Raw genomic sequence first — 114,611 nt, 5'->3', positions numbered from 1 at the left:
ATCAGCGCTCCCGGGTCGGGCGCTCCGCACGGCGTGCAGCTCTGGTACGCGCTGCCGGAGGCGACACGGTTCGGCGAGAACGCGTTCGTCCATTACGCCCCGGAGCCGGTGACGCTTCCCGGCGGCACGGCGCGCGTGTTCATCGGTGAACTCCTCGGCTCGGTCTCCCCGGTGGACACGCGGACACCTGACCTGCTCGGCGCCGAACTCGTGCTCGAACCCGGCGCCTCGGCCCGGCTCTCCGTGCGCGCCGACTTCGAGCACGCCGTCCTCGCCGAGAAGGGCGCCGTCACGGTGAACTCGACCGCGCTCGACCACCGTTCGCTCGCCTACGTCCCTCCCGGATCCGAGACGCTGGTCATCACCGCGGGCGATACGGAAGCACGCGTCATCCTGCTGGGCGGCGTCCCGCTGGGGGAGCGGATCGTGATGTGGTGGAACTTCGTCGGACGGAGTCACGACGAGATGGTCGAGTACCGGCGCCGCTATCAGGCCGAGCTCGGTTTCGAGCCCGCCGATCCGGCCGACGCCGGCAAGCCCGCTCTGTTCGGCGCGTTCCCGCCGGGTCAGCTTCCGCCGCTGCCCGCACCGCAGTTGCCGAACGCGAGGATGAGTCCGCGCACGTAGCGGTCCGGCCGCCGCGTCCGGTAGTGGAGGGACGCGGCGGCCGGAGCCCCCTGCGGAGGGGGTGTCACTTGACGACGCGCAGGAGCTTGTTCGGCGTGCCCGCGCTCGGGTTCTTGATGGCGCCCTTGGTCGCGCCCTTGGTCAGGGCCGAGGCGACCTGCGCCGGGGTGGCCGACTTGTGCGCGGCGGTGTAGAGCGCGGCGGCGCCCGCGACGTGCGGCGAGGCCATCGAGGTACCGGACATGGTGGCGGTGCCGGTGTTGTTCTTGTGGCTCAGCGAGACGACGTCCACGCCGGGCCCGTAGAGGTCGACGATCTTGCCGAAGCTGGAGAAGTCGGCCTGCTTGTCGGCCTTGTCGCTGGCGGCGACGGTGATCGCCTCCTTGACGCGGGCCGGGCTCAGCTTCGAGGCGTCCTGGTACTCGTTGCCCGCCGCGACGGCGTAGGTCACGCCGGAGGCGATGGACTTCCTCAGGGCCGCGTCCATGACCGGGTCCTTCGAGGCGACGATGCTCATGTTGGCGACCGAGGGGCCCTTGTGGTTCTTGGTGACCCAGTCGATGCCCGCGACGATGGACTCGGTGGTGCCGGTGCCGCCGTCGTTGAGGACCTTGACCGCGACGACCTTGGCCTTCTTCGCGACGCCGTACTTGGCGCCCGCGACGGTGCCCGCGACGTGCGTGCCGTGGCCCATCTTGTCGTCGGCCTTCTTGCTGCCGTCGAGGGAGTTGAAGCCGTAGGAGGCCCGGCCGCCGAAGTCCTTGTGGCTGATGTGGACGCCGGTGTCCAGAACGTAGACGGTGGAACCCGCGCCCGCGCCGTCCGGGTACGTGTACTTCTTGTCGCCCGCCGTCTTGGCCTGGTCGATGCGGTCCAGGCCCCACGTCGGGTCGGCCTGGGTGCCCGCGATGGTGACGCGCTGGTTCTGGACGACCTTGTCGACCTTGTCGTCGGCGGCGAGACGACGGGCCTCCTCGCCGCTGAGCCCGTTCACGGAGAAGCCGTTGACGGCGGACCTGTAGGCCCGCCTGAGCTTGCCGCCGTACTCCTCGGCGAGGCCCTCGCCGTTCGCCTCGGCCTTGATGCCGGTGCCGTCCTTGAGCGTCACGACGTAGCTGCCCTTGACCGCGTCCTTCGCGTCGGCGCCGTAGACGGTGCCCTCGGCCGGAGCGGCGCTCGCGGGGAGCGTCAGCAAGGTCGCGCCGCCAGTGAGGGCGACGGCGGCGCCGACGGCCAGGGTTATTCGGCGCTTCTTGTTGCGGGACACGTGATTCGCCATGCTGCGGGAGCCTCCGAAGTGGTGGGTGAGGAGCGTGCGTGAAGGGTCCCGGCAGGGGTGGCGCGCGTGTACTTCTTCATGACGGTGTTCCCCCCCGGAACAGGTGGTGCGGGCGGTGCGCGTGGTCAGCACGCTCGCCTCTGTGTTCGGAACCATTCCTATCCCGGGGGTGGTTACGACCGGTTACGCGCGAGGTCCAGGTTCTGTCACGAGCCACCCGCTTCGGGGGACGCGTGCCGCGCTCCGACCGACCGCCCCGTATCGATCAGCAGTTGTGATCGATACGGGACGCACTCCTATCGGCTGTTCCTTGTCCGGGCCGGAGACGGCACCGAAGAATGGTGATCACGGCGGCGCGTCGATCGCGCCTGATCGTGCACGGGGGATGTGCCGTTTATCCGGGTGGACATTCGCGCGCCCAGAAGACGGCGCATGTGCCCCTGCGACCTTCTGAAGAGAAGAAAGGGGAACGAATCGTGCGAGCCGGAATGCGCATGACCGCGTCCGCAGTGGCCCTCTTGGCCGCCGGAACACTCGGTATGGCGAACGCTTCCACCGCCCAAGCCGACACGCGGGAGGCCCGAGTCACCTGGGTTTCCACCTTCCACCCCTCGGCATACGTGCATTACCAGCCGAACCAGGGGTCCGGGAGCCCGGGATTCCTGGCCGGTGAATCACCCGACATCCCGGCTAAGCAGTATCCGGCCTTGTGCTGGACAGAGGGGCAGTACGTCGAGGACGGGAATTTCGCGCACAACAAGTGGGTGCTGGTGGACACCTACGAGAACGACGACGGCAACAACGCGTGGGTATGGGGCGGGCTCCTCAAGGGCACGGAGACAGGAAACGTCACCAACCACTGCTGAGGGCGGCGGCCCTCAGCGGTACGCGCAAGTGCTCCGAAGCCCGGCAGGTGCGCATGCCTGCCGGGCTTCGGCCTGCAGCTCCGGCCCGACGGTCTGCGCCGATTCCGTGCTGCCGGAGCTCATCGAGTTCCTCTGTTCCTCACGAGCCGCCAGATTCCGACGGCCGGATAGGAGACCCCGGCACAGGCCGCACCCCACGCGACGTACCACAGGACTTCCAGCGAGCTCTGCTCGATCCTGTCGTGCAGCGCGGGCAGACTGGCGATCAGGAGTACGAGTGAGATCCCCAGCCGGATGTAGCTGTCACGATGAACCATCGTTCGCCTCTCCTCGCGGACCCGTAGGGTACTGGCGTGCGTGTGGGGAGTGAAGCGAGCCGGCTGGTGGTGATCCGGGGGAACTCCGCCTCGGGGAAGTCCGCGGTGGCGGCCGGGATCCGCGAGCGGTTCGGCCGGGGCGTGGCGCTGGTCGGCCAGGACAATCTGCGCCGGATCGTGCTGCGGGAGCACGACCGGCCCGGGGCTTCCACCATCGGGCTGATCTCCACGGTGGCGCGGTACGCCCTCGACGCCGGGTACCACGTGATCGTCGAGGGCATGCTCTACGCCGACCGCTACGGCGAGATGCTGGCGTGGCTGGTGGAGGAGCATCGCGGCCTCTCGCGCTGCTACTACCTCGACATCCCGCTCGCCGAGACCCTGGTGCGCCACGGGACGAAGCCGGATCCGGAGTACCTGGCACGGGTCACCGAGACGGAGCTGCGCGAGTGGTACCGCCCGCGCGATGTGCTTCCCGGAGAGCTGGAGACGGTCGTCGGCCCCGACAGCTCGCTCGGCGAGACCGTCGACCTCGTCATGCGTGAGACCGGACTTGCCGGACTCGCCGAACTGCCCGAGCCGGGCCTGTAGAAGGCTGGCGGACCGGCCGCCTCCGGCCGGGCGCGGGGTCAGGCGGCCCGTGCGACGAAGGCCGTGGCGAGGGCGCGGGCGTGGTCGTGAGCGGCCGTCATGGACGCCTCGTGCAGGGGGAGGAGCGAGGCGAGGGCCGGGGCGTGGGGGGCCATGGTCAGCTCGGGCGTCACGGTGGTGACGTCCAGGCCGAGGAGGTCCTCGTGGCCCAGAACGGTTTCCAGCGTGGGCACCAGGTAGTCCAGGCCCTCCCTGGGAGCGCCGGGGGCGTAGCTGCCGCCGCGGGCGGACACCAGCAGGGCGGGGCGGCCCGCGGCCGGGGAGGCGCCGTGGTGGGTGAACGTACGCTCCGTGACGAGGACTTGGTCCAGCCACGCCTTGAACGCCGAGGGCATGGACAGGTTGTACATCGGCACCGTGAACAGGTAAGCGCCGGCGCCGAGGAACTCCCCGATCAGCTCGTCCTGCAGCGCCTGGGCCTTGGCCTGCTCGGGGGAGTGCTGGGCCGGGTCGGTGTCGCGGGCGGTGATGCCCGCCGCCGTCAGGTGCGGCACCGGTGAGGCGGCGAGGTCGCGGTGGACGACCGGGCCCTGCCACTGGCCGCGGAAGGACCGGGCGACCTGACGGGAGACGGAGGCCTCGCCAAGGGAGGAGGAGTCGATGTGCAGCAGGTACGACATGGTGGTTGTTCCTTCCTGACCTCTAATTCCTACGAATTGTTCGTAGCGCCATGATGCGCCAGTATGGAAGCCGCTACAAAAGGCACATGGATGTGCGCGACGGAGGGGAATGGGCGCGATGCAGGACAGCACCGGTACGGAGATGGCCGCCGCGAGCGGGCCGTGCGCGAGCATCCCCGCCGAGGACATGGCCTTCGTCCGGCAGGTGCTGGACCGGGTCGGCGACAAGTGGAGCATGCTGATCATCGCCGTCCTGGAGAACGGCCCGCTGCGCTACACCGACCTGCAGCGCCGGATCCCCGGCATCTCGCAGCGCATGCTCACTCACACGCTGCGCCAGCTCGTCGAGGACGGCTTGATCACGCGTACCGCCTACGCCGAGGTTCCGCCGCGTGTGGAGTACGCGCTCGCCCCGCTCGGCCGCGGCCTGTACGAGATCGCCGTGCAGCTGATCGGCTGGGCCGCGGACCACCACGCGGAGATCCGCGCCCACCGCTCCGGGACCGGCGACGCCACCGGCTCACCCCGATCCTGAGCGGCATAGCGTTCTGCCATGACAGCTGACGACTCGTACACCGTGCACGTTGCCGCCTGCCCCGTCACTCCTTCATTGGCGGAGCAGCTCATCGGTCTGGCGGAACTTCCGTGGGACGACTGGGAGATCCCTGAGGCGGCGATGCGACGCCTGGGCTGGCGCGAGAACGAGGACCTGCCCCTGGAAGAGACTCTGGTCACGCCCGAAGGTCATCTGGCCGACATCGGGGACCATTTCGCCCTGTCGTTCGCGTACTTCTACCAGGTCGGCGGTGTGGACTGGGGCGAGGACTTCTGGGGCACGCTGCCCGGCTGGTCAAGCCGTGAGAATGCCGGACGGGACGTGTTCGATACGCAGGTCGACCAAGCCGTCGCTGTCTTCACCGAGCGCCTCGGCGCACCGGAGCGTGACATCAGCAGCGAAGGCGGCACCCCGGCGATGGGGCCCGGCAACTGGCGGCATGCCGCGTGGCGTTGTGGGAGCAACCTGCTGGTTGTCGGTCCGCGCCGCGAGGGGTTGTCGTACTCCCGTTTCGAGGAGGCCGTGGTGTGTGTCGGGGCCGTCGATCCGACGGCTGGGCTGCCTGCCCTTCATGAGTTCGTCGGCTGAGAGCGTTTCCTGGACGGCGACGGCGACGGCGACGGCGACGGGGACGGCGACGGCGACGGCGTGTTCGCGTGGCGGCCGATGAACTCGCGGATCTCCCGGGCGACGAGCTCGGGGGACTCGTACGGCGCGAGATGCCCCGCGTCCGAGAGGAAGACCAGGCGGCCCCCGGGCATCGCGCGGATGTCGGCGATCAACTTGTCCCGCGGGGCGATGGTGTCTCTGCCGCCGATGACGTAGCACGCCGGTACGGCGATCCCGGGCAGTTCCTCGAACATGCTCGTGCGGGCACCGCCACCGGGCCCGAGCCAGCCGCGCCAGAACCGCTCTGTGACAGCACCCGTCATCGTGCGTACGACATCGGTCGTCCTGCTCGGGTCCAGCGACATGGCCTCGACGGCCTCCGTAATGGCCTCGACGTCACGGAAGGACTCGTGGAACCCCTCGATGACGGGATCGCCCGCCTCGGTGCCGCCCGCGTTCCACGGCATGAGCGCCATGACCGCGAACACCTGGCCGGGCCGGTCGAGGGCGATCCGTACGCCGAGCGCGCCGCCGAAGGAGAGGCCGACGAGGGCGAAGCGTTCGAGGCCGAGCTCATCACAGGCGTCGAGGACCGTTCCGGCGATCCGGGCGAGGCTCGATCCGTCGGCGGGTGCGTCGAGGGAGCCCGCGTGGCCCGGCAGGTCCATGAGGACGAGGCGATGGCCGTCGAGCAGGGGTGCCACCTCGGACCAGCACGCGATCGAGCACCCGAGTCCGGGCAGCAGGACGATCGAGTGCGGCCCGCTTCCCCACTCCTCGTAGTGGATGCCGTTGTTCGTCTTCGGCATGAGACAGATCCCTCCGTGCGTCAGGCCGCTACACCAGCGACAGGGCCGGGCGAAGCGAGGCGAGCAGGCCCGCCACCTCCGAGGGCTCGGCAGCGGTGCCGAAGACGTAGAAGTCCGGGCGGACCAGCACGGCCACGACACCGGACTCCCTGAGCCAGCCGCTCAGCGCCTCGCCCTCTTCCCGGACCCCGCCAGGGATCCCCTCGGCGCCGACCACCACGGACCGCAGCCCGATCGCGCGCTCGAACTCGGAGACGGCCGCGGTCGTCTCCGCATCCGGTGCGACCAGGCTGAACAGGGTGAACCCGCGGCCGAGCACGTCGTCGGACCGCTCGCTCTTCCCGCCGCTCGCCGTCGTGCTCGTACGCAGAAACGGCTGCACGGCCAAGTGACCGGCCAGCGGCTGTCCGTCCTGGAAGCCCGCGCCGACTGGCGGCTCGAACGGCGGCGGCAGTTCGGTCGCCGACCGCATCTCCGCACGGCGTCGCGCCGCGCGGACGGGGTCGGTCTCGCAGACGACGGTCCCCACCCGCACCGACTCCTCGATGTAGTCGACGACCTGCGGCCTTCGCGAGCGCGTGTACAGGTCCAGCAGCTCCGGGTCCGCGGCGCCGGTCAGCACGAGGTCGAGCATCCAGGAGAGCGTCGCGGCGTCCCGGATGCCGGAGCTCATGCCCTGGCCGAGGAAGGGCGGCATGACGTGCGCGGCGTCACCGGCGAGCAGAACGGACCGGTCGCGGAACGTGTCGGCCACGAGGGACCGGAACTCGTAGACGGTCTGCCGGATCACCTCCCCGTCCCGCGGCCCGATCCACGGCCCGAGCAGCTCCCGGACGCGTTCCGGCTTCACCATCTCGGTGGGATCGTCGCCCTCGACGAGCATGAACTCCCAGCGGAAGTACCGCTGAGCCACCCGGCCCATGTGGTTCGGCCTCGCCGGGTCGAGCACCTGGCCGGTGTCCGGGATGTCCAGGGCCGGGGCGCCGGGCCGCGGGCGGACGTCGACGACCAGCCAGTCGCCCCGGAAACCGAGATCTTCCGTCGGAATGCCGCAGAGTGCGCGCACCGCGCTGTTGGCGCCGTCCGCCCCCACCACATGGCGCGCCGTGACGACGTCGCCGTCCGCCAACGTCGCCGCCACGTGGCCGGCCTCCTGGCGCAGGCCGACCAGCTCCGCGCCGAAACGCACGTCCACGGTCGGGGCTCCGCGGACTGCCGCGTCCAGGACGTCTTCGAGTTCCGGCTGAGAGAAGTGGTACGACGCGTCCCAGCCGGAGGGGGCGGCCCATTCTCTCGGCAGACGGGAAATCACGCCTCCGTCGGGATCGAGGAATTCATACACGCGGGCCGGTTCGGCAATGCGCCTCACCTCGTCGGCAATTCCCAAAGACTGGAAGACGCGCATGATTTCGTGATCGAAGTGCCCGGCTCGTGGCGTCTCGTAGCGCCCGACCCGCCGTTCGCACACCAACACGCGGTGCCCCGACGTACCCAGGAGAGCCGCCAGGGTCTGACCGACCGGGCCGTACCCGATGATGAGGACATCCGCATCCACTGTGTCTCAATCCTTCGCTTGCGCCGGAGTGTGTACGTGCCGGAAGGCCACTTCAGGTGGCGTCGATGTCCAGTACGACCCGGCCCCGGCCCCGGGCGCTGCCGTCCGCGTGGAGCATCCGCCAGGCGTCGGCGGCCTGTTCCAGGGGGAAGGAGCGGTTCACGGGGACGGACAGCTTCCCGGAGTCGGCGAGCGCGGCCACCTCCGTCAGCTCGTCGGCGTTCGCGCGTGCCCACACCAGGTGGCCGCCCTGTTCGGGCGCGGTGATGTCGGCCACGGAGGCGATCCGCGCGGGATCCTTCACGACCTTCCGCGAGGTGGCCACCGCATCCCCGCCGTAGAAGTCGAGCGCCGCGTCGACGCCCTCCGGGGCGAGCTCGCGCACCCGATCGGCGAGCCCGTCCCCGTAGGTGACCGGTGTGGCACCGAGTTCGCGCAGGTAGGCGTGGTTGCGCGCGCTGGCGGTGCCGATGACGCGCGCGCCCCGGAGGGCGGCGAGCTGCACGGCGAGAGAGCCGACGCCACCCGCGGCCCCGTGGATCAGCACGGTGTCGCCCGCGCCGATGCCGACGCGCTCGACGGCCTGGTGAGCCGTCAGCCCGTTCAGCGGCAGACAGGCCGAGCGCAGCCAGTCCCAGGACTCCGGCTTGCGTGCCAGCGTGCGGACCGGGGCTGAGACCAGTTCGGCGTAAGTGCCGTTCTGCGCCCAGTCCTTGAGGACGAAGCCGATCACCTCGTCGCCGATCTCGAACTCGGTGGCGCCGAAACCGCGGGCCTCGACGACGCCGGACATCTCGAAGCCGGGGATGAGGGGAAAGTGGGTCACCATGATGCCGTCGAGATTGCCGATGGCGATCTTCTCGTCGGCCGGGTTCACTCCGGCTGCCTTGACCCGGACCAGGAATTCCCCGGGCGCGACCTCCGGCGTCGGCTGTTCCGTGAGCTCCAGGGCGTCCGCGCCGCCGTAATTCCGGACTGCGATGGCTTTCATGGTCTCCTCGATTGCTCTCTGGCGGTTCGTGGGCGGTTCGTGGGCGGTTCGTGGGCTGTTCGGAATTCGGGGTGGGACTGGCCGGGTCACGCGCGGCCGAGCTGGGCACGGAACCAGTCGCAGACGAATTCCGTGCGCTCGGCCGAGTGGTTGTACAGGGTGTGGTCGCCGTCGTCCCAGACCCGCAGCGTGGGATGCGCCGACAGGTCGAGGAACGCCTTCTGCCGGTCGAGGCCGACCAGCGGGTCGTTGCCGCCGTGCAGCACGAGCAGCGCGGCGCTCGTACGATCGGCCGCCGGGTCGAGCCACAGGGTGCGGAGGACCGCCGCGGCCTCGTCGTCGGTGTCGACGCCCAGGAGCGCCCGCGATTGTTCGCGCGCGGTCCGGAACGGCAGCGGCTCCGGCCTCGCGTCGGCCCCGTTGACGCAGCACGCGCCGAAGCGGCTGTCGTGCACGGCGGCACGGGCGGCGAGCAGCCCGCCGAAGCTGTTCCCCCACACCCCGTACCGGCGGCCGTCGTAGGCCGTGCCCGTACCGGTACCGGTACGGGCACGCACGGCGTCGAGGACGGCGCTGAAGGCCCGGTCGACGTTCCCGTCGAGGTGGAGCCCGCCGGTCATGCGCGTATCGCCCTGGCCCGGTGCCTCGAACAGGACAGCGGACAGCCCCCGCCGGGCCAGGGCTTCGGCCTGCTGATGAAAGGCCGGGCCCCAGCCGCTCTGCCCGCCGACGACGACCACCGTCGGGCCGGGGCGAGCGCCGGAACGGCTCACGAACCAAGCGGTGCAGTGGCTCTGCCGGAACGGGACCGACAGCCGTTCCACGCGCAGTTCGGTGTCGAGCTCGGCCGCTGCCTGGTAGGCCCGGGTGAGCCGGACGTAGAGCGCGCGCTTGGCCGGATAGTCGGTGTTGAAGGCCATCTGGGCGAAGATCAGGGAGGCCGTCGCCCGGCGGTAGCAGGCGACCGCGGTCTCGGCGTCACCGCGGTCGGCGGCCGCCTCCGCGCGGGTCAACTGCGCCTCGGCCAGCCGGGTCGCGACTTCGTGCCACGGTTCCGGGACGGCGGCGTCGGCCAGGTGGACGGCGTCCCCGTGGTCCATGCCGTAATCGAGCATCCGGGACAGCGGCATGGCGCGCAGCAGCGCGGCCCGGAGCTTGGCCGGGTCGTCGGCCGGTGCATCCGCCAGGTCCTCGGCCGGTGTCTCCGTCGGTACGGGAGCGTCCATCAGCGCGCGGCCCCGTCGGCGGAGCGCGCGCGCAACGGAACGACCGGCGTCGCCTCGGTGACGGTGTTGCGCAGTTCGCCGAGACCTTCGACCGCCGCGACGACCTCGTCGCCCGGCCGCAACCAGGGGTAGGCCGCCGAGCCGTGCGTGCGGGAGAGCTCCAGGACGCAGCCGGTGCCGCAGGTGCCGGAGCCGATCACGTCGCCGGGGCGTACCTCGGCGCCGCGGGAGGCGTAGGCGATCATCTCGCCGAACGACCAGTGGATGTCTGACCACAGGGCGCGGGAGTAGGGGGTGCCGTTCACGGTGCAGGTCATGTCGAGCCGGTATCCGTTGCCCTCGCGGAAGTCGGCGATCTCGTCCGGGGTCACGAAGTACGGGCCGAGGCTCGTCGCGGTGTCCTTGCCCTTCACCGGCCCCAACGACAGCTTCATCTCGCGCTGCTGAACGTCCCGGCCGCTCCAGTCGTTGAGCACGCAGTAACCGGCGATGGCGCGTTCGGCGTCCCGGGGAGTCAGGTCGCGGCCGCCGCGCCCCACCACCGCGGCGACCTCCAGTTCGAAGTCGAAACGCTCCGCACCCGGCGTCATCGGCACAGGGCCGCAGCCCGTCACGGCGTAGGGGCTGGAGAAGTAGAAGATCGGCAGCTCGTACCAGTCGGGCTCCATGTCGAGACCCCGCCAGGCGCGCCCTGCCCGGACGTGCTGTTCGAAGGCGTAGAAGTCACGCACGGTCGGAGGCGTCGCGATCGGCGACAGGGGGACGATGTCCCGCAGCGGCACGGTCGCACCGCGCCGCAGCGCGGTCCGGCCGACAGCGAGCAGCTCGGCCTCGCCTACCTCGATGAGAGGCAGCAGGTCCGCCAGACCGTCGACGACCCGGACCAGGTCACCGTCCACCACGCCGACGCGCGAGGACGTGCCGTCCGCGTAGCGAACGAACTTCACCGCCCCACCTCCCCGGTCGCGGCGGCATCGGCCGCCACCGCCTGTTCGCGCGTCCAGGCGCGGTAGCTCTCCTCGGTGAAGCCCGTCGCGCCGTGCCGCCCGACCGAAGCCCGGACGGCGTCCAGCAGCTCCTCGGGATCGGTCTCGATGTCGATGTGCTCGACGAAGGGCTGTCGCGCCACGAGGCCGGTCCGCCAGTAGACCTCGCACCGGTTGCCCTCCGGGTCGTAGAAGTAGACGCCGACGGCGTTGCCGTGCGAGACGATCATGTCGAGCCGGACGTCGTGCTCCCGGAAGCGCCGGTGGAAGCCGAGGACGTCCTCGAAGCGCGCGCACCGGAACGACACCTGCTGGATGAGCCTGACTCCGGGTGGCGCGTCCCGGCCCTCGGCCAGGAGCAGTTCGTGATGCTCGGTGTCCGGCCGGGCGGACAGGAACCAGATGCCGAGCCGTTCGTCGTGGTCGGTGACCGTCAGTCCGAGTACGTCGCGGTAGAACGCCAGCTGTCGGCTCACGTCGTGACAGCGCAGGCCCACATGGCCGAGTTCCGCGACGGACGGCGTCGAAGTCGTCACGCCGGTCCTCCTAGACAGTGTTCTGCAGTGTTCTGCAGGGCAGATCGTGTTCTGCAAGGTAACTCGGCTGCAGTAGTGCGTCAACGGGAGTACATTCTGCTGGACGGCGCATGCTCCGCTGGGCGGAACAGGTGACCGGCCGTGACGCGGAGGAGGAGGGCGACTAATCTGGCGGGCGAAACGCAGTTCAAGCACCAGAACAGCCGCGGTGACGACGGCGAGATGGAGGGGTCGTGGCAGTGTCGGCCGCCTACCCGGTGGAATCGATCGACAACGCGGCGCGGATCCTGCTGATGCTGGTGGACAGGCCGTCGTTGCGGGTCGCCGACGTGTCCGCCGAGCTGGGGGTGGCCAGGTCGACCGCTCATCGGATGCTGACCACCCTGCAGGCCCGCGACCTGCTCCGCCAGGACGCCCGGACCAAGGGCTACGGACCTGGGCCCGCCCTGGCCAGGCTCGGCATCGCCGTGATGGGGGCGGTCTCCCTCCGCGACGAAGCGCGTCTGCTGCTGGAGAAGCTCGTCGAAGACACCTCCGAGACCGCGCATCTGCTCGTCTTGGAAGGCACGGAGACCGTCTTCATCGAGGGTGTGGAGAGCCAGCAGGTGATCCGCGCCGGGGTGCGTACGGGGCAGCGGGGCCCGGCGCACGCGTCGGCCGCGGGAAAGGTGCTGCTCGCCGAGCTCTCCCGCGAGGAACTGCGGCGCCGCTATCCGGGCGCGCGGCTGCGCGGCGGAACCGAGCGCGCGGTGAGCACGCGCCGGGCCCTGGAGGCCGAGCTCGAAAAGGTGAGGGAGACGGGCTACGCCGTCAACATGGAGGAGAGCGAACGGGACCTCTGCGCGGTGGCCGCCACGGTGCGGAACCGGCAGGGCGTGGCCTGCGGCGCGCTGTCCGTGTCAGGCCCGGCGAGGCGGGCCGACGCGAAACTCGCCCTCCTCGGCGATGCCGTCCTCGCCGCCGCCGCCGAACTCGGCACGCGGCTCAGTTAGGGCGCGGCTCTGGTCCGGGCTGGCGGAGCGCACGTAAGATACCGGGGTGCCGGTTTCTATTGCTGTATTTCCCTGATTCCCTGTTTCCCTGATCCCGCCGGCGCTGGACCGGTAGGAGGATGTTGTGGCACAGCAGGAGCGGGCCATCAGGACGCGGCAGACGATCCTCGTGGCGGCATCCGCCGTGTTCGACGAGGTCGGGTACGAGGCCGCGACCATCTCCGAGATCCTGAAGCGGTCCGGCGTGACCAAGGGCGCGCTCTACTTTCACTTCGCGTCCAAGGAGGAGCTCGCACAGGCGGTCCTGACCGCCCAGGTCGGTTCGGTGCCTCCGATCCCTCCCCGGGAGCTGACCCTGCAGCAAGGGCTGGACTCGGCCCTGGTGATGGCCTACCTGCTCGGTCGCGGGGAGTCCTTGGTGCGGGGCAGTGTCCGGCTCACGGTCGAGCAGGGCGTGCGGGACGGCCTGAACCGGCAGGCGCCGATCCAGGCGTGGCTCGACGTCAACGAAGCCGTGCTGAGGAAGGCGAAGGCGGACGGGGAGTTGCTTCCGCACGTTGATGTGGCCGCCGCCGCGCGGCTGTTCGCCAGCTGTTTCACCGGGGTCCAGATCATGTCGAAGATCATGACCGGGCACGCGGACATGACGGAGCGGGTGTCCGAACTCCAGCGGTATCTGATGACGTCCGTTGCCGTGCCGGGGGTGCTCGTGCAGCTGGACTTCAGGCCTGAGCGTGGCCGTGAGGTGTACGAAGAGGCGATGGACGCCCAGGTCCAGGAAGCGGCGACGGATTGACAAACCGTCCGCGCTGTTTTGTACTCAGGGAGCGCTGAGGGCTGCACGAGGGGCCCTCGGCTCTCCTGCTGACCCGTCCTGTCGACCCGCCCGGATCCGCATGCTCGCTTTGCGGCGGCGCGGTCGCCATTCCCTCATGTCTGCTCGCATGAAGAGACTGCGCTAATGCAGTAGCATCTCCCGTGCAGTCACTCTGCTCCCCTTCCCTACGCCCGGCTGTACAAGGAGAGACCCTCGTGGACGACGTGCTCGCCCTCGCACGGCTCCAATTCGCCCTCACCGCCATCGCGCACTATCTGTTCGTCTCGCTCACGCTCGGCCTGGTCACCTTCCTCGTCGTCATGCAGACACGCTGGGCGATCACCGGCAAGGAGAAGCACCGCGCGCAGACCAGGTTCTGGGGGCAGCTCTACCTGATCAACTACGCCCTGGGAATCGGCACCGGCATCGTGATGGAGTTCCAGTTCGGGCTGAACTGGAGCGGCCTCACGCATGTCGCGGGCAACGTCTTCGGCGCGCCCCTCGTGGTGGAGACCCTGGTGGCGTTCTTCGCCGAGTCCACTCTGCTCGGCCTGTGGGTCTTCGGCTGGGACCGGTTGCGCCGCACCACGCACACCGTACTGATATGGCTGGTGGCCCTCACCGCGTACGCCTCGGTCTTCTTCGTCATGGCCGCCAACGGGTTCCTCCAGAACCCGGTGGGCACCCGCGTCAAGGACGGCGAGATGGTCCCCGTCGACGCCGCCGCCCTCTTCCAGAACTCCAACGCCAGCAGCGCGATGACGCACATCCTGACCGGCGCGCTGACCACCGGCGCCTTCTTCGTCGTCGCGGTCAGCGCCTGGCACCTGCGCAAGCGCACCGCGCACACGGAGTTCTTCTGGTCGTCGATGAAGCTGGCCCTGCCCGTCGCCGTGGTCATGGCCATGGTCACGGGAGTCATGGGCGCCGGCCTGTTCCAGTCCGTGGCCGAGAACACTCCGACCAAGCTCGGTCCGGGAGACAAGAACGCGGTGGCCCAGGCCGAGGAGTTCACCGAGAAGTTCGGCCCCGACAACTACTTCGCGCCCGACTACGTCAACACCGCCGAGAGCTTCATGGTCTCCCTCTGGGGCGTGATGATGGTCGTCACGATCATCTCCGCGCTGTTCCTGATCAAACGGAACCTGATCCGCCGCCGCATCCTGCTGTGGCTGCTCAGCGCCGCCGTGGTCCTGCCGTACCTCGCGAGCATCGCCGGATGGATTCTCCGTGAGGCCGGGCGCCAGCCCTGGGCCATCTACGGAGTGCTCAAGACCGAGGACGCGATCACCCCCGGAACGACCTTTGGCGGCGCGCTCGCCTCGCTCCTCGTCTTCGGCGTACTCGTCGCGGCGCTCACTCTCGTCGACTGGGCCCTGCTGCTCCGTTTCGCCCGGCGGGGACCGGACGCGGCGCACCTCGGAAGGGCTCAAGGCCCGGACGAAAAGCCCGCAGACGTCGCCGCGTTGACCTACTGACGCGTTGAGCAACTGACGCGTTGACCTGCTGACGCGTTGACCAACTGACGCGTTGACCAACTGAAAGGCGCTCAGCATGTGGGACAACATCTGGTACGCCCTGCTGGCACTGCTGCTGACGGGCTATCTCGTTCTCGACGGCATCACCATAGGCAGCGGGATCGTGAGCCGCCTCCTCGCCCGTACCGACGAGGACCGCCGCACCATCGACGCGGCCACCGGGCCGTTCTTCCTCGGCAACGAGGTCTGGCTGGTCGCCGCTGCGGGCGTCACACTCGGCGGATTCCCCGGCCTGGAGTCCACCGTCGTGAGCGGCATGGCCCCGCTGATCGTCGTCGCTGTCGCCGCGCTGCTGCTGCGGCACGCCGCGATCCAGTTCCGCCGCCGCGTACCGTCCCACGGCTGGCGGCGGCGCTGGGACGCGGTGGTCCAGGCCGCCTGCGTGGCGCTGGCCCTCATGTGGGGCGCGCTGGGCGGCGCGGTGCTCGGCGCGCTCCCCGTCAAGGACGGCCACCTGACCCCTTCCCTCGACCTCTTGCTGCGCCCCGTACCGGTGGCGTCCGCGCTGACCGCCCTCGCCGTCCTGGCGCTGCACGGCGCCGTGTTCCTGGCCCGCAGGACGACGGGCCCGGTCGCCGAACGGGCCGCGGCACTGACCTCGCGACTGGGCATCGCGGCGGCGGGGTTCGGGCTGCTCACGCTCTTCGCCGCCGCCTTCGACGCCAGGACCCGGGACGGAGCGCCCAACGCGCTCCCCGCCGTGCTGATCGCCGTGGCCGCGATGGTCGCCGCGCTGCTGGCAGCACGGCTCGTGGCCTCCGACAAGGCGGGCGCCCCGCTGTTCAGCGGAATCGCCGCCTGCCTTCCGGTCCTGGCGATCGGCGCCGCCCGCTTTCCGCAGACGGTCGTGAGCACGTACGGGGGAGAGGACCTCTCGCTCGCCGAAGCCGCCGCCCACCCCGACACCCTCAGCCTGGTCGGCCCCGTGGTGCTGCTGGTGCTGCCGGTGCTGCTCGCCTTCCAGGCCATGCAGTGGTGGGCGTTCCGCAGCCGGGCGGACGACCGGTCCCCGGTCTACTTCTGAGCCCGGGACGGTGCCAGGCTTCTCCCCGGGCTCCCCGGGCCTCGGACAGGCGCCGCGAGCCGAGGATTCGGCCCAAGCGAGCGCGGGGCAGCTCCTTGACGCGCGTGTCGACCGTACGACCAAGCTTCCGGCCAGGCTGGAGGGCGATCCACGTCTCCGGCAACGACTCGGGCGCCCGTACAAGGACTGAACCGCAGGGCCGAGTGCCCGGGAAGGGCCGACCGACGCCGGAAGGCGGCTCGGGGGACGAGCGCACGCGAAACGGCTGATATTACTGGGGTATGCAGGAAGAGACCGCACGCTCCGCGATCGACATGTTCATCTCCGCGTTCAACGCCCTGGACGACAGCTATGTGACCGCGCTGCTCTCCCAGGCCCTGACCTCAGACGTGGTCTTCTGGGGACCGTTGGGACGCAGCGAAGGAATCGCGGAGGTCGAGCAGTTCGTGCTGGACATCCGGCGCCACCCGGCGGGGACCGGCACGATGGTGCGCTGCTCAGCGGTCGACATGCCCGGCGAATGGGCCCGATACCAGTGGGTCTTCACCACGCCTGATGGAGGCCCCCGCCTGGCGGGAACGGACGTCGTCCATCTGCGACGGAACCTCATCGACCAGGTCATCGTCTTCGCGGGCGAGATCGAGCCGTCCGCCTCCTGAGGGTCCAGTCAGGTCAGGCCGATCTCGTTGAAGGGGTGGCGGGCTCCAGGGCCACCACGGGGATCTCCCGGTCGGTCTTCCTCTGGTAGCTCTCGTACTGCGGGAACAGCCCTGTCATCAGCGCCCAGAGAGCTGGCTTCTCCTCCACACTCGCGCTGCGGGCCAGCACGTTCAGGTGCTCTGCACCGATCTGGACCCGAGCTTCTGGACAGGCCGCCAGGTTGAGATACCAGAGCGGGTGCTCGGGCTTCCCGCTGTTCGAGCCGACCACGATGACGCTGTCGCCTTCCCTGCCGTAGATGACCGCGGCGCGGCGCAACTGCCCGGCAGGGCGTCCAGCCCGTACCACTTGTGACCCTCTTCGCCGCCGCTCCGGTCATAGCGCTTGATGTGGGCCGCGGCCCAATCCGTCGGGCTGTCCGTGGGCATCTCGGCACGAACGGCGGGAGGCCGTACGCGACGTCGACGTCAGCGCGCCGTCGCCGAGGGCGTACTACCGCTGCTGGTTCCCCAGGGATACGCATTGGCTAACCGGATCGCGGATCGACCAGGCCTTGAATGTCTACTTGCGTGAAGCCGATCTCGTGGAGCCGCTAGATGCCTGGCTTGCTCGTGCCTTCGCGCCGACGGAGATCGAACGTTCGCTCGTTGCGCTGCAGGAGTGCCAGCCGGATACGGCGTCGCTGGAAGAAGCGGCCCGTCGGGTGATTGCGGAGTGTGATCGGAAGCGGGCGCAGCACAGGGCGGCGCTCGAAGCCGGTGCCGATCCTCAGTTCGTCGCTCAGTGGAGTCGCGCGGTACAGGCCGAACGCACGGCTGCACATGCCCAGCTCCGAGGGCCTGTGGGAGGGGGCGCCCCGCGAAAGATCACCGTTGAGGAGGTCCAAGAGCTGATCAAGGGGCTCGGCGGCATGCTGACCGTCCGGCGCTTGGCTGAAGCTCAGTCAAGATCATCCGTGGGCACAGTGTTTGTGTCGGGAGGCGGACTCGACCACTATGCCCACGCCCTGTCGCGTTCGACGCGGCTGGAGGTGGGGTGATGGGGCGCTTGGTGCGTTTGCCGTCCCCGGGTTCCGGTGCGAGGAGGGGCGGCGTTCCGTCGGTTGCTGCGGAGGGGTTGCCGTTGCGGCGGCGCTGTCGGCCGGGGGAGTGGGTCGAGGTGTGGGCGGGCCGTGTGGGCGCGTTGCTGGTGGCGGGGGTGGGTGCGTATGCCTCGTATGTGCATCAGCGGGAGTTCGCGTTGCGGGGTGGTGCGGAGTCGGTGAGTGCGTCGTTGTGGCCGTTGTCGGTGGATGGGCTGCTCTTGTTGGCCACGGTCGGGTTGTTGAGGCCGTCGGAGGGGCGTCGACGGTTCGGGCGGTGTGTGGTGTGGGCGGCTTTCCTGTTGGGGGTGGGGGTTCCGCTGGCGGCCAACATCGCGGCGGCGCCTTCGTTGGAGTGGGGCCCGGTGTTGGTGGCGGGCTGGCTTCCGGTGGCGTTGCTGCTGGCGGTTGAGCTGCTCGCCCATCGCACTCGGGCCCCGTGCGAGGGGGCTGTGGCTCCGGGTGGTGTGGGTGGCGGGGATGGGTTGTCCGGTGGGGGTGATCCCCTGCTGGGGGAGGCGCTGGCGAGGGATGCGCGGCACCGTGAGGTGCATCAACGCTCCATCTCGGCGGAGACTCTGCGGCGGGACCTGCATATCGGTGCCCGCCGCGCCCGTGAACTCGTGGCCGCTGTGCGAGCCAACGATTCGCGGTTGTCGTGAGGGCATGGAGGCGCTGGGGTGCGTGCCAAGCGCCAGCAGGTCTGGACGGGTTGCTCGCCTGGCGCTGTGTTGTGGGTGCGGCTGAGCCGGGAGGATTTATGGTTCGGGGCGTCTTGGTGCTTTTTGGCGGCCGTAGGCTGCAAGCAGCGAGGGTGCATGCTGGCTGGCGTCTTGCTCGACCACGAGGTGGAAATGTCCGAATCTCCATTAGTTGCTCAGAACGGCTTCTCTGCTCGGTAAAGGGCCAGGTCAGCGACTGCTCCCCGCGCACGCGGGGATGGACCCGAGGACGGCACGCTGCCCGGGTACGACGAGCGCTGCTCCCCGCGCACGCGGGGATGGACCCAAGGGGCAGAAGTTCGCCCAGGTCGGCAACGCCTGCTCCCCGCGCACGCGGGGATGGACCTCCGGTCGCGGGCGCTGATGGGGCGTCCCATGGCTGCTTCCCGTCGGCACCAGAGTCGTCCGGTGTGGAGTTCAGGGTCAGGGGAGGGAGGGGCGGCCGACGCCCATGTAGCGCAGACCGGCTGCCGCCACCTCGTGCGGGTCGAGCACGTTGCGGCCGTCGAAGACCAGGTCGCCGCGCATACGCTCGCGGGCCTCGGCCCAGCGCACGCCCTTCACCTGGGGCCACTCGGTGACCACCATGACCGCGTCGGCGCCCAGTGCCGCATCCAGCGGGGTGTCCGCGCGGCGTGCCGAGTCCCAGGGCTCGCCTGCGGTCTGGGCCATCGGATCCCAGCAGGAGACCGTGGCGCCTTCGGCCAGCAGTCGGGAGGCCAGGATGGTGCTGGGTGCCTCCCGCATGTCGTCGGTGTTCGCCTTGAACGTCATCCCCAGCAGGGCGACGCGCCGCCCGGCCAGGCCGCCCAGCGCCGTCTTGAGCCGCTGGAGCGCGCGCCGGGGTTGGAGTTCGTTGACCTCGATCACGCTCGTCAAAAGCTGGAAGGCGTAGCCGGAGTTGGAAGCCATCGCGCGCAGTGCCCGGGAGTCCTTGGGGAAGCAGCTTCCGCCCCACCCCAGACCGGCCTGCATGAAGTCCGGGCCGAGCCGAGGGTCCATCCCGACCGCGCGGGTCACCTCCGTGACGTCCGCGCCGGTCGTCTCGCACAGCGTGGCGACCTCGTTGGTGAAGGAGATCTTCGTGGCCAGCAGGGCGTTGGCCGAGAGCTTGACCATCTCGGCCGACGGGACGTCCATGGTGATCACCGGCCCGTCCACCCCCTCGTGCAGGGCGGCGATCAGGCCTGCGGTCTTCTCGTCGCCCGCGCCGACGACGATCCGGGCCGGGGACATGAAGTCGCCGACCGCGCGTCCTTCCGCGGTGAACTCGGGGTTCGAGGCGTAGCCGACGTGACCGAGTCCGCCCTCGTCCAGGACGGCGCGTACGCGTTCGCCGGTGCCCACCGGCACGGTGCTCTTGACCACGACCGCGAGCAGCTGCTCGCCGCCGTCGGCCTTGAGCGAGTCGATCACCGCCCAGATGCGGGAGAGGTCGGCGTCCCCGGAGGGGGTGGGTGGTGTGTCCACGCAGATGTAGGCGATCTCCGCCTCGCGTACGGCCACAGCCGCGTCCAGGGTGAAGGAGAGCCGCTGCCGGTTGCGGGCGATCATCTCGCCCAGCCCGGGCTCGAAGAACGGGACCTCGCCCTGCTCCAGGCGGTCGACCCGCTCGGGCACGATGTCCCGCACCACCACCCGGTGCCCCAGCTCGGCCAGGCATGCGGCCGTCACCAGCCCGATGTACCCGGCTCCGAAAATCGCAACATTCCGCTTCGGCATACGACCCATCCACGATCCAAACCGCTGCCCGAGCAGGGCAGTTCGGCGCGACCGGCGTCACGATAGCGCCTCCGGAAGCACCGACCGGGCACCCCGCGACCGGCACCGCGTGCTGGTGGCGTGGCCGAGGCCCCGCCCTTGCGTATCGCGTCAGGCGCACCACCCACCGACAATCGTGTTCTCGGCATCATCGCCGATGAGATCGGCGCCCTCGGTGCGTTGGCCTCGCGGCGCGGCGGAGTGTTCGACGTCGGCATGGCGCCGCTCGCCATCGCCCCACACGCGACACCTCGGAGGGCGGCCACGACGGCCCCGTCATCGTCCAGCCTGCTGGTGGCAGGAGCTCCGGTGCAGGGGGACGACGCCCATGTGGCGCGCGAGGTGAAGGCGGGCCGGCACGGAGGGACCGGCGGGGCCGACGGGAGTGACCCGCGTGTGATGGGATGCAGCCTTCAATTCGGCAGGAGCACGGGTAGCCTTACGTTTTCACCTGGAATACTTGACAATCTGCAGGGTCAGCGCAGACTTTCCGGTCTGGCCCACCTCGGCCAGGGGAGACAGACCGGAATCCGCTGCAACGACAGGGCCTCCTGGGGAAGCTCGGGTGATCTCGCAAGCCGAGCTGCCAGGAGGTCCTGTCTTCACCTGTCACTCGATGGTGGAGCAGTCCCTGGAGTTCTCGACCAGTACTTTCGCGTCAGCTTTCATTTCCCCGAAAATGTACGCGAACTGCTCGTACACTTCATCGTTGTTTAGGATCCTCATGATGTTCTCATCACCCCCGTTGAGGGATGGGTAGTCGAGATTGGCGCTGCCCGTGAAGATGGCTTTGGTGCCCGGTCGCAGGTAGTTCCCACTGATCAGAATGTTCTTCTGATGAGTTCCCTTCCCTTCGCGGAAGGTGCGTATTTCGGGGATTTCGACCCCTACCTCCGCCCCGCCAGTGAGAATCTCGCAGGCCGCGGGGGTTATATGGTTCGCGACGATTGAAACATTGCAGCCGAGGATGGCCAGCTCTTTCAGTTTGGCTGCTACCTCCAGGCGGCTGAGCTTCCACACTCCAACGCGTACCAAAGTGTCCGGACACCGCACCTTCTTGAGGTTGTCCTCCACGGGGTCAGGCCCATCGGGGTCACGAGGGAAGTGGTAGCTCGTAGTCTTCGCCGAGGGCTCCGGCGGCTGTTCATCGTAGTAGTTGGGGTTCTTCTTCTGCGCGGTGAGGGCGTTGAAGTACGTGAGGTACCGGTCGTAGAGATGATGGTTGCCCACCTCGGTGTACTGGCTGTTCCACATCTCCTGCATGGTGGGCCTCATGTTGCTGGTGCCGTTGGAGACCACCCACGACTTGTGCTGCGTCCGGGTGAAGAGGAAGAACTTGTTGTGCATCGAGCTTTCCTCGCCACTGAGCGAGGACCCGATGCACGCATGCCTGTAAGTTGTGGGCTTGTCTTCCTCGTCTCCGCAGTAGCGAGCCCAGGAGCCGGAGCCACCCTTGCCCAGGGCGTCGCGTAGCTTCGTGAATCCCGTTCTCGGGGTCTCCTGGTCATCGAGGTTCACTCTGTCCGAGAGGACCTGGACGGTGACGTCTCTCTCTTCATGGGCCTTGACGAGCGCATTGACGACGCTGTCGGCCCCCTCCCACTCGTACATGGCGACGCGGATCTTGGAATTCTTTGCCGCTCCGTCGATCAGTTCTACCAGGTGCTCGACAATGTCGTCCTTGCCGTCCGCGGAGTGCGGGTGGTTGAGAACCGCCTGAGTCCGCAGTTCATCGCGGGGCGCCTTGGGCGCCGGAGCAGCGCCAGCGAGACCGATGACCACCGCAGCCGCACATAGCATGACGAGTAACCTTTTGATCAAGGGTGTGACTCCTCTGGTCCATTTCTTGCCTGGCTAAGGCCGCAACTGACGCACAGGACCGAGCGGTCCCGCTTTTGACCGTAGAGCCCGGCACGATGATTGCGAGCCTCTAAAGTATGAGGTTGACGCCCAGTGCCGTCTCCAGGGCGATCCTCCGGGCAGTCAGGAGGATGCCTGGTAAATGGGATGTCTTCCCAGGGAGACGGGTCATCCGTCGAATACGGACGCCGTCAGGAAGTCTGTTCAGGCAGCTGGACGGGTGTGAGGCGGATCCCGCGAGAGCGGGGACAGATCCCGCGAAGCAGCTCGATCTCCAGCGCCGTATCGCCCACCGCCAGGGCCACTCGGCGATACGTCTTTCGCGTAAGGCACGGCACTACGGCGAAGGGGCGGGTCCTGGGCCTGCCCGGGTCGGTGCGGTGCACATGGATGCGGGACATCGCCGTCTCGAAGACGGGAGCGCAACCCTCTGAAATCAGAGGATCAGTTCAAGTACGCGTTGGCCTAGCATCCCGATTGACCACCAACGATTGGGGGACATCGTGAGGAACAAAATCCGTGCAACGCTCACCGCTGTGAGCCTGTGCGTGGCGGGAGTAGTCGTACCGGTGGCGGCTGCGGCGCCGGCCGCAGCCACGCCTCAGCAGTGCAGGGAGCTTCTGGCCAGCGCTGGTTACACCGTCGGCCCGAAGGTGATGAGGGCCTGCAAAGCCGGCGAGAGCGGCACAGACAGGGCCTTCCAGAACTGCTGGCATTCACTTGAGCTTCTGGACGTAGCGACAACGCACGCGAAGAAGGCGTGCAGGTACGCCGCGAACTAGAGCGTGTCTCTTTGGCCGGCAGGACTCGGAGGGGGAGTCCTGCCGCCGTACGCGGGAGCAGTTCTAGGAGGCGGCCGAGAACCGCTGTCCCAGCATGGAGATGTTGCGCGAGGCCGAGGAGGGTTTCGCTGCCCCTTGCCGGGCGATAGTCCGACCGGGGGCGGCGAAGCGGCGGGCGTTCAGTGGACGCGGCCGATGCCGCCGTACTCGATCCACTCCTGGGTCTGCCGGCGTGGGGTGAATGCGGTGTCGGGGGCCACAGGAAGCCTCCACCATGTCTGTGCCATACCGTTCGTCCGGCCTGAGTGGTACAGCCTGTGCCGCCCGGATCAGCAGTGCCTGATCCACCGGTGGGAACGCGGCGCGTAGGTGCCCGCGAGGTTCCCCTGGGTGTTGACGGCGGTGCAGCCGATGCGGGAGCTGCCGTCCTTGCGGGGCTCGTAGTCGGCTCGCCAGTGGTATTCGACGTCGTGGCGCCGCTTGGACTCGCCGTCGTTGTTGAAAATCGACCTGACGGGTCGGGTGCGGGCCCAGCGACAGGTGTCGCGGCCCGACTGCCAGTTGGTGTCGTCGCTCGCCCAAGAGCACATGCGGCCGTTGCCGTCCTGCTCACTGAAGAAGCAGACGGAGCCCGCCGGGCAGCGCTTGTAGCCGTACGGAGTGGAGCTCGGGGCAGAGGTGGCGGACAGGGGAGCGAGGAGGAAGCCGGCGATCAGGGCCGAGACGGTGGCCGCGCCCGTGGCCGCGAGGGTGACCGGGTGGCGGGCCCAGAGGCGGCGGGCTCGTACTCGTAGCCGAGGGAAGGGGAGCAGCCGACGTCGGCTCGGGGGAGGGGCGGGCACGGTGTCCAGGGCTGCGTCGATGCGGTGGAGCAGGCTCGCGGCAGTGTGCTCCGCCCGTTCCTCGTGGTTCCGGGCAAGGCACGCGGTCACGATCGGATGCCAGGCGGCTGGCAGTTCGGGGGCGAGGCGTAGTTCGTCCAAGCCGCGGGCGTAGCGCACGGCGGCGTCGCGGCGGGCGGCGACGGTGCCGCCCGGCAGGGGGAAGGCGCCGGTCAGTACGACGTGGGCGAGGACGCCGAAGGCCCAGATGTCGGCAGTGGGGCGCAGGACCTGGCCGCGTTCGCTGATGGGGGACCACAGCACCTCGGGAGGCGTGTAGTCGGGGGTGGAGAACGCCGGAGTGTAGGCGTGGGTGCCCTCCACCTCCGCCGCGAGGTTGAAGTCGCCGAGCTGAGCCGAACCGTCGCTCATCAGCAGGACATTGCCCGGCTTCAGGTCGCCGTGCACCCAGCCCGCCTCGTGCAGCTGGACCAGGCCCTCGCAGACCTGTGCGAGCAGTTCCGGGCCGCCGGGTGGGCCGGAGGGAAGGCGTGGGCCGGCGCTGTCGAGCCAGCCGCGCAGGCTGCCCTCGGCGCGCTCCAGGACGAGCACGGTCGCGCCGTCGAGCGCGGGATGCTGTGGATCGTCCACGGTCAGTGCCTCGTACATGGTGTTGAGCCGGGAGGCGTGCAGCTTGCGGTGCAGCTCCAGCTCCCGTTCGGCCAGCTCCTGGAGATGGCGGAGGCGACGGGGAGTGAGCGTGCCGGTCGGGAGGAACTTCAGGGCCGCCTCGCGAGGCAGGCCCCGTGCGTCCCCGGTGCCGGGGTCCGTGCGTCGTGCCGCGTACACGCCCGCGAAGGCGCCGGAGGCCAGCAGGCTCTGTACCTCCCAGCGGCCTACGCGATAGCCGCTCGGGACGTCGAGTGGAGACGAATCCTCCTCGGGAACGGGGGTCATCGAGCGGATTCCCTCCCGACCGTCCCGGCCCTCCCGTTCCCCTTATGTCCGCCGGCGGCCCCATCCGGTCCTAGCGCCCGCAGTCCCTCCTCGCGGACGAGGTCGAACCGCAGGGCGAGGGAGACCAGTGCCTCTTTCTTTCCGTTGAGGCGCGGGGTGGAACCGGATCCGGCGGCGTCGGGACCCGGCTTGAGGCGCAACTTCACCGCGAGATAGTCGATGTTCCAGTGCACGGACGCGGTGGTCACCGTCGGCCACACGGGGCGCAGCCGCTCGACGATCCGGGTGACGGTCGGCAGCGGGGCGTGCGGTTCGCCGCGCAGGCGCGGCTCGCAGAGCGCGGTCAGGACCTGGAAGTAGCGCTTGCTGTGATCGAGGGGGAAGGCCAGCGTGGTCTGCTCGCCGTCGACGCATCGCGCTGCGGGGTCGAGGAAGTCGTGCCGGGGCGCCCATACGTCCAAGGTCAGAAGGCGGTCGGCGGTGGGGAGGACGACCCGCGCGAACTCGAACGGCACCGGCGCGTTGAGCCGCCCCGGTACGACCTTGAGGTACTCGCCCGCGCCCTCCGGGTTCTCCACGACGTACGTGTGGCTGGCGCTGAAGTTGCTGAGCGTCCAGAACGTCTCCGTGGCCGAGATCCGACCCGCACTGCGGGAAATCCCCGGGTCGTCGAAGGTGAGGTAGCGCTCCTGCCCGTCCGCCCCGCAGCCCCGCGGGTCCCGGCCGAACGTCAGCGGCTCGCCCGCCCCCAGGCGGATCTGGGCGCCGGGATCCTCCGACCCCGTTGGCACGACGATGATGCTGAACACCGCTGCTCCCTCCCCGGCACCGCGTTCTTCGCGTACGACGCACCCCGTCCGGCACGTCATACGGCCCGTACGTCACCTGCCGTATCTGTACCCGCACAAAGCACGCCCCGCAGCCCCTGGAAACGGCGGGTCTGCCGGGCGTGCCCTCTGTCTGGCACTCGAAGATAGTGCGGATCCGGGCCCGAAGCTGCTTCTGCCGGGGATGCCGCTGTTGATCAGCACTGGCGGCCGTCAGGGAAGACCGGGGGCTGAGACAGGTCCTTGCTGCCGTCGGCGTGCAGGCCGCAGGTCACGCGGGAGAGCCCGGTGCGGGCCTCGCGGATCGTCATGATCTCGCTCCGCGTGCTGTATGCCAGGGTGCCATCGAAGACGACTTAGACGAGGCATTCGCCGAGGCGGGCGGCCGGGTCCTGAAGCTCGGCGGTGAGGCGGTGAAGAGATTCGTCGAGGTCGCCAACAGGTCAGGCATCGACGCGGTGTCGTAGCGTGCCACGTGAGGCTATTCTCCGCGCGGTTCGACTTGGTTGGCGCCATCGACCGTACGGAGGAGAATCCCTTGGTCACCTCCCTTCACGACCGTCCCTGGAGGCCAGGAGCGTAATCACGCCCGGGGCGTCCTCGACCGGCCCCCCTCACCAGCCGCTTCAGCTTCGACCGCACCCTCGCGATCTTCGACAACTGGTCACTGCCCAGTTCGCCCCCACCGCGAACCCCTTCGCCCGCAATCCGGTGCCCGCATCGGCCAGCACCTTCAGCAGATCCGGACACGCCGTCGCCAACACCGACCGGCTTCACTCTGATCCGGAAGGTCCTCGCAAGAGAGCTACACCCCAACGCGATCCTTCTCGCATTCTCACGGGCATTAAAGCCTTAGCCCGGGAAAGCTGGCCGCTTGAGCTGCGGTGAGATGTTCACCGTCTGGTGCCATAGCCGGGCATCGGCTGCGCTTTGCGGCTGGTGGTGAGTTCCTGCCGTGTGTCCGTTGGGAGTCCATCCAGGCGGCGGAGTCTGCTTCGTATCTCGTGGGCATCTCGGTGGCCGACCGTTTCGAGGATCGCCAGTGCCTGCTGCCAGCTCGTTCGGGCCGCGTATGGATTGTCAGCGGCCAGGTGGACGTCGCCGAGGTTGGCGAGGGTATGGGCCTGTCCCCACTGGTTGCCGATGTCGGCCTGGTGTCGAGCGCCTGGTTGTAGTACTCGACTGCGTCGTCGTAGCGCTGGAGCCGGTGGTGGGCGGTGCCGAGGAGGTCGAGCGTGATGCCTTCGACCCAGCGGTCGTCGACGGTGCGCAGGACGGTCAGTGCCTGCTCCAGACAGCGGATGGCTTCATCGCAGTTCCCGAGTTGCTCGTAGGCGTCGCCGAGATTGACCAGGATGGTCACTTCACGGAAGGCGTGGTTGAGACTCCGGTTGACGGCGAGCGCTTGGCGGCCGAACTCGACGGCCTTGTCCGGGGGATGGACCCATGTCGAGCTCGCTCGAGTTGTTCGTCCGCAGCTGCTCCCCGCGCACGCGTGGATGGACCCCTCAGATACAGGCCGAGAACGATCTCCCCCGGCTGCTCCCCGCGCACGCGGGGATGGACCCTGCTCAAGAGCCCGCAGATCGAGGCGGAGATGCTGCTCCCCGCGCGCGGGGATCGACACCCGCCCTGCTTCTTGGGCGACGGCAAGAATCAGTCCCGCTCCCCGCGATCTGACTACCGCACCTGCCGTGGCGGTCACGTCGTCTTCTTCTCGCGCGCTGAGAGCGCGGTTGGCACGTTGCTGTTGCTGTGCCGGGCCCGTTCGGTGATGCCCCTCTCCTCGTTCGGAGACCAGCCTCCGTGAGTCGGGTTGTCCTGGTCGATGCTGAGGACGAACCGTGAGGAGTCCGCATTCGGTGCCACTCGTACGAGGCGTGGCGGGGAGCGAGAGCGGGATGGCTGATCTGCGAGTATCGGATGGCGGGCAGAGAGCAGGGGGGAAGTCAGCGGTTGATGGACTGGACTTCCTGGACGGTGACGGGCTGTTCGTTGCCGAAGGTGCCGTCCGGGAGGGTGTCGCTGGTTCCGTCGGATCCCTTCCAGGCCGCCTCCCAGACGACGGAGGCCTGAAGGGTGTAGGTCTCGCCCTTGGGGGTGGAGCGCAGGTAGGTCAGGCCGCAGGGCGGGGTCTTCTTGGCGTTTCCCTTGGTGTAGGGGGTGCCGATGGTGCCGTTCTTGTCTGCTGGGCACTTACCGGAGGCGGGGTGGAGGTTCGCGTCATCGGTGCCGGGGTCGAGGTTGAGGGCGCCGGGTTTGACGGTGGTGGTGGCGGAGAGCTCCTTGCCGCCGCCGAGGTCGACGGAGGCGGTCACCGAGACGGGCTTGAAGGTGGCTTTGTCGAGCCAGGTCCAGGTGGGCAGGCGGACGGTCTGCTTGTTCTTGGGGTTGAGCTCGACTTTGGTGTCGGGGACGTTGATGGCCTGGTAGGCCAGTGCGGCGAGGATCTTGGTGTTGATGGCGCCGGGGACGTCGGGCTGTTCGCCGTTCTTCACCCAGAAGGGCAGTTCGGTGCAGGACTGGGCCTGGGCCTTGTCGGGCTCGTTGGGGTTGGGGACGGCGGCCCAGAACATGCCGTCGCCCTGCTTTTTGAGGTTGAAGTTCTTGTAGTCGCCCTTCGTGTACTTGTCGCGGATGGAGCCGTCGACGTCTTCCTTCTTCCGTCCGTTGTCGGGCCGCCGTCCGGTCAGTTCGTAGGGGGAGGCGTCGACTTCCTTCTTGAGCTGCTTGGGGGAGTATTTGGGGGCGTACCAGCAAGGCGGGGGCTCCCAGTTCGCGGCGGGGACGGAGAGGTTGCCACCGCCGCTCGCCGAGCCTCCTTGGCCTTGGGCGTCGCCCTTGAGGGAGACCTGGCCGGCGGAGGCGGAATACCGCTTGCCGTTCTTTTGGCCTGAAGCTTGGCCTGAAGCCTCTTGGGCCGCGCCCCAGCCCGATGGATCCTCGTCCGCCAGAGCGGGCGCACCAAGAGCGACCAAGGCCAGGAACGGGGCGGTGGAGACAATCGTGCACCGTGCGGCTACTTTGCGCATTCCTTCACAGCCTTCGTCGTCAACTCGATGGTCTTCGCACGCCAGATGCTCTTCTCGCCCGTTCCCTTCTGCATGACCAGCGAGAAGTGAAGGTATCGGCCGGGTCCGGGCTTGGTGCGGAAGATCTTTCCGCTCTTGACGTCCTTGCTGAAGTACCTGGACTGGTCGGCGCAGAAGGAGACTTCGGCCAGATTGCCCTTCACCACGTCACCCACGCTGTCGCGGTAGTGGTGGAAGGTTCCCGTCACCGTCTTCTTGGACTTCTTCCCTGCTCGGGCCTTGGCGGATGCCGCCGCCTGAGCGCTCTGCAGAGGAACGGAGTGCTGGGCGATCAACGGGTCCTTGGGGTCCAGCGTGACGCTGCTGTGCATCATGGCTCGCATGTAGTCAGCAGCTCCATCAAGCGCCGCGGCCTTGGCCGGGTCCGATGGCTTGTCCCAGTCGTAAGTGAGCTTGAGGTCCTTCGGCAGCTTGATGTCGGCGGTGCCGAAGTTGTCTGCTGCGCTCGCCTGTTCACCCGTTGAGGACGACGGGGAAGCCTTCTTCTCGTTCCCGGCTCCCTCGATCTTGTCGCTCTTACCGTCGCCTCCACCCCCGCCACCCCCGCCGCCGCACCCGGCGAGTACGAGCGCCGATGCAGTGGTGAGTGCGGCGAACGAGACAGCGATATGGCGGCGTTGCATGGTGGGTGCTCCCTGTGGGGCGGGGGTGACGGGCGTGGAACTTGACGCGTACCCGACCGTAGCAACGGTAGTGAAGGGATCACAGCCAGTTCCGACAAGGGGCGTGGGAGCGGTTCTCGCTACCACTTGCGATCTGACGGTCGCGTAGAGATACGGTATTCGCTCACTGAGACAAGGGAGGGAGCGGCGGACTCGTGGGTGACGCGGGCGACTTGCAGGTGGGCGAGTCCACGGTCAGGACGCTCACCAAGGGCATCACCTCCGCACTGGACGAGCTGCGTGAGGTCGGCACGGCCACGGACGCCGCGCAGGGCAGCGGGTTCGAGGAGATGAAGCTGACGAAGAAGCAGGCGGGGGACAAGGCGCTGTCCGATGCCTTCGAGGGCTTCTGCGAGGAGTGGGAGTGGGGCGTGCGCGGCCTGATGGCGGACGCGGACGAGATCGCGCAGGCCCTCGGGCTGGGCGCGGGGATGACGTGGGAAGAGGACCGCTACCGCTCGACGACGATCAAGCAGGCCACACAGGCACTCTCTCCCACGGCCAACCCGCACACCACCGAAGAAGAGCTGGCCAAGCAGGGTTACGGGGACGCGGCGTTCGGCCTCTTCAACTGAGACGGCTGAGACGGCCGAGGCGACTGAGACGGCTGACGGGACTACGGCCGCGGGCGCGGCCGGGGGGTTGACGGGTGGGCTGGAAGGACAAGCTCGGCGACGGCCTGGGCAAGCTGGGCGACGGCGCGAAGGACCTGTACAACGACACCGCGCCCGACTGGGTCAAGGACCCGGTCGAGGGAGCCGTCGAGGCCGGTGGGGAGCAGCTGCGCAAGGGCACGGACGCGGCAGCTGGCCAGATGGACGAGTGGGGCTGGCACAAGGCCGCGGACGTCACGCGGGGGTTCGGCGAGGGAGTCAGCAACCGCACCGGCGGCGATGTGCCGGAGCGGGAGCTGGGCGAGTCGGAGTCGGCGAAGGACCTCATCCACGGCAGCCCGTCCAAGCTGCGCTCAACCGCCCGTCACTTGAAGGATTTCGAGAAGGCGTTCAACGCGGTCGGGCGCGGGATGCGCGGCCTGGACTCGCGCCATTTGAAGGGGGAGGCGGCCAACGCGTTCCGGGAGAAGGCGGATGTCCAGCCCCGGCGTTGGTTCAAGGCGGCGGACGCGTGCGAGAAGGCGGGCAAGGCGCTGGATGACTTCGCCGAGACGGTGGAGTGGGCGCGGCGGCAGGCGGGGGAGGCGATCCGGGCGTACCGCAAGGGGCAGTCGGCCTCGGCGGCGCACGGTCGGGCCGCGAAATTCTACGAGGACGCGCTGGCGGCGTACAAGGAGCTGCCGAAGAAGGACCGTAAGAAGGGGATGCTGCCGGACAAGCCGTCGGCCGAGGACCCGGGCGAGGCGGGGATGGCCGAGGCCCGCGAAACCCTGCAGGAGGCGCGTCGGCAGCGCGACGAGGCGGCCCGCGTGGCGACGGCGGCGGTGGAGGCGGCGCGGGACGCGGCCCCGCCCAGGCCCTCGTATCTGGCGCGGGCACGCAGCGGTGTGAAGGGCTGGGCCCTGAACGCGGAGCATGGGATGGCCGGGGCGGTGAAGGCCGGTTCGGGCATGGTGAATTACGGCAAACAGACCAGCCTGGTCAATCCGTACAACATCGCGCACCCGGGCGAGTACGCCACTCGCCTCAACGGTATGGCGAAGGGCATGCTCGCCTCCGCGCAGGATCCCGTGGGCATGGCGAAGGGGGAGTGGCGCTCGTTCATCAAGGACCCGCAGGAGTACCTGGGCACCTTCTCCGTCGACGCGCTCATGGGCGGGGCGGGCAAGGCGGGCGGCACGGCGAGCAAGGCGGCCCGCGGCGCAGAACGGGCAGAGAGCGGAGCTGCACGGCGGGCCGGACGCGAGGCGGCGGAGAAGGAGCCGCACAACGGCAGCAGGCCCGAGGAGTCCAAAGAGGTCGGTGAGGATCCGGTCGACTTCGCCACCGGCCGGATGCTGATGCCCCAGACGGACCTGACGCTGCCGGGGGTGCTGCCGCTGCTGGTGCGACGGCAGTTCGAGTCCTCCTATCGGGCGGGGCGGTGGTTCGGGCCGACCTGGTCCAGCACCTTGGACCAGCGCCTGGAGATCGACGCGGAGGGCGTCGTCCTGCACGGGGAGGCGAACCTCCTGCTCGCCTTCCCGCACCCGGCACCGGGCGTGCCGGTCCTCGCCCGGACGGGGCCCTGCTGGGAACTCGCCCGTACGGTCGACGGCGACTACACGGTCACCGAACCGGACTCCGGCCGTGTCCTGCACTTCACGGGCCCCGCCGGGGACCCGGCCCGCGACGGGGTCGCGCTGCTTGCCGAGATCTCGGACCGGAACGGCAACGAGATCGCGTTCGAATACGACGGGGACGGCGCCCCGCGTGCCCTCGTCCACTCCGGCGGCTACCACGTGAAGGTGGCGACGGCGGACGGCCGCATCACCTCCCTGTCGCTGGCGGGCGCGGCGAAGGACGGCAGCGATCAGCCGGTCGTCCACTACGGCTACGACTCGGCCGGGAACCTGGCCGAGATCACGAAATCCTGCGGCCTCCCCCTGCGCTTCGGCTATGACGCGCAGGGTCGCATCACGTCCTGGACCGACACCAACAACTCCCACTATCGGTACGCCTACGACGAGCACGACCGCTGCGTATGGCAGTCCGGCGAAGAGGGCCACATGCAGGCCACCTTCACCTACGACCAGCGGGACGCCGCAACAGGGCACCGGATCACGACGGTTACCAACTCCCTCGGGGCGCAGACGCGGTACCTGGTCAACGACCGCAATCAGATCACCACCGTCATCGACCCGACGGGCGCGGTCACCCGCACCGAACACGACGCCCACCACCGCGTGCTCGCGCGCACCGACGCGCTCGGCCACACGACGCGTGTGGAACGCGACGCGGAGGGCCGCCCGCTCGCCATGACCGCGCCGGACGGCACACGGACGAGGGTGACGTACAGCGACCTGGGGCTCCCGATGGAAGTGACGGGCCCGGACGGCGCGGTCTGGCTCCATACGTATGACGAGCGCGGCAACCGCACGGCGACCACGGATCCGGACGGCCACACGACGCGCTACGCGTACACGTCCGAGGGCCACCTGACCGCGGTCACGGACCCGCTGGGGCACACGACACATGTGCGGTGCGACGGCGCCGGCCTGCCGGTCGAGATCACAGATCCGCTGGGCGGACGCACGACGTACCGCCGCGACGCCTTCGGGAACCCGACCGCGATCGTCAACCCGCTCGGCGATACGACCCGCCTGACCTGGACGGTCGAGGGTAAACTCGCGCGCCGCGTCGGCCCGGACGGCGCGGAGGAGCGCTGGGAGTACGACGGCGAGGGCAACTGCACCCGTCACCTCGACCCGGTCGGCGGCGCGACAACGTACGAGTACACCCACTTCGACCTGCTCACGGCCCGCACGGGACCCGACGGTGTCCGCTACACGTTCGCGCACGACTCCCGGCTGAGACTCACACAGGTCCGCAACCCCCAGGGACTGACGTGGAGCTACGCCTACGACGACGCGGACCGGCTCGTGGGAGAGACCGACTTCGACGGACGCACGCGGCGCTACGACCTGGACGCGACAGGCCGCCTGGCGGCCACGACGACCGCGCTGGGCGAGCGGATCACGTACGAGCGGGACGCAGCGGGCCGTCTCATACGCAAGGACGCGGCGGGCGCGGTCACGACGTACGCCTACGACCCGGCGGGCCGCCTGACCCAGGCGACCTGCCCGGACACCGACCTGATCCTGCAACGCGACCGCATGGGCCGAGTGAAGACGGAACTGGCCGACGGCAGGGCCACGACCTTTGCGTACGACGCGCTGGGCCGCACAAGGCGTCGTGAGACGCCCACGGGCGCGCAGACGACTTACGCATACGACGCGGCTGGCAACCGCACCAGCCTCACTACACAGGGTCGTACGCTCACCTCGGTGTACGACGAAGCAGGTCGCGAGCGGGAACGGCGGATGGAGGATTCGCCTCTGCTGTCCCAACGCTGGGACCCGGCAGGTCGTCTCACGCATCAGAACGTGGCGGACAGGCAGCAGCGGACATACACCTACGGGCTGGACGGCAACCTGCTGGAGGTCCAGGACAGCCTGAACGGCACGCGCCGCTACGAGTTGGACAGCGCAGGCCGCGTCACCGCAGTGCGGGCGCGTGACTGGTCGGAACGCTACGCCTACGACGAGGCAGGGAACCAGACAGAGGCAGTCTGGCCGTCAGGACTGGCCCCTTCGCAAGCCGCGGGAACCCGTGACTACACCGGCACAAGAATTCAAACCGCGGGTCGTGTCCACTACGAACACGACGGCGCGGGCCGCTTGGTCCTTCGCCGGAAACGCCGACTTTCGGCGAAGCCTGAAACGTGGCATTACCAGTGGGATGCGGAAGACCGGCTCCGGCGAGTTGTGACCCCGGGCGGCACGGAGTGGACGTACCGCTACGACCCGTTGGGCCGCCGTATCTCCAAGGAATCTGGTCGGGAATGCGTTGACTTCACGTGGCATGGAGCCACACTCATCGAACAGACCACAACGGGCCCGAACCCGAACCCGGTCACGCTCACATGGGACCACCAAGGCTTCACGCCCGTCGCACAAACAGAACGCGTCACACGCGACTCCTCCCAGTCCGAGATCGACTCCCGATTCTTCGCCATCGTCACGGATCTGATCGGCACGCCAACGGAGTTGATCTCAGAAAGAGGGGACCTGGCCTGGCACGCCCGAACGACTCTGTGGGGCACGACGACGTGGAACGCCGACGCCACGGCGTACACACCCCTGCGCTTTCCGGGCCAATACGCCGACCCGGAGACAGGGCTGCACTACAATTTATTCCGCTACTACGATCCCGAGACGGCGCGCTACGCTTCCCAGGACCCCTTGGGCTTGGCCCCCTCTCCGAACGCCGCAGTCTATGTTCACAACCCGCACACCTGGGCCGATCCACTTGGACTGGGGCCGTACAGAGATTTCGCCCACGGCACCTCTCGTATACACGCAGAGAGCATTGTCAGAGACGGTCTGAATACGGATGCTGCCCGGGCTGCCACTAATGGGGGCTCACTGAGCAGGCCAGGTCACTTCTCCGCGCATGAAGTAGCGGGTCCGCAGTCACCGGGGTTCCAGTCGGCGTACGAATGGGGGGTCCGGGTGGACAAATATTCGCCATCAAGTGTTGTCATTGCACGAATACCGGAAGAATTGTATCAAAAGTTGATGACTGAAGGGAAGGTGGCAACAAGAGAGGTAGGTGAAGATGTGCCGACGGAAGTAATATTCCATCCGGATTCCTTTGAAGAGATAAACAAAGCTGTGCAATGGAAGGGTCCGTATACTCCATGAATGACGCTTCGGACGAATATTCGGCTTCGTATCTCCGGAAGACGAAGTGGGGTGACTTCAGGAGGCTGGATGATGGGTCGTGGGAGACCACTTGGAGTATCACGCTCAAGCAGGACGACGCCCAAGTGCGAGAGTCCGTCGTCCTCAGTGACTCCCGAATCGGATTTGAATCACGTCTCACTGTCGTGGGTCCCCGGGAGGTCGAGCTGGTAGTGACCACCAGTGAGCACGCGATGTCGGCGGCAAATTATCAGCCCACGTACTCTTCGCTTCGTATCGTCAACGACAGTATTGCTGAAATCGAGTCCATCCAGGGCCTGCCGAAGAATTGGTACGCGCCCTTTCGGTAAGCGGGTGCCGACGGGCGCGGAGCCGTCGACTCTTCGGTATTCGCCTACCCGCCTGTGACGGGTTGGCGAGGGGGCGAGAAAGTCGATGCCAGCGGCCTGACACGGAGATCTTCGGCAAGGGCATTGCGGCACAATCCTGCAGGCGACCACCGACCCCGCGGCCGCCGCCCGGTGGAGCAACGAGGCGCAGGCCGAGCCCGCTGTTGCCCAGGCGTGGTTTGCCTCTGTGGAGGCAGCGTGCGCTCGTCGAATCATCAATGGGTGAGATCCGGAGCCTCGTCGAGGTTTGGGTGGCGGCGGTAGGCGCGTATTCCTCGTACGCGCATCGGCAGGGGTTCGCATCGCGGGGTGGGGCGGAGTCGGCCGGCGAGCGCGTCGTTGTGGCCGCTGGTGGCGGGCTGGCCTCCGGTGGCGTTGTTGCTGCCTGTTGAGTTGCTCGTCCACCGCGCTCGGGCCCCGTGCGAGGGGGCTTTGGCTCCGGGGGACGTGGGAGGCGGGGATGGTCGGTCGGGTGAGGGTGATCCTTTGTTGGAGGGCGCTGGCGAGGGATGCGCGGCACCGTGAGGTGCATCAACATCCTGTCCCGGCGGAGACTCTGCGGCGGGATCTGAATGTCGGTGCCCGCCGCGCCCGTGAACTCGTCGCCGCTGTGCGGGCCAACGATGTGCGGTTGCCGTACGGGCGTGGAGGCGTTGGGGTGCGTGCCGAGCGTCAGCCGGTCTGGACGGGTTGCTCGTCTGGAGCTGTTGTGGTTGCGGCTGAGTCGGGAGGGCTCATGGCTCGGGGCGTCTCGTGCTTCTTGTCGGCCGTAGGCTGCATGCAGTGAGGTGCAGGGGGACTGGCGTCTCGCTCGACCATGAGGTGGAAATGTCCGAATCTCCGTTAGTTGCTCAGAACGGCTTCCCGGCTTGGTAAACCCCCAGGTCAGCGAGACTGCTCCCCGCGCACGCGGGGATGGACCCTGGAACACCCCAGGTCAAGGAGGATCCTGCCCCCTGCTCCCCGCGCACGCGGGGATGGACCCGGTACGCGGGGCGTACCCGGACCGCGCGCACGCTGCTCCCCGCGCACGCGGGGATGGACCCGCACCGAAGAGAAGACCAGCGAGGATGAGCTTCTGCTCCCCGCGCACGCGGGGATGGACCCGCCTGCCGTGCGTCGGCGCTGCTGGGGCGTGGCTGCTCCCCGCGCACGCGGGCTGTTGCGCCATGTTCGAGGAGAAGACGGTCCGGGCGCGGGTGCGCGACTGCTGATGTGCACGTGAAGGCGTATGGGCGCGCTCGGGTGAACAGGGGCACGGTGCTGGCGCGATGCTGTTGTGCCTATGACTGGATGGAGAGCACGGTTGTGATGGTGTCTTCGCATGCCTTGGTGGCTGTGTGAAGGCGGGTCTTGTGAGATTCAGGGACTTTTCCCTGGCCGGGAGCCGGAGGCACGCAGCGTCGTGTTGGGGGCTTGCCGTTCGGCGTCGTGGACCATGGGCGCCTTCTGGGGAGCAGATCAGGGTGTCTCGTGCTGCGTATCCGTCTTGGGCCTGGGTGGCCCGGGAGGTTGTGTGGCGGAGGCGCGCAGGTTTTCTGCGGGGGGCCCAGGATGCTGACAGGACGGTTGTGGCCCAGACGGGTGTCGAAGACCGCGAGGTCGGGGGCGGGTTCGACCGCGAGGTAGCGGTTGACCATGGTGGCTGCGGCTAACAGCACGGTCGCCCGAGCGCTGCGGGATCAGGTCGAGGAGTTCCGCGCGGAATCCGTACCCCGCCTGGCACTCGCGCCCGGCAATCCGGAATGAGAGAAGAGCGATCGTGAAGGCGTCCCCCGAGGTGATGACGGACCACTGGTGGTGGCGGCCCGGCTGGCGCGAGGGGCGTCGCTTCTACACCTGGCACCTAACCTTCGCCGACCAGCCGGACGTGTGCCGCTTCATCGGCGCCTACCGCGACGCGCTGAGCGGGCTGCCGGGCCTGACGCCAGTTCCGGACCGGTGGCTGCACCTGACTATGCAGGGGCTCGGCTTCGTCGATGAGGTGGACGAGACGGATGTGCGCGAGATCGTCGCGGGGGCTCGTTCGCGGCTAGCTCGGCTCGCTCCCTTCGAGGTGGCCTTCGAGACGGCGTCGGTCACCCCGGAGGCGGTCGAATCCTTCGCGGAGCCCGCGAAGCCGGTAGCCGACCTTCGGCTCGCGCTGCGGGGCGCGATCGGCGAAGTGTGGCCGACGGTGCCCGAGCCGCAGGAGGGGTTCAGGCCGCACGTATCGGTGGCGTACAGCAGCGCCGCCAGTGCGGCCGGGCCGATCGTCGACGCGCTCAGCGGCGCTTGTGTGGCGTCCGCGAAAGCTCTGATTTCTTCGGCCGAGCTGATCGTTCTCCATCGGGACCGGCAGATGTACGAGTGGGAGGCCTTCGCGGAGATTCCCTTGGGCTGACGAGCGATCGCTGACCGTCCTCGCGGCCTGCCTCCGATTCGTAGACCGCAACGTTCTGGGGGCAGACTGCCGGGGCATCCCGTAGGCGGACCCGGTGAGGGCCTGGGCAACGTCACCTGCGGACCTGAGTCTTGGAGGCACCTCTGTCCCTGCACCGCGATCATGCCGTCGGCATCACGGGGTCACAATCTTCTCGAAGCCCTCGCTCTGCTCCCAGCGCAGGTAGTACAGGCCGGAGTCGCTGTTGTAGAGGAACAGGACACGGCTGCCGTCATCATTGATGCTGGTGTCCTCCCAGCCGTCGAAATCCTTGGTGACGTTGATGTCCCAGTCGCTCAGCTTGCCCTGGGCCACACCTGCGATGGATTCGGTCGGAGGCTCGCCGTCCGAACAGTAACGGCCGAAGTCAGCGATCAGTGAGACGGTGCCGTTGGCCTCGGCGAGATCAACGCCCTGACAGCGGTCGGTCGTGGTCCGGTAGAGCGTGTGCCACTTGCTCCATGTCGTGGCCCCCGCCGCCTGATGGCGCTCCTGAACGCCAGTGCCCTTCACCAGACGTACGTGGACCGTGCGGCCGTCACTGAGCTTCAGCGTCGACTGGTAGGCGTCTTCGACCGAGGCGCCGGCCTTTGCCGCGGTTCCCTGCCCGGCCAGCGGGGCCCGGTGCTTGTCACCGGTCGATTCCTCCGCGCCCATAGCGCTGCCGTACCCGGCTACCAGCAGCCCGACCGTCGCTATCCCGACAAGTGCTGCGCGCGGCGCCCTGCGAATCCCCACGATCCGTCCCCCTGCACACTCGATACTGAGAGGTCGGTCACGGGGACGCCACACGCGCACAGCCGGTTCCGCCATGACGATGTTCCGTGCCTTCGTATGACGCCGTATATGCCGACGCGCCCCGGCCGCAGACCTCTTGACGTATCAAGCACGCAGCTGGAGGGCCTGCGGCAGGTAGCCGAGGCCGCCCCGAGGGCTGGGTGGGCCGGGCTGGTGCCTTGTTGGTGGCGGGGGGAGCGCGTATGCCTCGTTCGTGCATCAGCGGGAGTTCGCGTTGCGGGGTGGGGGGAGTCGGTGAGTGCGTCGTTGTGGCCGTTGTCGGTGGATGGGCTGCTCTTGTTGGCCACGGTCGGGTTGAGAAGCGGCCGGAGCGGCGGCGTGGGTCGAGGTGGGTGGTGGGGATGGGTGGTCCGGGGACGGTGATCCCTTGCTGGGGGAGGCGTTGGCGCAGGACTCGCGGCACCGTGAGGCTTATCAACGCCCCATCTCGGCGGAGACACTGCGGCGCGACCTGCACGTCGGGGCCCGCCATGCCCGTGAACTCGTCGCCGCCGTGCCAACCGACGGATAGCGGTCGTTGTGAGGCGTGAAGTCGGGTGGAGCACGTGGGTCAAGCATCAGCCGACCTGAGTGACTGCCCACTGGAGCCGTGCTGCGGGTGAGCCGTGTTGAAGGAGGGGGCACGGTTCGGGCACGTCCTTCGTGCCTCCTGTTGGTCGTAGGCTGCTTCCACCAGAGTGCAGGCCGGTTGGTGTTTTGCTCGACCATGAGGTGGAAATGTCCGAATCCCCATTAGTTGCTCAGAACGGCTTCCCGGCTTGGTAAACCGCCAGGTCAGCGAGACTGCTCCCCGCGCACGCGGGGATGGACCCCGCCGCAGCACCGAGGACGCGATCGAGTGGGCCTGCTCCCCGCGCACGCGGGGATGGACCCGTGCACGGCCAACAGATCCATCTTGAGCGCGGCTGCTCCCCGCACACACGGGGACCCCGGGCCTTCTCGGCAGCCGCGTACAGCGCCTCCTGCTCCCCGCGCACGCGGGGCGCGCTGACCGCTCTTGCGGCGCTGCCTCCGATTCGTCAGCCGCAACATTATGGGGGCAGGCTGCGGGAGTTCGGACAGGTGCGCTGTACGAGGGCTGGGGACGGGGTTACGGGATGCGTGCGACGCCGGCCCAGCCCGCTCGTTCTGCGACGGTGCCGGTGTCGGCGTTCGGTTTCCAGTGGGGGAGGGTGACGAAGCCCGGGGGGACCAGTTCGAGGTCGTCGAAGAAGTGCTGTGTCTTCTCGGGTGGGCGGAGGACGTAGGGGATGGCGCCGGAGGCGTTGTACTCCTCTTGTACGGCGCGGTGTTGTTCGTCGGCGGCGTCGGCGTGGCTGAGGGAGAGGTAGCTGTTCGGGGCGAGGGCCTCTACCAGACGGCGCACGAGGTTGAGTGCCTCGTCGAAGTCGACGATGTGTCCGAGGACGTCGTTGATGACCAGGCCGACGGGTTGCGTCAGGTCGAGGGTTTTGGCGGCGCCTGCCAGGATGACGTCGGTGTCGCGCATGTCGGCCAGGACGTAGTCCATGGCGCCTTCGGGGGTGCTCGCGCCCAGGGCGTGGACGTGCCGCAGGACCAGCGGGTCGTGGTCGACGTAGACCACTCGGGCCTCGGGGGCGAGGCGTTGGGCGACTTCGTGGGTGTTGTTGGCGGTGGGCAGGCCCGCGCCGACGTCGAGGAACTGCCGCAGGCCCGCCTCCTGGGTCAGCCATCGCACGGCGCGGACGAGGAAGTCCCGGGACTCCCGGGCCAGGGGAACGATGTTCGGATACCTCTCGCGGTAGGCGTCGCCCGCGGCCTTGTCGGCGGCGAAGTAGTCCTTTCCGCCGAGCCAGTGGTTGTACACGCGTGCGCTGTGGGGGACGGAGGTGTCGATGTCCGGAGGCAGCCTCGTCGGCTCGCTCATGAAAGCTCCTCTTTCGCTCGCTCGGGATCCGGCGCCAGGACGCAGGAGAAGTCCAGCAGGCGGCGGTACCCGGTGACGATGCTTTCCGCGTCCCAGACCTCGGCCGTGCTGGGCAGTTCGCCTTCGCGTACGACGTGGTCGGGAATCTCGGGGATCTCGGGGACCCTGACGCGGTACAGGGTCAGGGGGGCTTGTCGATCAGTGCGTGCGCCGGCCCGTCCAGTGGGTGGATCTGCAGGGTGACTTTGGGGTGTTCCGCTGCCTTGCCGAGTGCGTGGATCTGCTCGGCCATGATGTTCTCGTCGCCCACGCGCGAGTGCAGTGCGGCGGCGGCCATCAGGGCCCAGATGTGCGTCTGTTGCTCCCGCAGGTGTTCTTGACGCTCCAGCAGCAGTTCGGTTCTCGCGTCCTTGGCTTCGGGGGGGCAGGTCGGATTGCGGGATGTCCTCGACGGTACGGGCGTAGGCGGGGGTGTGCAGCAGGGCGGGGACGAGTGCCGGGTCCCAGATACGGACGACGCTGGCGGCGGACTCCACGCCCGTGAGGCCGAACTGCCAGGCGTCCATCGCCTCGCGCCACGGATGCCACCACCCGGGCTGACTCGCCTTGAACAACTGCCACTGGAACTCCTCGCGCCCGGCGGGCGAAGCCCCGTACGTCGTGAGGAGGGTGGTGATCCATGCAGGGTCAGGCGAGGTCACGGTCTTGTGTTCGCCCGGGGCGGGTGCACCCTCCGTGAGGGAGAGGCGCCCGGTGGTCCGCAGGACCCGGAGAAGGTGGCTGCTCGCTGGCGCCGCACGGGGCGTCGGCTGGTCCTCCCGGAGGGGGCTCGGATCCACGACTGGCGGGGCAGCAAGATCGCTTCGAGGGCCAGCCGGATCAGGCTCTCCTGCCTGACTTAAGCAAGATCATCCCTGTTGGCCACGCCGCAGAGGCGGAAAGCAAAAAACCCCTGGTCAACAGGGGTCTTAGCTGGTGTCGGGAGGGGGACTTGAACCCCCACGCCCTGTAAAGGGCACTAGCACCTCAAGCTAGCGCGTCTGCCATTCCGCCACCCCGACTGGTGGGCCGCCCGGCGCCGTGGCCGTTGCGACGAGGTAAACCTTAGCACTGGTTCGGGGTGTGGATCACCCGGCTCTTGGGGTGCGGGGCGGGGAGCGGGAGGATGGGGGCGTATCTGCGAGACGAGGAGGCAGTGTGAGCGCCGAGAGTAGCCCCCAGAGCAGCGCCGAGAGCGAGGTCGTCGAGCTGTGCCGCGATCTGATCAGGATCGACACCAGCAACTACGGGGGCAACGAGGGGCCCGGTGAGCGGGCCGCCGCCGAGTACGTGGCGGAGAAGCTCGCCGAGGTGGGGCTGGAGCCGCAGATCATCGAGTCCCGTCCGGGGCGGGCCTCGACGATCGCGCGGATCGAGGGGGAGGACACGTCCCGGCCCGCGCTGCTGATCCACGGGCACACGGACGTGGTCCCCGCGAACGCCGACGACTGGACGCACCACCCCTTCTCCGGTGAGATCGCGGATGGGTGCGTGTGGGGCCGTGGGGCCGTCGACATGAAGGACATGGACGCCATGACCCTCGCGGTCGTACGCGAGCGGCTGCGGACCGGGCGGAAGCCGCCGCGGGACGTCGTACTGGCGTTCCTCGCCGATGAGGAGGCGGGGGGCGTGTACGGGGCGCGGCACCTGGTCGACAACCACGCGGACCTCTTCGAGGGCGTGACGGAGGCGATCGGGGAGGTCGGCGGCTTCTCGTTCACCGTGAACGAGGACCTGCGGCTGTATCTGATCGAGACGGCCCAGAAGGGCATGCACTGGATGCGGCTCACCGTGGACGGCACGGCCGGGCACGGGTCCATGACCAACAACGACAACGCGATCACGGAGCTGTGCGAGGCCGTGGGGCGGCTGGGGCGGCACAGGTTCCCGGTGCGGGTGACCAAAACCGTACGGTCGTTCCTGGACGAGCTCTCGGACGCGCTCGGTGTCGAGCTGGACCCCGAGGACATGGAGGAGACCCTCGCCCGGCTCGGCGGCATCGCGAAGATCATCGGGGCGACGCTCCAGAACACCGCGGCCCCGACGCAGCTCGGCGCCGGGTACAAGGTCAATGTGATCCCCGGGCAGGCGACCGCGCACGTGGACGGGCGCTTCCTGCCGGGGCACGAGGACGAGTTCCTCGCGGACCTCGACCGGATCCTCGGGCCGCGTGTACGGCGGGAGGACGTGCACGCCGACAAGGCGCTGGAGACGTCGTTCGACGGCGCGCTCGTCGAGGCCATGCAGTCGTCGCTGAAGGCGGAGGATCCGATCGCGCGGGCCGTGCCGTACATGCTGTCCGGTGGTACGGATGCCAAGTCGTTCGATGATCTGGGTATTCGCTGCTTCGGGTTCGCGCCCCTCAAGCTTCCCCCGGAGCTCGATTTCGCGGGAATGTTCCACGGGGTGGACGAGAGGGTGCCGGTCGACGGACTTCAGTTCGGAGTCCGAGTGCTGGACCGATTCCTGGACCAGTGCTGAGCGGTTCCGCTGAAACGCAACTTCACGATTCGGCAGCCTGTGCCCATTCGACTGAGAAGAGTGAATGATTCCATAGGCTCGTAGCCCAATTCCTCCTTCCTCGTTACAGGTGGTGCGGTCCCCGGTGGGGACCGCATTGCCTACTAGGAGGAACAATGTTCAAGAAGGTCGTCGCCGCAGCGGCCGCCACCGGCGGTCTTGTTCTCGCGGGCGCGGGTGTGGCCGTTGCCGACTCCGGTGCGCAGGGTGCTGCTGTCGGTTCCCCGGGCGTCCTGTCCGGCAACAACATCCAGGCGCCGATCCACATCCCGGTGAACGCCTGCGGCAACACCATTTCCGTCGTCGGTCTGCTGAACCCCAGCTTCGGCAACACCTGCGTCAACTCGTGATCTCACGCATCGTCTAGAAGTCCGATGCGACTGATGAGGACGTGAAGCCCGAGCGGCCCCGGAGTGCGTGCCATGCACTCCGGGGCCGTCGGGTCTTCGCGGGTCTTCGGGGAGGGGCGGGAGTACGGAAAGGGCCTCCCCCTGAGATTTCGTACGGCACATCGCGAGGCAATCGCGGGAGGGGAACCAAGCATGCGACAGGTCACCAAGAAGGGCCTGATCACGGTGGCGGCGGCGAGCGGGGTGCTCGCCATGACGAGCGGAACGGCGTTCGCGGACTCGGACGCCAGGGGTGGGAGCGAACGGTCGCCGGGGGTGCTGTCCGGCAACTCGGTGGAGCTGCCGGTGGACGCGCCCGTGAACGTCTGCGGCAATTCCGCGGACGTGGCCGGGGTGCTCAACCCGGCGACGGGCAACGGATGCGGGAACGGGGACGGGAACGGCGGCGGGAACGGGGGCGGCCAGGAATCCGGTTCCGGCGCGCACGCCCACGGCGGGACCTCGGACTCGCCGGGCGTCGGCTCCGGCAACTCCGTCCAGGTCCCGGTCGACCTGCCGGTCAACGTCTGCGGGAACTCCGTGGACGTCGTCGGCATCGGCAGCCCGGCGGCGGGCAACGGCTGCGGGAACGAGGAGTCCCCGGGCAACGGCGGCCCGGGCGGGCCCGGTGGGCCCGAGGAGCCGGGGGGCGGGACGCCCTCCCAGCCGAACGAGCCGGGCGGTCCGGGCAACCCCGGTGGCCCCGGCGAGCCGCACTCGCCGGAGCAGCCCGGCAATCCCCCCGCGGGGCAGACGCCCGGCGGGCCGGAGCAGCCGCTGCCGTGGGAGACCCCGGGGGACGACGACGTGGTCCACGGGTCCTCGCAGCCCGAGGCCCCGGCGGCGCCCGGGGCGTCCAGGGCACCGGCGCGCGCCGCGTCCGCGGTGAGCGCCCCCGGCACCGGGACCGGGACCGGGGCCGAGGCGGCCGCCCCGGAGCGAGGCGAGCTCGCGCAGACCGGCTCCGGCGCGCAGCTCGGGGTCGTCGCCCCGTTCGGCGTCGGGATGGTGCTCGGCGGTTACGTGCTCTACCGGCGCTCGCGCCCCGCCGCACGCCGCTGAGTTCCGGCGCGCGACCCCACACACACCACAGAACGGAGCGGGCCCCGTGCACAGCGCACGGGGCCCGCTCCGTCGTACGTCAGTCGCACGTCACTCGCACGTCACCCTCACCAGGTGGCCCGGAGCTGGCGGATGATCCGGCGGCGCAGCCGCACGCGCCGGCTGCCGTCGGGGTACAGCCGGGTACGGGCCAACTCCCACTGCCCGTACTCGGCATGGTCGGTCAACAGTCGCGTCGCGGCCTTGCGGGAGACACCGCGAGGGACATACACATCGCGAAATTCGTATTCCGGCATCTCATCTATTGTGCGGGCAGTGCCTGTCTGCGGATAGCGTCTGCACTATGTCTGATGCTGCGCAGCCCACCGCTGCCGACGTACGCGCCGCCGCCGAGGCGGTCAAAGCCGCGCTGGACCGGCACCTCGAAGCGGTCGAGCGACGGGCGGGGGAGTCCGGCGACGCCGAACAGCGGGAGGCCGCCGCGCTCGACTCCGCCGTCTACGCCGCGTTCGACGAACTGGCCGCCGCGGGCGAGGCGTACGACGAGCTGCTCTACGAGGTCTACGACGAGGTCACCCCCTTCGAGATCCCCAGCAGCGACACCCTCCCCGCCTACGCGGGACCCGAGTCGCCGAGCGCGCTCAGCGTGCTGCTGCGGCGGGACTACACCGTGACGGAGCCGCACCGGCTCCTCTCCCAGGCCCAGCGGGTCGCCGACCTCGATCCGGAGGCGGCGGAGGGCGACGGGGTCGAGGGCACCTCGGCGGGCAGCAGCGTGCACGCCGCGCTCGGCGTGCTCTTCGGTGAGTACGAGGCGGACGAGATCGCCACCCGGCACAAGGAGTTCGGCCTGGAGGAGGGCGACTCCACGCTGTGGGTGCTGGCGGGCGACGAGCCGAGCGAGCCGGGGGAGTGGCTCTCCGCCCCGTTCGACCAGGTCGATCCCGAGCGGGTGGTCTGCCGCTTCGACGTCAGCTCGGTCTTCGACGAGGGCGACCTCGGCCCGGACACCGGCCTGGACCTCGACGTGGACGAGGAAGAAGAAGACGCGGAGGACGAGGACGTCGAGGACGAGCTGGAGGAGGTCGTCCTCGACGACGACCGGGACCGCTAGCCGGGATCGCCAGCCGGACCGGCAGTCAGCCCTCCGCCGGGTCCTGCTCCGGGTTCTGCTCCCGGGCCGCCGCGGCCGCCGCCCGCTCCGCCTCCTCGCGGAGGACCGCCTCCAGCAGCGTGCGCAGGCGGGTGGCGCGCTCGGGGGCGTGCACGGAGGCGACGGCGCGGGGGAGGGCCTCACCCGCGCCGTGGACGACCGACAGGTGCCGCTCGCCGCGGCCGAACGCGGTGTAGACCCACTCGCGGGTGAGCGCGCCCGTCGCGTCGCCGGGAAGCACCACGACGGCCGCGGGCCAGCGCATGCCCGCCGCCTGGTGCGCGGTCACCGCCCAGCCGTGCCGCACCGTCTCGGTGACCCGCTCACGGGGCACCGTGACGGACTGCCCGGCGCAGTCCAGCCGCAGTCCGGCCTCGTCGGCGGAGACCACCGTGCCCGCCGTCGTACGCCCCGGGGCCGGGGAGTGGGCAACGCGGTCGCCCGGGTCGAAGCCGCCGAAGCGGCCCGGGCCCGGGTTGAGCCTCTCCTTCGCCGCCGCGTTGAGCGCGCGGGTGCCCGCCGCGCCGCCGTGGCCCGGGGTGATGACCTGGGTCTGCTCGGCGGGGACGCCGATCGCGCGGGGCACGGAGTCGGCGAGGAGCTGCACCGTGCGGTGCACGGCCTCGCCCGCGTCCCGCACGGGGACGATCACGACCTCCTTGCCGGGCGCCTCCACCTGGTTCAGCTCGCCGATGCCGATGCCTGAGACCAGCTCGCCGACGGGGCCCGGGTCGGGCGTGCGCGAGGCGATCTGGGGGCAGAAGCGCGCGGCGAGCAGGTCCTTGAACACCTGCCCGGGGCCCGCGGAGCCGAGCTGGCCCGGGTCGCCGCTGAGCACCAGCCGGGCGCCGTCCCTGAGCGATTCGACGAGGGCGGCCGCCGTCTCGGTGTCGAGCTGCGGGGCGTCGCAGACGATGAGCAGGTCGAGGTCCCAGGCCCCGTCCTCGTCGCGCCCCGGGCCCTCGCGCCCGGCCAGCAGCCCGGCCACGGTCACGACACCCGCGCCGGATTCCTCGGCGCCGCCGTCCTGTCCCTCGGCGCCGGGGGACGTCAGCTCCTCCAGTCGCGCGCGTCCGTTCTCCGCGTGCGTCGCCACGTACGCCCGGACGCCCAGCGCGCGGGACGCGGCCAGCAGCGCGGCGGGCTCGGCGCGGGCCGCCTCGCCGCCGGTGTGCGCGACGAGGCCGTGGCCGGCCGACGCGGTGATCAGCTCGGCGGCGGAGGGCGAGGGGGCATTCTGCGCGGCCTCCGCCCAGGCGGCGGCGTCAGGCCCTGCCCCGTCCCCGCCGTCCGGCGTGAACGTGCTGGTCAGACGGGCGAAGCCGTCGGCGAGGCTCTCCTCCGCCAGCGCGTACCTGTCCAGGCCCACGAGCATCTTGACCGGCCTCTCCGGGCCGTCCTCCCCGTCCTCGCTCTCCTCCTCCGGGGGCGTGGGGACGGGGCCCGCGTCCAGCGCGTCCTCGAAGACGAGCGCCGCGCCCGCCTCGATGGCGCCGCGCACCGCCTCGTCCGGCTCCGGGACCGCGTGCTGGGAGAGGCCCTTGGCGAGGGCCTCGGGCTCCAGCGCGGTGTGCCCGGAGAGGGCGGCGCGCTCCAGGAGCCAGACGACCAGGGCCTCGGCGCGGCGCGGGTCGTCCGGACCGCACTCGTCACCCAGCAGCGCGCGGGCGAAGCCGTCGGCCTGCTCGGGGCGGACGCCGGGGAGGGCGAGCAGCTGCCAGGGGTCGGCCCGCAGCACCTCGGCCGCGCCCTCGCCCAGGGCCTCCACGGCGCGCCGGGCCAGCGCCTCGGGGGCGCCGCCCTCGGTGAGCACCGCGCGGACCTCGTCCGGAACCGTGACGGGCCCGCCAGTGCCGTCCGCGGCCTCCGGGCCGCCCGGCGCGGGGACGGTGGGGCGCGCGGCGGGCCGCTCAGGGCGGGCCGGGCGCTGGGGGCGCGAGGGCTGGGGCTCGGCGAAGAACGAGGCGGCGGAGCGCTCGCCGCTCTCCACCGCGCGGACCGCCGCGAGGAGTTCCGCTGCCTTGTCGTCCGTCACAGCTCGCTCCAGTCATGGTCGGGGTAGCGGTGCACAGGCGCCGACACGTCGTCCAGCGCCTGGCAGATTTCTTCAGGAAGACTAAGACCCTCCACTGACAATGCCGCCGCGAGCTGCTGCGACGTGCGCGCGCCGACGATCGGCGCGGTGACCCCCGGGCGGTCCCTGACCCAGGCGAGCGCCACCTGGAGCGGGGGCAGCGCGAGCCCGTCCGCCGCTATCGTCACCGCGTCGACGATCCGCCCCGCCGTCTCGTCGAGGTACGGCTCCACGAACGCCGCGAGGTGCTCCGAGGCCCCGCGCGAGCCCGCGGGCGGCGGACCCGCCTGGCGGTACTTGCCGGTGAGCACGCCGCGCCCGAGCGGCGAGGACGGCAGCAGTCCGACGCCCAGGTCCAGCGCCGCGGGCAGCACCTCGCGCTCGATGCCGCGCTGCAGCAGCGAGTACTCCATCTGCGTGCTGGCCAGCCGCGTGCGCGTGCCCGGCCCCGCGAGCTGCCAGGTCGCCGCCTTGGCGAGCTGCCAGCCGGAGAAGTTGGACACCCCGGCGTACCGGGCGCGGCCGCTGCTCACCGCGATGTCGAGGGCCTGGAGCGTCTCGTCGAGCGGCGTCACCGGATCGAAGGCGTGCACCTGCCACAGGTCGACGTGGTCGGTGCCCAGCCGGTCCAGCGAGGCGTCGAGCGCGGCGAGGAGATGGCCGCGCGAGCCGTCGAACCTGCGGTCGGGGTCGGGCACGCTGCCCGCCTTCGTCGCGATCACCAGGTCGCGGCGGGGCACCAGGTCGAGGAGGCGTCCGAGCAGATATTCGGCGCCCCCGTCCGCGTACACGTCGGCGGTGTCGACGAGCGTGCCGCCCGCCTCCCAGAAGGTCTTGAGCTGGTCGGCGGCGTTCCGCTCCGCCGACGTGTGGTCACCCGTGCCACGCGCCCAGTTGAGAGTGCCGAGTCCGATCCGGGATACGCGCAGGCCAGTGCGGCCGAGGTGCCTTAGCTCCATGGGCGTTGAGCGTACTTGTGGCGGGCGCTAGAGTCCGGGGGGTCAGGGACATTACTGATCAGTAAGGGGAGCGGGATGCAGATGCGGCTGGGCATCAACCTGGGCTACTGGGGCGCGGGCATGGACGCCGACAATCTCGCCGTCGCGCAGGAGGCGGACCGGCTCGGTTACGCGGTCTGCTGGGCCGCCGAGGCGTACGGCTCGGACGCGGCAACGGTGCTCACCTGGGTGGCGGCGCACACCGAGAACATCGACATCGCGTCCGGCATCTTCCAGATCCCCGCGCGCACCCCGGCGATGACGGCCATGACGGCCGCCACGCTCGACTCGCTCTCCAAGGGCCGCTTCCGGCTCGGCCTCGGCGTGTCGGGGCCGCAGGTCTCCGAGGGCTGGTACGGCGTGAAGTTCGACAAGCCCCTGGCCCGCACCCGCGAGTACGTCGACATCATCCGCAAGGCCATGTCCCGCGAGCGCCTCAGCTACGAGGGCGAGCACTGGACGCTGCCGCTGCCGGACGGCCCCGGCAAGCCGATCAAGCTGACCGTGCACCCGGAGCGCGAGGAGATCCCGCTCTACATCGCCGCCATCGGGCCGAAGAACCTGGAGCAGACGGGCGAGATCGCCAACGGCGTGCTGCTGGTCTTCTTCTCGCCCGAGCACGCCGAGGAGACCACCCTCCAGCACCTGCGCACCGGGCGCGCCGCCGCCGGGAAGACCATGGAGGGCTTCGACGTCTGCCCGACCGTCCCGCTCGCCGTGGGCGACGACGTCGACGCGCTGGCCGACCTCTTCCGCCCGTACACCGCGCTGTACGTCGGCGGCATGGGCAGCCGGAAGCAGAACTTCTACAACAAGCTCGCGCAGCGCATGGGCTACGAGAAGGCCGCCGCCGAGATCCAGGACAAGTACCTGGCGGGCGACAAGGAGGGCGCCGCCGCGGCCGTACCGCAGGAGCTGATCGACTCCACCACGCTGCTGGGCCCGGTCGAGCGGATCTCGGACCGGATGCGCGCGTACGCCGAGGCCGGGGTGACCACCCTGTCGCTCGCCCCGGCGGGCTTCACGCTGGACGAGCGGCTCGCCTCGCTCCGCGCCGGGATGGAGGCCCTGGACCGCGCCGGGCTGGCCTGAACCGCCCCGGGCGCGGCCCGGACATGCCTGCGGCCGTGGTGGGGGCTCGGGGGTCTTCCCCGCCACGGCCGTCACCGAGCACAACGCTCCGCGACCGTCCGGGGTTACGCGCCCGTCGGCACCCGCTCGCTCCTTCTTTCGGCGCAGATCCGCGCCCTACCTGTTGCCGGAACGCGTGTCTCGCATTTGACTCGTTCTTTGCGGATGTCGTGTACGGAGGTGGCAGTGATGCTCTCGGCGAAGAGTCTGTTCCAGGAGATCCACGACAACGACGAGTCGTTCCGGCTCTTCTGTTCCATCGCGGCCAGCGGTGAGGCGCAGGGTGGCTGGGAGAACGGCCGCATCGCGGCCCTCGTCCCGGAGAGCCAGCGGGGCCTCGCGCCCAAGATCGTGCGGCACGGTGCCGACGAGGACAAGCACGGCCGGATCTTCACCGCGCTGCTGCGCAAGCGCGGCCTGGAGCCGGGCGAGGTGCCCGAGGACACCGACTACACGATGCTGCTGGAGGGCCTCGGCATCGGCCTGGCCCACGAGAAGCTGCGCGCCGACGAATCCCTCTCGGAACGCGACATCCTCACGTACCTCGCGCACAGCCGCGTCACCGAGCAGCGGGCCGCCGAGGAAATGATCATGCTGCGGAAGATCTTCGGGGACCACCCGGACCTCGGCCGCGCCGTCAAGATGATCTCGAACGACGAGGACAACCATCTCGCCTACTGCCACGAGGAGTTGCTGCGGCTCGCCCGCGAGGGGCACGGCCGCGCCATCCAGGCGGTGCTGCGCGAGTGCGCCCTCGCGGAGATCAGGGTCTACCGGGACGTGAGCCTCGCCGTGATGGGCCGGATGGGCACCATCCTCGGCTGGTCCCGGCTCAAGGCGGGCCTGCTGGCCCTGGGGATCCACGGACGCTACGTGTACGAGCGGCTCGGCGGCTGGCGCCGGATGGTCAGCCTCAGAATGCCGGAACGGCGCGACGCGCTCGGCGGCCGGACGGGACCGGAGCCGGGACCGGCACCCGAGTTCGCCTGACCCGCGCCCGTACGGCCGTACGGGTCAGACCCAGCCCCGGCGCTTGAACACCCGGTACAGCACGAGACAGACCGACACGATCAGCAGCAGCACGGCCGGGTAGCTCCACACCCAGTGGAGCTCCGGCATGTGCTCGAAGTTCATCCCGTAGATCCCGGCGATGGCGGTGGGCACCGCGAACATCGCGGCCCAGGCCGAGATCTTGCGCATGTCGTCGTTCTGGCGCACGCCCATCTGCGCCAGATAGGCCGACAGGACGTCCGACAGCAGCCGGTCGATGTTCTCCACCTGGTCGTTGACCCGCGTCAGATGGTCGCTCACGTCCCGGAAGAACGGCCGCGAGCCCTCGTTCACATACGGCACCCCGCCGTCCGCCAGCCGGGCCATGGGCTCGCTCAACGGGCCCGTCGCGCGGCGGAACTCCAGGGCCTGGCGCTTGAACGCGTAGATACGGCTGGCCGTTCCCGCGTCCACGCGGCGCTGCTGCGGCGCGAACACGTCCTCCTCCAGCCCGTCCAGGTCGTCGTGGAAGGCGGCGGCGACCTCCAGGTAGTTGTCCACCACCGCGTCGCTGACCGCGTACATCACGGCCGTCGGCCCGTGCTGCAGGACGGCGGGGTCCTCCTCCAGCCGCTTGCGCACCTCGGCCAGCGGATTGGCCTTGCCGTGCCGCACGGTCACCACGAACGCGTCGCCGACGAAGAGCATCAGCTCGCCCGTCGAGACGGCCTCCTCGCTCTCCTCGTACGCCACCGGCTTGAGGACGAGGAAGAGGGAGTCGGCGTAGACCTCCAGCTTGGGCCGCTGGTGCGCGGAGAGCGCGTCCTCGACCGCCAGCGGGTGCAGCCCGAAATCGCGGGTGACGCGCGCGAACTCCTCCTCCGTCGGCTCGTAGAGCCCGATCCACAGGAAGGCGCCGGGCGTCGCACGCGCCGACTCCAGCGCCGTCGAGTAGTCGCTGGGGCGCTCCGTGCGGTGCCCGTCGCGGTAGAGGGCACAATCGACGATCACCCTCGCCATTGTCGTACGCCCTCGCGGGGGCACAAGTGGACGAACGACGCCACGGGTCCTGCCTCGCTTAGGGTGGCAGCCATGCCCACGCTGATCCTCGTACGGCACGGCCGCTCCACGGCGAACACCTCCGGGGTGCTCGCCGGACGTACGCCCGGCGTCGCCCTGGACGACCGCGGCCAGGAACAGGCCGCAGCCCTGCCCGGCAGGCTCGACGGGCTGCCCCTCGCGGCGGCCGTCAGCAGCCCCCTCCAGCGCTGCCAGGAGACGCTGGCCCCGCTGCTCGCCGCGCGCCCGGACCTGCCGTCGCACACCGAGGAGCGGATCACCGAGTGCGACTACGGGGAGTGGAGCGGGCGCAAGCTCGCGGAGCTGAACGACGAGCCGCTGATGACGACGGTGCAGCAGCACCCCTCCGCGGCCGCGTTCCCCGGCGGCGAGTCCCTGCGCGCCATGCAGACCAGATCGGTCGAGGCCGTACGGGAGTGGAACGCGCGGATCGAGGCCGAGCACGGGGCCGACGCGCTCTATCTGATGTGCGCGCACGGTGACATCATCAAGTCCGTCGTGGCCGACGCGCTCGGCATGCACCTCGACCTCTTCCAGCGCATATCCGCGGGCCCCTGCTCGCTCACCGTCATCACCTACACCCCGCTGCGCCCCTTCCTGCTGCGGCTGGGCGACACCGGAGAGCTCGGCTCCCTGGCCCCGCCCGCCGCGGACCCCGCCGACACCGGCGCCGCCGAGCGGGGCACCGCGGCCGTGGGGGGCGGAGCGTAGGCGTGATGATCGTCGCGCAGTAGGGTGCCAGTGTCCGGATCCCCAAGCACAACTCACCGTCGACTTCAACGGAGCAGGACGTGTCCCGTCAGGTGTTCCTGTACGACCCGCCAGACCGGTTCATCGCCGGCACGGTCGGGTTGCCTGGCCGCCGCACCTTCTTCCTCCAGGCCACCGCGGGCGGCCGCACCACGAGCGTGGCCCTGGAGAAGGCACAGGTCGAGGCGCTCGCCGAGCGGATCGACGAGCTGCTCGACGAGGTGGTGCGCCGCTCCGGCGGCAACGCCCCGGTCCCGGCCGTGGCGCCCTCCGAGGTCGACGACACGGCGCCGCTGGAGACCCCCGTCGAAGAGGAGTTCCGGGTCGGCACCATGGCCCTGGCCTGGGACGGCGAGGGCGAACGGATGGTCGTGGAGGCACAGGCCATCGTCGAGCTGGAGCCCGACGCCGACGAGGACCTCGCGGACGCCGAGGAGCGGCTGCTCCAGGACGACGAGAACGGGCCCCCGATGCTCCGGGTCCGGATCAGCGGCAGCATGGCCCGCTCCTTCGCCAAGCGGGCGCTGGAGGTCGTGAACGCCGGACGTCCGCCGTGCCCGCTGTGCAGCCTGCCGCTCGACCCGGAGGGACACGTATGCCCGCGCCAGAACGGATACCGCCGCAGCGAATGAGCAGCGTATGAGCGGGGGCGGTGCCGAACCGGCGGGGGAGGCCGTACGGACCCTCCTCGCCGAGGGCACGCTCACGGTGCGCGGCCGTATCCGCGACGCCTCGAACGCGGTCCTGTACGGCGTGGTCGAGCGCGGCGGCGAGAGCCTGCCCTGCGTCTACAAGCCGGTGCGCGGCGAGCGCCCGCTGTGGGACTTCCCCGACGGCAACCTGGCGATGCGCGAGGTCGCCGCGTACGAGGTCTCCCGCGCCACCGGCTGGGACCTGATCCCCGCGACGGTGCTGCGCGACGGGCCGTACGGGGAGGGCATGTGCCAGGTGTGGGTCGGGCCGCTCCCGGACGCGGAGAGCGAGGACGGCCAGGACGGGGAGTCCGAGGACGGCCAGGACGAGGAGGAGCCGCTGCTCGCGCTCGTCGAGGCCGAGGAGCCCGGCGAGGGCTGGAAGGCCGTCGGCTTCGCGGACGTCGGCGGCGGACGTACGGCGCTGCTGGTGCACGCCGACGACGCGCGGCTGCGGCGCCTCGCGGTCCTGGACGCCGTCCTCAACAACGGGGACCGCAAGGGCGGCCATCTGCTCCGCCCGTCCGGCGGGCGGCTCTGGGCGATCGACCACGGCGTCTCCTTCCACGTCGACGACAAGCTGCGCACCCTGCTGTGGGGCTGGGCGGGCGACGCACTGACCCCGGAGGCCGTGGAGGTGCTGCGCGGGCTGTCCGGCGTGCTCGCCGAGGGCGCCCCGCTCGCCACCCGGCTGGCGGAACTGCTCACGGGGCCCGAGGTCGACGCCGTACGCAAGCGGACCGAGGCCATGCTCAGCTCCGGGCGGCACCCGCTGCCCAGCGGGGACTGGCCCGCGATTCCCTGGCCGCCGGTGTGAGCGCGGCCGGGCGGCGTTGAAACCCCGGACAGGGCCCGTGTAGATCACACGCATCCGGCCCGTATGGAGAACAGCTGTCCGGGTTAGGCTCATGACATGCATGCCTGGCCCGCTTCCGAGGTCCCCGTCCTGCCTGGCCAGGGCCGCGACCTCGACGTCCACGACACCGCGACCGGCGGACGGGTGACCCTCGCCCCCGGTCCTGTCGCCCGTATCTACGTCTGCGGCATCACGCCGTACGACGCGACCCACCTGGGGCACGCGGCGACGTACAACGCGTTCGACCTCGTGCAGCGCGTGTGGCTCGACAACAAGCGGCAGGTTCACTACATACAGAACGTCACCGACATCGACGATCCGCTCCTGGAGCGGGCCGTCGCCAACGGTGACGACTGGACCGAGCTCGCCGAGCGCGAAACCGCCCTCTTCCGCGAGGACATGACGGCCCTTCGGATGCTGCCGCCCCGTCACTTCGTCGGCGCCGTCGAGTCGATCCCCCAGATCGTGCCGATGGTCGAGCGGCTGCGTGACATGGGCGCGGCGTACGAGCTGGAAGGCGACATCTACTTCTCCGTCGAGTCCGACGCCCACTTCGGCGGAGTCTCGCACTACGACGCGGAAACGATGCGGCTGCTCTCCGCCGAGCGTGGCGGCGACCCCGAGCGGCCCGGCAAGAAGAGCCCCCTCGACCCCATGCTCTGGATGGCGGCGCGCGAGGGCGAGCCGTCGTGGGACGGCGCCTCGCTCGGCCCAGGGCGGCCCGGCTGGCACATCGAGTGCGTGGCCATCGCCCTGGAGCACCTCGGCATGGGCTTCGACGTCCAGGGCGGCGGCTCCGACCTCGTCTTCCCGCACCACGAGATGGGCGCCTCGCACGCGCAGGCGCTGACCGGCGAGTTCCCCTTCGCCAAGTCGTACGTGCACGCGGGGATGGTCGCGCTGGACGGCGAGAAGATGTCGAAGTCCAAGGGCAACCTGGTCTTCGTCTCGGCGCTGCGCCGCGAGGGCGTGGACCCCGCCGCGATCCGCCTCGTGCTGCTCGCGCACCACTACCGGGCGGACTGGGAGTACACGGACGCGCTGCTGGAGGAGGCCACGGCGCGGCTCGCGCGCTGGCGCGCCGCCGTCTCGCGGCCGGACGGTCCGGCGGCGGAGGAGCTGGTGGCGGAGGTGCGGGCCGCGCTCGCGGACGACCTCGACGCGCCGGCCGCTCTCGCGGCGGTCGACCGCTGGGCGGCCTCGCAGGAGCGTTCGGGCGGTACGGACGAGGGGGCGCCGGGCCTTGTGTCCCGGACCGTCGACGCACTGCTGGGCGTGGCCCTGTAGCCCTCTGTGGCTGAGGGAGCCCCTGCTTTGCTTTTGCTGCTGAGCAGGGGCTGCCCCGCGCTGCGCTTCGCAGGCTGCGGGTGCGTGAGGGCTTGTCGCGCAGTTCCCCGCGCCCCTGCTTCTCCCTCCGCCCTGCGAAGCTTGGGAAGTCTGCGCAAGGCGCAGGGTTGGCAAGCGCAGCCCACTTCGCCGGGTGCCCTGCGTAACGGGGCCGGGTTCGGGTTGCCCCGGGCTGTGGTTCGCGGGCTGCGGCCGCGTCGTGGCTTGGCGCGCAGTTCCCCGCGCCCCTAATCGGGCAAGCCCGAAAGTCTTGGACCGGTCGCGCCCACGCGGCGGAGCCGCAAATCGATACAGCCCCGCGCCCCTGAAGGGGCCTACTCGTCGGGGTCGTCGGAATCGTCGGGTGACTCGGGGCCCAGCTCAGGTTGAGGGGGTTCGCCCGAGGGCTTGGGGGAGCCGTCTCGGCGACGGAGGTAGCGTTCGAACTCCTTCGCGATGGCCTCGCCGGACGCTTCCGGGAGCTCGGCCGTGTCGCGGGCCTCCTCCAGGGACTGCACGTACTCGGCGACCTCACTGTCCTCGGCGGCCAGTTGGTCGACGCCGAGCTGCCACGCGCGGGCGTCCTCCGGGAGTTCGCCCATGGGGACGCGGATGCCGAGCAGGTCCTCCAGGCGGTTGAGGAGGGCCAGGGTCGCCTTCGGGTTCGGCGGCTGCGAGACGTAGTGCGGGACGGAGGCCCAGAGGCTGGCGGCGGGGACGCCCGCGTGGGTGCAGGCCTCCTGGAGGATGCCGACGATGCCCGTCGGGCCCTCGTAGCGGGACTCCTCCAGGCTCATGCTCCGGGCCAGGTCGGGGTCGGACGTCACGGCGGTCACCGGGACGGGGCGGGTGTGCGGGGTGTCGCCGAGCAGTGCGCCCATCACCACGACCATCTCGACGCCCAGCTCGTGCGCGAAGCCCAGGATCTCGTTGCAGAACGAGCGCCAGCGCATGCTCGGTTCGATGCCCTTCACCAGCACCAGGTCGCGCTGGCGGCCCTGGCCGTCCGCGTCGTCCACGCGCACGACCGAGAGCCGTGTCGTGGGCCAGGTGACCTTGCGGACGCCGCCGTCCAGCCAGACCTGGGGACGGTTGACCTGGAAGTCGTAGTAGTCCTCCGCGTCGAGCGCGGCGAAGACCTCGCCCTTCCACTCGCGCTCCAGATGGCTGACCGCGGTGGAGGCGGCGTCACCGGCGTCGTTCCAGCCTTCGAACGCGGCCACCATGACTGGGTCGACCAGCTCGGGAACCCCCTCCAGCTCGATCACCCAGCGCCTCCTTCCGGCCGGAGGAGAGCCCCTCGCTCCGCCCCCGGCAGCCGTTCTCAGTTCCTGCTGACCTACGCGGTCGTTCCGTGCGGGCCCAGCCTACGGCGTGACGGTGCCCCCTCCGCAGCCCCCGCACGCGTCCTGATTCCTGCTGCACACCCCTGGACGCCGTGGAGGTGACACGGCTATACATCGGACCTATGAACAGAGGTCCGATGTATCGCGTCACCGGGGTCGAGGTCCACGACATTCGTTTCCCCACCTCGGAGCAGCTCGACGGCTCGGACGCCATGAACCCCGATCCCGACTACTCCGCCGCCTATGTGGTCCTGCGCACCGACGCGCCGGACGGCCACGAAGGGCACGGGTTCTGCTTCACCATCGGCCGCGGGAACGACGTCGTCGTCGCCGCCATCGACGCGCTGCGGCCGTACGTCGAGGGGCGCCCCCTGGACGCCGTCACCGGCGATCTCGGCGGCCTGCACCGCGAGTTGACCCATGACTCGCAGCTGCGCTGGCTCGGGCCCGAGAAGGGCGTGATGCACATGGCGGCGGGCGCCGTCGTCAACGCCGCCTGGGACCTCGCCGCCAAGCGCGCCGGGCAGCCGCTCTGGGCCCATCTCGCCTCGCTCAGCCCCGAGGAGCTCGTCGGCCTCGTCGACTTCCGCCACCTCACCGACGCGCTCACGCCCGACGAGGCGCTGGAGCTGCTGCGCGCCGCCGAACCGGGGCGGGCCGAGCGCGCCGCCGCGCTGCGCGCGCGGGGCTACCCCGCCTACACCACCTCGCCCGGCTGGCTCGGCTACTCCGACGAGAAGCTCGTCAAGCTCGCCCACCAGGCCGTCGCCGACGGCTTCACCCAGATCAAGCTGAAGGTCGGCGCCGACCTCGACCACGACATCCACCGGATGCGGCTCGCGCGCGAGGCCGTCGGCCCCGGCGTCCGTATCGCCGTGGACGCCAACCAGCGCTGGGACAGGGACGAGGCCGTGCGCTGGATGAGCGCGCTGGCCGCGCACGACCCGTACTGGATCGAGGAGCCCACCAGTCCCGACGACATCCTCGGCCACGCCGCCGTGCGCGCCGGGCAGCCCGTGAAGGTCGCCACGGGGGAGCACGTGGCCAACCGGATCGTGTTCAAGCAGCTCCTCCAGGCGGGCGCCGTGGACTTCGTCCAGATCGACGCGGCACGCGTCGCCGGGGTCAACGAGAACCTCGCGATCCTGCTGCTCGCCGCGAAGTTCGGCGTGCCCGTCTGCCCGCACGCGGGCGGGGTCGGGCTCTGCGAACTGGTGCAGCACCTGGCGATGTTCGACTACGTCGCCGTCTCGGGCACCACCGAGGACCGGGTCATCGAGTACGTCGACCATCTGCACGAGCACTTCACCGACCCCGTGGTCGTACGGGACGGGCGCTACCAGGCGCCCAGCGCGCCCGGCTTCTCCGCCCGCATCCGGCCCGAGTCGGTCGAGGCCCACCGCTATCCCGACGGCGCGGTCTGGCGGGAACGCGCCCCACGCGACGAACCGGCCGAGCGCGACGAACCGGAGGTACCCCGATGACCCAGCACCCGCACCCCGCACGCGACTTCGAGGACGTCCCCGCGCTCGTCACCGGCGGCGCCTCCGGCATCGGGGCCGCCGTCGCCGCCGCGCTGCGCGACAGGGGCGCGCGCGTCGCCGTGCTCGACCGGGAGCCGACCGGCGCGCCCGAGGGCACCCTCGCGCTCAAGGCGGACGTCACCGACGACGCGGCCGTACGTGCCGCCGTGGACCGCGCGGCGGACGAACTGGGCGGGCTGCACGTCGTGGTCGGCAACGCGGGCATCGGCGCCGTCGGCACCGTCGCCGACAACGACGACGCCGAGTGGCAGCGCGTCCTCGACATCAACCTGATGGGCCTGGTCCGTACGGACCGCGCGGCACTGCCCCATCTGCGGCGTGCCGCCGAGGAACGGCCCGGGCGCGTCTCGATCACCCACACCTGCTCGATCGCGGCCACGGCCGGGCTGCCGCAGCGCGCGCTGTACTCGGCGAGCAAGGGCGCCGTCCTCTCGCTGACCCTCGCCATGGCCGCCGACCACGTGCGCGAGGGCATCCGCGTGAACTGCGTGAACCCCGGCACCGCCGACACCCCCTGGATCGGTCGGCTGCTGGACCAGGCCGACGACCCGGCCGCCGAGCGGGCCGCGCTGGAGGCGCGCCAGCCCACCGGGCGGCTGGTCGGCGCCGACGAGGTCGCCGACGCCGTCGCGTACCTGGCGAGCCCCCGCTCGGCCGCCGTGACCGGCACCGCGCTCGCCGTGGACGGCGGCATGCAGGGCCTGCGGCTGCGACCGGCCGGGCCGGACGACTGACGGACAGCACCACGCGATCCCCCCCCATCCCCCTCCCGAGGACCCCGAGGACAGGACGACCTCATGCGACCGCACACGCGCACCGCTCGTACGACGCGCACCCTCCGTACCACCGGCGCCGTCTCCTGCGCCGTGCTCCTGACAGCCGCCGCGCTCGCGGGCTGCAACCGGGGCAGCGAAGGCGGAGCCGCCGCCAAGGGCAAGGTCGGCATCGACATGCCGCGCACCGACACCGACTTCTGGACCGCCTACCAGGGGTACGTCAAGAAGGGCGTCGGCAAGGGCACCGTGGACGCGCTGCCCCTGTCCAACTCCCAGAACGACGTCTCCAAGCTCGTCACCAACGTCCAGGCGTTCAGCGACCAGGGCGCCAAGGCCGTCGTGATGGCGCCGCAGGACACCGGCGCGATCGCCTCGACCCTGGAGAACCTGGAGGAGAAGGACGTCCCCGTCGTCAGCGTCGACACCCGCCCCGACAAGGGCAAGGTCTACATGGTGGTGCGCGCAGACAACCGTGCCTACGGGCGCAAGTCCTGCGAGTACCTGGGCGAGAAGCTGGGCGGCAAGGGCCGCGTCGCCGAGCTCCAGGGCGATCTGAGCTCGATCAACGGGCGCGACAGGTCGCAGGCGTTCGCGTCCTGCATGAAGAAGAAGTACCCGAAGATCAAGGTGCACGAGCTGCCGACCAACTGGGACGGCAAGGAGGCGTCCGGCAAGCTCCAGAGCCTGCTCGCCCAGCACCGCGACCTCGACGGCATCTACATGCAGGCGGGCGGCGCCTTCCTGCAGCCCACCCTCGCCCTGCTGGAGCAGAAGAAGCTTCTTAAGAAGGCGGGCGAGAAGGGCCACATCGCGATCATCTCCAACGACGGCATCCCCGAGGAGCTGGACGCGATACGCAAGGGCAAGATCGACGCGACCCTCTCCCAGCCCGCCGACCTCTACGCCAAGTACGCGCTGGAGTACGCGAGGGACGCGCTGGACGGCAAGAAGTTCAAGCCGGGCCCGACCGACCACAAGTCGAAGATCATCAAGCTGAAGAACGGCCTGGAGGACCAGCTCCCCGCGCCCCTCGTCACCAAGGAGAACGTCGACGACAAGGGGCTGTGGGCCAACCAGATGGACAAGAAGAAGTGACCGGGCCCGGCACCCGTACGGCGGACCCGCCCGCCGCCGTCCACGCCGAGGGCGTCGTCAAGCGGTACGGGGCGACGCTCGCGCTGGACGGCGTCGGCCTGACCGTACGGCCCGGCGAGGCGCACGCGCTGGTGGGGCGGAACGGCGCCGGCAAGTCCACGCTCGTCTCCGTCCTCACCGGCATGAACCGCCCCGACGAGGGCCGGATCACCTTCCACGGCGAACCGGCCCCGCACCACGGCGACACCGAGGCGTGGCGCTCCCGCGTGGCCTGCGTCTACCAGCGCTCCATGGTCGTCCCCGAGCTGACCGTCGCCGAGAACCTCTTCCTCAACCGCTTCCCCGGCGGCCCCCGCATCCGCTGGCCCGAGCTGCGCGCGCGGGCCAGGGAACTGCTGGGGGAGTACGGCGTGGAGGTGGACCCGGCCGCGCGCACCAAGGACCTCGGCGTCGAACAGCGGCAGTTCGTGGAGATCGCGCGGGCCCTCTCCTTCGGCGCCCGTACGGTCATCCTGGACGAGCCGACCGCGCAGCTCGACGCGGGCGGCATCGAGCGGCTCTTCGACAAGCTGCGCGAACTGCGCGAGCAGGGCGTCGCGTTCCTGTTCATCTCGCACCACCTCCAGGAGGTCTACGAGCTGTGCGACACGGTGACCGTCTACCGTGACGCCCGGCACGTGCTGACCGCGCCCGTGGCCGAGCTGCCCCGGCGCGAGCTGGTCGCCGCGATGACGGCCGAGGAGGGCGAGGCGGGCGAGGACGGCCAGGGCGGCCAGGGCGGTCCGGAGCGCGCTTCGCGTGCCGAGGGCGGCGCCGCGGCGCCCGTCTTCCAGTCCGCGGGCGTCTCGGCCGACAGCGGCCCCGTGCTGCGCACCAGCGGGCTCGCCCTGGAGGGCGAGTTCGAGGCCGTGGACCTGACCGTCCGCGCGGGCGAGGTCCTGGGCCTCGCCGGTGCCACCGCGAGCGGCAACACCGCGATCGGCGAGACCCTGGCCGGGCTGCGCCGCCAGAGCGGCGGGACGGTGACCGTACGGGACCGTGCCGTACGGCCCGGGAGCGTGCCGCACGCGCTCGACGCGGGCATCGGCTACGTCCCCGAGGACCGGCACGTCCAGGGCCTCGTCCCGCAGCGCAGCGTCGCGGAGAACGCGACCCTGACCGTCGCCGACCAGCTCGGGCGCTGGGGCGCCGTACTGCCGTCCCGTACGCGGGAGTTCGCCCGCAAGATGATCACGTCGCTGGACATCAAGACGTCGGGGCCCTCGCAGCCCGTCTCCGGGCTCTCCGGCGGCAACCAGCAGAAGGTCGTCATCGCCCGCGCGCTCGCCCGCGACCCGCGCGTCCTGGTCGCCATCAGGCCCACCGCGGGGGTGGACGTGAAGTCCAAGGACGCGCTCCTCGGCGTCGTCCGCGAGGTCGCCGACCAGGGGCGTGCCGCGCTCATCGTCTCCGACGAGCTGGACGACCTGCGGGTGTGCGACAGGGTGCTCGCGCTCTTCCACGGGCGCGTCGTCGCGGAGTACGGCACCGGATGGAGCGACCAGGAGCTGGTCGCGGCGATGGAAGGCATGACCGAACAGGACGGCACGTCCGGACAGGACCGCGCGGAAACGCCGGAGGGGAACGCATCATGACCGACACAGCCCAGCCGTCGGCCCGCGAGCTGGCGGACGGCCTCGACAGCGCGCAGGAGGAACGCCAGCGGCCGAAGCTGGACTTCGCCCGCTGGCGCGACCTGTCCCTGGTGCCGGTCATCCTCGTCCTCGGACTGATCGGCTTCATCGTCTCGCCCGCCTTCCTCACCACCGACAACCTCGTCGGCGTCGTCCAGCAGTCCACGGAGCTGGGGCTGCTCGTCCTCGGCCTCGCGCTCGTGCTGATCTGCGGCCGTATGGACCTCTCCCTGGAGTCCACCCTGGGCGTCGCGCCGGTCGTCGCGATGTGGCTGGTGCTGCCGGCGGAGGGCAACAGGTTCCACGGGCTCGGCCTCTTCCCCACCTGGATGGCCATTCCGCTCTGCCTCGCCGTGGGCGCGCTCATCGGCGGCACCAACGGCTTCCTGATGCTCAAGCTGCGCGTGAACGGGTTCATCGCGACCCTCGGCATGCTCACCATGCTGCGCGGCCTGCACGTCGGCATCTCGGAGGGGCAGTCGATCGTCAACGTGCCCGACTCGTTCCGCTACCTCGGCAAGGCCGACTGGCTGGGCGTACCCGCGGCCGTATGGCTCTGCCTGCTGCTGTACGCGGCGGCCGGGCTCTTCCTGGCGTACATGCGGCACGGGCGCGCCCTCTACGCGATCGGCGGCAATCCGGAGGCGGCCCGCGCGGCGGGCATCCGTACGGACCGCATCACCTGGATCGTGCTCGCCCTGGCGGGAGTTCTGGCCGCCTTCGCCGGGATCCTCTACACGGGCCACTACGGCTCGGTCTCCGCGAGCCAGGGCGACGGCTGGATCTTCCAGGTGTTCGCCGCGGCCGTCATCGGCGGCATCGGGCTGCGCGGCGGCCGGGGCACGGTCTTCGGCGCGCTGACGGGTGTGCTCACCCTCCAGCTCGTCGTCAACGTGATGACGCTCGGCGGGGTGCCGCCGCTGTGGAACCAGTTCCTCAACGGCATGATCATCATCGTCGCGCTGATCATCTCCCGGTTCGCCAGCGGCGAGCGCCAGGAGTGACCCGCTGATGGCGAACCCCCCGGTGCCCCCGCTCGGCACCCCGCGCCTGGGCCTGGGCTGCGCGCAGCTCGGGAATCTCGCGGCCTCCATGGAGGAGGACCGGGCGCGGGCTGTCGTGCGCACCGCGCTGGAGCTCGGCTGCACGTACCTCGACACCGCGCCGCACTACGGCGTCGGGCTCTCCGAGGAGCGGCTCGGCCGGGCCCTGGCCGGTGTGCCCCGCGAGACGTACACGCTCTCCACCAAGGTCGGCCGCCGGCTGCGCCCCGTCGTGGCGGGCGAACGCCCGCCCGCCGAGGGCTTCGTGGACACCCCGGCACGGGCCCGCGAGTGGGACTTCACCGCCGACGGCATCCGCCGCACCCTGGAATCCTCCCTGGAGCGCCTCGGCACGGACCATGTCGACATCGTCTATCTGCACGACGTGGAGCACCATCTGCGCGAGGTGTACGAGTCCGGGTTCCCGGCGCTCGCCGCGCTGCGCGCGCAGGGCGTGGTGCGGCACATCGGCTTCGGCATGAACTTCAGCGACGTCCTGGCCCGGCTGGTCGCCGACCTGGACGTCGACGTGGTGCTGTGCGCGGGCCGCTGGACGCTGCTCGACCGCTCCGCGTACGACGACCTGCTGCCCGTGTGCGAGCGGCGCGGCACGGCCGTCGTGGCGGGCGGCGTCTACAACTCCGGGCTGCTCGCCGACCCACGCCCCGGGGCGCACTACGACTACGCCCCGGCCGCGGCCCCGCTCGTGGACCGGGCCCGCCGGATGGCGGAGGTGTGCGCCCGGCACGGCGTGCCGCTGCGCGCCGCCGCGCTGCGCTTCCCCTTCGGGCACCCGGCGGTCGTCTCGGCCGTGGTGGGGGCCTCGTCGGCGGACGAGGTGCGTGACAACGTACGGCTGTCCGGGCTGACCGTCCCGAGCGCGCTGTGGGGGGACCTGGTCGCCGAGGGCCTGCTGGACGACGACCTGCCGCTGCCGGGGGAGGCTCCGCTGACGTGAAGGCTCCGCTGACATGAAGGCTCCGCTGACATCGAAGGGCTTGCTGACATGATCCGGATCGACGCGCACCACCACCTGTGGGACGTCGCCCGCCGCCCGCTGCCCTGGATGGACGGCCCCTGGGCCGACCCGGTCAACCGCACCTGGACGGAGGAGGATCTCGCGCCGCATCTGGACACGTACGGGATCGACGCCACGGTCGTCGTCCAGGCGTGCCATTCGGCAGAGGAGACCCGCGAACTGCTCGCCCTCAAGGAACGCTCCGACCGGGTGGCGGCCGTCGTCGGCTGGGCGGACCTGACGGCACCGAACGGTCCCGAACTGCCGCCGGGGCTCGCCGGGATACGTCACCAGACCGAGGGACTTGACGACCCGGAATGGCTCTGCAGGGCCGATGTGCGCGAAGGGCTCGCCCGTCTGGCCCGCGCGGGCCTGGTGTACGACCTTCTGGTCACCCCGAGGGAGCTGCCTTCGGCCGTGGCGACCGTACGCGCGCTTCCGGAGCTGCGGTTCGTCCTCGACCACGCGGCCAAACCGCGTGTCGCGGCGGGGGAGTGGCAGCCCTGGGCGGACCTGCTCGCGGAACTCGCCGCGTGTCCCAACGTGGTGTGCAAGCTCTCGGGGCTGGTGACCGAGGCCGACTGGAAGACCTGGGCGCGCACGGAGATCCTCCCGTACGCGCGCCACGTCCTGGAGACCTTCGGGCCCGAGCGCGTGCTGTTCGGCTCCGACTGGCCCGTGTGCACCCTGGCGGCGAGCTACGACGAGGTGACCGTGCTGGCGGAGGAGGCGACGGCCGATCTGACGGCGGGGGAGCGTGAGGCGATCTTCGGCGGCAACGCGGCCCGCGTGTACGGAATCCCGGCGGGCACCCCCTAGGGCCCTAGACCACGTACGAGTCCAGCACCCGCCGCAGCGCCCGGTCGAACCCCGCCTCCAGGTCGATCGGGCCGCTGTCCTCCGCCAGTGCCGCCGCCAGCCGCGGGTGTTCGCCCTCGGCGAGACGGCGGACGAGGTAGGTGGCGCGCACGGCCTGCTCCTGCTCCTCGCTCCAGGGGAGGGACCGGGTCCGCTCGGCCGTGGCCAGCTCGTTGGAGACGTACGTGGTGACCATCCCGTTGAGCATGGCGAGCAGCTCCAGCTTCGCGCCGGAGGGCGCCTCCAGGCCGTCCATGCAGCTGAGCGCGTGCTCCAGATACCGCAGGCCGTTCGGGCTGAAGCCGTAGACCGGCGACATCATGCGCGGCAGCCACGGGTGGCGGTGCATCAGCGCGCGCGTGCGGTAGGCCATGTCGAGCAGGTCGGCGCGCCAGTCGCCCGAGGGCTCCGGCGAGAGGTCGTACTCGCCGATGACGGCGTCGACCATCAGCTCGTGCAGATCCTCCTTGCGCGGCACGTAGTTGTAGAGCGACATCGTGCCGCAGCCCAGCTCCGCCGCGACGCGGCGCATCGAGACGGCGTCGGCGCCGTCCGCGTCGGCGATCCGTACGGCGGCCTCCGCGATGTCGCCCCGTGTGTACGCGGGCCGGGGGCCGCGTCCCGTCCGCTCGGGACGGGACCAGATCACTCCGGGCTCGGCGGTACGCCCTGACATTGCTCATCACCTCGGGACCCATCCTAGTTACGTACGCCGTACGTAGTGCGCTATGGTGGCCGCATGTCTACTACGTACGCCGTACTTAGTGAGGGCCTGGAGAAGCGCTTCGGCTCCGTGCACGCGCTGCGCGGCCTCGACCTGGAGGTGCCGGAGGGCACCGTCCACGGCCTCCTCGGTCACAACGGGGCCGGCAAGACCACCGCCGTCCGCCTGCTCACCACGCTGCTCGCCCCCGACGCGGGCACCGCGCGGGTCGCCGGGCACGACGTCGTGCGCGCGCCGCACGCCGTCCGCGCGCGCATCGGGGTCACGGGGCAGGACGCCTCGCTCGACGTCGACCTGACGGGCCGCGAGAACCTGCGGCTCTTCGCCCGGCTGCGCCGCCTCTCCGGGGCCGAACGGAACCGCCGTGCCGACGAGTTGCTGGAGCGCTTCGAGCTGACCGACGCCGCCGACCGGCCCGTCAGCACCTGGTCGGGCGGCATGCGCCGGCGCCTCGACCTCGCGGCGAGCCTCGTCACCCGCCCCCAGGTCCTCTTCCTCGACGAACCGACCACGGGGCTGGACCCCGCGAGCCGCCTGCGGATCTGGGACGCCGTCGCCGCACTCGCGGAGCAGGGCACCACCGTGCTGCTCACCACCCAGTACCTGGAGGAGGCGGACCGGCTGGCCCACCGCGTCACCCTGGTCGACCAGGGGCGCGCCACCGTGACCGGAACGCCCGCCGGGCTGAAGGCCCGCGTCGGCACCTACGCCGAGGTCGTCGTCCCCGACGACGCCTCCCTCGCGCCCGCCGCGCACACCCTGGCGTGCCTCACCGGCAGCACGCCCGTGCAGGACGAGGAGAGCCGCACCGTGCGCGCCCGGCTGGCCGGTGAGGAGCGCGAGCTGACCCTCCCCGGACTGGTCCGCGAACTCGACGCCGCAGGCGTCCCGGTGAGCGACGCCGGGCTGCGCGCGCCCAGCCTGGACGAGGTCTTCCTGAGCCTCACCGGCGCGGAGACGGAAGCCCGGAACGACGAGACGAAGGAGCAGGCCGTATGAGTGTCATCGACGTCGACGCCGGGCGAGTGACCGAGGGACGCGGCCCCCGCGCCGCCCTCGCCGACGGCTGGACGATGCTGGGACGGCAGCTCCAGCGCGTCCGGAACAATCCCGGGCTCCAGGTCCTCACCCAGACCATGCCCATCACGATGCTGCTCTTCTTCGGCTACGTGTTCGGCAGCGCCGTCGCCATGCCCGGACAGGAGTACCGCGCGTACCTGGTCCCGGGGCTGCTGTCGGCCACCGCGCTCGGCGGCATCATGACCGGGATGTTCCAGGCCGCGCAGGACACCCACCGCGGCGTGATGGACCGCTTCCGTACGCTGCCGATCAGCCGCTCGGCCGTCCCCGTGGGGCAGGCCGCCGCCGATCTGGTCACCTCGGCCGTGGGCCTCGTCCCGCTCGTGCTGGTCGGGCTCGCCGTCGGCTGGCGGATCGAGGGCGGCGCGGGGGAGGCCGCCGCCGCGTTCGCGCTGCTGCTCCTCTTCCGGCTCGCCTCGACCTGGGTGGGCGCCTATCTGGGGCTGCTGACCCGGAACGAGGAGGCGGCGGGGCAGCTCGGCGGCGTCACGTTCATCCTGCCGCTGCTGTCCAACGCGTACATCCCCTCCGAGGGGCTCCCCGGCGGGCTCCGTACGGTCGCCGAGTGGAACCCGGTCAGCGCGGTGACCTCGGCGCTGCGCGACCTGTTCGGCAACGCGCCCGCACCGGCCGACGCCGCCTGGCCCGTCGCGCACCCCGTCGCGGGCAGTCTGGCGTGGAGCGCGCTGCTGCTCGCCGTCTTCGTCCCCCTGGCCGTACGGCGCTACGCGCGCGGCGGGCGCTGAGGGGCCGAGCGGCCCGCCCGGCACCTCACAGCGTCGAGCGCAGCCACTGCTCCACGCTCGCGATGTGCACCGTCGACCACGACCGGGCCGCCTCCGTGTCGCGGGCCCGGAGGGCGCCGAGGATCTGGCGGTGCTCGTAGAGGGTCCTGCTGACCGCGTCCTCCTGGGTCAGGCCGCGCCACACCCGGGCCCGCGTCGTCGGCCCGGAGAGGCCGTCCAGGAGGGAGCACAGCACGGAGTTGCCCGAGGCGGCCACGATGCGGCGGTGGAACTCCAGGTCGGCGGCGACCAGTTCCTCCACGGACGGCGCCTCGCCCAGCGCGTCGAGCTGCGCCTCCAGCTCCTCCAGCTCGGCCTCCGGGATCCTGGACCCCGCCATCGCGGTCGCGGCGGGCTCCAGGATGCGGCGCACCGCGAGGAACTCCAGCACCGTGTCGTCGCGGTGGAAGTCCACGACGAAGCTCATGGCCTCCAGCAGCAGCTGGGGGTCCAGGCTCGTCACGTACGTGCCGTCGCCCTGGCGCACGTCGAGGATCCGGATCAGGGAGAGGGCGCGCACCGCCTCCCGCAGGGAGTTGCGGGAGAGGCCCAGCTCGGTGGCGAGCTCGCTCTCCTTCGGCAGCCGGTCGCCGGGGCCCAGCGCGCCCGAGACGATCATTCCCTTGATCTTCTCGATGGCCTCGTCGGTAACCGCCACTGTGCCTCCCCGGCTGAAATCCCTGATCCTCACGCCACAGACATCCGATGTCTGGGCCCTCATTATGACCCGGAACCTCCGGACCAGCCCCGCCGGTACGCCTCCCAGTCGCTGTCGGTCGCCTCGAAGCCGACATACAGGGCGAGCCCGAAGCGCCGCCGCCTCCAGGGCGAGCACCGTCTGCTGGGCGACGTAGCCGCCGTAGAGGCTCTCCAGGGGGAGCGCCGTGTCGTACGACATCACCGCGACCTGGTCGAAGTACCGCTGCGACCACCACTTGGGCCGCCCCGTGAGGGCGCCCGCAGTTCGAGTGCGGCCCCGGCAGCGGGTCGATCTGGTGAGTCGCGACCGACAGTACCCCGCCCTCGCCGCGTACGGCGGGCCGCGGCCCGCCGCGCTCGGGATCCGCTTCCGTACCGCCCCCGCGCGCCCTTCAGCGCGCGGAGTGCCCCCGTTCCCCATGGGAGAGGAGGACGCCACGCGCCGCGACCGCCTGGGGCGGGAGGGAGCGGCGCTTGCGGACCGGCGAGAGGAAGACAGGCAGGAACGCCAGTGCCATGCAGCATCCGCCCACCCACAGCGCGACCCGCAGGCCCGTGAACTCGCCCAGCACTCCGGCGACCGCGGAGCCGACGGCGACCGCGCCCGTGAGCATGAAGCGGAAGGTGGCGTTCATACGGCCGAGCAGCGGCTCCGGCGTCAGGCGCTGGCGCAGGCTCACGCCCAGCACGTTGTCCACGCCCATCTTCGCCGCCGTCACCAGCCAGCCCGCACCCGCCAGCCACAGCCAGCCGCCCCGGCCGATCAGCGGTACGACGAGCGCCGCGGGCGCCGCACAGGCCCCCAGGACGCCGAGCGCCCTGCCGTGGCCGAGCCGCGCCGCGAGGGGCCGCGCCAGCCGGGCACCGAGGAAGATGCCGACGCCGCCCGCGGCCCAGTAGAGCCCCAGCACGCCGGCGGACAGGCCGAGTTCGCGGGTGAACAGCACCGGGAGGAGCGTATTGACGATCTGCCCGCCCAGGTTGGCGACCGAGGCGGTGAGCGCGAGGGCGCGCAGCTCCGCGTTGCCGAGCACATGGCGCAGCCCCTCGGCGATCTGCGTCCGCAGCCCCGTGCGCGGCCGCCCCGGTTCCGCTTCCGCGCCGTTCCGCGTCCTGATCCCGACGAGCCGCAGAGCCGAGGCGAGATAGAGGACGCCCACGCCGACGACCGCCACCGGCGCCGTGAGGAGCTGCACGAAGCCGCCGCCCGCGCCCCTGCCCGCCACGTTCCCCGCGGCCTGGAGGCTCACGATCGCCGCGTTCGCGCGGACGAGGCCCTCGCGGCCGGTCAGCATCGGCAGGAAGCTCTGCGAGGCCACGTCGAAGAAGACCGTCGCACAGCCGTTCAGCAGCACGACCACGTAGAGCTGTTCCAGCGTCAGCACGTCCAGCGCCCAGGCCACCGGCACCGAGGCGAAGAGCAGGGTGCGCGTCAGGTCCGCCGCGATGAGCACCCTGCGGTGCCGCATCCGGTCGACCCACGCCCCGGCGGGCAGCCCGATCAGGAGGAACGCCACCGTGCTCAGCGTGGCCAGCAGCCCGGCCTGCCCCGCGCCCGCGCCGAGCGCGGAGACCGCGACCAGCGGGACGGCGACATAGCCGACGTTCGTGCCGAGCTGGCTGAGCGCCGAGGCCGTGAAGAGCGTGCGGAAGTCGGGGATCCCCCAGGGACTTGTCTTGGGCATGCCCGGTACGGTGCCGGGCCCCGTCCCCCCGTACCAATGATTTAGTCTCGGCCGAATGGTGCGCCGTGAGCAGTCGGGGGAGCAGCTGGCGATCGAGTTCTCGGCGGAGGACATGGCCCGTACGCGCTTCGCCGTCTCGCCGCTGTGGGAGGTCGTGGCCAGCGTGCGGGTCCTCAAGGGCGCCGACGGGCAGGGGCTGCACCGGCGCTGGACCGAGCGCGTACGCCCGGCGCTCGCCGCGGCGAAGCTCGACCTCGCGCCCCTGTTCGACCTGATCGCTCTGCCGACGCGCGGAATACCCGGCTTCCTCGTCCCGCCCCCGACCACCCCGCAGCCCTCCCTGGACGTCGAGCTGGCGACGCTGCGCGGCACCACTCGGGCCGAGCTGCGCCGTACGACGACCAAGGCGGCGCTGCCCCGCGTCGACGAGCTGTGCGCCGACCCGGACCGCGGGCTGGGCCGCCTCGCCGAGGTGATCGCCGCGTACTGGGAGGTGGCGCTCGCGCCGCACTGGGCCCGCATCCGCGCCCTGTGCGAGGCCGACATCCGGGACCGCGCCGCGCGCTTCGCGGACGGCGGCGCGCGCAGCCTCTTCTCCGACCTCGGGCCCCGGACGGCCTGGGACTCCGGGACGCTGCGGCTGGAGCACGGCTGCCTCAGCGGGCTGCGGCACCTCGCGGACCGCGGGCTGCTGCTCTGCCCGTCCGCGTTCGTCTGGCCGCGGGTCTTCGTCACCCTGGACGAGCACGAGCCGCAGCCCGCCGTGCGCTATCCGCCGCGCGGCGTCGGCACCCTGTGGGAGCCCCGCCCCTGCCGCCGCAACCGGGCCCTGGCGGCCGTCCTCGGCCGTACCCGGGCGCTGCTGCTCGCCGAGCTGGCCGCGCCCGCGTCCACCACCGGCCTCGCGCACCGCACGGGCCTCTCGCCCGGCGGCGTCTCCCAGCACCTGACGGCCCTGCGCGACGCCGGGCTCGTCAGCGCCCACCGCACGGGACGCGTGGTGCTCTACGCCCGTACGCGCGTCGCCGAGGCCCTCGTGGAGGGCGAGCGGGACTGAGGCACGGGAACGGCGGCACGGCACCGGCGGCACGGGAACGGCCCGTCCGCCCCGGGGGAGCGGGGCGGACGGGCCGTGTGCGCGGCGGCGGGAGGGTCAGGCCTGCCGCTCCGAGAGGATCTTCTCCACGCGCTCGCGGACCTCCGGCGTGTCGAGGCCGCGGATGGTGAGCGTCATCCGGCGCCGGGCCACGTCGTCGACCGTCTCGGCCCACTCGTGGTCACGGGCGTAGACGACCTGGGCCCAGATCTCCGGGCCGTCCGGGTGGACGCGCTCGCCGAGCGAGGGGTCCTCGTTCACCAGCCGGGCGATGTCGAAGGAGAGCGAGCCGTAGTGCGTGGCCAGCTGGCGGGCCGTCAGCGGGTCCATCCGGACGCCCGGCTCGCGGTCGACCAGCAGCCGGTGCGCGACCGCGTTCGGGTTCGAGATGCCGGGCAGCGGGGTGCGCCGCACCAGCTCCTTGACCGGCACCGAGTCCTCGGCGAGGCCGCCGCCGGGCAGCTTCTCCAGCTTGTTCATGACCGTACGGCCGATGTGGCGGTACGTCGTCCACTTGCCGCCCGCGACCGACAGCATCCCGCCGCGGCCCTCGGTGACGACCGTCTCGCGCTTGGCCGACTCGACGCCGCCGGGACCGCCCGGCAGCACGCGCAGCCCGGCGAAGGCGTACGTCATCAGGGAGCGGTCGAGGTCCGTGTCCTTCACGGAGAACGCCGCCTCGTCCAGGATCTGCTGGATGTCGGCCTCGGTCGCCCGCACGTCCGCCGGGTCGCCCGTGTACTCCTCGTCGGTGGTGCCCAGCAGGAGCTGGTCCTCCCACGGCAGCGCGAAGGTGATGCGGTACTTGTCGATCGGGGTCGCCATCGCGGCGCGCCACGGCGACTTCCGCTTGAGCACGATGTGCGCGCCCTTGGAGAGCCGGATGGACTGCGCCGCGCCGCTGTCCTCCATCGTCCGCAGGTGGTCGACCCAGGGGCCGGTCGCGTTGAGCACCAGGCGCGCGTTCACGCCGAACTCGGTGCCGTCCGTACGGTCCTTGAGCTCGGCGCCCGTCACCCGGCCGCGGGTGAAGCGCAGCCCGGTGACCTCGGCGTGGTTGAGGACGACCGCGCCCGACTCGACGGCCGCGCGGACCGTCATGACGGCCATGCGCGAGTCGTTCATCTGGTGGTCGCCGTAGACCGCGACCGCCTTGAGGTTGTCCGTCCGCAGCGCCGGGTTGTCGGCGGCGGCCTTCGCGGGGGAGATGACCCGGCCCACGCCGTCGCCGAAGGCGGAGAGCGCGGAGTACGCGAAGACGCCCGCGCCCAGCTTGGCGGCGCCGTGCGGGCCGCCCTTGTAGACGGGCAGGTAGAAGGTGAGCGGGTTCACCAGGTGGGGTGCCACGTCCTTGGCCAGCACCCGCCGCTCGTGGTGGTTCTCCGCGACCAGCTTGACCGCACCGGTCTGCAGGTAACGCAGACCGCCGTGCACCAGCTTGGAGGAGGCGGAGGAGGTGGCGCCGGCGAAGTCGCCGGCGTCCACCATCGCCACCCGCAGTCCCGACTGCGCGGCATGCCAGGCGACCGAGGTCCCCAGGATGCCGCCGCCGATCACCAGCAGGTCGTACGTCGCGTTCGCGAGCAGCTCTCTGGTCTCGGCGCGGCCAGGATTGCTGCCGGCGGCCGGGTGCGTCCCAAGGGCGGGGACGCTCTGCAGGGTGTTCATCTCTGTCAGTTCTCCTCTTCGATCCAGCCCATGGTCCGCTCGACGGCCTTGAGCCAGCTCTTGTATTCCCGGTCGCGGGTCTCCGCGTCCATGCGGGGGGTCCATTCGGCGGCGCGCTTCCAGTTGGCGCGCAGCTCGTCGGTGTCCGACCAGAAGCCGACGGCCAGACCGGCGGCGTAGGCCGCACCGAGGCAGGTGGTCTCGGCCACCATCGGGCGCACGACGGGGGCGTCAAGGAAGTCCGAGATCGTCTGCATCAGCAGGTTGTTGGCGGTCATGCCGCCGTCCACCTTCAGCGCGGTCAGCTCGACCTCGGAGTCCTTCTGCATGGCGTCGACGATCTCGCGCGTCTGCCACGCGGTGGCTTCCAGCACCGCACGGGCGAGGTGCGCCTTGGTGACGTAACGGGTGAGGCCCGCGATCACGCCGCGCGCGTCCGAACGCCAGTACGGGGCGAACAGCCCGGAGAAGGCCGGCACGAAGTAGGCGCCGCCGTTGTCCTCCACGGAGCTGGCCAGCGTCTCGATCTCGGCGGCGCTGTTGATCAGGCCCATCTGGTCGCGCATCCACTGGACGAGCGAGCCCGTGACGGCGATCGAGCCTTCCAGCGCGAAGACCGGCTTCTGGTCGCCGATGCGGTAGCCGACGGTGGTCAGCAGGCCGTTGTACGAGTTGACGGGCTCGTGCCCGGTGTTCATCAGCAGGAAGGTGCCGGTGCCGTAGGTCGACTTGGCCTCACCGGTGGCGAAACAGGTCTGGCCGAAGAGGGCCGCCTGCTGGTCGCCCAGCGCGGAGGCGACGGGCAGCCCCTCCAGCTCGCCGGTGGCCTCGCCGTACACCTCGGCGGAGGAGCGGATCTCGGGCAGGACCTCCATCGGGATGCCGATGGACTGGCAGATCTTCTCGTCCCACTCCATGGTGTGCAGGTTCATCAGCATCGTGCGCGACGCGTTGGTGACGTCGGTGACGTGCCGTCCGCCGTTCGGGCCGCCGGTGAGGTTCCAGATGACCCACGAGTCCATGGTGCCGAAGAGGACCTCGCCGTTCTCGGCGCGCTGCCGCAGGCCGTCGACGTTGTCGAGGAGCCAGCGGATCTTCGGGCCCGCGAAGTACGAGGCGAGGGGGAGGCCCGTCTCGCGGCGGAAGCGGTCCTGGCCGACGTTGCGGCCCAGCTCGCGGCAGAGGGCGTCGGTGCGGGTGTCCTGCCAGACGATGGCGTTGTGCACCGGCTTGCCGGTGGCCTTCTCCCACATCACCGTGGTCTCGCGCTGGTTGGTGATGCCGAGCGCCAGGACGTCCTTCTTGGTGATCCCGGCCTTCTCCATGGCGCCCGTGACGACCTGCTGGACGTTGGTCCAGATCTCGGTGGCGTCGTGCTCGACCCAGCCCGGCTTGGGGAGGATCTGCTCGTGCTCCTTCTGGTCGACCGAGACGATGCGGCCGTCCTTGTCGAAGACGATGCAGCGGCTGGACGTCGTGCCCTGGTCGATGGCCGCGATGAACGGTCCGCCGCCGTGCGCGGAGGCCGTGGTGGTGTGTGCGTCGCTCATGCTGTGCTCCTGCTCCGATGGTCCGTTGGGTCGGTCGGCCGTGCTGCTGCGCTCATCCCCAGGCGAGGTTGTAGACCCCGCCGGCGATCGCGGCCCCGATCAGGGGACCGAAGACCGGGACCCAGGCGTAGGTCCAGTCGCTGCCGCCCTTGTTGGGCAGCGGCAGCAGTGCGTGGACGATACGCGGTCCGAGGTCACGAACGGGGTTGATCGCGTAACCCGTGGGCCCGCCCAGGGAGAGGCCGATGCCGACCACGACCAGCGCGGTGATGAGGGCGCCCATCTTGCCGAGGCCGACGGTGCCGTCGGCGTCCTTGACCAGACCCTGCGTGAGGATGGCGAGGATCAGCACGAAGGTGGCGATGACCTCGGTGAGCAGGTTGAGCAGCGGCTTGCGCACCTCGGGGGAGGTGAAGAAGACCCCGTGGACCTGGCCCGGGTTCGCGGCCTTCTGCTCAGCCGCCTCGGGCGTCTTGAGCGTGGCCTCGAACTGAGCGTAGTAGGTGATCCACACGAGGATCGCACCGGCCATGGCGCCGAGGATCTGCGCGCCGACGTAGACCGGGACGTCGCCCCAGTCGGTGTCGCCCTTGATGGCGATGCCGAGGGTGACGGCCGGGTTCAGGTGCGCCCCCGAGGTCTGGGAGATGTACGCGCCGGTGAGCACCGCGAAACCCCAGCCGAAGGCGACGGCGACCCATCCGGCTTCGAAAGCCTTCGACCGCTTGAGATTGACGGCGGCGCACACGCCGCCACCGAGGAGCACCAGCACCATCGTGCCGATGAACTCGCTCGTGAAGATGTCGGAGCTGGACACCCGCGACTCCTTTGTCCTTTTGCCCAGATGGAAAGGCGGGCCGGGTAACGTCCGGTGTTCGACATTGTCGACCGCCGAACGGCAGTTTTCTCCCTGGTAGAGATCTCGTCAAGGGGTTGTGACGGAGGACTCCTGAAGGCCCATCCTGGTATCAACTGACCCGGTTGGCACGTTGGCGGCTTTTCACCCCGTTCGCCCCCGGCCACGGACGGGCCGGAGGCGGTACGGGCGCCCCCTCAGAAGCGGCGCAGGGCCCCGAGGTCACGCGAGACCGCGCGAGCGCAGTCCCGTACGGCCGCGACGAGCCGCGGATGCAGCTCCCCCTCGGCGCACACACGCTCGACGGCGCCGGTAATGCCGACCGCGCCCACCGGCATCCGCCGCCGGTCGTAGATGGGGGCGGCGACGGAGGCGAGCCCGTTCCAGGTCTCCTCCACGTCCGCGGCCCAGCCGCGCGCCCGCACCAGCTCCAGCAGCTCCTCGAACGAGCGGTCGTCCGTGACCGTCCGCTCCGTGAACGCCTGCCGCTCCCCGTCCACGGCCTCGCTGTGCGCCACCGGGTCGTAGGCCGCCAGCACCTTGCCCAGCGCCGTGCTGTGCAGCGGCTGCATGGCGCCGACCTCCAGCACCTGGCGGCTGTCGTCCGGCCGGAAGACGTGGTGGACGATCAGCATGCCCTGCTGGTGCAGCACGCCGAGATAGACGCTCTCGCCGCTGGAGCGGGCGAGGTCGTCCGTCCAGACGAGGGCCCGGGCGCGCAGCTCGTGCACGTCCAGATAGCTGTTGCCCAGCCGCAGCAGCTCGGCGCCGAGCTGGTACTTGCCCGTGGCCGCGTCCTGCTCGACGAATCCCTCCTGCTGGAGTGTGCGGATCAGCCCGTGCGCCGTACCCTTGGCGAGATCGAGGGCCGAGGCGATCTCGGAGAGGCCGAGCCGCCGCTCGCCACCCGCCAGCAGCCGCAGCACCGCGGCGGCGCGCTCCAGCGACTGGATGGACCGGGCCATCAGTACCTCCGTGCTCTGCAGTCCCTGAGGTGTTCTTTCGATGTTCGACAATGCCGAACGGTATCGCTTCATGCCGACCACGCGGTAGTCGGGTTTGAGTCGAGATACTCCGCAGGACCTGTCCGGCTGGCGGAATGTCGAGCGGCGCTCTTGCGCGGGCCCTATACGCTGACCGGGTGCGCTGTCTCCGAGAGGGCGGCGCAAAGCCGACAGCCGTCGCATCCCAGGGAGCTCTTCCATGGCCTCGTCGCCGAGCAGTACGTCCGTACCCAAGAACCCCACCCGGGCCGACGCCCTCCGGCAGGCGCTCGCGGAGCGGGTGGTCGTCGCCGATGGGGCGATGGGGACGATGATCCAGGCGCAGGACCCCACTCTCGATGACTTCCAGCAGCTCGAAGGCTGCAACGAGATTCTGAACGTGACGCGTCCGGACATTATCCGCTCCGTCCACGAGGAGTATTTCGCCGCGGGTGTGGACTGCGTCGAGACCAACACCTTCGGCGCGAACCACGCGGCACTGGGTGAGTACGAGATCGTCGAACGGATCTTCGAGCTCTCCGAGAAGGGCGTGGCCATCGCCCGCGAGGTCGCCGACGAGTTCGCCGCCAAGGACGGCCGCCAGCGCTGGGTCCTCGGCTCGATCGGCCCCGGCACCAAGCTGCCCACCCTCGGCCACGCCCCGTACGCCACGCTGCGCGACGCCTACCAGCAGAACGCCGAGGGCATGATCACCGGCGGCGCCGACGCGCTGCTGGTCGAGACGACGCAGGACCTCCTGCAGACGAAGTCCTCGATCATCGGCGCCCGCCGCGCCATGGAGGCCCTCGGCGTCGATCTGCCGCTCATCTGCTCCGTGACCGTGGAGACCACCGGCACGATGCTGCTCGGCTCCGAGATCGGCGCCGCGCTCACGGCCCTGGAGCCGCTGGGCATCGACATGATCGGCCTGAACTGCGCCACGGGCCCCGCCGAGATGAGCGAGCACCTGCGCTACCTCGCCCAGCACTCGCGCATCCCCCTGTCGTGCATGCCGAACGCCGGTCTCCCCGTCCTCGGCAAGGACGGCGCCCACTACCCGCTCACCGCCGGCGAGCTGGCCGACGCGCACGAGGGCTTCGTCCGCGACTACGGCCTCTCCCTCGTCGGCGGCTGCTGCGGCACCACCCCCGAGCACCTCCGGCAGCTCGTGGAGCGCGTACGGGACGCGGAGCCCACCCCCCGCGACCCGCGCCCCGAGCCCGGCGCAGCCTCGCTCTACCAGACCGTGCCGTTCCGCCAGGACACCTCGTACCTCGCCATCGGCGAGCGGACGAACGCGAACGGGTCGAAGAAGTTCCGCGAGGCCATGCTGGAGGCCCGCTGGGACGACTGCGTGGAGATGGCCCGCGACCAGATCCGCGAGGGCGCCCACATGCTCGACCTGTGCGTCGACTACGTCGGCCGCGACGGCGTCGCCGACATGGAGGAGCTGGCCGGACGCTTCGCCACCGCCTCCACCCTGCCGATCGTGCTGGACTCCACCGAGGTGCCCGTCATCCAGGCGGGCCTGGAGAAGCTCGGCGGCCGCGCGGTGATCAACTCGGTCAACTACGAGGACGGCGACGGCCCCGAGTCCCGCTTCGCCAAGGTCACCAAGCTCGCCGGGGAGCACGGCGCGGCCCTGATCGCCCTCACCATCGACGAGGAGGGCCAGGCCCGTACGGTCGAGCACAAGGTCGCCATCGCCGAACGCATCATCGACGACCTGACCGGCAACTACGGCATCCGCGAGTCGGACATCCTCATCGACACCCTGACCTTCACCATCTGCACCGGTCAGGAGGAGTCCCGCAAGGACGGCATCAACACGATCGGGGCCATCCGGGAGCTGAAGAAGCGCCACCCGGACGTCCAGACCACCCTGGGCCTCTCCAACATCTCCTTCGGCCTCAACCCGGCCGCGCGCATCGTCCTGAACTCGGTCTTCCTCGACGAGTGCGTCAAGGCGGGCCTCGACTCGGCCATCGTCCACGCGAGCAAGATCCTGCCGATCGCCCGCCTGGAGGAGGAGCAGGTCAACGTCGCGCTGGACCTGGTCTACGACCGCCGCAGCGAGGGCTACGACCCGCTGCAGAAGCTCATGGAGCTGTTCGAGGGCGCCACCGCGAAGTCCATGAAGGCGGGCAAGGCCGAGGAGCTGGCGGCCCTCCCGCTGGACGAGCGGCTCCAGCGCCGCATCATCGACGGCGAGCGCAACGGCCTGGAGGCCGACCTCGACGAGGCGCTGACCGAGCGCCCCGCGCTGAAGATCGTCAACGACACCCTGCTGGCCGGGATGAAGGTCGTCGGCGAGCTCTTCGGCTCGGGCCAGATGCAGCTCCCGTTCGTCCTGCAGTCCGCCGAGGTCATGAAGACGGCGGTCGCCCATCTCGAACCGCACATGGAGAAGTCGGACGACGAGGGCAAGGGCACGATCGTGCTCGCCACCGTCCGCGGCGACGTCCACGACATCGGCAAGAACCTGGTGGACATCATCCTGTCCAACAACGGCTACCAGGTCGTGAACCTGGGCATCAAGCAGCCCGTCGCCGCCATCCTCGACGCGGCGAAGGAACACAGCGCCGACGTGATCGGGATGTCCGGCCTGCTGGTGAAGTCCACGGTGATCATGAAGGAGAACCTGGAAGAGCTGAACACGCGCAAGATGGCCGACGACTACCCCGTCATCCTCGGCGGCGCCGCCCTCACCCGCGCCTACGTCGAGCAGGACCTGCACGAGGTCTACGAGGGCGAGGTGCGCTACGCCAAGGACGCCTTCGAGGGCCTCTCCCTGATGGACGCGCTGATGGACGTCAAGCGCGGCGTTCCCGGCGCCACCCTGCCGGAGCTCAAGAAGCGCCGGGTGCCCAAGCGCGAGATCGAGATCCCGGAGCAGGAGGTCAACGACGGCTCCGTACGCTCGGACGTCGCGGTCGACAATCCCGTCCCCGAGCCGCCCTTCTGGGGCACCCGGGTGGTCAAGGGCATCCCGCTCAAGGACTACGCGTCCTGGATCGACGAGGGCGCGCTCTTCAAGGGCCAGTGGGGCCTGAAGGAGGCCCGCAAGGGCGACGGTCCCTCGTACGAGGAGCTGGTCGAGACCGAGGGCAGGCCCCGGCTGCGCGGCTGGCTGGAGAAGCTGCACACGGAGAACCTGCTGGAGGCCGCCGTCGTCCACGGCTACTTCCCGTGCGTCTCCAAGGGCGACGACCTGATCCTCCTGGACGAGCAGGGCAACGAGCGCACGCGCTTCACCTTCCCGCGCCAGCGCCGCGGCCGCCGGCTCTGCCTGGCGGACTTCTTCCGCCCGGAGGAGAGCGGCGAGACCGACGTCGTCGGCCTCCAGGTCGTCACCGTCGGCTCGAAGATCGGTGAGAAGACCGCCGAGCTGTTCGCCGCCGACGCCTACCGCGACTACCTCGAACTGCACGGCCTGTCCGTCCAGTTGGCCGAGGCGATGGCCGAGTTCTGGCACGCGCGCGTCCGTTCGGAGCTGGGCTACTCGGGCGAGGACCCCGAGCAGATGCAGGGCATGTTCGACCTGAAGTACCGCGGCGCCCGCTTCTCGCTGGGCTACGGGGCCTGCCCGAACCTGGAGGACCGCGCGAAGATCGCCGAGCTGCTGGAGCCCGAGCGGATCGGCGTCCAGCTCTCCGAGGAGTTCCAGCTCCACCCCGAGCAGTCCACCGACGCGATCGTGCTGCACCACCCGGAAGCCAAATACTTCAACGCCCGCTAAGAGACCGTCGTACACTATTCGGTCCGGTACAGGCCGGTCGTCCCTTCCCGCCGGGAATGGGCGACCGGCCTTCTTGTCCCTGAAGGAGGTGTGCGGATGACCAGCTCCCTACCCGCCGTCGGCACTCTTACGGCCGAAGGCTCAGCTCTCCAGGGCGTGCTGCTCGACATGGACGGCACCCTGGTCGACACCGAGAACTTCTGGTGGGACGCGGAGGTGGAGGCATTCGCGGAACTCGGCCACGAGCTGCGCGAGGAATGGCGTCACGTGGTCGTGGGCGGCCCCATGTCCCGCAGCGCCGGATTCCTCATCGAGGCCACCTCGGCGGACATCGCGCTGGACGAGCTGAGCGTGCTGCTGAACCGCAAGTTCGTGGAGCGCCTGGACCGCGGCGTCGCGCTGATGCCCGGGGCCCGGCGGCTCCTGACGGAGCTGGCCGCGCACGGGGTGCCCGCCGCGCTCGTCTCGGCCTCGCACCGCGTCGTGGTCGACCGGATGCTCGTCTCGCTGGGCCGGGAGAACTTCGCCTTCACCCTCGCGGGTGACGAGCTGCCGCGGACCAAGCCGCACCCGGACCCGTACCTGACCGCCGCGCGGCGCCTGGGGGCCTCTCCTGAGCGCTGTGCGGTCCTGGAGGACACCGTGACGGGGGTGGCCTCGGCGGAGGCCGCGGGGTGCCCCGTGGTGGCCGTTCCGTCGCTCGCCCCGATCGAGCCCGCGCGGGGGCGTACGGTCGTCGGCTCGCTCGAAGAGGTCGACCTCTCCTTTCTGCGTTCTCTGATCTTGGTTTCCCGCTGAGATCTCGCCGAGATCCAGGCGAGATCGCGCCGTGATCGCACCTTGATCACCTAGCCGCAAAGATCATCCTCACCAGTAATAAAGAACGGAAACGCTGGGCGTCGGATCGCTCATTTTCCGTGACCGTGCGAGCGGCCGAGAACCCCAATTCCGGTGTCCGGTCCGTGAATTGACGGAGTGACGTTCCTCACGCGTGTCGGGGTCGACAGAACCTCGGCCATGTGGTGGAACGATGCCTCGGAAGGGGTTCCATGTTCCCTTGTGTCCGCATTGATTGAGGGAAGTGAAGTACGTTCCCGCGTCCGGATAGCGGACAGCACGCTTCTGGTTTCTGTGTGTGAAAGGGGGAGCCCGGAGGCCCCTCGGGATTAGCGGTTCGGGACGATTAATGTCTGTGCACCGGCCATCTGACCTTCCGCAACAAACCCGGCCGGATGAGGAGACCGTCGACCATGAACCGTAGAACTGTGGTGCTGCCCGCGCTGGCAGGACTGCTCGCCCCCGTACTCGCCGCATGCGGGTCGGACGCCTCGGGCGGCGGCGACGGTGATGCCATCGTCGTCGGCACGACGGACCACTTCGTGGCGAACAAGGACACCCCGGCCCCCTTCGACCCGGCCGCCGCCTACGACGTCGCCGCCTGGAACGTCATGCGGAACACCTTCCAGACCCTCGTGCGCCTGCCCCGCACCGGCACCGAGCCCGAGATGGACGCGGCCCGCAAGTGCGGCTTCACCGACGCGCAGAACGAGCAGTTCCGCTGCACCCTCCGCGAGGACCTCGCCTTCTCCAACGGGCACGAAGTCGACGCGAAGGACGTGGAGTTCTCCATCAAGCGCGTCATGGGCATCAAGCACCCCGGCGGCCCCTCGTCCCTCTTCGCCAACGTGGACCAGGTCGAGGCCGCGGGCAAGCGCGAGATCGTCTTCCACCTCAAGTCGCCCGACGCGACGTTCCCGTACAAGCTCAGCACCCCCGCCGCCGCGATCGTCGACAGCGAGGTCTACCCGAAGAACCGTCTCGCCAAGGGCTTCAAGGTCACCGGCTCGGGCCCGTACGCGCTCGACGAGTTCCGCAACGGCTCCGACAAGGCCGTGCTCACCAAGAACTCGCACTACGAGGGCGGCCTGGAGATACGCAACGACAAGATCGAGATGCGGTTCTTCGACACCCCGGACGGCATGGAGAAGGCCCTGCGGTCGAAGAAGATCGACGTCATGGGCCGCACCATCTCGCCCGACCAGGTGCAGAAGCTCGACCTCGCCACGGACAAGGGCATCAAGCTGGTCGAGCAGCCCGGCCAGGAGATCCGCTACATCGCCTTCAACACCAAGCACCCGGTCGCGGGCAAGCAGGCCGTCCGCCAGGCCATGGCGGAGCTCGTCGACCGTAAGAAGATCGTCACCGACGTCTACTCCGGCAGCGCCGAGCCGCTCTACAGCCTCGTCCCCGGCGGCCTCCCCGGCCACCGCAACTCCTTCTTCAGCCGCTACGGCGAGCCCGACACCGCCTCCGCCAAGAGCACCCTCGCCAAGGCGGGCATCGACACGCCGGTGAAGCTCACGCTGACGTACACCAAGGACCACTACGGCGAGGCCACGGCCAAGGAGTTCGCCGCCCTGCAGAAGCAGCTCAACGACAGCGGGCTGTTCGAGGTGAAGACCCACGGCGTGATGTGGGACAAGTACCGCCCGGCGGCGACCAGCGGCAAGTACGCCGCCTACGGCTACGGCTGGTACCCGGACTTCCCCGACGCGGACAACTTCATCGCCCCGTTCTTCCAGGACGAGAACTTCCTCGGCTCGCCGTACCGCAGCAAGGAGATCGACAAGATCGTCCCGCAGACCCGGCGGCAGAGCGAACGCGCCCGCACGGGCACGGCCTTCGGCCGCGCGCAGGACATCGTCGCCCGCGACGTCCCCGTGCTCCCACTCTGGCAGGGCAAGCAGTACATCGCCGCGCGCGACGACATCACCGGCGTCGAGTGGGCACTCAACTCGGCCTCCGTGCTCCAGTTCTGGGAGCTGGGCCGGGGCGCGAGCGACTGACGCCGCCCCGCTTTACCCCTTACCCCTCACCCCTCACCGGCAGGGCATCAGGCCCGGGACACCGTGCGCGTCACGGGGTCCCGGGCCTGACCAGTCCGCTCTCGTACGCGTACACCGCGGCCTGGACGCGGTCGCGCAGGCCCAGCTTGGTCAGCACATGGCCGACGTGCGTCTTGACGGTCGTCTCGCTGACGAAGAGGTCGGCGGCGATCTCCGCGTTCGACAAACCGCGGGCCACCAGCTTCAGCACCTCGACCTCGCGCTCGGTCAGCTGGGTCAGCGTGTCCGGCACCGGCTCCTCGCCCGAGGGCAGCTTCCCCGCGTACTTGTCCAGCAGACGGCGCGTGATGCTCGGGGCCAGCATCGCCTCGCCCGCCGCGACCACCCGGATGGCCTGCACCAGCTCCCCGGCGGGCGCGTCCTTGAGCAGGAAGCCGCTCGCACCGGCGCGCAGCGCCTCGACCACGTACTCATCCAGGTCGAACGTCGTCAGGACCAGCACCTTCGCCGGGCCGTCCTTCGCGGGGCCCGTGATCCGGCGGGTCGCCTCCACGCCGTCCATCCGCGGCATGCGGATGTCCATCAGCACCACGTCGGGCTGGAGCGCACGCACCTGGTCGAGCGCTTGCAGGCCGTCCCCGGCCTCGCCCACCACCGCTATGTCCTGCTCGGCCTCCAGGATCATCCGGAAGCCGGTGCGCAGCAGAGGCTGGTCGTCGACCAGCAGTACGCGGATTGCCACGGAAACTCCTCCAGGGGGCGGCGAGCGGGGACACCCTCCCGGCCCGCACCGGGGAGGGTGGGCCCCATTCTTGCCTAAGCCACGGGGCCGGACCCGGCGGGCCCTCCCGACCCGGCCGCGTCCGCGGCCGGATCCACGGCCGGGTCCACGGCCGTGGCCGCGGTCGCTTCCCCCGCGCCCTCCGGCTCCCTCGGCTCCGGCAGCCGCGGCTGGATGGTCAGCGGATACGGCGGGGGAGTGCCGCCGAACTCCGGACAGTGGGCCTGGTGGTCGCACCAGTCGCACAGCCTGCTGCGCTTGGGCCGCCAGTCCCCGGACTCCGTCGCCCGGCTGATCGCGTCCCACAGCGCCAGCAGCTTCCGCTCCACGCCGCGCAGGTCGTCCTCGTCCGGGTCGTACGTCAGCACGTCGCCGCTGCCGAGGAAGACGAGCTGGAGCCGCCGGGGCACCACCCCGCGCAGCCGCCACAGCACCAGCGCGTAGAACTTCATCTGGAAGAGCGGACCGTCCGAGAACTCGGGCTTCGGGGCCTTCCCCGTCTTGTAGTCCACGATGCGGACCTCGCCCGTGGGGGCGATGTCCACCCGGTCGATGATCCCGCGCAGCCGCAGGCCGGAATCCAGCCGCGCCTCGACGAACAGCTCGCGCTCCGCGGGCTCCAGCCGCGTCGGGTCCTCCAGCGAGAACCACCGCTCGACCAGCGCCTCGGCCTCCGCCAGCCAGCGCGCCAGCTCGGCCCCGTCCTCGGCGTCCTCCGCGAAGAGCTCGGCCAGCTCCGGGCGCTTCGCCAGCAGCCGCTCCCACTCGCCTGCGACCATGGAACGGGCACGCGGCGCGCTGCGCTCACCGGCCGGGGCGTCGAAGAGTCTTTCCAGCACCGCGTGCACCACCGTGCCCCGGGTGGCGGCGGCGGAGGGCTTCTCCGGCAGTTTGTCGATCACCCGGAAGCGGTAGAGCAGCGGGCACTGCATGAAGTCGCTTGCCCGGGACGGGGACAGCGAGGTCGGCGGTGTGGCCGCGCGCGTTCTCATGGGGTAAGACCCTACGGCCCACCACTGACAGCGGACACTTACCATCGACGGCAGACGCCCCCGTATCGCATGATCACCGGAACCGCGTGGGACGCGGGGTGCGAGGGCAGCAGCAGAGGGGAACCCGTGGCGGACACGGACAACGACGGGAAGCCGCGGACCGACGGCTCGGACGAGGACAGCGGCGAGAGCCGCCCTGCGCCCGCGCCCGCATCCGCGGACGAGCCGGCGCCCGACGCCGGAAAGGACGACGCCACGGAGAAGCGGGACGTGCGCGACGCGCGTACGGACGGCGAGCGGGACGCCCCCGAGGGCGAGCGGAAGGACGACGCCGCGCCCGAGCACCTTCGGGACCCGGAAACGAACCCGGCGGACCCGGCTTCGGAACCGCGCCCCGGACCCGCGCCCGCGGGCGCGCGCGTGGAGATGGGGAAGCCCGGGAAGCCCGCGGACACGAGTGAGCGGGAGAAGCCCGGCTTCTCGACCCCGGCAGCCCCCGCGGCCGCCGCGGCCGCCGCCAAGGAGACCGAGCGCCCCAAGCCCGGTGGCGGCATCCTCATGGGCCGCCCCTTCGGCGTGCCCGTCTACGTCGCGCCCTCCTGGTTCCTCGTCGCCGCACTCATCACCTGGGTCTTCGGCGGCCAGCTCGACCGCGTCCTGCCCCACCTCGGCATGGCCCGCTACCTCATCGCGCTCTTCTTCGCAGTCGCGTTCTACGCCTCCGTCCTCGTGCACGAGCTGGCCCACGTGGTCGCCGCGCTCCGCTTCAAGCTGCCCGTGCGCCGCATCCAGCTCCAGTTCTTCGGCGGCGTCTCCGAGATCGAGAAGGAGTCGGAGACCCCCGGCAGGGAGTTCGTCCTCGCCTTCGTGGGACCGCTGCTCTCGCTCGTACTGGCCGGGGTCTTCTTCGTCGGGATGCGCGCCGTCGAGCCCGGCACCGTGCCCGGCGTGCTGCTCGCGGGGCTGATGGTCTCCAACCTGATCGTCGCGATCTTCAACCTGCTCCCCGGGCTGCCCCTGGACGGCGGCCGTATGCTCCGGGCCGTCGTCTGGAAGATCAGCGGCAAGCCCATGACCGGCACGATCGCCGCCGCCTGGACGGGCCGCGCGCTCGCCGTCGCCGTCCTGATCGGCCTGCCCCTGGCCACCCACGCGGGCGGCGTCTCGCGCGACGGCATCAGCGGCATGGACTCGCTCACCGACGCGCTGCTCGCCGCGATCCTCGCCGCCATCATCTGGACGGGCGCCGGGAACAGCCTCCGGATGGCCCGGCTGCGCGAGCACCTGCCGGAGCTGCGCGCCCGCGCGCTCACCCGCAGGGCCGTCCCCGTGGAGACGGACACGCCCCTGTCCGAGGCGCTGCGCCGGGCCAACGAGGCGGGGGCCCGCGCCCTCGTCGTGGTGGACGCCAAGGGCGACCCGCTCTCGCTCGTCCGCGAGGCCGCCATCGTCGGCGTCCCCGAGCACCGCCGCCCCTGGGTCGCCGTCAGCACCCTCGCCCAGGACCTCAAGGAGGGCATGCGCGTCCCCGCCGAGCTGGCGGGCGAGGACCTCCTCGACCACCTGCGCGCCACCCCCGCCACCGAGTACCTGGTGGTCGAGGAGACCGGCGAGATCTACGGCGTGCTCTCCACCGGCGACGTCGAGCGTGCCTTCGTCGCGGCCATGGCGAAACCCTCGGCGTAATCCGGACCTCGCGAACCCGCTAGGCTGTGCGTATGTCCGAACCGACCGGTGCCGCCCGCCGTCGCGGGCCCTTCAAGGTCGGGGACCAGGTCCAGCTCACCGATCCCAAGGGACGCCACTACACGATCACCCTCGAAGAGGGAAAGAGCTTCCACACCCACAAGGGAGCCTTCCCCCACGACGAGCTGATCGGAGCTCCCGAGGGCAGTGTCGTCCGTACCACGGGAAACGTCGCCTACCTCGCGCTGCGCCCCCTGCTCCCCGACTACGTCCTGTCCATGCCGCGAGGCGCTGCCGTCGTCTATCCCAAGGACGCGGGCCAGGTCCTCGCGATGGCCGACATCTTCCCCGGCGCCCGCGTCGTCGAGGCGGGGGTCGGCTCCGGCTCGCTGAGCACCTTCCTGCTCCGCGCCATCGGCGACCAGGGCATGCTGCACTCCTACGAGCGCCGCGCCGACTTCGCCGAGATCGCCCAGCAGAACGTCGAGCGCTACTTCGGCAGCCCGCACCCCGCCTGGACGCTCACCGTCGGTGACCTTCAGGACAACCTGTCCGACACCGACGTCGACCGCGTCATCCTGGACATGCTCGCCCCCTGGGAGTGCCTGGAGGCCGTCTCCAAGGCCCTCGTCCCGGGCGGCATCCTCTGCGCGTACGTCGCCACCACCACGCAGATGGCCCGCACGGTCGAGTCGATCCGCGAGTTCGGTACGTTCAACGAGCCGCAGGCCTGGGAGACGATGGTGCGGAACTGGCACGTCGAGGGCCTCGCCGTGCGCCCCGACCACCGCATGATCGGGCACACCGGCTTCCTGCTCACCGCGCGCCGCCTCGCCGACGGCGTCGAGCCGCCCCTGCGCCGCCGCCGCCCCGCCAAGGGCGCCTACGGCGAGGACTACACCGGCCCCGGCAGCCAGTCCGGCGCCAAGGCGTAACCGCCCGTCCCCGCCCGTTCCCGTACGGCCCCGCCGTCCCGTTCACCCCACGTGAACCGGACAGCGGGGCCTTCGTGTTGAAGCGCCCCCGAAGCGGCCCTGGGCAGGACCCCACCGTTCCCCGCCGGTGTGACGTATGGCACGATGCTTGGCACCTCACCTTGCTCCCGCACCGCCTCTCACAGGAGTCGCCCGGCGTGACGGAACTGCCGCACACCCGCACCCGCACGGTTCACTGGGTCGCCACGGCGGCCGCCCTCGCCGCGCTGCTCGGCGCTTCCGCCCTGATTCAGCCATCCGACGCCACCGCGAACCCCACGGCCACCCGGGCCCCCGCGAGCACCGCGCCCGACGCCGCCAAGGCCGAGTACCCGCTGCGGTGCGCCCCCGGCGGCCCGGCGAAGGCCCAGGGCGAGCGGCAGGTGCAGCTCGTCGAGAAGGGGACGGCGGACTTCGACGGGGACGGCACCGCCGAGACGATCGCCGTGGTGCGCTGCAAGGCCGAGGGCGGCACGCCGCCCAGCGCGGTCTTCGTCCTGACGGCCCCGGAGGCCCGGGGCGGGCGCGCCCACGTCGCCGCCACCCTCGTGTCGCAGAAGGAGGGCATGACGGTGAAGGGCCTCAAGGTCTCCGGACGCACGATCTCCGCGACCCTCGTCGGCTACTCCTCGCCCGAGGTCCCCCGCTGCTGCCCGGACAAGCAGCGCAAGGTCAAGTGGGAGTGGAAGGACGGGAAGTTCGCCCTCACCCCCGGCCCCGTCGCGGGCAGCGCCAGCGTGTGACCTTGGCCGAAACCCGACGGGCTGAGGGGCCCCTCCCAGGGCACACGCTCGTGGCGGAATAGGGCACGTCTCGAAGGGTGTTGGACGTACCGGTACAGCAACCGGTCGCTTTCAGATGGTGATGGGTGGGTATTCCCCAGTCGTGAGGGAGTGCGCAAGGGTGAAGATCGGACACACCCCGACCGTCTTTGTGATCTAGGGGTTTCAACCCGCACCGGCCCAGGTAGGGTCGAAGCGTCCAGCTCCCCCTGGAGGAGGTGAGGACCGTGGCAGCCCACGACGACGACATCAACCGCGGCATCCGGCCCGGTCGGGGTTCCGACGACCCGTCCGGCCAGATTGCCTATCTCGAGCAGGAAATCGCCGTCCTGCGCCGGAAGCTCGCCGACTCTCCGCGGCACACTCGAATTCTTGAGGAGCGGATCGTCGAGCTGCAGACCAACCTGGCCGGTGTCTCAGCGCAGAACGAGCGGCTCTCCAACACTCTCCGTGAGGCACGCGACCAGATCGTGGCCCTCAAGGAGGAGGTCGACCGGCTGGCCCAGCCCCCCGCGGGCTTCGGGGTCTTTCTGCAGGCCAACGAGGACGGCACGGCCGACATCTTCACAGGCGGCCGCAAGCTCCGGGTGAACGTCAGCCCGAATGTGGACCTCGAAGAGCTCCAGCGCGGCCAGGAGCTGATGCTCAACGAGGCGCTGAACGTGGTCGAGGCCATGGAGTTCGAGCGCGCCGGTGACATCGTCACCCTCAAGGAGGTCCTGGAGGACGGCGAGCGAGCCCTGGTGGTCGGCCACACGGACGAGGAGCGCGTGGTGCGGCTCGCCGAGCCGCTGCTGAACGCGACGCTCCGGGCGGGTGACGCCCTCCTCCTGGAAGGCCGCTCCGGGTACGTCTACGAGGTCGTTCCCAAGAGCGAGGTCGAGGAGCTGGTCCTCGAAGAGGTCCCCGACATCGACTACACGAAGATCGGTGGTCTGGGCGGCCAGATCGAGATGATCCGGGACGCGGTCGAGCTGCCGTACCTCTACCCGGACCTCTTCAAGGAGCACGAACTGCGGCCCCCGAAGGGCGTCCTGCTCTACGGCCCGCCCGGCTGCGGCAAGACGCTCATCGCCAAGGCGGTGGCCAACTCGCTGGCCAAGAAGGTCGCCGAGGTCACCGGCCTGCCCCAGGGGAAGAGCTACTTCCTCAACATCAAGGGCCCCGAGCTGCTGAACAAGTACGTCGGCGAGACCGAGCGGCACATCCGCCTGGTCTTCCAGCGGGCGCGCGAGAAGGCCAGCGAGGGCACCCCGGTCATCGTCTTCTTCGACGAGATGGACTCCCTCTTCCGCACCCGCGGATCCGGCGTCAGCTCGGACGTGGAGAACACCATCGTCCCGCAGCTGCTCTCCGAGATCGACGGCGTGGAGGGCCTGGAGAACGTCATCGTGATCGGTGCCTCCAACCGTGAGGACATGATCGACCCCGCGATCCTGCGGCCCGGACGTCTCGATGTGAAGATCAAGATCGAGCGCCCGGACGCCGAGGCGGCCAAGGACATCTTCTCGAAGTACCTCACCGCGAACCTCCCGCTCCACTCCGACGACGTCTCCGAGCACGGCGGCAGCATGGACGCCGCGGTCGAGGCCATGATCCAGTCGGTCGTCGAGCAGATGTACGCGGAGTCCGAGGAGAACCGCTTCCTGGAGGTCACGTACGCCAACGGCGACAAGGAAGTCCTCTACTTCAAGGACTTCAACTCCGGCGCCATGATCGAGAACATCGTCGGCCGTGCCAAGAAGATGGCCATCAAGGCGTTCCTCGATCACAACCAGAAGGGCCTGCGCGTCTCCCACCTCCTCGCCGCCTGCGTGGACGAGTTCAAGGAGAACGAGGACCTGCCGAACACGACCAACCCGGATGACTGGGCCCGGATCTCCGGCAAGAAGGGCGAGCGGATCGTGTACATCCGCACGCTCGTCACCGGAAAGCAGGGCGCGGACACCGGCCGTTCCATCGACACGGTCGCCAACACCGGTCAGTACCTGTAGCGCGGAAGCGAGTCCGGCTGCGGGTTCCCGCCAGGGCACCCGCAGCCGGATTGTTTCCCCCGGCGCAAACTCCGCAGAAGGAAGTCCGCAGAGTGATCTCCCCACTCCAGCCTGTGCGTCATAGGCTCTTCCGTACCGCCGCCACGCGCAGTGCGGACGAGGGGACCGCATACGGGCCGGATGCGCAGCGGGACTTGAGCGGTGGCCCAATGGCGGGCCGCCGTCAGGCAAGGAGGGCCGCATGACCGTACGGCGAGTAATGGGCATCGAGACCGAGTACGGGATCTCCGTGCCCGGCCACCCCAACGCCAATGCCATGCTCACCTCGTCCCAGGTCGTCAACGCGTACGCGGCGGCGATGCACCGGGCGCGACGCGCCCGCTGGGACTTCGAGGAGGAGAACCCGCTGCGGGACGCCCGCGGCTTCGACCTCGCGCGCGAGGCCGCCGACGCCAGCCAGCTCACCGACGAGGACATCGGCCTGGCGAACGTCATCCTCACGAACGGCGCCCGGCTGTACGTCGACCACGCCCACCCCGAGTACAGCGCGCCCGAGGTCACCAACCCGCGGGACGCCGTGCTGTGGGACAAGGCCGGCGAGCGCATCATGGCCGAGGCCGCCGAGCGCGCCGCCGAGGTGCCGGGCGCCCAGCCCATCCATCTGTACAAGAACAACACCGACAACAAGGGCGCCTCGTACGGCACGCACGAGAACTATCTGATGAAGCGGGAGACCCCGTTCTCGGACATCGTGCGCCACCTGACGCCGTTCTTCGTCTCCCGCCAGGTCGTCTGCGGCGCGGGCCGCGTCGGACTCGGCCAGGACGGCAGCGAGCACGGCTTCCAGCTCAGCCAGCGCGCCGACTACTTCGAGGTCGAGGTCGGCCTGGAGACCACCCTCAAGCGCCCGATCATCAACACGCGGGACGAGCCGCACGCGGACGCCGAGAAGTACCGCCGCCTCCACGTCATCATCGGTGACGCGAACCTGTCGGAGATCTCCACCTACCTCAAGCTCGGCACCACGTCGCTCGTCCTGTCCATGATCGAGGACGGCTTCATCGCCGTCGACCTGGCCGTCGACCAGCCCGTCCGCACGCTCCACCAGGTCTCGCACGACCCGACGCTCGGCCGCCTCGTGACCCTGCGCAGCGGGCGTACGCTCACGGCCGTCCAGCTTCAGATGGAGTACTTCGAGCTGGCGCGCAAGTACGTCGAGGAGCGCTGGGGCGCGGACGCCGACGAGCAGACCAGGGACGTCCTGGCCCGCTGGGAGGACGTCCTCAACCGCCTCGAACGCGACCCCATGAGCCTCAGCGGCGAGCTGGACTGGGTCGCCAAGCGCGAGCTGATGGAGGGCTACCGCCGCCGTGACCAGCTCGGCTGGGACGCGGCACGCCTCCACCTGGTCGATCTCCAGTACGCCGACGTGCGTCCCGACAAGGGCCTGTACAACCGTCTGGCGGCCCGCGGCAAGATGCAGCGCCTCACCACCGAGGAGGACGTCCGCAGGGCCGCCGCCAAGCCCCCGGAGGACACCCGGGCCTACTTCCGCGGCCGCTGCCTGGAGCAGTACGCGGACGACGTCGCCGCGGCCTCGTGGGATTCGGTCATCTTCGACCTGCCCGGCCGTGACTCTCTGCAACGGGTCCCCACCCTGGAGCCCCTGCGCGGAACGCGCAATCACGTCAAGGAGTTGCTGGACCGCTGTCGCACCGCGGAAGAGCTGGTGAAAGTGCTGTCCGGCGGCTAATCGACGCGGCGTCCGGGAATCATCGAGGTGACATCCGGACGTTGTAGCAAGGAAAGAGCCGATGTCAGTCCCGGCTTGTAGGGTCTGATCTTGTACGTCTCGCGTACACACCGAACCGAGCGGGGTGAGGGAAATGGCGACCAAGGACACCGGCGGCGGACAGCAGAAGGCCACGCGCCAGACCGAGGAAACCGACGAGCAGGCGCAGGACGCGCAGGTCTCCGAGGACCTGAAGGAGCGCCAGGAGGCACTGTCCGACGACGTGGACTCCGTTCTGGACGAGATCGACGATGTGCTCGAAGAGAATGCCGAGGATTTCGTGCGCTCATTCGTTCAAAAGGGCGGGGAGTAGGCACTTCTACCTTCGTTTCGAAGGCATGTGGGCATGACTGTCGGCGAGCGGCAGGCGCTCGTCGACAGCCAGTTCGGCATCTGCCCCCTCTGCCTGCGGCCCGACCCGGAGCACGTGGATCACGATCACCGAACGGGTAGGGTCCGAGGCGCACTGCGCTTCAACTGCAACGCGGCCCTCGGGCATTCGCGGGACGACCCCGCGCTGATGCGCCGGGCCATCGGATACGTGGAAGGAAACTCGTGGAAGCCGAAACTCGTAGCACCGGGCGTCTACCTGCTGCCTTCCTGACGCCGGGATCCTCGTCGTTCATGGACTTCCTGTCGGCTCACGCCCCTGAGCAGCTGCCGGGGAGCCGGCCGCTGCCGCCCGTGGAGGGTGCTGTGCAGGTGCCGCACGGGACGACGATCGTCGCGGTGTCCTTCCCCGGCGGCGTCGTGCTGGCGGGCGACCGGCGGGCGACCATGGGCAATGTCATCGCCCAGCGGGACATCGAGAAGGTGTTCCCGGCCGACGAGCACTCCGCCGTCGGCATCGCCGGGACGGCCGGGCTGGCCGTCGAGATGGTCAAGCTCTTCCAGCTGGAGCTGGAGCACTTCGAGAAGGTCGAGGGTTCCCAGCTCTCCCTGGAGGGCAAGGCCAACCGCCTGTCGACCATGATCCGCAGCAATCTCGGCATGGCGCTCCAAGGCCTCGCCGTCGTCCCGCTGTTCGCGGGCTTCGACGTGGACCGGGGCAAGGGCCGCATCTTCTCCTACGACGTCACGGGCGGCCGTTCCGAGGAGCTGGGCTTCGCCGGTGTCGGCTCGGGATCGGTCTTCGCGCGGGGCTCGCTCAAGAAGCTCTACCGGGAGGACCTCACCGAGGAGCAGGCCGCCCTGGTCGTGCTCCAGGCGCTCTACGACGCGGCGGACGACGACTCGGCGACCGGTGGCCCGGACCTCACCCGCCGGATCTATCCGATCGTCACATCCATCACCGAGGACGGTTTCCGTAAGCTGGCCGAGTCCGAGGTCTCCGAGCTCGCGCGGACGGTGCACGAGGGCCGTCTCGATCTGCCCAACGGGCCGCAGGCACCCCTGAGCTGAGCCCATCACGTACAGGACAGGAAGGGACGGATAGCCGGTGTCGACGCCGTTCTATGTCTCACCCCAGCAGGCCATGGCGGACCGTGCCGAGTACGCCCGCAAGGGCATCGCGCGGGGCCGCAGCGTGGTCGTGTTGCAGTACGCCGACGGCATCGTGTTCGTCGCGGAGAATCCCTCGCGCGCACTGCACAAGGTCAGCGAGATCTACGACCGGATCGCCTTCGCGGCGGTCGGGAAGTACAACGAGTTCGAGAACCTCCGTATCGGCGGCGTCCGTTACGCGGACCTGCGCGGGTACACCTACGACCGCGAGGACGTCACAGCCCGCGGCCTGGCGAACGTCTACGCCCAGACGCTGGGCACGATCTTCTCCGCGAACGCCGAGAAGCCGTACGAGGTGGAGCTGATCGTCGCCGAGGTGGGCGCGGCCCCCGAGGACGATCAGATCTACCGCCTCCCGCATGACGGTTCGATCGTGGACGAGCACGGTTCGGTCGCCGTGGGCGGCAGTTCGGACACGATCGGCTCGTATCTCGATCAGCGCCACCGGGACGACATGTCGCTGGGCGAGGCCGTCCGGCTGGCGAAGGAGTCCCTGGGCCGGGACAACAACGGCGGGGAGCGCACGCTGACCGCCGAGCAGCTGGAGGTCGCGGTCCTGGACCGGTCGCGGCCGCAGCAGCGGAAGTTCAAGCGGGTGCCGGGCCGTCAGGTCGCCAGTCTGCTGGAGGAGGGCACCTCCGACACCGCCGCGTCCGACGAGGCGGACGACGCGTCCGCGGAGGGCTCCGGCGAGGAGAGCACCGACTCGTAGCGGATACCGGTCCCGGCGTTCACTCCGCCGGTGCCGGTCCCGTCGAAGCACGGGGGAGGAGGGTGACCGGGAGCAGCGTCTCCCGGTCACCCTCCTCCGTACCCGTGTCGTCCAGCACGCCCAGCAGGGCCCGCATCCCGGCGGCGCCCATCCGCGCGGCGGGCAGCCGCAGGGTCGTCAGTTCGGGCTCGACCGCGCGGGCCACGGCCACGTCGTCGAAGCCGGTCACGGAGACGTCCTCCGGGACCCGCAGCCCGAGCCGCCGTGCCGCCTTGAGCGCGCCGGCGGCGAGCAGGTCGTCGTCGCACACGAGCGCCGTCGGCGGGTCCGTGCCGCGCGGCGGGCGTCCCGCGGCGGGGGCCGCTCCCGTCTCCGTCAGCACCCGCGTCGCGGCCTCCAGCCCGCCCGTGACGGACAGCTCGCCGTGCTCGGTGCGGACGAGCGAGGCACCGGCCTCGCGCAGCGTGCGGGCGAGCGCGTGGGCGCGGACGGTGAACGTCCAGGAGTCCACGGCGGAGGCCACGTGCGCGACCCGGCGGTGGCCGAGGCCGAGCAGATGGCGGGCGACCTGGCGCATGCCGTCGGCGACGTCGAAGTTGACGGCCGCGTCGGCGTCCGAGGCGTCGCTGTCCAGCATCACCAGCGGCAGTCCGCCCGCGCGCAGCTCCGCGAGGGACTCGACGGCCATGGATGAGGCGATCACCCCGTCGAGCGCGGCGCGCGCCGAGGCGAACGGGTCGCGGGCGGGCGCCGTGCCCTCGGGGGAGGGGTAGAGCACGAGCCCGAAGTCGTGCGCCGAGGCGACCTCGACGGCGCCGGTGTAGACGCCCGCGAAGAAATCGTTGGTCAGCGCGGGGACGACGAGCAGCGCGGTGCGGGCGCGGCCCGTACGGAGGCTGCGCGCGGCCAGGTTGGGGCGGTAGCCGAGCGCACGGGCCGCCTCGCGGACGTTCTCTGCGGTGCGGGGCGCGACCCGGCCCTGCCACTTGCCGCCCAGGACCAGCGAGACGGTGGCCTGCGAGACGCCCGCGGCGCGCGCCACGTCGTGCCCCGTGGGCCGGGCCTCCGCGCCGTCCCTGCCGTCCCTGGCGCCCTTGCCCACACCCGCTCCCTTCTCCGCGACTCGCTCCGCATGGTACGTATGACGGCGGACGTTATACGTACAACGTGAGCGCGGGACGGGGGTCCCGCCGGAGGGGGCTGGCGGATGACGAACGGCTACGCCGAACTGCTGCGGGCCAGGTACGCGATGAGGCTGCTCGCCGGGACGCTCCTCGGCAGGCTGCCGAACGCGACCGGGCCGCTCGCCATCGCCCTGTTCGCGAAGAGCGAGGGCGGCGGCATCGCGCTGGCCGGGGCGCTCTCCGCGGTCTACGGGCTGGCGACGGCCGTGGGCCAGCCGCTGCTGGGGCGGCTCGTGGACCTCCACGGGCAGCCGCGGGTGATGTTCCCCGCCGTCGTGCTGTCCGCGCTGGGCGCGGGGACGCTGGCCGTCGGGGGCGTCGGCTCGCTCCCGCTCGCGTACGCCGCGGTGCTGGTGGCCGGGGTCTTCACGCCGCCGCTGGAGGGCGGGCTGCGGGCGCTGTGGCCGGGGGTGCTCAAGCGGAAGGAGCGCGTGCACGCGGCGTACGCGCTGGACGCGGTGGCCCAGGAGGTCATGTTCGCCGTCGGCCCGCTGCTGGTGACGCTGCTCGTCGCGTGGTGGAGCGAGACGGCCGCGCTGCTCGTGCTCAACGCCGTCGGGGTGCTCGGCGCGCTGTCCGTCGTCGTCTCGCCGCCCTCGCGCGCGTGGCGCTCCTCGCCGCGTACGGCGCACTGGCTGGGCGCGCTGCGCTCCCCGGGGCTGCTGGCGCTGCTGTGCGCGTTCTTCTTCGTCGGCATCGCCCTGGGCTCGACGGCCCTGGCCTCGGTGGCGTACGCGGACGACTACGGTGACAAGCTCATCTCGACGTATCTGCTCTCGGCCCAGGGCGGCGGCGCGCTGGTGGGCGGGGTCGTCTACGGGGCGCGGCAGTGGCCCGGCGTCGTCGAGCGGCGGCTGCGGATCCTGGTGGCGCTGCTGGCGGCGGGCTATCTGCCGGTGGCGCTGGTGCCGGGGCCCGGCGCGATGACCGTCCTGATGGGCCTCTCCGGGGTCTTCCTGGCGCCGTCGCTCGCCTGCGCCTTCGTGGTCGTGGACCGGCACGCTCCGCCGGGGACGGTCACCGAGGCGTTCTCCTGGCTGGTGACCACGATGGGGGTGGGGCTCTCGGCCGGTACGGCCGCGACGGGGCCGGTCGTCGAGCGCGGCGGTACGGGCGCCGGTTTCGCTCTGGCGGGCGCGGGCGGGGTCGTCGCGCTGCTCGTGATGCTGGCGGCCGCGCGGGTCATGACGCCGCCCGGCGAGGGTCCCTCCGACGGCCCCGCCGCAGGTCCCGGCGGTGTGTCAAACCCCGTCAGCGGTGCCGAAAATGATCGCAACGGTGCCGCCGAACCCGGTTTCAGAACAGGGCATCAGGCGTAATGTTCAGTCATGGACCGCCGAATCTTCGGGCTGGAGAACGAGTACGGCGTCACGTGTACGTTCCGGGGTCAGCGGCGGCTGTCCCCCGACGAAGTGGCGCGGTACCTCTTCCGCCGTGTTGTGTCATGGGGCCGCAGCAGCAATGTGTTTCTGCGGAACGGCGCGCGCCTCTACCTGGACGTGGGCTCGCACCCGGAGTACGCGACTCCGGAGTGCGACAGCGTGACCGAGCTGGTCACCCACGACAAGTCTGGCGAGCGCATTCTCGAGGGCCTCCTCGTCGACGCCGAACGCCGCCTGCACGAGGAAGGGATCGCGGGCGACGTCTATCTCTTCAAGAACAACACCGACTCGGCGGGCAACTCCTACGGCTGTCACGAGAACTATCTCGTGGCCCGCCACGGGGAGTTCTCGCGCCTTGCGGACGTACTCATCCCGTTCCTGGTCACCCGGCAGCTCGTCTGCGGCGCGGGCAAGGTGCTGCAGACCCCGCGCGGCGCGGTCTACTGCGTCAGCCAGCGCGCCGAGCACATCTGGGAGGGGGTCAGCTCGGCGACCACCCGCTCGCGCCCGATCATCAATACGCGCGACGAGCCGCACGCGGACGCGGAGCGCTACCGCCGCCTGCATGTGATCGTCGGCGATTCGAACATGTCCGAGACGACCATGCTCCTGAAGGTCGGCGCGACCGATCTCGTGCTGCGCATGATCGAGGCGGGCACGGTCATGCGTGACCTGACGCTGGAGAACCCGATCCGGGCCATCCGTGAGGTCAGTCACGACATCACGGGCCAGCGGAAGGTGCGGCTGGCCAGCGGGCGGGAGGCGTCCGCGCTGGAGGTCCAGCAGGAGTACTTCGAGAAGGCGCTGGACTTCTGCGACCGCCGCGGCATCCGTACGGGCCGGGTCGAGCAGGTCCTGGAGCTGTGGGGCCGCGCGCTGGACGCGATCCGCGAGCAGGAGCTCGACAAGATCAACACCGAGATCGACTGGGTCATGAAGTACCAGCTCATCGAGCGGTACCGGAACAAGAACAACATCACGATGTCCCACCCCAGGATCGCCCAGATAGATCTCGCGTACCACGACATCCACCGCCGCCGCGGGCTCTACTACCTGCTGGAGCGGAACGGCAGGGCGGCCCGGATCTGCAACGATCTCAAGATCTTCGAGGGCAAGTCCGTCCCGCCCCAGACCACCCGTGCGCGGCTGCGCGGGGACTTCATCCGGCGGGCCCAGGAGCAGCGGCGCGACTTCACGGTCGACTGGGTGCACCTGAAGCTGAACGATCAGGCGCAGCGGACAGTGCTGTGCAAGGACCCCTTCCGATCGGTCGACGAGAGGGTCGAGAAGCTCATCGCCGGAATGTGATCCGGCTCATCCGTCCCCTGTCCCGGTCAACCGCGTCGCCGCGGGTTGACGGGGCGGGGGCGGATTCGTGTCGCAGGTGGCCGGGGCGCGGGGGCGTAGTCGTAGGCTGTCAGGACTGCCCGGACCTACCCCTACACAGCGAGTTGGACACATGCTGCATCTCTCCGGGGGATCGACCCCCCGCACCCCCCGCGTCTCCAGGAACTTCTCCGCGAAGTTCGCGCGTCGCACCGCCGCCGCGCTGGCTGTTCCGCTGCTGATCACCTCGGCTGCGGCGTGCGGCAGCGAGGACAGCTCGTCCGACTCCAAGGGCGGTACGCCCGCTGTCAGCGGGGCGATGGGCAAGAAGCCCAAGATCGAGAAGGGCGAGGGCGACCCGCCCAAGAAGCTGGGCGTGAAGGTCCTGAAGGAGGGCAAGGGCGCGGCGGTCAAGAAGGGCGACGCGCTGAACGCCCACTACCTGGGCCAGCTCTGGAACGGCAAGGAGTTCGACAGCAGCTGGAAGCGCGGCCAGCCCGCGACGTTCCAGATCGGCACCGGCAAGGTCATCAAGGGCTGGGACGAGGCCCTGGTCGGCAAGAAGCTCGGCAGCCGCGTCGAGATCGTCGCCCCGCCCGCGAAGGCGTACGGCAAGCAGGGCCAGCCGCCGACGATCCCGGGGAACTCCACCCTGGTCTTCGTCGTGGACCTGAAGAAGATCATGCCGAGCCAGATCGACGGCAAGCCGACCAAGAAGGCGCAGAACCCGGATCTGCCCAAGGTCGACACCAAGGTCGAGAAGAACAAGGCGCCGTCCATCACCATGCCCAAGGGCAAGGAGGGCCCGGACAAGCTCGTCAGCGAGACGATCGTCGAGGGCGACGGCAAGGCCGTCGGCGACAAGAGCACCGTCCTGTCGAACTTCACGGCGAAGCTGTGGAAGGACGGCAAGCAGCTCGACAACACCTGGGCGCAGGGCGGCCCCCAGGAGATCCCTGTCAGCCAGATCCCGGGCTGGAAGGAGGGGCTCAAGGGCGCCAAGGAGGGCAGCCGCGTGGTGATCTCCGTGCCCAAGAGCAAGTTCCCCAAGGAGCAGCAGAAGCAGTTCAAGTCCGGCGTGGTCTTCTCCGTGGACGTGCTTGACGTGAAGTGACCGCTTCCGTGGCAGACTGGCGCGGTTGTCCTCAAGATTCGTTCGTAGGAGCATTTTCGTGAGCATCGACAAGCCCGAGGTCGACTTCCCGGAGGGTGAGCCGCCGGCAGACCTGGAGATCCAGGACCTGTGGGAGGGTGACGGTCCCGTGGCCAAGGCGGGGGACAACGTCTCCGTCCACTACGTGGGTGTCTCCTTCTCCACCGGTGAGGAGTTCGACGCCAGCTGGAACCGGGGCCGTCCGCTCCAGTTCCAGGTGGGTGCCGGACAGGTCATCGCGGGCTGGGACCGGGGAGTGCAGGGCATGAAGGTCGGCGGCCGTCGCCGTCTGACCATTCCGGCCCACCTCGCCTACGGCGAGCAGGGCGCGGGCGGCGGCAGGATCAAGCCGAACGAGACCCTGATCTTCGTCTGCGACCTGATCGCCGTCTGACACGTCTGACGGACGCGCGTCCACCGCGTACGTTGTGCGTACGCGCCGAGAGCCCTGCCGCCCGGCAGGGCTCTCGGCTTTTGCCGTGCGCTCCCGTGGCGGTACGGTCGAGCACCGAGACAGCTTGAGAGAGGGCAAGAGGGAACCCATGGCGATTGCCAAGGCCGAGCGGCTGATGAATCTGGCGCTGTGCCTCCTGGGAGCCCGGCGCCCGCTCAGCAAACGGGAGCTGCGGGACTCGATCGAGGCCTACGTCGAGGCCTTCGGCCCCGCGAACAGGGCGTCCTTCGGGCCCGGCGACCACGCGACCGGCAGCGACGAGTCCTTCAACCGCATGTTCGAGCGGGACAAGGACGACCTGCGCGAGCTGGGGCTCGTGATCGAGACGGTGGAGAACCTGGACGGCGAGACCGGCTACGTCGCCCGCCGCGACAGCAACCGGCTCCCGCCCATCACCCTGGACGCCGAGGAGGCCACGGCCCTCGGCGTGGCGGCCCGCGTCTGGCAGCAGGCCCGGCTCGCGGGAGCGGCGAGCGGCGCGCTCCAGAAGCTGCACGCCGCGGGCGGCATGCCGGGCGAGGAGCAGCGCGCGGAGGGCCAGGGCGAGAGCGGCCAGTATGGGACGACGCTGGAGCCGCACATCCCCGCCCGCGAGGCCGCGTTCGAGCCGCTGATGCTCGCCTGCCGCGACCGCAGGCCCGTCGTCTTCGACTACCGCAGGTCCAACGCGGCCCGCGCCGAGAAGCGCCAGGTCGAGCCGTGGACGCTGGAGTGCTGGCGCGGGCACTGGTACCTCGCGGGGTACGACCGCGACCGTAAGGCCGAGCGCGTCTTCCGGCTCTCCCGGATCACCGGCACCGTCCGCTCGCGCGCCGCCGCCTTCACCGCGCCCGTGCCGGACCAGGTCACCGTCCGCGAGGCCGTCGAGCGCTGGGCGGGGGAGAGCGCCACCAGCAGCGCCCGTATCCGGCTGCGCTCCGGCGCGGGGTACCCGCTGCGGGCCCGCGCCACCGAGGTCCGTGAGCTGGACGGCGGCTGGGACGAGCTGGAGATTCCGTACGGGCACGGACTGGACGCCTGGCTCGTGGAGTTCGGGCCCGACGTCGTCGTGCTGGAGCCCGCCGAGCTGCGGGCCGACGTGGTCGACCGGCTGCGCGCCGTCGCCAAGGGCTGAGGGGAAAGAGCGCACATGGCCGCGAACGCCATCGACCAGACCCGCAGGATGCTCTCGCTGGTCACCTATCTCAAGGACCGCCCCGGCGCCCGCGTCGACGAGGTCGCGCGGGCCTTCGGGATCACCGGCGACGAGCTGATCTCCGACCTGAACGTGCTGCCCATGTGCGGCACCAGCTTCCGGGGCGGGGACCTGCTGGAGATCGACACCGACGGCGAGCGCATCTGGTGGCGGAACGCCGACGCGCTCGGCAGCGACACCGCGCAGCCGCTCCGGCTGGCCGCCGACGAGGCCACGGCGCTGCTCGTCGCGGCCCGTGCCGTCGCCACCCTGCCGGGACTGCGGGAGAGCGACAGGGACGCCCTGCAGCGCGCCACCGCCAAGCTCGAGAACGCCGCGGGGGAGAACGCCGGGGCCAGCTCCCGGCTCTCGGTCACCTTCGAGTCGGAGAGCGGCGTCTTCGCCGACGTCGACCGGGCCATCGCCGAGCGCCGCAGGCTGTGGCTGCGCTACTACTCCCCGGCGCGGGACGAGCTGACCGAGCGCGAGGTGGACCCCATCCGGCTCTTCGCCGTCGGGCACACCTACGTCGAGGCCTGGTGCCGCCTCTCGGAGGCCCGCCGCACCTTCCGGCTGGACCGGATCGCCGCGATAAGGCTGCTGGACGAGCGCGCCGACCCGCCGCCCGTGGAGCCCCGCGACCTGAGCGCCGGGCTCGTGCAGCCCGCCGCCGAGGACCCCGAGGTCGTCGTCGAGGTCGGGCCCGGCGGGCGCTGGGTCGCGGAGTACTACCCGTACGACAGCGCGGAGGAGCTGCCCGACGGCGGGCTGCGGATCACGCTGCGCACCCCCGACCCCGCCTCGCTGCGCCGCCTCGCGCTGCGGCTGGGCAGGGACGGGCGGATCACGGAGCCGCGCGAGCTGGCGGAGAGCGCGCGGGACGCCGCGCGCAAGGCGCTGGCCGCGTACGGCGAGTAGCCGCCGAACGACCACCCCGTACCGAGGACCGTCCCGTACTAAGGTCACCCCATGCTCTGGCCCATGTTCTTCCTCACGCTCGCCTTCTGCGGGATCGCCGTCCTCGGCGTCCTCGCCGTCCGGGTCGGCCTGGAGGTGCGCCGCTTCTCCCGCGCGGTGGGTGACAGCTCCGTGCGCATCACCGAGGCGGCGGAGAACCTGGAGCGGGCTGCGACGCCGCTCGCCGGGCGGGCCGCGGCGAGCGCCAGGGCCCCGCAGGATCCGCCGGAGAGGTCCTAGGGGACGCGAAGGCGGTCTCCTGGTAAGGACATCAGAGGGGTAGGCTGCCAGATGCTGCGTCGTTGCGGAGTACGTGCGCAATGTGGAGGACGCACGGGGATTGCCTGACGTTCACTCCACAGGGTTACGATCGCTGCCAGCACGTCAGCACCGCGCAGCCCGTCCGATTCACACGGCAGGCAAGGACACACGCCGCCCCGGCGAGAAGGTAGTGGCACATGATCGGCAACCTGAGGCCCATGGAGATCGTACTGATCCTCCTTGTCATCCTGCTGCTGTTCGGCGCCAAGAAGCTCCCGGACATGGCCCGTTCGCTCGGCAAGTCGGCCCGCATCCTCAAGAGCGAGGCCAAGCAGATGAAGAAGGAAGGCTCCTCCGACGACGCGGAGGCCTCCAAGACCGCCGAGTCGCAGCAGTCCGCGCCGAAGACGATCCAGGCGTCGCCCGGTGACGTGAGCAGCTCGCGCCCGGTCGGCGAGCCGGAGCAGCAGACGAAGAAGAGCTGAGCGCGGGGCCCGAGGGCCCGCTCAGCCACAGTCCGATCCGACACTTCGAGACCGAGGACGAGGGTTGCTCAAGTCCGCCCGCAAACAGGGTAAGCAGGGGAGGGACCCCAAGGATCCCGAGGGGCGGATGCCGCTTGCGGATCACCTGCGGGAGCTGCGCAACCGCCTGATGAAGTCGGTGCTGGCGATCCTGGTCGTCACCATCGTCGCGATGTTCTACTACAAGCAGATCGCGGACTTCCTGATGGAGCCCGTGCGCGACTCCGTCGGCTGCACCAAGGGGTTCGGCGAGGCCGCCAAGGAAGGCGAGACCTGCGCCGAGATCACCATCAACGGCCTGGTCGCGCCCTTCACGATCATGCTGAAGGTGGCCCTCACGGCGGGCGTCGTCGTCGCCTCGCCGATCTGGCTCTACCAGCTGTGGGGCTTCCTCGCGCCCGGCCTGCACAAGCACGAGAAGAAGTACGCGCGCGCCTTCGTCGGGGCCGGTGTGCCGCTCTTCCTCGCGGGTGCCGCGCTGGCCTACGTGATCCTGCCGAAGGCCGCCAAGACGCTGCTCGAATTCAGCCCGGACGGCACGGGCAACCTGATCCCGCTCGACGACTTCCTGGACATCGTCACCCGTCTGGTGATCGTCTTCGGCCTCGCCTTCGAGCTGCCCCTGCTGCTCGTGATGCTGAACTTCGGCGGGATCCTCACCGGCAAGCGGCTGCTCGGCTGGTGGCGGGGCATGGTGCTGGGCATCACGATCTTCTCCGCCGTCGCCACCCCGACCGGTGACCCGCTGACCATGTGCGCGCTGGCCGCGCCCATCGTGCTGCTCTACTTCGGCTCGGTCGCCATCTGTCTCTTCAACGACCGCCGCCGCAGCCGCGCCAACCCGTACGCGGAGCTGGACGACGACGAGGCGTCACCGCTGGACCACAGCCCGGAGTCCGTCGGCACCTCCGACTCCGTCCCGTCGCCCCGCCCCGAGGCGGACGACACCGATGGCGACGAGCCGCCCCGGCGGAACGGTTACGACGACGCGACCTGACCGGTTATCGTCCGCCTGTGACCAGCGAGATCACTCTCTTTGTCAATCCGACGGCCGGGCGTGGACGCGGTGCGCAGGCCGCCCAGCCCGCGGCACGCGCCCTGCGTGAGGCCGGGTTCGCCGTGCGCACCGTGGTCGGCAGCGACGCGGACGACGCGCTCGTACGGGCCCGTGAGGCCGTCGCGGGCGGTACGGGCGCCCTCATAGCCGTCGGCGGCGACGGCATGGCCTCGCTCGCCCTCCAGGCCGTCGCGGGCACGGACGTACCGCTGGACGTCGTCGCCGTCGGTACGGGCAACGACTTCGCGCGTGCCACGGGGCTGCCCGTACGGGAGCCCGCGCGGGCCGCCGAGGTGATCGCCGAGGCGCTCAAGGCGGGCCACGGCAGGGCCGTCGACCTCGGGCAGGTGAACGGCCACTGGTTCGGCTCGGTGCTCGCCTCGGGCTTCGACTCGCGGGTCAACGACCGCGGGAACAGGATGAGATGGCCCACCGGGCGGCTCAAGTACGACCTCGCGCTGCTCGCCGAACTCGCCGCCCTGCGCACCGAGCCGTACCGCCTCACCCTCGACGACGGGGAGCCCCTGGAGGTCGAGGCCACGCTCGTCGCGGTCGGCAACGGGCCCTCGTACGGCGGCGGGATGCGGATCTGCGCGGACGCGGCGATGGACGACGGGCTGCTGGACGTCACGGTGGTGGGGAAGTGCTCCTGCAGCACGCTGCTGCGGGTCTTCCCCCGCGTCTACAAGGGCACGCACCTCGGCCACCCCGCCGTCACCACCCATCGCGTACGGAAGGTCACGCTGGAGGCGCGGGGCGTGACGGGATACGCGGACGGGGAGCCGCTGGGAGCACTGCCGCTCACCGCGCGTGCCGTCCCGGGCGCGGTCCGCTTGCTGACACGGGGCTGAGCACGGGGCTGACCAGCGCAGTCGTGCCATGAGCCGGTAAAGATCGTGAACTCTGTCAGGGGTGGCCGGTAGGCTCGTAGACACGATGACCGAGGACCTGTCCCCCGCAGAGCGGTTCTCCGCGGCTCGCCAGCGCGCCGCGGACGAGGCCACCGCTCTCGCCCCCTTCCGTGACCTGTACGACTTCGAGCTGGATGCCTTCCAGATCGAGGCGTGCCAAGCCCTCGAAGCAGGAAAGGGAGTGCTGGTCGCCGCGCCGACCGGCTCAGGCAAGACGATCGTCGGCGAGTTCGCCGTCCATCTGGCCCTCACGCAGGGCCGCAAGTGCTTCTACACCACCCCCATCAAGGCGCTCTCCAACCAGAAGTACAGCGATCTGGCGAAGCGTTACGGCTCGTCGAAGGTCGGCCTGCTCACGGGGGACAACAGCGTCAATTCCGAGGCGCCCATCGTCGTCATGACGACCGAGGTCCTGCGGAACATGCTGTATGCCGGGTCGAAGTCCCTGCTCGGCCTCGGCTATGTCGTCATGGACGAGGTGCACTACCTCTCGGACCGCTTCCGCGGCGCCGTCTGGGAGGAAGTGATCATTCACCTCCCCGAGTCGGTCACGCTCGTCTCCCTGTCGGCCACGGTGTCCAACGCGGAGGAGTTCGGCGACTGGCTGGACACCGTCCGCGGCGACACCCGGGTGATCGTCTCCGAGCACCGCCCGGTCCCGCTGTGGCAGCACGTGCTGGCCGGACGCCGGATGTACGACCTGTTCGAGGAGTCCGGCGACAAGCGCGAGGTCAACCCCGACCTCGTCCGCATGGCCCGGATGGAGAACAGCCGGGTGGGCCACCCCCGCGACCGCCGCAGGGGACGCCCCAAGCGCGAGGCCGACCGCGAGCGGGAGCGCCGCCAGCGCTCCCGGATCTGGACGCCGAGCCGCGCCGAGGTCATCGACCGGCTGGACTCCGAGGGCCTGCTGCCCGCGATCACGTTCATCTTCAGCCGTGCGGGCTGCGAGGCCGCCGTCCAGCAGTGCCTCTACTCCGGCCTGCGGCTCAACGACAGCGCGGCGGCGGCCAAGGTCCGCGAGATCGTCGAGGAGCGCACCGCCGACATCCCCGACACGGACCTCCATGTGCTGGGCTACTTCGAGTGGCTGGAGGGCCTGCAGCGGGGCATCGCCGCGCACCACGCGGGCATGCTGCCGACCTTCAAGGAGGTCGTCGAGGAGCTGTTCGTCCGCGGCCTCGTCAAGGCCGTCTTCGCCACCGAGACCCTCGCCCTGGGCATCAACGTGCCCGCGCGTTCGGTGGTGCTGGAGAAGCTCGTCAAGTGGAACGGGGAGCAGCACGCGGACATCACCCCCGGCGAGTTCACCCAGCTCACGGGCCGCGCGGGGCGGCGCGGCATCGACATCGAGGGCCACGCCGTGGTGCTGTGGCAGCGCGGCATGGACCCGGGCGCCCTCGCGGGGCTGGCGGGCGCGCGGACGTATCCGCTGCGCTCCTCCTTCAAGCCGTCGTACAACATGGCGGTCAATCTGGTCGCGCAGTTCGGGCGGCACCGCTCGCGGGAGCTGCTGGAGACCTCGTTCGCGCAGTTCCAGGCCGACCGCTCCGTCGTCGGCATCTCGCGCCAGGTGCGGAAGAACGAGGAGGGGCTGGAGGGCTACCGCGCCTCGATGACCTGCCACCTCGGGGACTTCGAGGAGTACGCGCGGCTGCGCCGCGAGCTCAAGGACCGGGAGACCGAGCTGGCCAAGCAGGGCGCCACCCAGCGCCGCGTGCAGGCCGCCGCCGCGCTGGAGAAGCTCAAGCCGGGCGACATCATCCACGTCCCCACCGGCAAGTTCGCGGGTCTCGCGCTGGTGCTGGACCCGGGCGTGGGCGGGCGCAGCCCCGCGCACCACCGCGGGATGGACCACGAGGGGCCGCGCCCGCTGGTGCTCACCGCGCAGCGGCAGGTCAAGCGGCTGGCCTCCATCGACTTCCCGGTGCCCGTCGAGGCGCTGGACCGGATGCGGATCCCCAAGTCCTTCAACCCGCGCAGCCCCCAGTCCCGCCGGGACCTCGCCTCCGCGCTGCGCACCAAGGCCGGGCACTACGATCCGCCGAGGCACCGCAAGCAGCGCTCGGCCGCGGCCGAGGACACCGAGATCAACCGGCTGCGCACCGAGATCCGCCGCCACCCCTGCCACGGCTGCGACGAGCGCGAGGACCACGCGCGCTGGGCCGAGCGCTACCACCGGCTCACGCGCGAGACGCGCCAGCTGGAGCACCGCATCGAGGGCCGGACGAACACCATCGCCCGTACCTTCGACCGGGTCTACGGCCTGCTGTCCGAGCTCGGGTATCTCGACGGGGACGAGGTCACCGACGACGGCCGGGTGCTCGCGCGGCTCTACGGCGAGCTGGACCTGCTGGCCTCCGAGTGCCTGCGCGAGGGCGTCTGGGAGGGCCTGCCGCCCGCCGAGCTCGCCGCGTGCGTCTCGGCGCTGGTCTTCGAGTCCCGCTCCGGGGACGACGCGCTGCCGCCGAAGCTCCCCGGGGGCAGGGCCCGTGCCGCGCTCGGCGAGATGGTGCGGACCTGGGGCCGGCTGGACGCGCTGGAGGAGGACCACCGCATCACCGCTGCCGAGGGCGTCGGCCAGCGCGAGCCGGACCTCGGCTTCGCCTGGGCCGCCTACCGCTGGGCGGACGGCGAGGGGCTCGACACGGTGCTGCGCGAGGCCGACATGCCCGCGGGCGACTTCGTGCGCTGGTGCAAGCAGGTCATCGACGTGCTGGGCCAGTTGGCCGCCGCCGCCCCGCAGAGCGGGACGGTCGCGAAGAACGCCCGTAAGGCGATCGACGGGATGCTGCGCGGCGTCGTCGCGTATTCGAGCGTGGGCTGACGGCCCGTCCGTGCCGGCGGGCCCGTCGAGGACAGAAGCTGACCGGGAGGCTTTCTAGCCTCCCGGTATGACTTCAGAGATCCGCCCCTTCCGTATCGACGTGCCGCAGGCTGAACTGGACGAGCTGCGCGAGCGGCTGGCGCGCGCCCGGTGGCCCCGGCCGCTGCCCGGCGAGGGCTGGAGCCGGGGCGTCCCCGTGGACGTGCTGCGGGAGCTGGCCGCGCACTGGCGCGACGGCTTCGACTGGCGGGCGCGGGAGGCGGCGCTGAACCGGTTCCCGCAGTTCAAGACCGCGATCGACGGCCTGGACATCCACTTCCTGCACGTCCGGTCGCCGGAACCGGGCGCGCTGCCGCTGGTTCTGACGCACGGCTGGCCGCACACCTTCGCCGAGTTCACCGAGTTGATCGGTCCGCTGACCGACCCCCGGGCGTACGGGGGCGATCCGGCCGACGCGTTCCATGTCGTCGTGCCCTCCCTGCCGGGCTTCGGGTTCTCCTCGCCGCCGCGCGACACCGGCTGGGGCCCGGCCCGGACCGGGAAGCTCTGGGCCGAGCTGATGCGGCGCCTCGGGTACGCGCGGTACGGCACGATGGGCGGCGACTTCGGTGCCTACGTCGCGCCCGCGGTCGCCGACGCCGCCCCGGACGCCGTCGCCGGGGTCTTCGTCACCGCCGGGCTCGGCTTCCCCGCCGAGGAGGACCTGCCGGACCTCGACGAGGACGAACGGGCCGCGTTCCACTGGCTCCAGGGGCAGGACTGGATGCACGGCGTCGACCACCACGCGCTGCTGCGGGCGGCGCCGCAGACGTTCGCGTACGGCTGGCAGGACTCGCCGGTCGCCGCGCTGGCCTGGCTCACGCAGAAGTTCCAGGACTTCGACCCCTCGGGCAAGCCGGTGACGGAGTCGCTGGACCGGGACGCGCTGCTGACCAACGTCAGCCTGTACTGGTTCACGGGCACGCTGGGGACGTCCTCCTGGCCGTACTACGAGAGCGAGGGCTTCGGCTGGCCCCGGGGCAGCGCCGCCGCGCCCACCGGGACGTACGCCGGTCCGCCCGGCATACGGCGGCTCGCCGAGCGGCACACGCGGGTGCTGCACTGGCCCGAGGCCGCGCCCCCGGCCCACCACTTCGTGGCGATGGACCAGCCGGGGGCGCTCGCCGCGGCGATCCGGTCGTTCTTCGGGAAAGTGCGGTAACGGCCGGGTCCGGTGTTGACCCCTGCCCAGGGGCGGTGCATGTTCAGGCGTGCGTCAACTGGCGGGCACGTGCGGGCCGTACGGGCTCGCCAGTGTGTCGTGTGACCGGCGCGCTCGCCGCGCGTTCCGTGCTCGACAGGAGGCCGATGTGCGCACGACGACCACGAGTAGACCGCTCCGGACCCGGATCCGCCGATGGGCCTCCGCCGCGACAGCGCTCGCCGCTGTCGCGGCGCTCTCGTCCACGGCCCAGGCGGGAGCGCAGGGGCAGGGCCAGGGGCAGCGTCACGATCCCGCCGGGAAGCTGAAGCTCACCCAGGTGCAGTCGATGGCCACGCACAACAGCTACCACCGGGAGACCACCTCCTTCCCGGAGCAGCAGCTCATGTCCCAGTACGACCCCAACTGGCAGACGCTGCTCTACAGTCACGCGTCGCTGCCCGTGCAGTTCGAGCGCCAGCGGGCGCGGGGGATCGAGCTGGACGTCTTCCCCGACCCGCAGGGCGGGCTGTACGCCGACCCGCTGATCCGGAAGCGCGCCGGGCTGCCGCCGATGACCGACCCGGACTGGAAGAAGCCCGGGTTCAAGGTGCTGCACTGGGCCGACTTCGACTACCGCACCACGTGTGTGACGCTCAAGGGCTGTCTCACCCAGGTCAAGGAGTGGTCCGCGAAGCAGCCGGGCCATGTCGCCGTGCCCATCCTGCTGGAGCTGAAGTCGACCGACCCGCGCCTGGAGGAGCAGGGCGGCGCGAAGAGCCCCAAGTGGGACACGGCGATGCTGGACGCGCTCGACAAGGAGATCCGCTCGGTCTTCCCCGACGAGGCGACCGTGACGCCCGACGACATCCGGCGGCCCGGGAGGACGCTGGAGCAGTCGGTGCTGAAGTACGGCTGGCCCAAGGTGCGGGACACCCGCGGCAAGACGATGTTCTTCATGGACAACGACGCCAAGGAGATCCAGGACGCCTACCGGGCCGGGGGCCGCGAGAGCCTGCAGGGCCGGGTGCTGTTCACGGACTCCGAACGCGGGCGCCCCGACGCGGCGTTCATGAAGGAGAACGACCCGACGGGCCTCAACAAGGCGAAGATCCAGGATCTGGTGAAGCGGGGCTACTACGTGCGGACCCGCTCCGACGTGCCGCTCGCCCAGGCGACGAGCGGCGACACGACGATGCTGCGGGACGCGCTGGACTCCGGCGCGCAGATGGTGAGCACCGACTTCCCGGTGCCGGGGCTCGCCGCGCGCTACGGCTCGGACTACGTCGCTGAGCTGCCCGGCGGGAAGACGACCGTGCGGTGCAACCCGGTGACCGTACGGCACTGCCCGGCGCCGGAGCTGGACCGCTAGGCCTGGACCGCTGGACCTGGAGCGCTCCGGGGCGGCGGGCGGCGGGCGGCCCGCCGCCCGCCGTCTCCGGCAAGGCTTCTCTTTACTGGTTCTTGAGTGACCCCGCACCGTTCGTTTGCGTCACTCACTCGATCCGGTGCGTATCATCAACTGCCGGGATTCGCCATTCAGTTCGCCGCCGGATCGGAGTGGAGCGACATCGGCGGCTCGTTCATCGAGTCGGACATTTTCGTGGAATACACGGGCTTTGTGCCCGGGTTCGCGGGGTGAGTGGTGATCCAGCCCCGATTGTGGGCTTCGGCACCCGCCTGGAAACGTGTCTCCACTCCCAGGTAGTCGAGGAGTTCCGACACCCGCCTGCTGAATGTGCGCGGCGAGAGCCCCAGTTTGCGGCTCGCGGTGAGATCCGTCGCGCCCGCGAGCAATTGGGCCAGCACCGGCTCCAGGTGCGGAGGCGGGCGGTCGTGGGCGGAGGACTCGTGTTGCCGCCGCTGCGCGCGGACCTGCTCCGCGACGAGCCCCGCCGCGGCTGCCGTGGACGGCCGCTGCCGGGCCCCCGTGGCGACGAGGGAGAGGCTTCCCGTCCCGGTCAGCACGGTGATCCGCTCGGCTGAGGCGTGCCCTCGCCCCGGGCCCCTGTACCTCTTCGGCCGCGCCGCGAGGATCGTCCGGTACCCCTCGGTGAGATCGGGGCTGAGGTCGAGACCGAATTCCTCCACCAGGAGCCGCTGTCCTTCCAGATAGGTCTCCACCGCCTCGTCCCACCGCCCCACGCGGCCGAGCGCGCGAATGAGGAGCAGCCAGAACCGTTCCCGTAAGGGGTGCTTGCGCACCAGCGACTGCAATTCGCCGACGAGTTCCTCGTGCATCCCGAGAGTCAGGTCCGTCTCGATTCTTTCCTCGGTCGCGGTGATGAAACTGTCGTGCAGCTTGATGGCTTCCGCTCGGATTCCCGGAGCCGAGATGTCGGACGGGGAAACTCCGCCGAAAATCGGGCCGCGCCAGAGGGAAAGGGCTCGCCTGTACGTCTTTGCCGCTTCCTCGAACTCTCCTTTCGCGGCGGCGCGTCGAGCCTCGTCCGTGAAGGAGTTGAAGAGCATCAGATCGATCGAGGAAGGCTCGACGAACAGCAGATATCCTCCTGCCTGATTGACGAGCCGGGGACGGTGCTGTCCGCCGTCCTCGGCGAAGGCGAGGTCCAGCAGTTCGCGCAGCTTCCACACCCTGGTCTGGATCTGCCGGGGAGCGGTCCGCGGCGGGCTGTCCCAGAGTGCCGCCGCGAGGGTCTCCACCCCGACGCGGCTGTTGGCGCGGGTCGCCAGCACCGCCAGCAGGCCCCGCTGCAGCGGGTCGCCGGCCGGGAAGCAGCGCGCCTTCGAGATCAGTTCGGTGTTACCGAGCAGTCGTAGTTTGACGTGGACTTCGTCGTGCGCAGGCGTCGATATGGCGACGTCATTCAACGTTCCCCCAGAATGATCAGGACCCCCGTGAGCGTGCTGCGCCCCCCTCATCGCCTCGGCGAGACGTCTCCTGCTTCCCTCCAGTTCCCCACGCGGGGTGCCACGCCGTACGTTCGTGACCGACGTGATCGTTCCTGCCCCGTCGCGGAATGAGCGGCTCCGCCCCTCCACGATTTCTCCACCCCCGCTTCCTGTCCACGGAAGCAGGGTCCGCATGGAGCAGCGGAGGGACACATGAAAGTATGCAAGGTCTTGGAGTGGTATCAAGCCGACGGCGGGGTAACTTGGGTGATCCGCCAAGGGCTTGGCAAGCCCTATCATCGGCCAGACCTGCTCCCTCGTGCGGAAATGGCGAGAAGATGCCACCGCTCTTGCGCCTGGCTTGAAACCGGTGATTCCGTCAGGGCGCGAATTTCAGTGGCCATGCCTCACCCGTAGTTCCGCCGCCGCGTGCCGAACGGGGCCGGGCGGATCCGGGTGCGAGGCCGAACCGAGCGTTTGGACCGGTTGCCGCATGCTGCACTTCGAGGAATATCCCAGTACCGATCTCATCTATCTGTCGAGGGAGGACGTGCGTCGCGCCTTCGCCGACGTCGACGTGATCTCCGTCGTCCGTGACACGGTGATGCGGCACGCGGAAGGCCGTACGCTGCTGCCCGAGGAGGCGTACCTGGGCTGGACGGCCCCCGACGGCTCCGCGGCGCGCTCCCTGGCGATGCCGGGCGGAATCGACACCGGGGCCGGGCAGCAGCTGGGCCTGAAGGTCATCAACGCCTCGCTCGGGAACCCCGCCAGAGGACTCGCCAGGGCCCAGGGGCTCCTGCTGCTCTTCGACGAGGAACTCGCCTGGCCCCGCGTGATGATGGAGGCGGCCAGGATCAGCGCCTTCCGCACCGCGGCCGTCACCGCGGTCGCCGCGCTCGAACTCGCCCCCGTCCCGCCGCGGCGCCTCGCGGTGCTGGGCTGCGGCACGCTCGCGCGCACCCACGTGCAGCTGCTCTCCGAGGTCCTCGCGCTGGAGAGCATCACCTTCCACGACATCGAGCCGGAGCGCTCCCGCGCCCTCGCGGAGACCGTCGCCGGGGACCCGGACTTCGCCGGATGCGCCGTGCAGGCCGCGCCCGACGCGCAGACCTGCGTGAAGGACGCCGACCTCGTCGTCCCGGTGACCGTCACCACGCGCGGCTATCTGCGCCCGGAGTGGTTCGCGCCGGGCACCGTCATCGTGCACGTCTCGCTGGACGACGCCCTTCCCGAGGTCGTGGAGGCGGCGGGCCTCGTCGTCGTGGACGACTGGGGCCTGGTCAGCCACGACCACCGCAGACTCCTCGGCCGGATGTACCGCGAGGGCAGGCTGCGCGGCCCCGACGGGCGGTACGCGGAGGGGGCCGAGCAGCGGCCGGGCGCCCGCAAGGTCGACGGCACCCTCGGCGAGGTGCTGCTCGGCACCGGGCCCGGCCGCCCCGCGGACACGGACCTCGTGCTGTGCAACCCGTTCGGGATGTCCGTACTGGACGTGGCCCTCGGCAGCGCCGTCGCGGACTCCGCCGAGCGGCAGCAGCTCGGCCTGCGCGTTCCCCGCTGATCCGCCGAACCGACCGACCAGTCCCACGAGGAGAGTCAAGTCATGCTCAGATCCCGTGCCGTCATCTCCGCCGCGCTGCTCTCCCTGATGGCGGGGGCGGCGCAGGCGAACGCCGCGCCCTCCAGCAGTACGAAGGACGACTCCTCGCGGAAGGCGGGGGAGGGGAACCAGGGGATCAGTGAGACCTTCCGCTCCCAGAAGCTGACGTGGGAGCCCTGCTTCCCGAAGCCGGAACCGGGCATGCCGCCGGGCGCTGAGCGCCTGGAGTGCGCGGTCATGAAGGCGCCGCTGGACTGGAAGAAGCAGAAGGGGGACACGGTCGATCTCGCGGTGAGCAGGCTGCGTCCCGAGAAGGGCGAGCCCGAGAACCTGCTCATGACCAACCCCGGCGGCCCCGGCGAGGCGGGCCTCGTCGTCCCGATGCTGTTCCTCGACCCCAAGCACGCGGAGGTCGCCGACTCCTCCGAGATCGTCGGGATGGACGTACGGGGGACCGGCCGCAGCACCAATGTGACCTGCGGCGGGACGTCGATAGGTCACACCCGCGACGTACGGGACCGCGGCCGCGCCAATGTGGGCGCCATGCTCGACGACGCGGAGGGCATGGCCAAGGCGTGCCAGGGGGCCTCGAAACCGCTCGGTGACTTCGTCAACACCGCGCAGACGGTGCGCGACTTCGATCTGCTGCGCGCCGTGCTCGGTCACAAGAAGACGAACTGGTTCGGGTTCTCCGCCGGTACCTGGCTCGGGGCCCAGTACGCCACGGCGTTCCCGTCCCGTACCGACAGGTTCGTCTTCGATTCGAGCGTGGAGTTCACCTCCACCTGGCAGAAGATCTACGCACTCCAGCCGATGGGCTTCGAACGCAGGTTCCGCCAGGACTTCCTGCCCTGGGCCGCGCGGTACGCGGGCGTCTACGGTCTCGGCGGCTCGGCGGAGGACGTCCGGGCGTCCTACGAGCGGATTCGCGCGCGCCTGGCCGAGGAGCCGCTCGACATGGGCGACTCGGTCCTCACCGCGACCGGCCTCGATTCCATGATCGCCGGGAGCCTGTACAACAAGGGGAGCTTCCCCCGCCTCGGCGAGCTGCTCGCCGGGCTGAACGCGGCGGTCGGCGGGCCCTCCGCGCGGAAGGAGCGGACGGAGGACGGGACCGCCGCCCTGCGGAAGCGGGTCGAGGCGGTGCGCCAGGGGGCCGGGGCGCCCGGCGCCGCCGGACTGGCCGGCGCGCCGACCGGGTCTCCGGCCGGGGCTCCGGACGCCGTCGACGCCACCTTCTACACCATCGGCTGCAACGACACCCGCTGGCACGGCAACCGGCGTACGCTCGCGGCCACTTCGGCGGCGCAGGGCAAGCTCTTCCCGCTGATCGGCTGGCGGAGCATCGCCGAGCCGTGCATCTTCTGGGACAGGCCCGCCGTGAAGCTGCCCAAGCCGAACGGCCGCGGCGTACCGCCGGTGCTGATGGTGCAGTCCGAGCACGACCCGGCGACCCCGATGGAGGGCGCGCGGCGCGCGAACTCCCGGTTCGCCGACTCGCGCCTGCTCCGGGTGACCGGCGAGGGCGACCACATGCTGTACGGCGGCGGGAACGACTGCGTCGACCGGGCGGTGGACTCCTACCTCGCGAAGGGCGAGCTCCCCGCGCGCGGCGCGACGTGCGAGGGCGGCCCCCTGCCGGAGCCGAGCGCGGGCGCGGGCGGAGAGCAGCACAGCGCGCTGCGGCTGAGCGCGTTCTCCAAGGCCCTGCCCGGCGACGGACGGTGACGTTCCGTGAGGCGGTGACCCGACCCTCGTGTCGGGTGCGGTGCCGGGCCGACGCGCTCCGTTTCTCTCTGTGATTTCCCACGCGACCATCGAACGGGGAAGGCCAGCTTGTGTTCAGAATGATGCTGAAGTCGAAAATTCACCGTGCCACGGTGACAGCCGCGGATCTGAACTACGTCGGCTCATTGACGCTCGATCCTGAATTGATGGAAGCGGCAGATCTGCTCTCCGGAGAACTCGTCCACGTGGTCGACATCAACAACGGGGCCCGGCTGGAGACCTATGTCATCGAGGGCACGCGGGGCAGTGGCGAGGTCCAGATCAACGGCGCTGCGGCACGGCTCGTCCACACCGGTGACCTGGTGATCGTCATCGGCTACGGCATGGTCGCGGACGAGGCCGCCAGGGACGTGAAGCCGAGGGTGGTGTTCGTCGACGAGCACAACGCGGTCTCGGGCACCGGGGCGGACCCCGGGGCCTGAGCCCGGCACGGAGCACCGAAGACGCGGCGTGGGCCCCCCCCCCCCCCCCCGGGGGGGGCCCCCCCCCCGGGGCCCCCCCCCCGGGGGGCCCCCCCGCCCGCCCCCCCCGCCCCCGCCGCCCGGGCCCCCCCCGCC

General features: G+C 70.4%; 97 protein-coding genes, 1 tRNA gene, 3 pseudogenes and 1 CRISPR repeat array (1 of these 102 running past the window's edge). Of the genes and pseudogenes, 63 read left to right on the top strand and 38 right to left on the bottom strand.

Annotation, left to right across the window (positions count from 1 at the left end; all coding sequences use genetic code 11):
• Positions 1–627, top strand: partial view of a pirin family protein gene (locus tag ACGF3A_RS24115; RefSeq protein WP_393732332.1) — the 3' portion only. It extends 417 nt beyond the left edge of the window; only the last 627 of its 1,044 coding nucleotides appear in the window; the start codon falls outside the window, past its left edge; its stop codon occupies positions 625–627.
• 64 nt (positions 628–691) lie between these two features.
• On the opposite strand, the gene ACGF3A_RS24110 is transcribed toward ACGF3A_RS24115, so the two are convergent.
• Positions 692–1,906 carry a S8 family serine peptidase gene (locus tag ACGF3A_RS24110; protein WP_393732331.1) on the bottom strand — a complete coding sequence of 405 codons (1,215 nt, stop codon included), beginning with the start codon at positions 1,904–1,906 and terminating at the stop codon, positions 692–694.
• Between the two features lie 707 nt (positions 1,907–2,613).
• Here ACGF3A_RS24110 and ACGF3A_RS24105 point away from each other — a divergent pair.
• Complete coding sequence (locus ACGF3A_RS24105; RefSeq protein ID WP_393732330.1) at positions 2,614–2,772, top strand: hypothetical protein; 159 nt, start codon at positions 2,614–2,616, stop codon at positions 2,770–2,772.
• Positions 2,773–2,891: 119 nt separating this feature from the next.
• On the opposite strand, the gene ACGF3A_RS24100 is transcribed toward ACGF3A_RS24105, so the two are convergent.
• Positions 2,892–3,089, bottom strand: a complete 198-nt coding sequence (locus tag ACGF3A_RS24100; RefSeq protein WP_393732329.1) for a hypothetical protein — start codon at positions 3,087–3,089, stop codon at positions 2,892–2,894.
• 42 nt (positions 3,090–3,131) lie between these two features.
• On the opposite strand from ACGF3A_RS24100, the gene ACGF3A_RS24095 reads away from it, so the two are divergent.
• Positions 3,132–3,680, top strand: coding sequence for an AAA family ATPase (locus tag ACGF3A_RS24095; protein WP_393732652.1), 549 nt, complete (start codon positions 3,132–3,134; stop codon positions 3,678–3,680).
• A 38-nt stretch (positions 3,681–3,718) separates the two neighbouring features.
• Here the strand turns inward: ACGF3A_RS24095 and ACGF3A_RS24090 are convergent, their stop codons facing one another.
• Positions 3,719–4,360 (bottom strand): FMN-dependent NADH-azoreductase, encoded by a 642-nt coding sequence (locus ACGF3A_RS24090; RefSeq protein WP_393732328.1) that lies wholly within the window; start codon positions 4,358–4,360, stop codon positions 3,719–3,721.
• A 109-nt stretch (positions 4,361–4,469) separates the two neighbouring features.
• Here ACGF3A_RS24090 and ACGF3A_RS24085 point away from each other — a divergent pair, with 109 nt between their 5' ends.
• On the top strand, positions 4,470–4,895 hold the full coding sequence (locus ACGF3A_RS24085; protein ID WP_393732327.1) for a winged helix-turn-helix transcriptional regulator: 426 nt from the start codon (positions 4,470–4,472) through the stop codon (positions 4,893–4,895).
• A gap of 18 nt (positions 4,896–4,913) precedes the next feature.
• Entirely contained in the window at positions 4,914–5,504 is a 591-nt protein-coding gene (locus ACGF3A_RS24080) for a hypothetical protein (RefSeq protein WP_393732326.1), read from the top strand.
• On the opposite strand, the gene ACGF3A_RS24075 is transcribed toward ACGF3A_RS24080, so the two are convergent.
• The 6 genes from ACGF3A_RS24075 to ACGF3A_RS24050 form a co-directional block, all read right to left on the bottom strand.
• On the bottom strand, positions 5,486–6,334 hold the full coding sequence (locus tag ACGF3A_RS24075; RefSeq protein ID WP_393732325.1) for an alpha/beta fold hydrolase: 849 nt from the start codon (positions 6,332–6,334) through the stop codon (positions 5,486–5,488). The genes ACGF3A_RS24080 and ACGF3A_RS24075 overlap by 19 nt on opposite strands.
• Positions 6,335–6,362: 28 nt before the next feature.
• On the bottom strand, positions 6,363–7,889 hold the full coding sequence (locus tag ACGF3A_RS24070) for a bifunctional 3-(3-hydroxy-phenyl)propionate/3-hydroxycinnamic acid hydroxylase (RefSeq protein ID WP_393732324.1): 1,527 nt from the start codon (positions 7,887–7,889) through the stop codon (positions 6,363–6,365).
• A gap of 52 nt (positions 7,890–7,941) precedes the next feature.
• Complete coding sequence (locus ACGF3A_RS24065) at positions 7,942–8,880, bottom strand: NADP-dependent oxidoreductase (RefSeq protein ID WP_393732323.1); 939 nt, start codon at positions 8,878–8,880, stop codon at positions 7,942–7,944.
• An 86-nt stretch (positions 8,881–8,966) separates the two neighbouring features.
• The gene (locus tag ACGF3A_RS24060; protein WP_393732322.1) at positions 8,967–10,106 is read right to left on the bottom strand and encodes an alpha/beta hydrolase; all 1,140 of its coding nucleotides are present in this window, start codon (positions 10,104–10,106) and stop codon (positions 8,967–8,969) included.
• Positions 10,106–11,053, bottom strand: coding sequence for a fumarylacetoacetate hydrolase family protein (locus ACGF3A_RS24055; RefSeq protein ID WP_393732321.1), 948 nt, complete (start codon positions 11,051–11,053; stop codon positions 10,106–10,108). Before ACGF3A_RS24055 ends, ACGF3A_RS24060 begins: the two co-directional genes overlap by 1 nt.
• A complete protein-coding gene (locus tag ACGF3A_RS24050; RefSeq protein WP_393732320.1) occupies positions 11,050–11,628 on the bottom strand; it encodes a VOC family protein in 579 nt (192 codons plus the stop codon). The genes ACGF3A_RS24055 and ACGF3A_RS24050 overlap by 4 nt, the downstream gene beginning before the upstream one ends.
• A gap of 233 nt (positions 11,629–11,861) precedes the next feature.
• Between ACGF3A_RS24050 and ACGF3A_RS24045 the strand changes: the two genes are divergently transcribed.
• The 5 genes from ACGF3A_RS24045 to ACGF3A_RS24025 all read left to right on the top strand — a co-directional run bounded on the left by ACGF3A_RS24045 (position 11,862) and on the right by ACGF3A_RS24025 (position 16,658).
• A complete protein-coding gene (locus ACGF3A_RS24045; RefSeq protein ID WP_393732319.1) occupies positions 11,862–12,620 on the top strand; it encodes an IclR family transcriptional regulator in 759 nt (252 codons plus the stop codon).
• 124 nt (positions 12,621–12,744) lie between these two features.
• A complete protein-coding gene (locus ACGF3A_RS24040; RefSeq protein WP_393732318.1) occupies positions 12,745–13,416 on the top strand; it encodes a ScbR family autoregulator-binding transcription factor in 672 nt (223 codons plus the stop codon).
• Between the two features lie 236 nt (positions 13,417–13,652).
• Positions 13,653–14,915: a cytochrome ubiquinol oxidase subunit I gene (locus ACGF3A_RS24035; RefSeq protein ID WP_393732317.1), complete on the top strand. Its 1,263-nt coding sequence runs from the start codon at positions 13,653–13,655 to the stop codon at positions 14,913–14,915.
• Between the two features lie 76 nt (positions 14,916–14,991).
• A complete protein-coding gene (locus tag ACGF3A_RS24030) occupies positions 14,992–15,999 on the top strand; it encodes a cytochrome d ubiquinol oxidase subunit II (RefSeq protein WP_393732316.1) in 1,008 nt (335 codons plus the stop codon).
• Positions 16,000–16,280: 281 nt separating this feature from the next.
• A complete protein-coding gene (locus ACGF3A_RS24025) occupies positions 16,281–16,658 on the top strand; it encodes a nuclear transport factor 2 family protein (RefSeq protein WP_393732315.1) in 378 nt (125 codons plus the stop codon).
• 13 nt (positions 16,659–16,671) lie between these two features.
• On the opposite strand, the gene ACGF3A_RS24020 is transcribed toward ACGF3A_RS24025, so the two are convergent.
• Positions 16,672–17,007 (bottom strand): nitroreductase/quinone reductase family protein, encoded by a 336-nt coding sequence (locus ACGF3A_RS24020; RefSeq protein WP_393732314.1) that lies wholly within the window; start codon positions 17,005–17,007, stop codon positions 16,672–16,674.
• Positions 17,008–17,224: 217 nt separating this feature from the next.
• Here ACGF3A_RS24020 and ACGF3A_RS24015 point away from each other — a divergent pair, with 217 nt between their 5' ends.
• Both ACGF3A_RS24015 and ACGF3A_RS24010 read left to right on the top strand, forming a co-directional pair.
• Positions 17,225–17,698: a hypothetical protein gene (locus ACGF3A_RS24015; protein WP_393732313.1), complete on the top strand. Its 474-nt coding sequence runs from the start codon at positions 17,225–17,227 to the stop codon at positions 17,696–17,698.
• The gene (locus ACGF3A_RS24010; protein ID WP_393732312.1) at positions 17,698–18,402 is read left to right on the top strand and encodes a DUF2637 domain-containing protein; all 705 of its coding nucleotides are present in this window, start codon (positions 17,698–17,700) and stop codon (positions 18,400–18,402) included. Before ACGF3A_RS24015 ends, ACGF3A_RS24010 begins: the two co-directional genes overlap by 1 nt.
• 483 nt (positions 18,403–18,885) lie before the next feature.
• Here the strand turns inward: ACGF3A_RS24010 and ACGF3A_RS24005 are convergent, their stop codons facing one another.
• From ACGF3A_RS24005 to ACGF3A_RS23975, 7 genes are all read right to left on the bottom strand, one after another.
• Complete coding sequence (locus tag ACGF3A_RS24005; RefSeq protein WP_393732311.1) at positions 18,886–20,184, bottom strand: UDP-glucose dehydrogenase family protein; 1,299 nt, start codon at positions 20,182–20,184, stop codon at positions 18,886–18,888.
• Positions 20,185–20,832: 648 nt separating this feature from the next.
• The gene (locus ACGF3A_RS24000; protein WP_393732310.1) at positions 20,833–22,044 is read right to left on the bottom strand and encodes a phospholipase D-like domain-containing protein; all 1,212 of its coding nucleotides are present in this window, start codon (positions 22,042–22,044) and stop codon (positions 20,833–20,835) included.
• A 1,150-nt stretch (positions 22,045–23,194) separates the two neighbouring features.
• Entirely contained in the window at positions 23,195–24,643 is a 1,449-nt protein-coding gene (locus tag ACGF3A_RS23995; RefSeq protein ID WP_393732309.1) for a protein kinase, read from the bottom strand.
• Entirely contained in the window at positions 24,640–25,452 is an 813-nt protein-coding gene (locus ACGF3A_RS23990) for an FHA domain-containing protein (protein WP_393732308.1), read from the bottom strand. Before ACGF3A_RS23990 ends, ACGF3A_RS23995 begins: the two co-directional genes overlap by 4 nt.
• An 862-nt stretch (positions 25,453–26,314) precedes the next feature.
• Positions 26,315–26,833, bottom strand: a complete 519-nt coding sequence (locus ACGF3A_RS23985; protein WP_393732307.1) for a tetratricopeptide repeat protein — start codon at positions 26,831–26,833, stop codon at positions 26,315–26,317.
• Between the two features lie 586 nt (positions 26,834–27,419).
• Positions 27,420–28,448 carry a hypothetical protein gene (locus ACGF3A_RS23980; RefSeq protein ID WP_393732306.1) on the bottom strand — a complete coding sequence of 343 codons (1,029 nt, stop codon included), beginning with the start codon at positions 28,446–28,448 and terminating at the stop codon, positions 27,420–27,422.
• Positions 28,449–28,489: 41 nt separating this feature from the next.
• Positions 28,490–29,185 carry a hypothetical protein gene (locus ACGF3A_RS23975; protein ID WP_393732305.1) on the bottom strand — a complete coding sequence of 232 codons (696 nt, stop codon included), beginning with the start codon at positions 29,183–29,185 and terminating at the stop codon, positions 28,490–28,492.
• Between the two features lie 194 nt (positions 29,186–29,379).
• Between ACGF3A_RS23975 and ACGF3A_RS23970 the strand changes: the two genes are divergently transcribed.
• The 3 genes from ACGF3A_RS23970 (at position 29,380) to ACGF3A_RS23960 (ending at position 37,355) form a co-directional block, all read left to right on the top strand.
• Positions 29,380–29,799 (top strand): hypothetical protein, encoded by a 420-nt coding sequence (locus ACGF3A_RS23970; RefSeq protein WP_393732304.1) that lies wholly within the window; start codon positions 29,380–29,382, stop codon positions 29,797–29,799.
• 74 nt (positions 29,800–29,873) lie between these two features.
• Entirely contained in the window at positions 29,874–34,583 is a 4,710-nt protein-coding gene (locus ACGF3A_RS23965; RefSeq protein WP_393732303.1) for a putative T7SS-secreted protein, read from the top strand.
• Positions 34,584–35,866: 1,283 nt separating this feature from the next.
• Positions 35,867–36,140: a CRISPR direct-repeat array (repeat unit 29 nt; unit sequence CTGCTCCCCGCGCACGCGGGGATGGACCC).
• A 594-nt stretch (positions 36,141–36,734) separates the two neighbouring features.
• Positions 36,735–37,355 carry a 2'-5' RNA ligase family protein gene (locus ACGF3A_RS23960; RefSeq protein WP_393732302.1) on the top strand — a complete coding sequence of 207 codons (621 nt, stop codon included), beginning with the start codon at positions 36,735–36,737 and terminating at the stop codon, positions 37,353–37,355.
• Positions 37,356–37,529: 174 nt separating this feature from the next.
• On the opposite strand, the gene ACGF3A_RS23955 is transcribed toward ACGF3A_RS23960, so the two are convergent.
• The 4 genes and pseudogenes from ACGF3A_RS23955 to ACGF3A_RS23940 all read right to left on the bottom strand — a co-directional run bounded on the left by ACGF3A_RS23955 (position 37,530) and on the right by ACGF3A_RS23940 (position 41,141).
• Positions 37,530–38,051: a hypothetical protein gene (locus tag ACGF3A_RS23955; protein WP_393732301.1), complete on the bottom strand. Its 522-nt coding sequence runs from the start codon at positions 38,049–38,051 to the stop codon at positions 37,530–37,532.
• A gap of 1,231 nt (positions 38,052–39,282) precedes the next feature.
• Complete coding sequence (locus ACGF3A_RS23950) at positions 39,283–40,080, bottom strand: SAM-dependent methyltransferase (RefSeq protein ID WP_393732300.1); 798 nt, start codon at positions 40,078–40,080, stop codon at positions 39,283–39,285.
• A 181-nt stretch (positions 40,081–40,261) separates the two neighbouring features.
• A pseudogene (locus tag ACGF3A_RS23945) lies at positions 40,262–40,646 on the bottom strand (DUF5753 domain-containing protein).
• A gap of 407 nt (positions 40,647–41,053) precedes the next feature.
• A tRNA-Leu gene (locus ACGF3A_RS23940) sits at positions 41,054–41,141 on the bottom strand.
• Positions 41,142–41,277: 136 nt separating this feature from the next.
• On the opposite strand from ACGF3A_RS23940, the gene ACGF3A_RS23935 reads away from it, so the two are divergent.
• The 3 genes from ACGF3A_RS23935 (at position 41,278) to ACGF3A_RS23925 (ending at position 44,090) form a co-directional block, all read left to right on the top strand.
• Entirely contained in the window at positions 41,278–42,600 is a 1,323-nt protein-coding gene (locus ACGF3A_RS23935; RefSeq protein ID WP_393732299.1) for a M20/M25/M40 family metallo-hydrolase, read from the top strand.
• Between the two features lie 155 nt (positions 42,601–42,755).
• Positions 42,756–42,989: a chaplin gene (locus tag ACGF3A_RS23930; RefSeq protein ID WP_393732298.1), complete on the top strand. Its 234-nt coding sequence runs from the start codon at positions 42,756–42,758 to the stop codon at positions 42,987–42,989.
• Positions 42,990–43,181: 192 nt separating this feature from the next.
• Entirely contained in the window at positions 43,182–44,090 is a 909-nt protein-coding gene (locus tag ACGF3A_RS23925; RefSeq protein ID WP_393732297.1) for a chaplin, read from the top strand.
• A 107-nt stretch (positions 44,091–44,197) separates the two neighbouring features.
• Here the strand turns inward: ACGF3A_RS23925 and ACGF3A_RS23920 are convergent, their stop codons facing one another.
• On the bottom strand, positions 44,198–44,386 hold the full coding sequence (locus ACGF3A_RS23920) for a DUF5703 family protein (RefSeq protein ID WP_344534974.1): 189 nt from the start codon (positions 44,384–44,386) through the stop codon (positions 44,198–44,200).
• Positions 44,387–44,433: 47 nt separating this feature from the next.
• On the opposite strand from ACGF3A_RS23920, the gene ACGF3A_RS23915 reads away from it, so the two are divergent.
• Positions 44,434–45,204, top strand: a complete 771-nt coding sequence (locus ACGF3A_RS23915; protein WP_393732296.1) for a hypothetical protein — start codon at positions 44,434–44,436, stop codon at positions 45,202–45,204.
• A gap of 25 nt (positions 45,205–45,229) precedes the next feature.
• Here the strand turns inward: ACGF3A_RS23915 and ACGF3A_RS23910 are convergent, their stop codons facing one another.
• On the bottom strand, positions 45,230–47,278 hold the full coding sequence (locus ACGF3A_RS23910; protein WP_393732295.1) for a helix-hairpin-helix domain-containing protein: 2,049 nt from the start codon (positions 47,276–47,278) through the stop codon (positions 45,230–45,232).
• Entirely contained in the window at positions 47,275–48,276 is a 1,002-nt protein-coding gene (locus ACGF3A_RS23905) for an aldo/keto reductase (protein WP_393732294.1), read from the bottom strand. Before ACGF3A_RS23905 ends, ACGF3A_RS23910 begins: the two co-directional genes overlap by 4 nt.
• Before the next feature lie 81 nt (positions 48,277–48,357).
• Here ACGF3A_RS23905 and ACGF3A_RS23900 point away from each other — a divergent pair, with 81 nt between their 5' ends.
• Both ACGF3A_RS23900 and ACGF3A_RS23895 read left to right on the top strand, forming a co-directional pair.
• Entirely contained in the window at positions 48,358–49,407 is a 1,050-nt protein-coding gene (locus ACGF3A_RS23900) for an LLM class F420-dependent oxidoreductase (RefSeq protein ID WP_393732651.1), read from the top strand.
• A gap of 228 nt (positions 49,408–49,635) precedes the next feature.
• Positions 49,636–50,436, top strand: coding sequence for a ferritin-like domain-containing protein (locus tag ACGF3A_RS23895; RefSeq protein WP_393732293.1), 801 nt, complete (start codon positions 49,636–49,638; stop codon positions 50,434–50,436).
• A 24-nt stretch (positions 50,437–50,460) separates the two neighbouring features.
• On the opposite strand, the gene corA is transcribed toward ACGF3A_RS23895, so the two are convergent.
• Positions 50,461–51,456 (bottom strand): magnesium/cobalt transporter CorA, encoded by a 996-nt coding sequence (gene corA / locus ACGF3A_RS23890; RefSeq protein WP_393732292.1) that lies wholly within the window; start codon positions 51,454–51,456, stop codon positions 50,461–50,463.
• Positions 51,457–51,528: 72 nt separating this feature from the next.
• Here corA and ACGF3A_RS23885 point away from each other — a divergent pair, with 72 nt between their 5' ends.
• From ACGF3A_RS23885 to mshC, 4 genes are all read left to right on the top strand, one after another.
• The gene (locus tag ACGF3A_RS23885; protein ID WP_393732291.1) at positions 51,529–52,227 is read left to right on the top strand and encodes a histidine phosphatase family protein; all 699 of its coding nucleotides are present in this window, start codon (positions 51,529–51,531) and stop codon (positions 52,225–52,227) included.
• A gap of 80 nt (positions 52,228–52,307) precedes the next feature.
• Positions 52,308–52,898, top strand: coding sequence for a DUF3090 domain-containing protein (locus ACGF3A_RS23880; protein ID WP_393732290.1), 591 nt, complete (start codon positions 52,308–52,310; stop codon positions 52,896–52,898).
• 7 nt (positions 52,899–52,905) lie between these two features.
• Positions 52,906–53,775: an SCO1664 family protein gene (locus ACGF3A_RS23875; RefSeq protein WP_393732289.1), complete on the top strand. Its 870-nt coding sequence runs from the start codon at positions 52,906–52,908 to the stop codon at positions 53,773–53,775.
• A 96-nt stretch (positions 53,776–53,871) separates the two neighbouring features.
• A complete protein-coding gene (mshC, locus tag ACGF3A_RS23870) occupies positions 53,872–55,101 on the top strand; it encodes a cysteine--1-D-myo-inosityl 2-amino-2-deoxy-alpha-D-glucopyranoside ligase (protein WP_393732288.1) in 1,230 nt (409 codons plus the stop codon).
• A 374-nt stretch (positions 55,102–55,475) separates the two neighbouring features.
• Here the strand turns inward: mshC and ACGF3A_RS23865 are convergent, their stop codons facing one another.
• Entirely contained in the window at positions 55,476–56,408 is a 933-nt protein-coding gene (locus tag ACGF3A_RS23865; protein ID WP_393732287.1) for a PAC2 family protein, read from the bottom strand.
• A 200-nt stretch (positions 56,409–56,608) separates the two neighbouring features.
• On the opposite strand from ACGF3A_RS23865, the gene ACGF3A_RS23860 reads away from it, so the two are divergent.
• The 7 genes from ACGF3A_RS23860 (at position 56,609) to ACGF3A_RS23830 (ending at position 64,454) form a co-directional block, all read left to right on the top strand.
• A complete protein-coding gene (locus ACGF3A_RS23860; protein ID WP_393732286.1) occupies positions 56,609–57,970 on the top strand; it encodes an enolase C-terminal domain-like protein in 1,362 nt (453 codons plus the stop codon).
• Positions 57,967–58,764: an SDR family NAD(P)-dependent oxidoreductase gene (locus tag ACGF3A_RS23855; protein WP_393732285.1), complete on the top strand. Its 798-nt coding sequence runs from the start codon at positions 57,967–57,969 to the stop codon at positions 58,762–58,764. The genes ACGF3A_RS23860 and ACGF3A_RS23855 overlap by 4 nt, the downstream gene beginning before the upstream one ends.
• Positions 58,765–58,827: 63 nt before the next feature.
• Positions 58,828–59,901 (top strand): sugar ABC transporter substrate-binding protein, encoded by a 1,074-nt coding sequence (locus ACGF3A_RS23850; RefSeq protein ID WP_393732284.1) that lies wholly within the window; start codon positions 58,828–58,830, stop codon positions 59,899–59,901.
• The gene (locus tag ACGF3A_RS23845; protein WP_393732283.1) at positions 59,898–61,535 is read left to right on the top strand and encodes a sugar ABC transporter ATP-binding protein; all 1,638 of its coding nucleotides are present in this window, start codon (positions 59,898–59,900) and stop codon (positions 61,533–61,535) included. Before ACGF3A_RS23850 ends, ACGF3A_RS23845 begins: the two co-directional genes overlap by 4 nt.
• Positions 61,532–62,578 carry an ABC transporter permease gene (locus tag ACGF3A_RS23840; protein ID WP_393732282.1) on the top strand — a complete coding sequence of 349 codons (1,047 nt, stop codon included), beginning with the start codon at positions 61,532–61,534 and terminating at the stop codon, positions 62,576–62,578. Before ACGF3A_RS23845 ends, ACGF3A_RS23840 begins: the two co-directional genes overlap by 4 nt.
• A gap of 7 nt (positions 62,579–62,585) precedes the next feature.
• Positions 62,586–63,575: an aldo/keto reductase gene (locus ACGF3A_RS23835; protein ID WP_393732281.1), complete on the top strand. Its 990-nt coding sequence runs from the start codon at positions 62,586–62,588 to the stop codon at positions 63,573–63,575.
• Between the two features lie 48 nt (positions 63,576–63,623).
• Positions 63,624–64,454, top strand: coding sequence for an amidohydrolase family protein (locus ACGF3A_RS23830; protein ID WP_393732280.1), 831 nt, complete (start codon positions 63,624–63,626; stop codon positions 64,452–64,454).
• A gap of 4 nt (positions 64,455–64,458) precedes the next feature.
• Here ACGF3A_RS23830 and ACGF3A_RS23825 read toward each other — a convergent pair whose 3' ends face one another.
• On the bottom strand, positions 64,459–65,169 hold the full coding sequence (locus ACGF3A_RS23825) for a TetR/AcrR family transcriptional regulator (RefSeq protein ID WP_393732279.1): 711 nt from the start codon (positions 65,167–65,169) through the stop codon (positions 64,459–64,461).
• A 63-nt stretch (positions 65,170–65,232) separates the two neighbouring features.
• Between ACGF3A_RS23825 and ACGF3A_RS23820 the strand changes: the two genes are divergently transcribed.
• Together ACGF3A_RS23820 and ACGF3A_RS23815 are read left to right on the top strand one after the other, a co-directional pair.
• Positions 65,233–66,216: an ATP-binding cassette domain-containing protein gene (locus ACGF3A_RS23820; protein ID WP_393732278.1), complete on the top strand. Its 984-nt coding sequence runs from the start codon at positions 65,233–65,235 to the stop codon at positions 66,214–66,216.
• 74 nt (positions 66,217–66,290) lie between these two features.
• On the top strand, positions 66,291–67,043 hold the full coding sequence (locus ACGF3A_RS23815; protein WP_393732650.1) for an ABC transporter permease: 753 nt from the start codon (positions 66,291–66,293) through the stop codon (positions 67,041–67,043).
• 25 nt (positions 67,044–67,068) lie between these two features.
• On the opposite strand, the gene ACGF3A_RS23810 is transcribed toward ACGF3A_RS23815, so the two are convergent.
• From ACGF3A_RS23810 to ACGF3A_RS23800, 3 genes and pseudogenes are all read right to left on the bottom strand, one after another.
• A complete protein-coding gene (locus ACGF3A_RS23810) occupies positions 67,069–67,740 on the bottom strand; it encodes a FadR/GntR family transcriptional regulator (protein WP_393732277.1) in 672 nt (223 codons plus the stop codon).
• A gap of 62 nt (positions 67,741–67,802) precedes the next feature.
• A pseudogene (locus ACGF3A_RS23805) lies at positions 67,803–68,113 on the bottom strand (hypothetical protein); the annotation flags it as partial.
• Between the two features lie 60 nt (positions 68,114–68,173).
• Positions 68,174–69,466: an MFS transporter gene (locus ACGF3A_RS23800; RefSeq protein ID WP_393732276.1), complete on the bottom strand. Its 1,293-nt coding sequence runs from the start codon at positions 69,464–69,466 to the stop codon at positions 68,174–68,176.
• 55 nt (positions 69,467–69,521) lie between these two features.
• Here ACGF3A_RS23800 and ACGF3A_RS23795 point away from each other — a divergent pair, with 55 nt between their 5' ends.
• Complete coding sequence (locus ACGF3A_RS23795) at positions 69,522–70,523, top strand: DUF5937 family protein (protein ID WP_393732275.1); 1,002 nt, start codon at positions 69,522–69,524, stop codon at positions 70,521–70,523.
• 96 nt (positions 70,524–70,619) lie between these two features.
• On the opposite strand, the gene ACGF3A_RS23790 is transcribed toward ACGF3A_RS23795, so the two are convergent.
• The 4 genes from ACGF3A_RS23790 to ACGF3A_RS23775 form a co-directional block, all read right to left on the bottom strand.
• Positions 70,620–72,230, bottom strand: a complete 1,611-nt coding sequence (locus tag ACGF3A_RS23790; RefSeq protein ID WP_393732274.1) for an FAD-dependent oxidoreductase — start codon at positions 72,228–72,230, stop codon at positions 70,620–70,622.
• 5 nt (positions 72,231–72,235) lie between these two features.
• Positions 72,236–73,780: a glycerol kinase GlpK gene (gene glpK, locus ACGF3A_RS23785; protein WP_393732273.1), complete on the bottom strand. Its 1,545-nt coding sequence runs from the start codon at positions 73,778–73,780 to the stop codon at positions 72,236–72,238.
• Between the two features lie 52 nt (positions 73,781–73,832).
• On the bottom strand, positions 73,833–74,597 hold the full coding sequence (locus ACGF3A_RS23780) for an MIP/aquaporin family protein (protein ID WP_393732272.1): 765 nt from the start codon (positions 74,595–74,597) through the stop codon (positions 73,833–73,835).
• Between the two features lie 236 nt (positions 74,598–74,833).
• Positions 74,834–75,601: an IclR family transcriptional regulator gene (locus ACGF3A_RS23775; protein WP_393732271.1), complete on the bottom strand. Its 768-nt coding sequence runs from the start codon at positions 75,599–75,601 to the stop codon at positions 74,834–74,836.
• A 238-nt stretch (positions 75,602–75,839) separates the two neighbouring features.
• On the opposite strand from ACGF3A_RS23775, the gene metH reads away from it, so the two are divergent.
• The 3 genes from metH (at position 75,840) to ACGF3A_RS23760 (ending at position 82,204) form a co-directional block, all read left to right on the top strand.
• Positions 75,840–79,358: a methionine synthase gene (gene metH / locus ACGF3A_RS23770; protein ID WP_393732270.1), complete on the top strand. Its 3,519-nt coding sequence runs from the start codon at positions 75,840–75,842 to the stop codon at positions 79,356–79,358.
• Between the two features lie 96 nt (positions 79,359–79,454).
• Entirely contained in the window at positions 79,455–80,156 is a 702-nt protein-coding gene (locus ACGF3A_RS23765) for an HAD family hydrolase (RefSeq protein WP_393732269.1), read from the top strand.
• A 452-nt stretch (positions 80,157–80,608) separates the two neighbouring features.
• Entirely contained in the window at positions 80,609–82,204 is a 1,596-nt protein-coding gene (locus ACGF3A_RS23760) for an ABC transporter substrate-binding protein (protein WP_393732268.1), read from the top strand.
• 70 nt (positions 82,205–82,274) lie between these two features.
• Here ACGF3A_RS23760 and ACGF3A_RS23755 read toward each other — a convergent pair whose 3' ends face one another.
• Together ACGF3A_RS23755 and ACGF3A_RS23750 are read right to left on the bottom strand one after the other, a co-directional pair.
• Positions 82,275–82,946, bottom strand: a complete 672-nt coding sequence (locus ACGF3A_RS23755) for a response regulator (RefSeq protein WP_393732267.1) — start codon at positions 82,944–82,946, stop codon at positions 82,275–82,277.
• Between the two features lie 74 nt (positions 82,947–83,020).
• Positions 83,021–83,977 (bottom strand): RecB family exonuclease, encoded by a 957-nt coding sequence (locus ACGF3A_RS23750; RefSeq protein ID WP_393732266.1) that lies wholly within the window; start codon positions 83,975–83,977, stop codon positions 83,021–83,023.
• A gap of 126 nt (positions 83,978–84,103) precedes the next feature.
• Here ACGF3A_RS23750 and ACGF3A_RS23745 point away from each other — a divergent pair, with 126 nt between their 5' ends.
• The 9 genes from ACGF3A_RS23745 (at position 84,104) to prcA (ending at position 93,420) form a co-directional block, all read left to right on the top strand.
• Positions 84,104–85,663: a site-2 protease family protein gene (locus tag ACGF3A_RS23745; protein WP_393732265.1), complete on the top strand. Its 1,560-nt coding sequence runs from the start codon at positions 84,104–84,106 to the stop codon at positions 85,661–85,663.
• Positions 85,664–85,695: 32 nt separating this feature from the next.
• Positions 85,696–86,598: a tRNA (adenine-N1)-methyltransferase gene (locus ACGF3A_RS23740; RefSeq protein WP_393732264.1), complete on the top strand. Its 903-nt coding sequence runs from the start codon at positions 85,696–85,698 to the stop codon at positions 86,596–86,598.
• 197 nt (positions 86,599–86,795) lie between these two features.
• Positions 86,796–87,380, top strand: coding sequence for a hypothetical protein (locus tag ACGF3A_RS23735; RefSeq protein WP_393732263.1), 585 nt, complete (start codon positions 86,796–86,798; stop codon positions 87,378–87,380).
• Between the two features lie 266 nt (positions 87,381–87,646).
• Positions 87,647–89,413 carry a proteasome ATPase gene (gene arc, locus ACGF3A_RS23730; protein ID WP_393732262.1) on the top strand — a complete coding sequence of 589 codons (1,767 nt, stop codon included), beginning with the start codon at positions 87,647–87,649 and terminating at the stop codon, positions 89,411–89,413.
• Between the two features lie 241 nt (positions 89,414–89,654).
• Positions 89,655–91,166 carry a depupylase/deamidase Dop gene (dop, locus tag ACGF3A_RS23725; protein ID WP_393732261.1) on the top strand — a complete coding sequence of 504 codons (1,512 nt, stop codon included), beginning with the start codon at positions 89,655–89,657 and terminating at the stop codon, positions 91,164–91,166.
• 133 nt (positions 91,167–91,299) lie between these two features.
• Entirely contained in the window at positions 91,300–91,518 is a 219-nt protein-coding gene (locus ACGF3A_RS23720; RefSeq protein ID WP_393732260.1) for a ubiquitin-like protein Pup, read from the top strand.
• A gap of 27 nt (positions 91,519–91,545) precedes the next feature.
• A complete protein-coding gene (locus ACGF3A_RS23715; protein ID WP_393732259.1) occupies positions 91,546–91,809 on the top strand; it encodes an endonuclease VII domain-containing protein in 264 nt (87 codons plus the stop codon).
• Entirely contained in the window at positions 91,761–92,606 is an 846-nt protein-coding gene (gene prcB / locus ACGF3A_RS23710) for a proteasome subunit beta (protein ID WP_393732258.1), read from the top strand. Before ACGF3A_RS23715 ends, prcB begins: the two co-directional genes overlap by 49 nt.
• A gap of 37 nt (positions 92,607–92,643) precedes the next feature.
• Positions 92,644–93,420: a proteasome subunit alpha gene (gene prcA / locus ACGF3A_RS23705; RefSeq protein WP_393732257.1), complete on the top strand. Its 777-nt coding sequence runs from the start codon at positions 92,644–92,646 to the stop codon at positions 93,418–93,420.
• Positions 93,421–93,439: 19 nt separating this feature from the next.
• On the opposite strand, the gene ACGF3A_RS23700 is transcribed toward prcA, so the two are convergent.
• Positions 93,440–94,522: a LacI family DNA-binding transcriptional regulator gene (locus ACGF3A_RS23700; RefSeq protein ID WP_393732256.1), complete on the bottom strand. Its 1,083-nt coding sequence runs from the start codon at positions 94,520–94,522 to the stop codon at positions 93,440–93,442.
• A 105-nt stretch (positions 94,523–94,627) separates the two neighbouring features.
• Between ACGF3A_RS23700 and ACGF3A_RS23695 the strand changes: the two genes are divergently transcribed.
• From ACGF3A_RS23695 to ACGF3A_RS23635, 13 genes are all read left to right on the top strand, one after another.
• On the top strand, positions 94,628–95,923 hold the full coding sequence (locus ACGF3A_RS23695) for an MFS transporter (protein WP_393732255.1): 1,296 nt from the start codon (positions 94,628–94,630) through the stop codon (positions 95,921–95,923).
• 9 nt (positions 95,924–95,932) lie between these two features.
• Complete coding sequence (gene pafA / locus ACGF3A_RS23690) at positions 95,933–97,294, top strand: Pup--protein ligase (protein WP_393732254.1); 1,362 nt, start codon at positions 95,933–95,935, stop codon at positions 97,292–97,294.
• 151 nt (positions 97,295–97,445) lie between these two features.
• Positions 97,446–98,426 (top strand): FKBP-type peptidyl-prolyl cis-trans isomerase, encoded by a 981-nt coding sequence (locus ACGF3A_RS23685; protein WP_393732253.1) that lies wholly within the window; start codon positions 97,446–97,448, stop codon positions 98,424–98,426.
• Between the two features lie 58 nt (positions 98,427–98,484).
• Positions 98,485–98,859 (top strand): FKBP-type peptidyl-prolyl cis-trans isomerase, encoded by a 375-nt coding sequence (locus ACGF3A_RS23680; protein WP_393732252.1) that lies wholly within the window; start codon positions 98,485–98,487, stop codon positions 98,857–98,859.
• A 148-nt stretch (positions 98,860–99,007) separates the two neighbouring features.
• Positions 99,008–100,033, top strand: coding sequence for a helix-turn-helix transcriptional regulator (locus ACGF3A_RS23675; protein WP_393732251.1), 1,026 nt, complete (start codon positions 99,008–99,010; stop codon positions 100,031–100,033).
• A gap of 15 nt (positions 100,034–100,048) precedes the next feature.
• Positions 100,049–101,011, top strand: a complete 963-nt coding sequence (locus ACGF3A_RS23670; RefSeq protein ID WP_393732250.1) for a helix-turn-helix transcriptional regulator — start codon at positions 100,049–100,051, stop codon at positions 101,009–101,011.
• Positions 101,012–101,062: 51 nt separating this feature from the next.
• Positions 101,063–101,290, top strand: a complete 228-nt coding sequence (locus ACGF3A_RS23665; RefSeq protein WP_393732249.1) for a hypothetical protein — start codon at positions 101,063–101,065, stop codon at positions 101,288–101,290.
• 218 nt (positions 101,291–101,508) lie between these two features.
• A complete protein-coding gene (tatA, locus tag ACGF3A_RS23660; protein WP_393732248.1) occupies positions 101,509–101,796 on the top strand; it encodes a Sec-independent protein translocase subunit TatA in 288 nt (95 codons plus the stop codon).
• A gap of 64 nt (positions 101,797–101,860) precedes the next feature.
• On the top strand, positions 101,861–102,832 hold the full coding sequence (gene tatC, locus ACGF3A_RS23655; RefSeq protein ID WP_393732247.1) for a twin-arginine translocase subunit TatC: 972 nt from the start codon (positions 101,861–101,863) through the stop codon (positions 102,830–102,832).
• A gap of 17 nt (positions 102,833–102,849) precedes the next feature.
• Positions 102,850–103,743: a diacylglycerol kinase gene (locus ACGF3A_RS23650; protein WP_393732246.1), complete on the top strand. Its 894-nt coding sequence runs from the start codon at positions 102,850–102,852 to the stop codon at positions 103,741–103,743.
• Between the two features lie 85 nt (positions 103,744–103,828).
• On the top strand, positions 103,829–106,630 hold the full coding sequence (locus ACGF3A_RS23645) for a DEAD/DEAH box helicase (RefSeq protein WP_393732245.1): 2,802 nt from the start codon (positions 103,829–103,831) through the stop codon (positions 106,628–106,630).
• Positions 106,631–106,697: 67 nt separating this feature from the next.
• Positions 106,698–107,831 carry an epoxide hydrolase family protein gene (locus ACGF3A_RS23640; protein WP_393732244.1) on the top strand — a complete coding sequence of 378 codons (1,134 nt, stop codon included), beginning with the start codon at positions 106,698–106,700 and terminating at the stop codon, positions 107,829–107,831.
• A gap of 148 nt (positions 107,832–107,979) precedes the next feature.
• Positions 107,980–109,182 carry a phosphatidylinositol-specific phospholipase C1-like protein gene (locus ACGF3A_RS23635; protein WP_393732243.1) on the top strand — a complete coding sequence of 401 codons (1,203 nt, stop codon included), beginning with the start codon at positions 107,980–107,982 and terminating at the stop codon, positions 109,180–109,182.
• A gap of 167 nt (positions 109,183–109,349) precedes the next feature.
• Here ACGF3A_RS23635 and ACGF3A_RS23630 read toward each other — a convergent pair whose 3' ends face one another.
• On the bottom strand, positions 109,350–110,642 hold the full coding sequence (locus ACGF3A_RS23630; protein ID WP_393732242.1) for a BTAD domain-containing putative transcriptional regulator: 1,293 nt from the start codon (positions 110,640–110,642) through the stop codon (positions 109,350–109,352).
• Positions 110,643–111,156: 514 nt separating this feature from the next.
• Between ACGF3A_RS23630 and ACGF3A_RS23625 the strand changes: the two genes are divergently transcribed.
• The 3 genes and pseudogenes from ACGF3A_RS23625 to panD all read left to right on the top strand — a co-directional run.
• Positions 111,157–112,227, top strand: a complete 1,071-nt coding sequence (locus ACGF3A_RS23625; RefSeq protein ID WP_393732241.1) for an ornithine cyclodeaminase — start codon at positions 111,157–111,159, stop codon at positions 112,225–112,227.
• A gap of 42 nt (positions 112,228–112,269) precedes the next feature.
• Entirely contained in the window at positions 112,270–113,994 is a 1,725-nt protein-coding gene (locus tag ACGF3A_RS23620; RefSeq protein WP_393732240.1) for an alpha/beta hydrolase, read from the top strand.
• A gap of 110 nt (positions 113,995–114,104) precedes the next feature.
• Positions 114,105–114,498: pseudogene (panD, locus tag ACGF3A_RS23615) on the top strand (aspartate 1-decarboxylase); the annotation flags it as partial.
• Positions 114,499–114,611 lie beyond the last annotated feature (113 nt).

It is taken from the genome of Streptomyces sp. NPDC048172 (assembly GCF_043202595.1).
Classification (GTDB): domain Bacteria; phylum Actinomycetota; class Actinomycetes; order Streptomycetales; family Streptomycetaceae; genus Streptomyces.
Note: the sequence above shows the minus strand (reverse complement) of the source record. Positions and strands in the feature narration are given on the sequence as shown.

What these genes read in the sequence shown, in the direction of transcription:
- ACGF3A_RS23775 (WP_393732271.1), bottom strand. Translation starts at nt 75,601, where the DNA reads ATGGCCCGGTCCATCCAGTCGCTGGAGCGCGCCGCCGCGGTGCTGCGG.
- ACGF3A_RS23625 (WP_393732241.1), top strand. Translation starts at nt 111,157, where the DNA reads ATGCTGCACTTCGAGGAATATCCCAGTACCGATCTCATCTATCTGTCG.
- ACGF3A_RS23695 (WP_393732255.1), top strand. Translation starts at nt 94,628, where the DNA reads ATGACGAACGGCTACGCCGAACTGCTGCGGGCCAGGTACGCGATGAGG.
- ACGF3A_RS24065 (WP_393732323.1), bottom strand. Translation starts at nt 8,880, where the DNA reads ATGAAAGCCATCGCAGTCCGGAATTACGGCGGCGCGGACGCCCTGGAG.
- ACGF3A_RS24030 (WP_393732316.1), top strand. Translation starts at nt 14,992, where the DNA reads ATGTGGGACAACATCTGGTACGCCCTGCTGGCACTGCTGCTGACGGGC.
- ACGF3A_RS23795 (WP_393732275.1), top strand. Translation starts at nt 69,522, where the DNA reads ATGGTGCGCCGTGAGCAGTCGGGGGAGCAGCTGGCGATCGAGTTCTCG.
- ACGF3A_RS23995 (WP_393732309.1), bottom strand. Translation starts at nt 24,643, where the DNA reads ATGACCCCCGTTCCCGAGGAGGATTCGTCTCCACTCGACGTCCCGAGC.
- ACGF3A_RS24075 (WP_393732325.1), bottom strand. Translation starts at nt 6,334, where the DNA reads ATGCCGAAGACGAACAACGGCATCCACTACGAGGAGTGGGGAAGCGGG.
- ACGF3A_RS23740 (WP_393732264.1), top strand. Translation starts at nt 85,696, where the DNA reads ATGTCCGAACCGACCGGTGCCGCCCGCCGTCGCGGGCCCTTCAAGGTC.
- ACGF3A_RS24110 (WP_393732331.1), bottom strand. Translation starts at nt 1,906, where the DNA reads ATGGCGAATCACGTGTCCCGCAACAAGAAGCGCCGAATAACCCTGGCC.
- ACGF3A_RS24010 (WP_393732312.1), top strand. Translation starts at nt 17,698, where the DNA reads ATGGGGCGCTTGGTGCGTTTGCCGTCCCCGGGTTCCGGTGCGAGGAGG.
- ACGF3A_RS23665 (WP_393732249.1), top strand. Translation starts at nt 101,063, where the DNA reads ATGCTCTGGCCCATGTTCTTCCTCACGCTCGCCTTCTGCGGGATCGCC.
- ACGF3A_RS23840 (WP_393732282.1), top strand. Translation starts at nt 61,532, where the DNA reads ATGACCGACACAGCCCAGCCGTCGGCCCGCGAGCTGGCGGACGGCCTC.
- ACGF3A_RS23915 (WP_393732296.1), top strand. Translation starts at nt 44,434, where the DNA reads ATGTCTGATGCTGCGCAGCCCACCGCTGCCGACGTACGCGCCGCCGCC.
- ACGF3A_RS23720 (WP_393732260.1), top strand. Translation starts at nt 91,300, where the DNA reads ATGGCGACCAAGGACACCGGCGGCGGACAGCAGAAGGCCACGCGCCAG.
- ACGF3A_RS23670 (WP_393732250.1), top strand. Translation starts at nt 100,049, where the DNA reads ATGGCCGCGAACGCCATCGACCAGACCCGCAGGATGCTCTCGCTGGTC.
- ACGF3A_RS23955 (WP_393732301.1), bottom strand. Translation starts at nt 38,051, where the DNA reads ATGGGCGCGGAGGAATCGACCGGTGACAAGCACCGGGCCCCGCTGGCC.
- ACGF3A_RS23950 (WP_393732300.1), bottom strand. Translation starts at nt 40,080, where the DNA reads ATGAGCGAGCCGACGAGGCTGCCTCCGGACATCGACACCTCCGTCCCC.
- ACGF3A_RS23760 (WP_393732268.1), top strand. Translation starts at nt 80,609, where the DNA reads ATGAACCGTAGAACTGTGGTGCTGCCCGCGCTGGCAGGACTGCTCGCC.
- ACGF3A_RS23905 (WP_393732294.1), bottom strand. Translation starts at nt 48,276, where the DNA reads ATGGAGCTAAGGCACCTCGGCCGCACTGGCCTGCGCGTATCCCGGATC.
- ACGF3A_RS23685 (WP_393732253.1), top strand. Translation starts at nt 97,446, where the DNA reads ATGCTGCATCTCTCCGGGGGATCGACCCCCCGCACCCCCCGCGTCTCC.
- ACGF3A_RS23750 (WP_393732266.1), bottom strand. Translation starts at nt 83,977, where the DNA reads ATGAGAACGCGCGCGGCCACACCGCCGACCTCGCTGTCCCCGTCCCGG.
- tatA (WP_393732248.1), top strand. Translation starts at nt 101,509, where the DNA reads ATGATCGGCAACCTGAGGCCCATGGAGATCGTACTGATCCTCCTTGTC.
- ACGF3A_RS24005 (WP_393732311.1), bottom strand. Translation starts at nt 20,184, where the DNA reads ATGCCGAAGCGGAATGTTGCGATTTTCGGAGCCGGGTACATCGGGCTG.
- ACGF3A_RS23765 (WP_393732269.1), top strand. Translation starts at nt 79,455, where the DNA reads ATGACCAGCTCCCTACCCGCCGTCGGCACTCTTACGGCCGAAGGCTCA.
- ACGF3A_RS23620 (WP_393732240.1), top strand. Translation starts at nt 112,270, where the DNA reads ATGCTCAGATCCCGTGCCGTCATCTCCGCCGCGCTGCTCTCCCTGATG.
- ACGF3A_RS23930 (WP_393732298.1), top strand. Translation starts at nt 42,756, where the DNA reads ATGTTCAAGAAGGTCGTCGCCGCAGCGGCCGCCACCGGCGGTCTTGTT.
- metH (WP_393732270.1), top strand. Translation starts at nt 75,840, where the DNA reads ATGGCCTCGTCGCCGAGCAGTACGTCCGTACCCAAGAACCCCACCCGG.
- ACGF3A_RS23830 (WP_393732280.1), top strand. Translation starts at nt 63,624, where the DNA reads ATGATCCGGATCGACGCGCACCACCACCTGTGGGACGTCGCCCGCCGC.
- ACGF3A_RS24100 (WP_393732329.1), bottom strand. Translation starts at nt 3,089, where the DNA reads ATGGTTCATCGTGACAGCTACATCCGGCTGGGGATCTCACTCGTACTC.
- ACGF3A_RS23850 (WP_393732284.1), top strand. Translation starts at nt 58,828, where the DNA reads ATGCGACCGCACACGCGCACCGCTCGTACGACGCGCACCCTCCGTACC.
- glpK (WP_393732273.1), bottom strand. Translation starts at nt 73,780, where the DNA reads ATGAGCGACGCACACACCACCACGGCCTCCGCGCACGGCGGCGGACCG.
- ACGF3A_RS23835 (WP_393732281.1), top strand. Translation starts at nt 62,586, where the DNA reads ATGGCGAACCCCCCGGTGCCCCCGCTCGGCACCCCGCGCCTGGGCCTG.
- ACGF3A_RS23820 (WP_393732278.1), top strand. Translation starts at nt 65,233, where the DNA reads ATGTCTACTACGTACGCCGTACTTAGTGAGGGCCTGGAGAAGCGCTTC.
- ACGF3A_RS24080 (WP_393732326.1), top strand. Translation starts at nt 4,914, where the DNA reads ATGACAGCTGACGACTCGTACACCGTGCACGTTGCCGCCTGCCCCGTC.
- ACGF3A_RS23885 (WP_393732291.1), top strand. Translation starts at nt 51,529, where the DNA reads ATGCCCACGCTGATCCTCGTACGGCACGGCCGCTCCACGGCGAACACC.
- dop (WP_393732261.1), top strand. Translation starts at nt 89,655, where the DNA reads ATGACCGTACGGCGAGTAATGGGCATCGAGACCGAGTACGGGATCTCC.
- ACGF3A_RS23790 (WP_393732274.1), bottom strand. Translation starts at nt 72,230, where the DNA reads ATGAACACCCTGCAGAGCGTCCCCGCCCTTGGGACGCACCCGGCCGCC.
- ACGF3A_RS24090 (WP_393732328.1), bottom strand. Translation starts at nt 4,360, where the DNA reads ATGTCGTACCTGCTGCACATCGACTCCTCCTCCCTTGGCGAGGCCTCC.
- ACGF3A_RS23975 (WP_393732305.1), bottom strand. Translation starts at nt 29,185, where the DNA reads ATGCAACGCCGCCATATCGCTGTCTCGTTCGCCGCACTCACCACTGCA.
- ACGF3A_RS23855 (WP_393732285.1), top strand. Translation starts at nt 57,967, where the DNA reads ATGACCCAGCACCCGCACCCCGCACGCGACTTCGAGGACGTCCCCGCG.
- pafA (WP_393732254.1), top strand. Translation starts at nt 95,933, where the DNA reads ATGGACCGCCGAATCTTCGGGCTGGAGAACGAGTACGGCGTCACGTGT.
- ACGF3A_RS24025 (WP_393732315.1), top strand. Translation starts at nt 16,281, where the DNA reads ATGCAGGAAGAGACCGCACGCTCCGCGATCGACATGTTCATCTCCGCG.
- ACGF3A_RS23645 (WP_393732245.1), top strand. Translation starts at nt 103,829, where the DNA reads ATGACCGAGGACCTGTCCCCCGCAGAGCGGTTCTCCGCGGCTCGCCAG.
- ACGF3A_RS24085 (WP_393732327.1), top strand. Translation starts at nt 4,470, where the DNA reads ATGGGCGCGATGCAGGACAGCACCGGTACGGAGATGGCCGCCGCGAGC.
- ACGF3A_RS23925 (WP_393732297.1), top strand. Translation starts at nt 43,182, where the DNA reads ATGCGACAGGTCACCAAGAAGGGCCTGATCACGGTGGCGGCGGCGAGC.
- ACGF3A_RS23815 (WP_393732650.1), top strand. Translation starts at nt 66,291, where the DNA reads ATGCTGGGACGGCAGCTCCAGCGCGTCCGGAACAATCCCGGGCTCCAG.
- ACGF3A_RS23920 (WP_344534974.1), bottom strand. Translation starts at nt 44,386, where the DNA reads ATGCCGGAATACGAATTTCGCGATGTGTATGTCCCTCGCGGTGTCTCC.
- ACGF3A_RS23825 (WP_393732279.1), bottom strand. Translation starts at nt 65,169, where the DNA reads ATGTCAGGGCGTACCGCCGAGCCCGGAGTGATCTGGTCCCGTCCCGAG.
- ACGF3A_RS23800 (WP_393732276.1), bottom strand. Translation starts at nt 69,466, where the DNA reads ATGCCCAAGACAAGTCCCTGGGGGATCCCCGACTTCCGCACGCTCTTC.
- ACGF3A_RS23900 (WP_393732651.1), top strand. Translation starts at nt 48,358, where the DNA reads ATGCGGCTGGGCATCAACCTGGGCTACTGGGGCGCGGGCATGGACGCC.
- corA (WP_393732292.1), bottom strand. Translation starts at nt 51,456, where the DNA reads ATGGCGAGGGTGATCGTCGATTGTGCCCTCTACCGCGACGGGCACCGC.
- mshC (WP_393732288.1), top strand. Translation starts at nt 53,872, where the DNA reads ATGCATGCCTGGCCCGCTTCCGAGGTCCCCGTCCTGCCTGGCCAGGGC.
- ACGF3A_RS23895 (WP_393732293.1), top strand. Translation starts at nt 49,636, where the DNA reads ATGCTCTCGGCGAAGAGTCTGTTCCAGGAGATCCACGACAACGACGAG.
- ACGF3A_RS23640 (WP_393732244.1), top strand. Translation starts at nt 106,698, where the DNA reads ATGACTTCAGAGATCCGCCCCTTCCGTATCGACGTGCCGCAGGCTGAA.
- ACGF3A_RS23860 (WP_393732286.1), top strand. Translation starts at nt 56,609, where the DNA reads ATGAACAGAGGTCCGATGTATCGCGTCACCGGGGTCGAGGTCCACGAC.
- ACGF3A_RS23875 (WP_393732289.1), top strand. Translation starts at nt 52,906, where the DNA reads ATGAGCGGGGGCGGTGCCGAACCGGCGGGGGAGGCCGTACGGACCCTC.
- ACGF3A_RS23675 (WP_393732251.1), top strand. Translation starts at nt 99,008, where the DNA reads ATGGCGATTGCCAAGGCCGAGCGGCTGATGAATCTGGCGCTGTGCCTC.
- ACGF3A_RS24060 (WP_393732322.1), bottom strand. Translation starts at nt 10,106, where the DNA reads ATGGACGCTCCCGTACCGACGGAGACACCGGCCGAGGACCTGGCGGAT.